We start from the raw sequence: 115,343 nt of genomic DNA on the forward strand, positions 1-115,343 counted from the left end.
GCCGATAGCCCAGGGTCAGTGTTTCGTGTGGCTCCAGCGATACTTGCCACAGGGCGGTATAGCCTTTGAGGAAGTTTGGCGGCTGGTGCAAGAACTGGATGCGCGATTCTATCAAGCCGCCATCTAGGCCCTGATAGGCCAGAGTTATTTCTGGGGATAGTAATTGGGGCAGCGGCTCCGTTGCGTCGTCCGTTGCAGCTTCTATCACATCCAGCCGATGATCCTGCGCCACCTGAGGCACTAGTCGCAGGCGCTGTCCTCGGCGATCGCGCTGAAAGCCACGAATCTCAAACAAGTCCAGAAAATCGGCATCGAAGCTGAGGCTCAGTTCAAACTGCACAGGTTCGGTGCTGAAGTTTGTCAGGCTGATTTCTTCAAACAACCCGCCGTTTAGCACTAGTTCCCGCTGGATGCCGATGGTTTCCGGCGGAATGGTGTCTAGCTGGGGGTTGGCGCACAGCACCGACAGGACGAATCCCTTGTCGGCGTTGCTGCTGAGGAGGACGGGCGATCGCCCCTCAATCTGCAACTCTAGGCGATTCAAAAAGCGCGTATCCTGACAAAACAGCCCCAAACTGCCGATGGAGTCTCCCTCCAAGCAGGCTGAAATATTGCCCAGCGTGTCGGTAATCAAAAACAGGTCGTCATCTTTGAGCGTCAGTGTCGGCTGCGGGCGTTCGCTAATGACGCAAGGCCACTCTGGCTGCGGCAGTTGATCCGCAGGCAAAAATTTCCGTCCATCCAGTTCCACAAAGTCAGGCATCGCGCTGGGTTGAACTCAACGGTGAAAGAACATTCGTAAAAACGCTCCCGGTTAAGTTCGATTTTAGTCGCAGCGCCGACCGGAAGTCGTCTGCCAATCCGAAGATCTGCTCACTCGTATCACTCGTAGGGGCGATCGCCTATTGGTACGTACGCCTCTGGGCGATCGCCCCCAAGCCACCTTTCTGGGCAAGCCACCTTTCTGGGCAAGCCAACTTTTTGAGCAAGCCAACTTTTCGAGCAAGCCAACTTTTCGGGTCGCCCCTAGGCCAGAACAGGCACAGGATTGGCTTCCCAGCGATTGACCGCATTGCCAATGATCGATAGCTCCTGCATCAGTCGGTCAAAGCGCTCCGGCGTGAGCGATTGCGGGCCATCGGACAGCGCCTTCGATGGGTTAGGGTGAACCTCAATCATCAGGGAGTCCGTTCCGGCGGCGATCGCAGCCATTGCCATCGAGGGCACATATTCCGACTTGCCCGTGCCGTGGCTGGGGTCGATCATGATGGGCAGGTGAGTGAGCGATCGCAGCACCGGAATGACCGCCAGATCGAGGGTGTTGCGGGCGTACTGATTGTCGAAGGTGCGGATGCCGCGCTCGCAGAGGATGACGTTGGGATTGCCCGCCGCCAGAATATACTCTGCCGCCATCAGCCACTCGTCAATCGTGGCAGACATGCCCCGCTTCAGCAGCACGGGCTTGTCCTGAGCGCCCACCTTCTTGAGCAGCGAGAAGTTCTGCATGTTGCGTGCGCCGACCTGCACAATGTCGGTCACTTCGCAGATTTTTTCCAGATCTGCGGCATCCATGACTTCGGTGATAATGCCCAGCCCGGTCGCATCTTTGGCCGCTTGCAGCAGTTCCAGTGCGCTTTCGCCGTGCCCCTGAAAAGCATAGGGCGAGGTCCGCGGCTTAAACGCGCCACCCCGCAGAAACTTTGCGCCCGCAGCTTTCACGCGACGAGCCGTTTCCACAATCATGGTTTCGTTTTCAACAGAGCAGGGGCCTGCCACCACAACCAACGGCGCAAAAGCGCTGAAGGTCACTGGGCCATTGGGCGTGGGCACGACGACTTCGCTGGGTTCACCGTGGCGATATTCCTTGCTGACGCGCTTGTAGGGCTTTTCGACCCGCAGCACTTGCTCGATCCAGGGACTCAGGTCTTGGAGTTGGAGTGCGTCCATCTCGGCGGTTTCGCCCACCAGACCCACCACGGTTTTGTGTTTGCCGACAATTTTTTCCGGTGTCAGGCCCATCTCGCGAAACTCGGCACTCAGGCGGTCGATTTCTTCGGCGGGCGCTTCGGGCTTCATCACCACAATCATGGGAAAATCCTGCTTACTTTGAATGATTCAAGAAAGGTTAAAAGTCCTGCGGCTCTGGGGTTTAGTCAGAGCGTTTGGATTGCGTTTAGATCCAGGGCTGGGTAACGTCCGTAGAGCAGACATCGCCCAAAAACATGACTAGTTTAGAGTATTCAATGCTACGGAAACGGCAGACTGGCAGGTTAACTTCAGTTAAGAGTTCTAAACGCCGCACGCCAAAATCCAAAGGTCTAATGCTGGGCTAACGCTAGCGCTTATTTTAGGCAGCCCAAAAGACAAAAACCACCCTCCGGTCGGGTGGTTTCTGCGATGAGGCGTTTAGGACTGAGGGCGCTGCGATCGCCATGCCGCAATGGTGCGTCCTAGGTTGGTGCGAAACTCCGACGCACCCAACAAGCTGCCCGGTTCATCTTCCCAGGAAGCCGAAAACAGCCCATAGCTCAGCCCAAGTACGCCCAGCCCAAAAAAGCCCAAGCTCACCAGCAGCACGGCGGAGGTGGGCAAGTCCAGAAGGTGCTGGCTCACGATGTAGTAGCTGACGACGAAGGTGGCGATCGCCAAAAACGACGGCACACCACAGAAAATCGCCATGCGCCTGGCCATTCGCTTGCTCACTGCATCAGGAATCGCCATCGATGCGCGGGTTGCCGCAGCGTTCTTGGCGGAATTGCCAGACGCACCCCCCGACGCTCCTGCTTTTGGAGGCGTTGCCTTGGGGGTTGCCTTAGCGGCCGATTTCGAGGCAGATTTAGGCGCTTTCTTCGGTTCCGCTCCCGGCTCTGGCTTTTTACCAGCATCGGTGGATGCTTCGGATTTTTTCAGGCGCTTTTTCGGCTCGAACGGCAAGGCCTTACGAGTCGAAGCATCTGAGCTGGAAGAATCAGAACTGGGCGGAGTAGAAGATGCCATAAAGAAAACCTGTCCTAACCGCAAGGGGTCAGCCACGCCATCTGGGCCGGCGAATCGATTCGCAAGATCTTAAGCTTTAGCCGCGAAACCCTAGCCGCGAATGCCCAGCTTGCCGATCAGAGCGCGATAGCGATCTTGATCGTGCTTTTGGATGTAGGCCAGCAGGCGCTTGCGCTGACCGATCATTTTCAGGAGACCCCGACGAGAAGCGTGGTCTTTCTTGTTCTCTTTGAGGTGGGCGCTGAGGCGGTTGATGCGCTCGGTCAGCATCGCCACCTGAACATCTGCCGATCCGGTGTCGGTTTCGTGGATTTGGTAATCAGAGATAATCTGCTGCTTGCGCTCTTGCAGGAGTGCCATTGGGGTTGTCCGGTGAGTATCAATACAATCAACGATTGTATCACAGGGCTTAGGGGTCTATTGGCTCAGCCAGGCGATCGCCTCTCGAATCCACTGCTCTGCGTCGGCATTTTTCGCCAGCGCCGTCTTTTTCCCAACTGCCCGCAATGCCTGCATAATTTCGCCGCTGGAATAGCCCAACGCCAGCAGCGTTAGTTCCACATCTTCTTGCACGCTGCCCACAGGCGCGGCATCTGGGGTTGTGGACAGTCCTGATTGGGTGCGCCAGTCTGCCAGCTTGGTCTTTAGCTCTAGCGCCAACCGTTCCGCCGTTTTTGCCCCCACCCCTGGCGTGCGCGACAGCATCCGCGTGTTGCCCGACACAATTGCCTGCACCAGGTCTTGCAGCCCCATGCCGTCCAGCAGCGCCATTCCCAACTGCGGCCCCACGCCGCTGACGCTGATTAACTGCCGAAACAGATCTCGCTCCGCCAGTGACTCAAACCCGTACAGCACAATTTGATCTTCCTTCACTTGCTGATGGGTAAACACCTGCACCACTTCGCCCATACCCGGCAGCGATTGCAGCATTCGCGGCGTGATTTGCAGGTCATAGCCCACCTGATTCACGTCTAGGGTCAAGATGACGCGATTGCTTGGAAGTTTTTGCACAGCGGCGATCGCGCCTTTTAGGTAGCTAATCATGGGGGAAATGGCGGGAAGAAGAGGGAAGAGGGAAGGCTTGGGAGATGCCTAAGGTCACCTCGATTAATCGCCTTATATTAATTGCCTTATTGAGAATTTTGGGAGCCTAAAACCCTTATTTTCTCGTGGCCATTCTCAAGAGTATCTGAATTTTTCGAGGTGCCCCTAAGAATTTCCGTTTTTCGTTCTTCGTTTTTCGTTTTTCGTTCTTCGTTCTTCTCCCTTCCCTCTTCCCTTCTATCCCCCTGCGATACACTTTAGGAAAACTTCCCAAAACCTTCCTAAGATACCCTCACCATGCCGATTCTCGTCAGCGATCTTGCTAACCAGGTTCAAGAGTCTGCCCATCGCCTGGGAATTCAGAAATACGACATCTACGGCGCGTCGGTCGATGAAACTAGCGTCCAGGTGGATCAGGGCGAACCCAAGCAGGTGAAAGCGTCCCAGCGATCGAGCGTGACGGTGCGCGTGTGGAACCATGAGGGTACGCTGGGCATCACTTCGACGACCGACGTTGACCCGACGGGACTAGAACTGGCGCTGAAGACGGCCTACGATGCTAGCTTTTTTGGCATGAAGGAAAACGTGCCCGACTTTAGCCCAGAGGCTATGGCTCCCCTGGCCGGGCAAGAAGAGGATCGCGTTTCGCCTGCGTCGGTGTCTGACTTGATTGCGGCGCTGATTGCAGCCGAGAAGGAACTGTTGGCGGCTCATCCGGCGATCGCCTCTGTGCCCTATAACGGTCTGTCGCAGCGGGACATGGAACGGTTTTATCTGAACAGCGATGGCGCAGTGCGGCGGCAGGGGCAATCAGTTGCGTCGATCTACCTCTACAGCAAGACGGAGCAGGAAGGCAAAAAGCCCCGCAGTGCTGGGTCTTTTGAGGTGAGCCGGGGGCTGGAGCAGTTGGATATCCAGAAGTGCATTCGGGAAACGGCGGAGAAGACGATCAGCCACCTGGATTACGAAAAGATTCCCACTGGAAAGTACCGGGTCGTGCTGTCGCCCGATGCCTTTTTGAGCCTGATTGGGGCATTTTCTAATCTGTTTAACGCGCAGAATATTCTCGATCGGCAGAGCTTGTCTACGCCAGAGTCGCTGGGGAGTGCGATCGCCTCTCCGTTGCTCTCGCTGTATGACGACGCGCTGCATCCAGAAAATATTGGCGGCGAACTGTTTGATGGCGAAGGCACGCCCACGCGCCGCGTCTCGCTAATTGACCAGGGCGTGTTGACTAGCTTTTTGCACAGCGCAGGCACGGCCAAACGGCTCAACGCCCAGCCGACGGGCCACGCCAACATGGGCGCAAAGGTGACGGTTGGCAGCCATTTTTACCACGTCCTGCCAGGGGTTGCCGACTCTGCTTTCGACCTCAGCACGGCTGATAATGTTGTATTCATCGATGACCTGCACGCGCTCCATGCCGGGGTGCAGGCGCTCCAGGGTTCCTTCTCGCTGCCGTTCGATGGCTGGTTGATTCGCGATGGTCAGCGCACCAGCATTGAATCCGCCACGGTCGCGGGCGATTTTCGCCAACTCCTCAAGTCCATCATCCACATCGAGCCAGAACTGGAACGGGTCGGCGCTGGACTCAGCCCCCGCGTGTGGATTGAGGAACTGTCGATTACAGGTGAATAGGGTGTCGGGAGTCTCTACTCACTCTCCTTGTCACCCCCGATTCCAAATCGATTCCGAATCTCTGACAGAATCTCTGACATTTACCCTCTGATTCTGGGGAATCTCGCTCATTTGCGTCAGACCTGGATAATATTGAGAGCAACTGCTGTGGGATGCGGAAACTGCGTCATGCGGAGTCATCGCGCAGCATTCTGGTCTTTTTGACCCAATGCGGGGAACGTAGCCCGGTCTAGGCTGAGGGTGTAGAAGCATCGGGTCTGCACTAGAGCTTGGGCTGGGCGTTGATGCTGGATAGCGGGTTGTGTCTCGTGTCGATCCTCGATTTTGGATTTGCGATTTTAGCTTACCAGTCAAGGGGCGGCGGGACTTCCGGCAATGTCACCCATAGCGCCCCTTGAGAGGATCGACATTGGGCAGGATTTTGGGCAGTGTGAGTGAGGAGCGAAACAATGAATGGTTGGGTTGCGTGGGGTCTTTCCCTGCTCTTGCCCGTAGGAAGCATAGCTGTCGTGGGTGGTGATTGTCTTCTGGGTTTTGGAAGGGCGATCGCCCAGCCTGCACCAGTCATCGATTCGCCAGAGTTTTCGGAATCGTCCTCCATAGGGCGGCCACCCGGGCCCTACGTGCTTCAGCTTTCGGACGTGGCAACTGAATTCCCGCTATCCCTGGAGCAGGTGCGGTTTGAACCAGGGCCGCTGACGGACTCGGTGCAGGGCCAGCGGCGGGCCGCGCGGCCCTATCGACCCGATCAGCCGCCCTATCTCAACGGCGAGCCATCCCATCTGGTCTATCAATTTCAAGTGCCCAGCCCAGCAGCGGGAATCGCAGTGCCGCCGGGGACGCTCAAGATTTACTCCGTCAGCGGGCTGCGGGCGATGTACGTGGGCTATCGCCAAGAGCTACAGGCGATGAACCGGGTGATTAACGGACTGCGAACCATCTTGACCCAGCGCCCGTTCTACATCAATCGCCCAATCACCGTGCTGCCGCCTGTTTTGGGAGACGAAGTGCTGCGATCGCAGATGGAATATCTCCGCTTTGGGGAGGGTAGCGGGCTGCGCTTTGTCGGGGTCTACAAGTACGACGTTAGCCCCATTTTAAGCAACGAACTGGTCTATATCTTTCAGGGATTGACCACTGACGGGCGCTATTACGTGTCCTTTTCGCAGCCGCTGCTAACGTCCGTATTGCCTGCCACAGCACCGCTCACGGCAGATCAGTACGATGCGTTTGTGGCGGAGTATGAAACCTATCTGCGGCGGGTGGCTCAGCAGCTCAACTTGCAAGACAGCAACGGCTTTTTCCCGAACCTGACGCTGCTGGATAATCTTGTGCGATCGCTCCGAATTCAGCCTCGGTAAAATCACGCTTGCGATCGCCCCTTACACATCTGCTGCATCAGCGTCCTGTTTTTGAATTCAGGCAAACCGGAGGCGGCTTCCGTACACTAGAAGTAGGTGAAAGTTAGCCCAAAAGGTTTGCAGGAAATGGCATCTAGCCCCCTTCCTCAAAAGCCTGGCGGAACACTCACGTTACAATAGAGAACACCCTGAGCGGCTATTCAAGGATTTATTTTTAACATGCAGCCAACCGATCCCGGTAAATTTACGGAAAAAGCGTGGGAAGCGATTGTGAAATCGCAGGACGTGGCCCGCAGCTACCGTCAACAAAATCTGGAAGTCGAGCATGTGGCGATCGCCCTGCTAGATCAGGAAGGCTTGGCAAATACCATTCTCGATAAGGCCGGCATGGAATCGGCCCGCCTGCGGCAGCAGCTAGACTCCTTCGCCGCCCGCCAGCCCAAGGTCAACACCAACGACCTCAGCCAGCTTTTCCTGGGGCGCGGCCTAGATACATTTTTGGACAGGGCCGAAGAGGCCCGCAAGGTGTTCCAGGATGACTACATCGCGGTCGAACATCTGGTTTTGGCGCTCTGCGAAGATGACCGCGTGGGTCGCCGCTTGTTCAAAGCTGCGGGCATTGAGGCCAAGCAGTTGGAAACCACCATCAAGAGCGTGCGCGGCAGCCAGCGCGTTACCAGCCAGTCGCCAGAGTCGCAATACAAGGCGCTAGAGAAGTACGGGCGCGACCTGACGGAACTGGCCAAGGCGGGCAAACTCGACCCGGTGATCGGGCGCGATGAGGAAATCCGGCGCGTGGTGCAAGTCCTATCTCGACGTAGCAAAAACAACCCCGTGCTGATCGGCGAACCGGGTGTGGGCAAAACGGCGATCGCCGAGGCCCTGGCCCAGCGCATCATCAACGGCGACGTACCCGAATCGCTCAAAAACCGCCAGTTGATCAGCCTGGACATGGGTTCCCTGATTGCCGGAGCCAAGTATCGCGGCGAGTTTGAGGAGCGGCTGCGGGCCGTGCTGCGGGAAGTCACCAATTCTGAAGGCCAGGTGGTGCTATTTATCGATGAACTGCATACCGTCGTGGGCGCGGGTTCCTCCTCCGGCACGACGGATGCCAGCAACCTGCTGAAGCCCATGCTAGCCCGGGGCGAACTGCGCTGCATCGGCGCGACGACGCTGGATGAATACCGCAAGCACATTGAGAAAGACGCTGCGCTGGAACGTCGCTTCCAGCAGGTCTACATCGGTCAGCCCACAGTAGAAGACACGATCTCGATTTTGCGTGGACTGAAGGATCGCTACCAGGTGCATCACAACGTCACGATTACCGACTCGGCGCTGGTGGCGGCAGCGGTCTTGAGCGATCGCTACATTTCTGACCGCTTCCTGCCTGACAAGGCGATCGACCTAGTGGACGAGGCGGCTGCAAAGCTCAAGATGGAGGCGACTTCAAAACCTGTCGAGCTAGAAACCATCGAGCGGCGTATTCGCCAGCTTGAGATCGAAAAGCGCTCTCTCGAAAACGAAGGCACACGCCTGGGTGTGACCAACGTCGCGTTTCGACCTTCAAAAGAGAAACTGGAACGCATCGAAGCCGACATTGCCCAGCTAACCCCCGAAAAAGAGCGCCTCACTGAGCAGTGGGAAACTGAGAAGAAAATTCAGGCAGAAATTAAGCTCCTGCGCGAAGAGGAGGAAAAGCTCCAGCGGCAAATCGAAAAAGCCGAGCGCGACTATGACCTCAACACCGCCGCTCAGCTTAAGTACGGACGGCTGGAAGCAGTGCATCGGGAGCTAGAAGAAAAAGAAGCCAGCCTGACGGAGGTGCATACTGGCGCGGGCAAGGCTCTGCTGCGGCAGGAAGTGACCGATTCCGACATTGCCGAAATCGTCGCCAAGTGGACGGGCATCCCAGTCAACCGCCTGCTGGAAACCGAGCGGCAAAAGCTGCTAAATCTAGAATCCTTTTTGCATCAGCGGGTGATCGGGCAGCATGAGGCGGTGGCTGCTGTGGCTGCTGCGATTCGTCGCGCCCGCGCTGGGATGAAAGACCCCGGTCGTCCCATTGGCTCCTTTATGTTCTTGGGGCCCACAGGGGTCGGCAAAACGGAACTGGCCCGCGCCCTGGCCGAGTGTATGTTCGACTCGGAGGATGCGCTGGTGCGGCTGGATATGTCGGAATACATGGAGAAGCACTCTGTCTCGCGGTTGGTGGGTGCGCCGCCGGGGTATGTCGGCTATGAAGAAGGCGGGCAACTGACCGAGGCGATTCGCCGCCGCCCCTATTCCGTCGTGCTGCTAGACGAAGTGGAAAAGGCGCATCCCGACGTGTTCAATATTCTGCTGCAAGTGCTGGACGATGGACGCATTACTGATTCTCAGGGGCGCACGGTGGATTTTCGCAATGCCATCGTGGTGATGACCAGCAACATCGGCAGCGAGCATATCCTAGACGTGTCGGGCGACGATTCCAAGTATGAGGAGATGCGAAAGCGGGTGATGGACGCACTGCGAAACCACTTCCGCCCAGAGTTCCTCAACCGGGTAGACGACATCATCCTGTTCCACGCCCTCAGCCTCAAGGAACTGCGGCAGATTGTGGGCATCCAGCTTCAGCGCATCCATCGCCTGCTGGCAGAGCAAAAGCTGCGGATAGAGCTGACACCCGAAGCGCAAAACTACATTGCCGATGCCGGATTTGACCCGGTGTATGGCGCGCGGCCCCTGAAGCGGGCAATCCAGCGCGAGATTGAAAATCCGTTAGCGACGAAGCTGCTAGAGAATGCCTTTGCCGAAGGCGACATGATTTTGGTGAATGTGGGCGAACATGGGCTAGTGTTTAGCACCAAAACGGCTGCTCCCGCGCCGTCGCCTGTTGCGGTTTCGCAGCCCGTGGCAATTGATAGCTAAGCTAAATCGCTAGTTTCTCACCTGGGAGCCTAAACGAATTATGAGAGGAGAAGTACAGCTACGCCCCGATCGCCTTGCCGTTTTGATCGATGCGGATAATGTCAATGCCGACGTTGTAGAGCCGCTGTTCAAAGAGGTTTCTAAGTACGGTACTGCTTACATCAAACGGATCTACGGCGACTGGACAACCCCTCAACTCAAGCAATGGAAAGATAAGCTATCTGAGTTTGCGATCCAGCCCGTGCAGCAGTTTCCCTATACTAAAGGTAAGAATGCAACAGATGCGGCGCTGATTATTGAAGCAATGGATCTCTTGTATACACAGAACTTTGATGGGTTTTGTATTGTTTCTAGCGATAGTGATTTTACGCCTCTGGCAAATCGAATTCGAGCATCAGGGCTGGTTGTTTATGGCTTTGGTGAACGCATGAAAACTCCAAGAGCCTTTGTTCAAGCTTGCGACAAGTTTACCTATATCGACATTCTGCAACAGACAGAAGCGCTAGCAGTTGCCGCAGTTGCCGAGACAAAAGAAAGTCCGTTACCAAAAGCGAATCAGGCTAAGAGTGGAGCGACAGTTAAGCTCCAACCCACGAATTTAGAAGAGGCGAAGAGCATTCTCCAAGAAGTGTATGAGGTTGCTGCGGAGGATGAGAGCTGGGTGGAGCTAGGCTTATTCGGCAACCGCCTAACGCAGCTTCATCCAGATTTTGATTCTCGTACCTACGGCTGTAAGCAGCTTAAGCAGTTAGTTAAAGTTGTTGACATTTTTGATGTCCAGGAAACTCCAAATAAATCAGTACAGATTAAACTCAAGGCTTAAACTCAAAGTTATAAGACTTGTCCCAAATTTGCTGCGTTACCTACGGATATAGTGTGCGGGTACTATGGATTTCGTGACAAGTTCACTAATTAAGTTGAATTTGGGATTGCGCTTAGCAGCGTTGAGCCATGAAATTTGATATATGAAAATTGCGATCGCCCAACTGAACCCCACTATCGGCGACCTGACGAGCAACGCCCGACAGATTCTGGATGCGGCGCAAAAGGCGATCGCTCAGGGAGCGCGGCTGCTGCTGACGACGGAGCTTTCGCTGTGTGGCTATCCGCCCCGCGACCTGCTGATGCAGCCTAGCTTTTTGGCAACGATGGCAGCAACCCTGACGCAGTTGGCGCAAGACCTGCCTGGGGATCTGGCGGTGCTGGTGGGAACGGTGTTGCCTAACCCGGACGCGGTTCACGATGGCGAAAAGCCCTTGTTTAACACGACTGCGCTGCTGCTGGGCGGCACGGTGCAGCGCTACTTTCACAAGCGGCTGCTGCCCACCTACGACGTATTCGACGAAGACCGCTACTTTGAACCGGGCGAGGAGAGCAGCGCCTTCGAGCTAGACGGCGTGTGGATTGGGGTCACCATTTGCGAAGACCTGTGGAACGACGAGAGCTTTTGGGGCAAGCGTCACTACGAGGTGAACCCGATCGCCGAACTCACGCGCCAGGGCGTGGATCTGGTGCTGAACCTGTCGGCATCGCCCTACAGCGTCGGCAAGCAGCACCTGCGGGAAAACATGCTGCGCCACAGTGCCACTCGCTATGGCCAGCCAATTCTCTATGCCAATCAGGTCGGCGGCAACGATGACCTGCTGTTTGACGGATGCAGCTTTGGGCTAAATCGGGCAGGCGAGTTGGTTGTTCGAGCCAAGGCCTTTGAACGCGATCTGGTGTTTGCTGCATTTGACCCGGCGGTGGGTGAACTGATGCCCCTGCCCGATGCCGTTGCGCCCCTGCCCGACTGCGCGGAGGCGGAAATCTGGATGGCGCTGGTGATGGGGGTGCGCGACTACGTTCGCAAGTGCGGCTTTAGCAAAGCGGTGTTGGGACTGAGCGGCGGGATTGATTCGGCCCTGGTGGCGGCGATCGCCAGCGCTGCCCTTGGCCCCGAAAACGTCCTCGGCGTGCTGATGCCCTCGCCCTACAGTTCCGACCACTCCATTACCGACGCGCGGGAGCTGGCGAAAAACCTCGGCATCCAGACCCAAACCATCCCCATTGCGCCCATCATGCAGGGCTTTGATCATGCCCTAGCAGACCTCTTTGCAGGCACTGAGTTTGGCATTGCTGAAGAAAACCTCCAGTCGCGCATTCGCGGCACACTGCTGATGGCGATTTCCAACAAGTTTGGACATCTGCTGATCTCGACGGGCAACAAGTCGGAAATGGCGGTGGGCTACTGCACCCTCTACGGCGACATGAACGGCGGCCTGGGGGCGATCGCCGATGTACCCAAAACCCGGGTGTATGGCATCTGCCAGTGGCTTAACCAGGAAAAACAGCCCTCCTTTAACTCCTCTCTCTGGTTAAAATCCACAAGGCGACCGGTGATCCCTCCCCACATCCTCAGCAAACCCCCCAGCGCTGAGCTAAAACCCGGCCAGGTCGATCAGGACTCGCTGCCGCCCTACGAGGTGTTAGACGATATTCTGGAGCGGTTTGTAGAGCGCTACGAAGCCCCGGAAGATATCGTAGCAGCGGGTCACGACGCGGCTGTGGTGAACCAGGTGATTCGGCTGGTGATTTGCGCCGAGTTCAAGCGCAAGCAGGCCGCGCCAGGGCTAAAAATTACCGATCGCGCCTTTGGCACGGGTTGGCGGATGCCGATCGCCAGCCGATGGCTGCCAACGGTGCAGCGACCCAGCGTTCCCGCAGCAACGGGCCGCTAGGGGCTGGGAGGTTAACCGCTTTTGCTGGATCAGCTCGCTTTACTAACTGCTCCCCAATTGTCATCCGGCAGCTTGTCAATCAGCTTATGCAGCGGATCAATGCCCGCCCGGATCGGTGGTTGATCCACCGTGATCGTCAGCGAACTTGCGCCATCGGAGAAGGGGTGCTTCTTCAGGTAAATCAGCTTGCCCTCGGCGTTGTAAACCCCGACATCAATCTCCTCCTGGTTCATGGAGGCGGGGGTTTCGTTGCCCACCTCGTCCGATCGCACCTTGGCGGTGTTGATGGTTAGGGTGACATCAAACTTGCCATCGGCGCGGGGGCTGACGGTGGCGGCAGTCACCCGGTTGTCGTAGAGGGTGACGGTCTCGAACAGGTCGGTGATCAGGTATTGGTACTTTTCGGGGGTGACAGCCCGGAGGGCGGCGACCAGATCCGTAGCCGAGGGATAGGGCGGCACGTCCGCATACTGTTTCAGCAGGTTGGCTAGGGCACCATTCACCACATCTTCACCCAGGTAGTCTTGCAGGGCAAACAGGGCTAAGGAGCCTTTTAGATAAGCCAAGTGCTGGGCCTCTGCCTCCACCAGGGGCACATCGGATTTCGACCGATTCTGCAAGTAGCCATCCAGGTTGCGGCGCAGGGCAAACCCCAGTTTTTCGGGGCCATATTCTCAGCCATAGACCTGGTTGGCGGTGTATTCCGGCAGGGCCTCCAGCAGAAATTTGGTACCAGGGGTATCGGATGGGATTAACTGCTGCCCCCACCACTGGTGGGCGGTTTCATGGGCGGCAATGCGGAAGGCCTCGTCTACGCTGGTGGGGTCGTTGTCGTCAAACTTGGCCAGATAACCAAAGCGTTCGCCCCGGGTGATGGTGGCCGGATAGCTGACGGCCTCACCCACGTAGGGCACTTCCACTAGGCGCAGGGTTGTGTGGGGGAAGGGGCCGAAGTTTTGCGTGGCGTAGTCCAGGGTGTTTTTCATACCCCGCGCCATGCGTTCCAGGTTGCGATCGTGCCCTGGGTGGTAGTACAGCTCAAGCTGTACGTCCTGCCACTGATCCTTGAGCACCTCGTACCGCCCTGACAGGATGGGCACCACCGGAAGAATGGGCTCTTGGCTCTGGTACTGGAAGTAGTGGCGGTTTCCCTCTACCCAGTCTCGCCGGAGTTCGCCGGAGGTAATGGCGATTTGGTCGGCGCTGGTGCTGAGGGTGGCGGAGAACTGGGCCAAGTCAGCATCCCCAGCCGGAGTTAGGGGGGTGTATTGGGTCTGTCTGGCGGCTTCGGCGGTTGGATCGAGGGGGGGCAGGCCTGCCTGTTCGCGCTTCTGCTCGTTCTTAAGCCGGGGCCGCTGGAAGAAGCCGACCATGGGCATAAAGTCAACGCTTCTGAAATTCAATCCATTCTCGAAATGGCTTGCGAAATTCTTAATGCCTGCTCTTGCCACCGCTGGGCCGGGCTTTTTCAGCAAGTCAAAGCTAACTTCGGCAGTAGCCCCCGGTTGTAGGGGAGCCGCCAGCGCAAACTCGTAGGCTTGCACCACGGGATGTTCCGCAGTGGCGGTGGCAGCGCTACCGTTGACCGTCAGTTGATTGACCTGAATGTCTTTGGCCAGGTTCAGCAGAATGGTGTCAATGGGCTGCTGGGTCTTGTTTTCTAGGGTATAGGTACCCTTGACGGCAAAGCGGCCATCGGCCTCGGGGTATAGATCCCCCTGCCAATCCACAGCGGTGATCTTGGGCTGGGCATCGATTAGGCGACCGTAGGCTTGTTCGTAGGCAATCACCTGGGCTTCCACTTGGGCGCGGCTGGGGGCCGGGTTGAGCAGGTGGGTGTTATAGAAAATCCAGCCACCCAGGAGAATCGCAGCTAGGGCACTGAGGCCCATGACGGTCTGCATGGGGCGGGTGAAGCGTTGGCGGGCAATGCGCCAGCGTTGTTTGGGTTGAGTATCCACGCCGCGCACCCAGAACAGGGCGGAAACACAAAGGAGCAGAAGGGCGATCGCCAACCAATAGCCCTGATACCAGCGGACTGGCTCCAGCATTCCGCCATAGCCACTAATCGGGCTGTAGTAGGCATCGGGTTTGTAGCCGTACTGGAGCAACCGCGCCGACCGAAACAGCGCATCTCCCTGGGCAAACACAATCACCAGGGCGGCAGACAGCAGATAGCCCAGAAACTTCTGGTTCACCAGCACCTGAATCGTGATCGCCAGGATGCTGATCAACAGCAAATCCACCAGCACGAGGGTAAAGAACCCAATGGCGTAAACCCCCAGTTCGTAGTGGGTGTATTGCTGTAGGGTTTGGGCCAGAAGTCCGCCGAGCGTCAGCAGCACCAGCACCAGGGCCAGAATCAGCACCAGGGCCAGGAGCTTACCCAGCACCACAGCCCAACTGCGCACGGGCAGCAGGTCGGTGAGGGGGTCTACCTTCACCTCCCGCTCCCGCCAGACCAGATCCCCGGCCAGGAAAATAATCAACAGCGGGGCCAGGAATTTCACCAGCAAGGATGCCATGTCCAAGATGAAGGCTGTGGCGGGCAGGGCAGGAGCACCAAAATTATCCCGAATAGACGTGCCGACTAGCACCATCAACACCAGCACGCTAATACTTAAAATCGCCAGCACCAGCGGATTCCAGATCAATCGCTTGAGTTCCATTTGGACGATGCGCCAGACATGGTTTGCCTGGGCACCGGGGCCGTAGTGGCGGTGAGCAGTGGGGAGGGTCGCCAATTCAGACCGGACGGGGACCGCCTCTGCTGGGCGTTCCTGCGGCGGGGTGGTTTTCCAAACCAGGAGCCGCCGTTCTAGCCAGTCTAGGAATTGCTCCAGTCGGGGGCGGGCCGTGGCCATGCCTGCAAAGCTAAAGCGTCGCCAAATCCAGGCAAAAAAGGCTGCGCTCAGCCCCAGATAGATCAACCGCGACAGCCAGATGGCCGGGGCAAAGGGCACCGATAAGGTATTTTGCTCAATCTTGGTCCAAAACCGGACAGCGTAGTCTACGGAGCCATTCCCAAAGGGATTCGCCAGAACATTGAAGAACGCATCCAAGTTAAGAACAGAGAAGATGAAGGCAACAACGCTGTAGGCAAAATACAGTCCGACAATGCTCAGGTAGCTGGTCAGGGTGCGGCGGGTAAGTAATCCCAGGGCAAAGCTAAACAGACCAAAAATCAGGATATTGGGAATGACCAGATAGAGGTAGGGCTGGACATAGCTGAGGAGATTGAAGGGGCCGATGCGTTGAGGAGCCATCCAGGGCAAAATTGACCCCAGCCAAAGTCCTAACCCCAGCCCTGAAAACGTGATCAGGCTGATCAAAAAACTGGCGATCAGAGCTAATTTATGAAGCAAATCTTAAGAAGCCTGAAACTCTTGGCATGTGTGGCTTTGAGGTCATGTTTGCCCAGGAAAAGCGGTTTCTCGGAAATCCTTGATTAACAAGGCTTTCAGGCTCCTTTACAAATTAGCTCTCAGTCGCCCTGCCGCAAACTGCCACTCCTTCAGGGGCGAGGTAAACAGCAGCCCATCCATGTTGGCGGTGAAGTCCTTAGTGGCGCGATCGGCAAAGATGCCCGCTACCACAATTGCCAAAGGAATCCCGGCCAGAAAGCCCACGGTACTCATAATGGCCAGGGGGGCATTGGCGTAGGGAATCATCTCCCCCGGTCGGGTGGCAGTACCCGCGGCTTGCCTGAGCAATGGAAAGAACAGGACATCGCTGCCGTTGATATGCATCACCAGCGGTCCTAAAACCAAGAAAAAGCCAAAGCCCAGCAGCAAACTCCGGGTTCGCAGGCTGTCTTGCAGCTCAAACCGGACGATCTCCCAGACGGGTTGCCAGGGGGAAATGGGTGGATGGGTGGATGGGGTCGAGGATGATTGCGTAGCCATGTTCGGAGAAAAAAGGATGTTCGTAGGGGAGCGATATCCCAGGGGCCTTTAAGGACTCTGGGATCTGGGGACATACGATCAACTGCTACTACTGCTGGGCTGGGGCAGTTTGGGAATGAGCCAAGCCAGGAACTGATCTTGAGACCGGGTTTGTACCAAGACTTTCCCTGGCCCAGTGAGATCCACCACAAAGCCTTCGCCGCTGAAAAGAAAGCTTTTCATGCCGCCGACGGAGCGGGTTTTGAAGGGCATGGATTCGCTCAGGGCCACCAAGTGCCCCGTATCCAGGGTGAAGGATTGTCCAGGGGCCAAGGTCATTTCGTGGATCGCCCCGTAGGAAGCCACCACCACCTGCCCCTGCCCCTCGGCCCGCAGCATAAATAACCCGCCCCCCGTGCCAAAGAAGGACTTGGAGCCGCCCCACGTGGTATCCAGGGTAATGCCCATATCCGAGGCCACGTAGGCCCCCGACTGGATCAGCATCGGCTCAGAAAGGGTCAGCACGTTCAAATCCCCCGGTAGAGAAGGGGCCACCCACACCTCGCCGCCCTGGGCTGGGGCGGTGTAGATGTTCTGAAAAAAGCTTTCTCCCCCCAAAAAAGACCGCTTTAGGGCTTGCATAAAGCCGCCGGTTTTGGTCTCTAGCGTTGTCCCGGTAGACATCCCCACCATCGAGGCGGCTTCCACCCGCACCTGTTCGCCGCCTCGTAGCTGGAGGCGACCAAGGGTAAAGGCGGGCTGATACATCAATTCAACTTGCATGGTGAATCATTCCTAAGCTGAATGGGCTACTGCGATCATGGCTGGATTATCGGAATCAGTAGAATAAGAAACATCAACGTCGATGCATGGAGCGCTTTGATCATGGGTCAAGCTGTCTCATTCCCCTCCAGCTATATGACCTTCGAGGACTATCTGGCTTACGACGACGGCACCGACACTCGCTATGAACTGGTGAATGGAGTGCTGGTGGAAATGCCGCCCGAAAGTGATGAAAATCTTGGGATTGCCAGAAAGTTGCTGTTGGAGTTGATCAAACATATACCGGCGGATCGTGTGGTCTGGGGGACTGAGATAGAAGTCACTGGCAAACGGGCAACTGGGCGGATTCCAGATTTGCTGGTTCATTCCGAAGAATCAAAAGCTGCTATTGCAGGCGCTCCTCGTGCTACTCTGACCCGCGATATGCCACCCCCAGCGCTGGTGATAGAAGTGGTCAGCCCTGGACAGGCCAACCGGGAACGGGACTACCGCTATAAACACACTGAGTATGCGGCGCGGGGCATTGCCGAATACTGGATTGTGGACCCAGAAACGCGGCAGGTAACCCTCTGCCGCTGGGTCAGCGGTCAATACGAAGACCAGGTCTACAGCGGTGACGAAAGGATTGAGTCCACGGTAGTGCCTGAATTTGGGTTAACCCCCGCCGAGATTTTTGCATAGCTCGCTTACTTTTATAGTCCGCTTACCAGTTGTGTCGGCTGAATGGATTCAGACCCTGGGGACTTAGGGGATGGCCCCGTTGCTAGACTGCAACGCCGGGATCTCCTTCATCACACAGAAGTAGACATCTTCTAGGTCTGGTTCGACCGCCTCAAACCCAGCACCAGGATCCGACTCGCTATAAATTCGGGCAATGATGTCGCCCATGAAAAAGCGGGTAGAGAGCACCCGGTACTTCTCTTCGTAGGTGGGTAGTTCATCCCGGCGCAGCTTAATGCGCCAGACCTTACCCGCCAGTTGTTGCATCAGGCCGATGGGTTGCCCGGTGAGGCGGATCTGGCCGGCAATCAGCACCGCCATCTGGGGACAGAGTTCGCTTACATCTTCCACAATGTGGGTGGAGAGGATGATCGCTGCCCGTTCTGAGATTTCGCTGAGCAGGTTGAGAAAGCGCACCCGCTCGGCGGGGTCGAGGCCCGCAGTGGGTTCATCCACAATCACCAGGCGGGGGTCGCCTACCAGGGCCTGGGCAATGCCAAACCGCTGCCGCATACCGCCCGAAAAACCGCTGACGGCGCGATCGCGGGCATCTTACAAATTCACCTGGTGCAGCAGGTGCTTCACCAATTCCTTCCGCTCCTTGCCGTTGGTGATGCCCTTCAACGCGGCAAAATGATCCAACAGCTTCTCGGCAGACACGCCGGGATAGACGCCAAAGCTTTGGGGCAGATAGCCCAGTACCTGACGCACTTTCACCTTTTCTTCTAGGACGTTGATATCGCCCCACTGAATGGTGCCCTCGCTGGCTTCCTGGAGGGTGGCAATGGTACGCATTAGGCTGGATTTGCCGGCTCCATTGGGGCCTAGCAGGCCAAACATGCCCATTGGAATATCGAGATTGACTCCTTTCAGGGCTTTGTAACCGTTAGGATAGGTTTTTGTAAGATTACGAATTTGGATTGATTCACGCTCTAAGCTCGGAAACATTTGCTGAAAAGCTAAACTCTCGATTTGCTAAAAGCTGTATTCCAATTTAATTTAAGAGCTAGTTTGTAAAGGAGCCTGAAAGCCTCGTTAATCAAGGATTTCCGAGAAACCGCTTTTCCTGGGCAAGCATGACCTCAAAGCCACACATGCCAAGAGTTTCAGGCTTCTTAAGATTTGCTTCACAAATTAGCTCTAAGTGAGAGCAAAAATAAGTAACTACAGGAAAACTTAAAGCCGAAACACTTAGGATGGTTCCGCAAAGCACTTTATATACTTTTGCCCATAGCCTAATCACCGGCATTGTGTATAGACGTGCATGTTGCTTTGCATCGGGAGTTTGAGATTGATCTTGCAATATGAATAAGTTATTGGTTTCGTTTTTAGGAGTTGTGGCAGGACTTGCCATAGGAGCGATCGCCGCGTTGTCTCTATCGATGCGGCAAGTTGCCCGCGTGCCAGATTGGTACACGACCGAAGCGCCAACCGAAATATCAAGTTCTAGCCCAACTCTGCCCTCCTCGCAACTTCTCGAGAGGCTTGCCACTTCCAGCGCACCAGTCGAACTCAATAGCCAGCAGGTTAACCAACTGGTGGCGGAGGCGATCGCCCGATCTTCCGAAGGTCAGGCGCTATTGCAAAACGGCTTTAGCACCACTATCGAGGATGGGCAGATCAAAGGCGGCGTGGTGGTGAACCTGTCGGAACTGCCCACCGACGGCTTGACGGAGCAGGAGCGGGCGGCGCTAGATCGCGTGCTGGCCTTTGTTCCGGCGCTGGGGCGGCGCGGCGTGTATCTCGGCATCGAGGGCAACCCGACGGTGCGAAACGGCAAGCTGCAATTTGACGAAAACATGACCGTGAAAGTTGGCAACCTGAGCCTGCCCGCGTCAGTCGTGGCCAGCCAGCTTGGGCTATCGCTAACCGAGTTGGAAGCTCGGATTAATGCTGAACTCGAAGCGCGGGGGATAGACCTGCGGGATGTGCGCGTGGAGGGCGATCGCCTAGTTATCAACAGTCAGTAACGTCTGTAAGGCTGAATCGGGAACGCTAGAGATTGTGTATGCAAAACTCAAGTGCACCGATAGCTTGTAGACAAAGTGTATGGGACGAAAATCTCAAGCAGGATTACGAGCCGGACAAAACGTTCGTAAACTGGCGCTAAAGCGTCGAGTCAAGGCAATTTTTCTCTTTGTGATGGCAGGTTTGGCGATTGCCTCGACGATTAGCTTGCACCAGGTATCTCTTCAACTCTCGCAACTCACAACTGGAACAGCAACATCAAATCAATCCTCTCAATCTCTGCAATTTTCACTATCTCTATATCTATCTGGTGGGGCGATTGCGCTTGGGGCTGCTTTTGGCGGGCTGTACTTGTGGAAGCGAGCAGGGCACGCCGATCAGGGTGCTCAGGCTGAAGAGGCGATTGCCAAACTGCTGAACCCTTTGATTGCCGAGGGCTGGCAGATTGAGTATGGCTTGTGGCTGGGCAAGGGACTGGGGGACGCTGATGTAGTTTGCCTTTCTCCGCGACAGCAGGCCTTCGTGATTGATGTGAAATCGCACCGAGGGACGGTCGTGACAGATGGTGTGCGGTTGCTGCGAGAATTTGGAGCAGAGAAAAAGCCGTTTGAGAAGGATTTTTTGCGACAGGTGAAGCGGCAAGCCGTCCAGGTAAAGTCGCAAAAGAACTGGTCATTCTTCGTGACCCCGATTCTGGCATTTTCTACGGCCAAGGTCGCGCTGCCGAGTGGCAAGATTGAGGGCGTGTATGTAGTCGAGGCTCAGCGGTTGGTCGATTTGCTGCGATCGCTCGTAGCCGCCACCCCTCCAGAATAGCGCTGTAGAATCGAGGCATTCCTCCCCAAAGCGCCTTGCCATGTCGCAGTTTCCAATCTTCTATTCCGACGTGTTTTTGCAGCATGACACGGGTTCCTACCATCCCGAAAACGCCGGACGGTTGCGGGCGGTGGTGGCGGCGCTGCGGCAGGTGCCTTGGGCCGATCGGCTCGATTGGCGATCGCCCACGCCTGTAGATGCTCAGGGCGATCGCCTGAGGGCAGCGCTCTACGCAGTGCATCCCCCCGACTATGTGGCGGCGGTGGAATATGTCGCTACCCACGGCGGCGGGCAGGTCGATCCGGATACGGTCGTGTCGCCGGATAGCTACGAGGCGGCGCTGCTGGCGGTGAGCGCATGGCTGGATGCAGTGGACACGGTGCTGCAAACGGGGCGGCCAGCCTTTGCCTTGGTGCGCCCGCCGGGACATCATGCGCTGCCCAAGCGGGGTATGGGGTTTTGCCTGTTTTCCAATGTGGCGATCGCCGCTCAGTATGCGCTCCGGCAGCCGGGGATAGAGCGCGTCGGCATCTTGGACTGGGACGTGCATCACGGCAACGGCACCGAGGCGATTGTGGAATCTGACCCGCGCATTGCGTTTTGCTCGCTGCACGAATATCCGCAGTATCCGGGCACGGGCGCGGCGGGCGATCGCGGCCCGCATGACACCGTGCGAAATTTTCCTATGCAGGCCGGCAGCACCTTAGCAGACTATGAGCCGCTGTTTGCGCGAGAAATTGTGCCCTTTTTCCAGGCGTTTCGCCCCGATCTGCTGCTGATCAGCGCAGGCTACGATGCAACCCGTGCCGACCCACTGGCGCGAATTTGCCTGAACCCTTCCGATTACGGGATTTTCACGCGCTATTGTCTGAAAATCACGCCGCACCTTGCCTTTGGGCTAGAGGGCGGCTATGACTACACCGCGCTGGCAGAGTCCGTTATTGCCACGATTGAACCCTGCCTGGAGCCTGCCAGCATCAGGAGTTAGCCCAAAAACCATCATTTGGATACACACGCCGCTGGGGTCTTTTTCCTATGATGTAAGACGGCTTAATCGGCCTGACCCCTGCTCCTGCATCCCGAACCCTTTATGCTGCTTGAACCTGCCCTATCTAATGCCTCAGAACAGCCGGGAGATTCCCTGGTGATTCAGTCCAACGCAACGACGCTGCACCGCACGGTGCGTCCGGTGGGCGTGTATATGATGCGGGGGCTGGCGCTGCATGAGGGCAGGCTGCTGACGCTAGACGCAGTGCGGGGGTATCTGGTGGCGATCGCCCCCGACAGCGACAGCACGACGATTCTCAACTCCAAACACACCGAGCAATTTCTGGATGGCAGCGGACTGGCGATCGCCGGAGACACGCTCTGGTTCACGCGGGAAAACAGGGTCTATCGCTGCCCCCTCACGGATCTGTCCGGCGATACGCTCACTCCAGACGAGTTTGCAACGCTGCCCTACCCGGCAGATGGCGTGGCGGTCTACGGCAGTGCGGTTTACGTCACTTGCCAGAAAGCGGGCGCAATTTTGATCTACGACGCAGAAACTCAGCGCGAGATTACTCGCTTTGCCGCGCCTGGTGTGGGGATTGAAAATCTCACCTTTCGGGGGGAAGAACTGTGGCTGTGCGATCGCCTGGAGCGCACGGTCTACTGTATGGATCGGGCAACGGGCGAATTGCGATTCAGCCTGCTGACCCCCTTCGATAGCCCCAGCGGGCTGGCGTTTTATCCCGATCCCGCAACAGGCGATGAGGTGCTGTACGTCGTCTATTCCTTTGAGGAAGCCTACATTCGAGACGACCCCAATAATCCTGAACTGCCCTATGAGCTAACCTTCCGCGATCGCACCTTTCTCCATCCGCTCTATTTCCTCTACGACCCGCAGCAGCACTACACGCTCTCCAACGGGTTTCTGGTAGAAATGATCTACGCGGAGGAGATTTCCCCACTGGATGCGGTGCAGCTAAACAGTCTAGAGTGGCGGATTGCTCTGCCTGCGGAAACGGCTCGCCAACGGCTGCGACAGGTGGAGCCGATCGGCATCCCGTTTACCGAAGAACTGCAAGACGGACAGCGGGTTGCAGTGTTCAAGTTTGACCAACTCCGGCCCCACGAAAGCCATATCTTTGGCTGGAAGGCGCTGCTGGAGGTGCGCGGCATCAAGTACCAGTTCACCTACGACGACGTAGAGAAAATCCCGCCGCTGTCGCTGGAGTTTCAGTCGCGCTATCTGGTCGATGACGACGATTTGGCAATGGATACGCCCGCGATCCGGGCCGCCGCCCGCGAGTCCATTGGCACAGAAACCAACCTGCTCCGCAAAATTCTGAAAATTCGCAACTACGTCTACGATCGCCTCTCCTACAGCATCAAGCCCCATATCGACACGCCAGATGTGGCGCTGGAGCGGGGCACGGGGTCTTGTGGGGAGTATGTCGGCATCTTGCTGGCGCTGGCTCGGCTGAATGGCATTGCCTGCCGCACCGTTGGCCGCTACAAGTGTCCACCCTACGCCGATCGCCAGCGGTATCCCCTGGAGCCGGAGTTTAACCACGTCTGGATTGAGTTTTACATTCCCGGTTTTGGCTGGCTGCCGATGGAGTCGAATGTGGACGATGTGGTGGACGGCGGCCCCTACCCCACGCGCTTTTTCATGGGTCTGCCCTGGTTCCATGCCGAAATGGCTAAGGGCATTTCGTTTGAAAACATCAAAACGCCAACCAGCGATGTGGACGTGTCCATTGGAGATTTGGCCATCAACCATGTCCGGTTCACGATTTTGGAGGAGCTACCGCCGCTTTAGCCCCGCCTTACCGCTTGCCAAAATAGGTCTTGAACACTTCATGAGCTACGGGCAGCGCCGCCACGCCGCCGTAGCCGCCGTTTTCGATGACGACGGCGATTGCAATCTGCGGATCGCTCACCGGCCCGTAGCCCACGTACATGGCGTTGGGCTTGCGACCAGGGCCGACTTCCGACGTGCCCGTTTTGCCTGCCGTCAGGGGGATGGAGCCATCGGCCAGGCGGCGAGCCGTGCCCTTTTGCACCGTGGCCACCAGTCCTTCCTGAATGGCTTTGATGGTTTCGGGTTTGAGGCCGGCTGACACGGGCTGCACGTCGGGGCGGTTGGTTTGGGAAGCGAGGAGATGGGGCTGGACGCGCTTGCCGCCGTTGGCGATCGCCGCCGTCATCACCGCCAACTCCAGCGGGGTCGCCTGTACCAGCCCTTGGCCGATTGACATGCTAATCGTGTCGCCTAGATACCAGGGTTCGTTGTATAGCGCTTCTTTCTCATCGGGCGTGGGCATCATGCCAATGCTGGCCCCCTCCAGACCCAGGTGTGGCGTTTCGATGCCAATGCCCAGCGCCTGGCCCCAGCGGGCGATCGCCTCTGGCCCCACCGACATGCCAACGCGAAAGAAAAAGGTGTTGCTGCTGTAGGCCAAGGCATCGCGGAAGCCGATCGCTCCAAACCCGCGACGGCTGCTTTCCCAAAACTGATGCCCGCCCACGCTGAGAAACGCCGACGTGCCCACCCGCGCCTGGGGCGAAAACTTGCCCGTCTCCATCCCCGCAGCCGCCGTCACAATCTTGAACGTGCTGCCCGGTGGATATCCCTGGAGGGCCCGATTGAGAAACGGCTGGTCGCCTTTTTGAAGCTGCTGCCACTCTGCTTCCGTTACGTTGCGGGTAAACATATTGGGGTCAAACGCCGGTGAACTCGCCAACGCCAGCACCTCACCCGTTTTCACATGCAGCACCACCGCTGCGCCGCGCCGCCCGCCCAGCGCCTTTTCTGCCGTTCGCTGCAATTCCAGATCCAGCGTCAACTGGACGGGTTCGCCGCTAATTGAAGGCTGTTCGCCCAGCAAGCGAGATTCCTGACCGCGTGCGTCCACTTCTATCAGCCGCCCGCCCCACTTGCCTTCTAGCTGCGCGTTGGCCAGCCGCTCGACCCCCATCTTGCCCACAATCATGCCGCTGGGATAATCGGGATTGCGGGCCATGTCCTCTTCAGTGGCTTCGCCGATGTAGCCCAGCACATGGGATGCAAGCGACCCGTTGGGATACCGGCGGCTTGATCCGGTGAGAATTTCCACCCCTGGCCAGCGGGGCAACTGTTCGGCCACGGCCACAAACGTGGTTGGCGAAAGCTGATTGCCAACGCGCACGGGCAGCAGAGAGGTATAGCCCGCCCTTTCCAGGCGACCAAGAATTTCCTTTGGGCTAACGCCAATCATCGGCGACAGGTGAACGGCAATTTCCTGCCATTCTCTGGGCGAGTGCTGCCGGGGCCAGAGGTAGACATAGCGGGAAATCTGGCTGGTGGCCAGGAGCTTGCCGTGGCGATCGCTCACGGTTCCCCGGTCGGCCACTAGGGGAATGCGGCGCACCCGATTTTGCTCTGCCAGTTCCCGATTGTGGGCCCCTTCAAAGATTTGCAGTTCGGACAGGCGATAGACAAACGCCCCCATAGCGCCTGTAATCAGCAGCATCAGCACGACAGCGCGATAGACCAGCGGATTTTGCCCACTCGTGGGGTGAACGAGAGACGTGCGGGCAGGAGATTGGCGATAGAAGGTGTAGGTCTTGCCAGCCATAAAGCAGCTTGTCTACAGCAGGTTTCACGAACTAGGGCCGCATTCCCACCTTACCGAACTCCTTCCGCCTGAGGAAAGGGGTAAGGATGAACTGTTCATCGGGCCATAGCGGGTTTGATCAATTTCTGAATTAACCACTAAGGTAGTAATCTTTCTCGTTTCTACAGGACTTTTACAGGGCCCTCCGTGCAATTTTAGAGAAATTGCCACATTGCTGGCAGGTTGCCCCATTCAGGCTATTTTTAAACATTTCTGACAGGACTTACGGAGTTGGACAATCTCTCGCGGGTGCAGCCCGCGAGAGATTGTCCGAAGTTCAGAGAAATTATCGCAAGTGCATCAATCCTATCTGAAATTATTTCTTGAAATGTTTGGATGAACAGTTGCATCGGCAACAATGACTAGCGTTCTTGGGGCAATTCGTTGCTCTGTCCTCAAGTATTTTTCTATCCATGTCATAGGTAGAACCTGCGCAGTTGGAGGTTTTCTCGCAGTCCGCATCTACGAGAAGTCCTCCGAAATCCAGAAAACTGATCGCAGGTGTGTAGGTTCTGATGGGGTTGCTTTGAGTTGCGTGGCACTTGAGCGCGTAGGATGCAGTCTAAGTCTATGATGAGGACGGCAAACGAGGACGGCACGCAGCGCAGGAGCAAGTAGGAAACCCATGCAGAAGCTTTCGGACGATCAGCTTGCGGCAATTAATCGGCTGGTGGTGGACTGTGGCAGGCGATCGCTCGATCTGGCGGCAGGGTCGTTCAAGGTCTACGAAAAAGGGCTGGATGACTACGTGACCGACGTGGATCGGGCGCTGGATGCTCAGCTTGCGGGCGGGCTGACGGCGTTGTTTCCTGCTGATGGGGTGATTTCCGAGGAAAACGCCGCCTCGCGTCGGCAATTCTCGCAGCAAGCTGGCCGCCTGTGGCTGGTCGATCCGCTGGATGGCACAGAAGACTTTATCCACGGCAAGCCGCATTATTCCGTCATGGTGGGAGTGCTGGAGCAGGGACGGCCAACAGCGGGCTGGATCTATGCGCCTGTGTTTGATCAACTGTATTTTGGGGGTGAGGAACTGGGGCTATTTGGGCAGGCGGGCGCAGGGGAGGTGGTTCCGCTCATGCCGACCCAGCCAGAGCTGACGGGCGATCGCCTCCCAGTTCTAATCGGTACCAAAGATGCCCGTCGATACGGTGAATCCATTCTGCGCCATATTCCCCAGGCTCAGTTTGGCTTTATCGGCAGCTTTGGGCTAAAGGTGCTGGAGGTGATTCAGGGTCGCGCCGCACTCTATATTTACCTCAACCGCCGGGTCAAACTATGGGATACGGTCGGGCCGCTGGCATTGGCCCGGGCGGCCGGGCTGGTGTGTTGCGATCTGGACGGCAAACCCATCGGGTTTGATACAGCCGCCCTCGACCCCGACACGCTGACCCATCAGCAGCCGATTCTAGTGGGCTGGCCACCCTCTTTCGATCCGCTGCTGCCACTGCTGCAACGGGCGATCGCCGACGTGGACTGAGCGCCATAACAGCGCCATGACAATGCCAGGATAGCGCCATGATACGCTAGACTTAACCATCTGGCTCTACTAATGACGTTCACCTGCACTTTTGAAAGGCTTTCAGACTCCGCAGGCGGCTGCTAATTTTGCTAGTCGCCTGGGTACTCTAACCTTGGCAAGTGGCTCCCCGTGCTTGACTACTATGCGTCTCGCCAGACTGTTTCTCTTCGCGCCAATAACTTTCGCGCAAAACAGCCCCTGGAGGGACTCTCGACTTCTTATCCAGGGCGTTCTTCATGCAAACCACCGCCTTTAGTGAATTGTTCCCTCTCTTCAGTTCCGCCAGTCCAGAAACCCTGGAGTGGCTCTTATCGATTGCGGTTGAGCATGAGTATCCCGCTGGCCGCGCCGTGCTAATGGAAGATGCCTGGGGAAATGCGGTCTATTTTGTCGAGTCGGGTTGGGTAAAAGTGCGCCGTCACTCTGGCGAAGAAGTGGTCACGCTGGCGATTTTGGGGCGCGGTGATTTCTTTGGGGAGATGGCGATTTTGGACGAGTCTCCTCGCTCGACGGATGTGGTGGCGCTGTCGCCTGTAAAGCTGCTTAGCATTTCCGCCCAGCGCTTTATCCAGACGCTGTTCAAAGATTCGCAACTGCATCACAAGATGCTGCAACTGATGGTGCGGCGCTTGCGACAGACCAATTTTCGCTTCCAGATTCAGCACCGCGCTCCGGCGATCAAGCTGGCTAATACGCTGGTGCTGCTGGGTGAAAACTACGGGAAGTCAACGCCCCACGGCACGGAGATTTTCAACGTGCCGATCAAAGACCTGGCAGATGTTACAGACATCAATCCAGATGATGCAGCCAAGATCATGGAAAAACTGGACAGCAAGGGCTGGATCAAGATTGACGCGGCTGGGCAGACCATGCGCCTGCTGAATATGCGTCAACTGGCTCACCTGGCTGGCAAGATTTAGCGGCGTAGCGATGCTCCGGAGTTAAGTCTCAAGCTCCTCTGCCTTGCGCTGCTGCAATTTCAGACTAATAACTTCAGGTTTAGGACTTACGCAGTTGGAGGATTTCTCGCGGACGCAGCCTGCGAGAAATCCTCCAAGTCCAGAAAACTTATCACAAGTGCGTAAGTCTTGAGGTTATTTCTGGGTTGGGGGTTGGGGGCTGGATTTGCCCTTGGGAGTCACGTAGTATTGCTTGGCCACGTAGTCAAAGAATTCATAGTATTGCGAGAACTGGTCGCTGGGCGATCGCCCCTGCCAGAAATACACCACGCCCTCTTCCGTCAGCGTCAGTGTCATCAGGCTGACGGTGCTGCCGATTTCTACGCGCAACTGTCCGCGCAATCCCTGGCGCGTCGTAAAGTTGGGCGCAGCTAGCACGCTCCGCCGCACCTGCTCAGACGAATCCCCCGGCGTAGACGAGATATGGCTCGCCCAGCCAAGAATTTCCACATCCGGGCTGTAGGGGTTGCGAAATCGCCGCCCATCCTGGCTGTCTGGCAGGGGCGCAGGCATCCAGTTGTCGGGATAGGGAAACTCAAACCCGTAGTTGGGGTTCTGATAAATCTTCCAGGTTCGCCGTTCGCTAACCGCTGGCTGAGAACAACTGCTGACCAGTCCGACGCTCAGACTGAGCAACAGGCTGGCTGCCATTTGACGCGAAGACGACCCAGCCCTGGTTGCAGAAGGCTGAGGGCGATCGCCCCATCCCCGGTTGATGAATCGAGATGTAACGCCATTTGTAAACTTGTGTAACAATGCTGCCGTCATAGCGGTCTTCCGTCTTGACAGCACTTGAACCAAGCCTCTATTCTTAAACGACATACCCGGGTATCAATCGCGAAATCAATATGCAAGACAAGAGTAAACTCACCCTGTATGTTCCACGAGAGCTTCACCGCAAGCTGAAAATCAAAGCAGCGGTAGATGACGAAGCGATGTCAAGCATTGTGGAACGTGCGATTGTCTTCTACCTGACTCATCCGCACGTCGTCGATGAAGTAGAAGCGTCTCTCGGATCTGTGTCTCATGGGCAGACTCATCGAGTATACAACTGTCCTGGGTGTGAGAGTTCCTATGTGATCCGCGAGGGTGAGCTGGTTTCTTTGGCGAGTCACGCTGGAGTCGTGCAGGATGATGGCGAGTTAGTCGATCGCGTTTCTATGACTCCGTCTCCTGAGCCTGTTGCCGAAGGGTTTGATCGACCGGGTGAAGAGAGTTTGGTTCCTTGCTAGTTGGGTTGTATTGTCTGACGGGTTCGTAGGCGGTTGAAAATGGGCTTCGAGAGCAGTTTCTGGAAGCTTACAGGTTCGCATTCACTGGGGTCGGGCATCTATCAGGTCATTCAGGTTACATAGGGGCTGCTGATCTGCGGTTCGGCGATTGCATCACAATCGGTTTGCGGGTGTCCTCCACTGTCCATAGCAGGTTGACGACATGAGAGAAGAGCTAAACGTTTTAGTTCAAGCACAGTATCCTCTAATCTATCTCGTGACCTCTGAGGAAGAGCGGGCAGAGCAGACCATCGCGGCGATCGCCCAGATGAAGCCCCTGCGAAGAGTCTTTGTCTGGACAGTTACCCACGGCATTGTGGAGTTTGGACAGCCGCGCAACATCACCCAGCACAATACCGTTTCTCCCGAAGCCGCAATCGAGTGGGTCATTCGCCAGCGAGAGCCAGGGATCTTTGTGTTTAAGGATCTGCACCCCTTCATCGACTCGCCTGCGGTAACCCGGTGGCTGAGAGATGCGATCGCCAGCTTCAAGGACACTCAGAAAACTATCCTGCTCATGTCCCCTGTTCAAAACATTCCGATTGAGCTGGAGAAAGAGGTCGCTGTTTTAGACTTCCCGCTCCCCGACATGGCAGAGCTGAACCAAGTCCTGACGCATCAGTTGGATCAGTCCCGCCCTGCTCGACGCATCACCACTGAAACCCGCGAGAAGCTGCTGAAGGCTGCTCTGGGACTCACACGCGACGAAGCGGAGAAGGTCTATCGCAAGGCCCAAGTTGCCGCTGGCAAGCTGACCGAATCCGAGGTGGAAGTCGTCCTCTCAGAGAAGAAGCAGCTCATCCGCCGCAACGGCATTCTGGAATATCTCGAAGAAGACAGCACCATTGACTCGGTGGGCGGTCTGGAAGAACTCAAGTCCTGGTTGCGCCAGCGCTCGAACGCCTTTACGGAGCGAGCGCGAGAGTATGGACTGCCTCAGCCCAAGGGGATGCTGATTTTGGGCGTACCTGGTTGCGGTAAGTCGCTGATTGCCAAGACCACTTCTCGCCTGTGGGGACTGCCGCTGCTGCGTCTGGACATGGGTCGCGTTTATGACGGGTCTATGGTGGGGCGATCGGAGGCCAACCTGCGGAGTGCCCTAAAAACCGCCGAGTCTATCTCTCCCGCCATTCTGTTTATCGACGAGCTAGACAAGTCCTTTGCGGGGAGCGCGGGGTCTGCCGATTCCGACGGCGGCACCTCCAGCCGTATTTTTGGAACCTTCTTAACCTGGATGCAGGAGAAGACTTCGCCTGTGTTTGTGATGGCAACGGCCAACCGAGTCGATCGGCTACCGGGTGAGTTTCTTCGCAAGGGTCGCTTTGACGAAATCTTTTTCGTCGATTTGCCCACGGCTGAGGAACGTAAGGACATCTTCCGCATCCACCTCTCCAAGCGGCGAAACGACATCTCCCGGTTTGACTTGGAGCAGTTGGCCAAGATTTCTGAAACCGAAGCAAGTGTCTCGATTACCGACCCCAATACGGGCGCGAGCCGTTCGGTCAACGTTGTGTGTGGATTCTCTGGTGCAGAGATTGAGCAGGCGGTCGTGGCTGCGATGTACGAAGCCTTTGCTCAAGATCGAGAGTTCACTCAACTGGATATTATTGCTGCCGTCAAATCGACGCTTCCGCTGTCGAAGACGATGGCTGAGCAGGTAGTCGCCCTGCGGGAATGGGCGAGGCAGCGCGCGCGACCTGCCGCCACTTCTATCGCTGAAGAGCGAAGCCGCGAAGAGGAGTATAAGCGGCTGGAGTGGAGCTAAACGGGCTTTCTCTCCTGCTCCCAACAGGAGGAAAGGCTAGCACATTGCTAGCAGTCTAATCGCTATAGCCGCTTCTGTTTGCCCTCCAAAGGCTGAGCCGGGCGGTACCTACCTACCAAAAAACGTTGTCTCTCTCAGTTTTCCCTACAGGAGGAAATCCGAAATGTCTCACTTTAGCACTCTGCGTACCAAAATCACCGATGCCGAAATCCTGAAGGCTTCTCTGCGGGATCTGGGCATCACGGTCAAGACCGAAGCTGATGTGCGCGGCTACAATGGTCAGCGCGTTCGCTCTGACATCGTTGCCGTTCTGGAAGGCGAGTATGATCTGGGCTGGTCTCGCAATGCCGATGGTTCCTTCGACCTGATCGCCGACCTCTGGGGCGTTGCCAAGAAGCACAACCAGACCGAGCTGATCAATTCCATCAACCAGAAGTATGCCGTCAACAAGACGCTGGCAGAAGTGAAGCGCCCCGGTCTGCAAAACGCCAACGTGAAGCTGGTGGTGCAAAAGTAGTTTCTTCGAGCGTTCCCAATTGACGGGTTAACCTGGAACGGGTTAGCCCGTTTTTTTGTCTTTGCGCTTTTTTGTTCACGCTGGGCGTATAGGGATTGCCCACGGGGGTCTATGCACAGTGGGCTACGCACAGCGGTCTATGCTTTGTATAGCTCTAGCGGCAGTCCGTCTGGGTCTTGGAAGAAGGCGAACGGTCTATGCTTCGTATAGCTCTAGCGGCAGTCCGTCTGGGTCTTGGAAGAAGGCGAACGGTCCATGCTTCGTATAGCTCTAGCGGCAGTCCGTCTGGGTCTTGAAAGAAGGCGAACGGTCTATGCTTCGTATAGCTCTAGCGGCAGTCCGTCTGGGTCTTGAAAGAAGGTGAACCGCTTTTGGGTTAGCTCATCTACTCGGATCGGTTCGACGGAAATGCCTTGAGACTCCAGGTAAACAACGGAACGGTCGAGATCAGGGGTCGCGAAGGCTAGATGGCGCAGTCCGCAGGCCTCCGGGCGCGAGGGGCGAGGCGGCGGTGCAGGAAAGGAAAATAGCTCAATGCGATAGGCAGAAATTCCAGACTCAACGGGGAGCGCCAAATCCAGCTTGTAGGATTGCTTTGCCGTACGGTAGGTTTCTTGCAAAACTTGGAAGCCCAGAATCTCGGTGTAGAAGCGTTTCGAGCGCTCGTAATCGGAGCAGATCAGGGCGATGTGGTGAAAGCCGGAAAGTTGCATCGGGAGTTATACAGGGAGTTGGCTGTGTTAAGAGCTAATTTATAAAGAAAATCTAAATAGAGGCAGGCGAACCTGAGGGTGAACTTTAGAGCTAATTTATGAAGCAAATCTTAAGAAGCCTGAAACTCTTGGCATGTGTGGCTTTGAGGTCATGTTTGCCCAGGAAAAGCGGTTTCTCGGAAATCCTTGATTAACAAGGCTTTCAGGCTCCTTTACAAATTAGCTCTTAGTCTGAAAGAGATGCTTCTGAAGCCCGCCTATGAGTCGCCTACCGGAAATCGCCAATCCCAAGCGCAAAGCCTATCCCAGTGATATGAGTGATGCAGAATGGAGCGTTTTGCAACCGCTGATACCTGCCGGTAAAGGCTTTGGTCGTCCCCGTGAAGTGGACTTTCGAGAAATCCTCAACGCAATCTTCTACGTGCAGCGTACTGGATGCCAGTGGGAAATGCTACCGCATGACCTTCCCCCGTATACAACGGTGTACTTCTACTTTTGCAAATGGCATCGCAAGGGGATTTGGCAGCAGATGCACGACCAACTCCGAGCAGACCTGCGGCAGAAAATGGGCAGAACCATAGACTCCAGTGTGGCAATTGCTGATTCCCAATCGGTCAAGACCACCGAAAAAAGGGGGGCATCTACGGTTTCGACGGTGGCAAAAAGGTTAAGGGGCGTAAGCGCCACCTCGTTGTAGACTCCCAAGGGCTTTTAATTGGGGTATTAGTCACCGAAGCGAATGCCTCAGAACGGCTTGGAGCCGTGGTCACGCTCGATGAAGCCAGCGATAAACTCTCCCGGCTTGAGGTGGTGTGGGTAGACCAGGGGTATAGCGGCAAGAAGTTTGCCCATGCAGTCCAACAGGTCTGTGGAGAACCTGTCCGCGTAGAAGTCATCAAACGAACCTCCAAGTCGTTTGAAATTCTGCCTAAGCGCTGGATTGTGGAGCGAACTTTTGGCTGGTTGAATCGCTATCGACGCTTGAGCAAAGACTACGAATTGTATTGCGAAATGAGTGAAGCCATGATCTACGGTGCCATGATTCAATTGATGCTCAAGCGCTTGGCAGCTTAGCTACTTTATAAATCAGCTCTAAGGAGCTATATCCAAATTTTCAGGGATGCTGTAGGGTATTTTGAAGCATGAATCTTGAGAGCAAAGTTTTGAACCGAATTTTGAGTGTTTTTGAGTCTTGCTGACGTTTTTTAGCTCAAGCTGATTAGCTCACGTTGTTTAGCTCACGTTGTTTAGCTCAAGCTGATTTCAGGATAGCTATGACAGAACGTATTCCCCGCTCCGTACATTACACCACGCTGAATCTGTTGAAGGTTTTGGCGGCAAAGGGTGATCCGGATGCGATCGCCGCTCTCCAGCGTTCCGACGAAGCCGACATTGAAATTGTAGATGACGACAGTGAAGGAGAAATCCTGATCCAGGTGCAGGACGAAAGTTCTACCTACCTGATTACTGAGCATGGGGTCAGCAAGCTAGATAGCACGGGCGATTTGCTGGAGGCCTGGGGGATTGAGCCAGAGGGTTTGAACCATCTTCAGGATGAAGATCCGAATACGTCGGATGAAGCGTAGAGCCTGCTTAGGTTTAGAGCAAGAGTCTAGAGGCTGAACTTACCGCTGGAACCAGGCGGCAAGGGCGATCGCCAGCGCATCGGCTGCGTCGTCTGGCTTGGGGATGGTCGCCAGTGATAGCTCACGGGCCACCGCCTCCTGCACCGCGAGTTTGTCAGCATTGCCATAGCCCGTGAGCGCTTGTTTGACTTGGGCGGGCGTGAATTCCACCACAGGTAGCTTGTGCTGTGCGAGCACCAGCGCAATTACGCCCCGCGCCTGGGCAACCGCAATCGTATTGCCCATGCGATAGAAAAACAGCTTTTCTAGGGCAATCAGGTCGGGTTTGACCGTATTCAGCAGGTCATGCAGGTCGTCGAAGATGGTGCAAAGGCGATCGCCCATGTCGGTTCCCGCTGGGGTACGAATCACGCCAAAATCCAGCACCTCAACTCGATCGGCAGATCGGAGTCCGAAACCCGGCTCGCAGCGCAGCGCCCCAAAGCCGAGAGTTGCCAGGCCGGGGTCTAGCCCAAGGATGTGGGTCATGCGGGGGATAGGGGGCGTGTTGATTTTGGATTTTAGATTTGCGATTTTGGATGGTTGGTCGGATTGTTAGTCCAAGGTTCTCTACAAGTTCTCTATGAGTGTCACTAGCAGGAAGTTTCGCTAGCGGGAAGTTGCGCTAGCGGGCAACGGCCGCGCCGTTTTGGATGGCTTCTTCCGATAGCCCAAAGACCTGCCCAAAGACCTTATCGACCTTGTAGCCCGAATCGATAGACTCTAGCGGGTCTTTTCGCAGGCGGTGGCGCAGACAGAGGCCGATGACGCGGCGAATGTCCTGTTCGGTGACTTCGGTGCGACCTTCAAAAGCGGCGATCGCCTTTGAGGCGCGGTTGGTCACGATGTCGCCCCGCAATCCATCCACATCTAGCTCGGCACACACCTGAGAGATTTTTACCTTTAGCTCTCGGTCAATGGTCACCGACGACAGCCGCGCTTGGGCATCGGCGATTTGTTTTTGCAGTGCGTCTTGCTGGGCTTGATGCTTTGCCAAAAATGCCTTCGGATTTTGGTCAAACTCGGAGCGCTGCTCAACAATATCCACCCGCAGCGAGGGATCTTTGACCGTGCGGATTTCTGCGTGCATTCCAAAGCGGTCGAGCAGTTGGGGCCGCAACTCGCCCTCTTCTGGGTTGCCCGACCCCACCAGCACAAACCGGGCTGGGTGGCGAATCGAAATGCCCTCGCGCTCTACGGTGTTCCAGCCGGAAGCCGCTGAGTCCAGCAGCACGTCCACCAGGTGGTCGTCCAGCAGGTTTACTTCGTCTACGTATAAAATGCCACGATTCGCCTTAGCCAAAAGCCCTGGCTCGAAGGCTTTCACGCCTTCTGACAGCGCCTTTTCGATGTCGATAGTGCCGCAAACGCGATCCTCTGTTGCCCCCAGCGGCAAATCGACCATGATCACTTTGCGATGAGACACGGGCAAAGTTTCACCTGCGCTGAGCCGCCGCCGCACGTCGTCGCTCATCAAGTCGGGGTCGGTGGGGGAACTGCCGAAGGGGTCATCGGCAACGACCTCAATTTCGGGCAGCAGGTCGGCCAGGGCGCGAATGGTAGTGGTTTTGCCCGTGCCGCGATCGCCCATGATCATCACCCCGCCGATTTTGGGGTCGATCACGTTCAGCAGCAGGGCCAGCTTCATTTCTTCTTGCCCCACGATCGCCGTGAAGGGAAACACTGCCCGTTGGGGCATGGCTTGTGTTGCAGAAGTCATTTCAGAAAAACTCACGGAACCCCCTAACGGGTATTAACAGCAGTATTCTCCATTCTCTCACAGGCGGGGAAGGGAGACCCCAGAAGCGCTGCACGTTTTGCTGGAGGGCTGAGCAAGGTGGAACGAACCGATTGACTATCGGGTCGGCGGATCTTCGGCGGAGGAGATCTGCTGCTTGCGGTGGCGAGATCGGCGGAGTTCGCGCAGGGTTACGACGGCAATTGTCAAAACCGTGATTGGCAGCACAAACCAGAACATGGCCTGGCTAAAGAGCGGCAGGATGTCGTGCTGGGTGGAGCGGAGAATGAGATACAGCGTGTAGGCGGCGTAGTATCCGATAAAAACTGCGCCTTCCCAGCGGGTAATCAGGTTGCCTGTGAAAAAGATGGGTAGACAGGCGATCGCCACGGCCAGCATCACCAGCCCATCGAAGCGCAGCACCGAATCAGACACGGCTAGACCCGCCGGAGAAACGGCTGCCGAAAGGCCCAGCACGGCAAGAATATTGAAAATATTGCTGCCGACCACGTTGCCCACGGCAATGTCGCGTTCGCCCTTGAAGCTGGCGACGATGGAGGTAGCCAATTCTGGCAGAGACGTTCCCGCAGCCACAATCGTCAGGCCAATGACCAGCTCGCTGACACCAATGGAGCGAGCAATAATAACCGAGCTATTCACCAGCCAGCGGGAACCCAAGACCAGCAGCACCAGCCCACCCACAATGTAAGCCAGGTTAATCAGCCAGACTAGGGCGGCTGGGCGATCGCCCGGCTCTCCTGCGCCATACTGCTCGTATTCCTGCTGCACATCCAGGTTTTGCTCCTTGCGGCTCTGATAAATCAGAAACAGCGTGTAGGCGATCGCCCCAGCAAACAGCACCACGCCATCCGAGCGTCCAATTCGCCCATCCAGCCCAAACAGCAGCATCAGAAACGATACGCCAATCATGATCGGCACATCCAGCCGAATCAACTGCTGAGCGACCACCAGCGGAGCCACCAGCGCCGACATGCCCAAGATCAGCAGCACGTTGAAAATATTGCTGCCGACCACGTTGCCCACTGCAATATCAGCCTGTCCTGCGTAGCTCGATAGGATACTGACCGCCATCTCTGGAGCGCTAGTCCCGTAGGCAACAATGGTTAGCCCAATAACAAGTGGCGAAATTCCGGCGATCGCCGCCAGTTTGGATGCGCCGCGAACCAGTATCTCCGCCCCAACCACCAGCAGGACGAGGCCTGCTATCAGCATTGCAATGACCATTCGTTTTCGTTAAGCCGGGAAAATTTTCAGAAACCTTTATTTTATCTCGGTATCTCTTTGTCCTTCGCAAGGGCAATCTGAAAGAAGACAGACTCAGGCAGGCGATACAACCCACAAAACCCAGGCTTTGACCCTGCATTGTGGGGTATCACATTGTGGGGCATCACATTGCGGGGCATTACGGGGCATTACATTGTGGGGCATCTTTTGCCTGACCGAGCTTCAACGTTCACCTTTCCCCAAGCTTACTAAACCTATCATGACGATTCCTCCTCAGCAGGTTCATCCGACTCGGCCTCAGAGAATGACACCAGCTTCACGAATCAGGGCGATCGCCCTGGCTGCGGCTATTGGTGTATTTGGGGCAGTCGGCGCAACGGTCGGGGTACGTCCGGCGATCGCCTGTGAGTATGGCGCGTGGGTGGAACCCTCTAGAGAAACCCGGCGCTACGAAAACACGCAGCTTGGGGTGGCGTTTCAGATTCCTGCCAACTATCGCGCGATGGGGCGGCAGGGCGGCCAGGCCAGCATTATGAACCCCACAAACTATGACTACATCCAGTGCATTACGCGATCAGGCTATGGAGAAGGCGGCTGGTTTGCGAGTGTGGAACTGAATGTGGATGGTGTTCCCACGGGCAGCCGGGGGCTAGAGCAAGCTATTCGAGCAAATCACACCTGGCTAGACTCGCAGATTCAACTGGTTCGTGAAGGCGACAAAGAATTTGCAGTCTATACCTACACAGACCATCACGACGAAATCGAAGTCGTCAACGTCGCTTTTTTCACCCCCGATCGGCGGCGGCTGGTAACGCTGAGTGGCCCAGAGAATGATCCGGTGTTTCAGCGGGCGATTGCCACTTTGGAATTGCGATAGCCCTGCGATCGCGTAGGCATTTCCAGCAATAGCATGGCTCAGTCCGCCTGGGGCACGTTCTCCGGGCGAGCATCGTAGCGATCGCGGGCGGCGGCGATTTCGGGGTGATGCGTTTCGGCCCAGGCGATGAGCTGCTGCACGGGGACTAAGAGCGATCGCCCCAGTTCGCTCAGTTCATATTCCACACGCGGCGGCACCGAGGGATATACCCTGCGCGTAATGTAGCCGTCGCGCTCCAAATGTCGCAGGGTTTGGGTCAGCATCCGCTGCGACACATCGCCGATCGCCCGCTTGATGTCCATAAACCGCAGCTTGCCATCCGCCAGCGCACACAGGATCAGCAAGCTCCACTTGTCGCCAATGCGATCCAGCACATCGCGCACGGGGCAAGATTCCGCTTCCTGGGGCGTGGTCGCAGTTACCCGCAGCATACTGACTTACCTCAAAGTGCTGTCTTGTTTCAGTCGGTATGTCTGTTATACGCTAAAATGAACTTGGTTACGAAATGAGACTAAGTATCGTCTGGTAATTGAATCTGGTTGGCATTTGGTTGGCCTCTGATTGGCATTTGGTTGGCAGGTTGTCTCATTCCACCTGATCCATCCAGCCTGATTTATCCAAGCTGATTCATCCAACCCGATTCATACGCCATTTCTCAAAACTACTGAATCTCAAAACCACTGATCTCAAAACTACTGATCTCAAAACCACTGAACAGACATTTCAAAGGACGCAGTTATGCCGACAGTTGCAGTTGTCTATTTTTCGGGTACGGGCCATACGAAGCTCATGGCAGAAGCAGTGGCGGCAGGGGCAAGCCAGGTTCCTGGCACCGAGGTCAAGCTGCTGCAAATTACGGGTGAGCAAATCGTCAACGGCCGCTGGCAAGATCCGGGCATTTTGGAAGAGCTGAATCGCGCCGACGGCATCATCTTTGGGTCGCCGACCTACATGGGCGGCGTGGCGGCTCAGTTCAAGGCATTCGTGGATGCGGCCAGCGCCGTGTGGGCCCAGCAGGGCTGGAAGGACAAAATCGCGGGCGGCTTTACCCACTCTGGCTCTCCCAGCGGCGACAAGCAGGGCACGCTGCTCTACCTCGCCATCAACGCTTCCCAACACAGCATGGTCTGGGTTGGCAATTCGGAAATGGGCTACAACAACGAGGGCGTGAATCGGCTGGGGTCGTTCCTGGGCGTGATGGGCTTTACGGTGCCCGACTTTTCGGGGCAGACCCCAGCGACCCTCGATGAGGGCGATCGCCTCACGTCCGAGCGCTACGGCCGCCGCATCGCCGAAGCCGTCCAGCGCTGGAAGCGTTAGCATTGGCGCATGACCGCGCCGTTTCCTAAGCCCCCTTCTTCGCGGGCAGGCTATACTCTGCCCGTGTTTGCCTGTGCGGGGGCGATCGCCGCGCTGCGCCACCTGCACGACGACCCGCCCTCGCCCCAGAGCGTCACCCTCGACCTGATCACCCCCGCCCAGACCGCCGAAATTCCCATCGAGCAGGTGGCCCGCCTCGGCCCCACCACCGCCCTTGCCATCACCCGCAGCGACCCCGGCGACAATCTCGATCTAACCCGCAACACGCCGATCTGGAGCATCGTTGAGATCCAGCAGCGGGGATCAGGAGTCGGCAAGCAAGATTCTCCCCTCCCCGCCATCACCCTAGAGGGCGGCGAAGGACTCGGCCGCCAAGTCAACGCCGAGAATCAGCCCGCCATCTATGCCTACGCCCGCACCCTGCTGCTGGGCAATCTGGAGCCGCTGCTGCGGCCAGGGGAGGTCATCGGCGTGACGATTGTGCTGCCGGAGGGGCGATCGCTCGCCACGCGCACCTCCAATGCTGCCTTTGGGGTCGTCGAGGGGCTATCGCTGCTGGGCACATCGGGCATTTCCCAGCCCCTCAGCGCACCGGGGCAACTGGAAGACTTTCGAGCGGCGCTGCGGCAAAAATCGGCGACCCATTCGGCGCTGGTGTTCTGCTTGGGGGAAAACGGGCTGGATCTAGCAAGCAAGCTGGGAATCGATCCCGGCTGCGTGGTGAAAACGGCAAACTGGCTGGGGCCGCTGCTGGTGGAGGCGGGAATGCAGGGGGTAGAATCCATCCTGCTGTTTGGCTATCACGGCAAGCTGATGAAGCTGGCAGGCGGCATTTTCCACACGCACCACCACGTTGCCGACGGGCGGCAGGAAATTTTTGCGGCACACTGTGCGATCGCCGGCCTGCCCACAGCAGACGTGCAGCAGATCTTTGCCTGCGAAACGGCGGAGGCCGCGCTGAAGTATTTGCAAACCCTCGATGCGGACACCGGAAGCGACTGGGTGGGGCGTGTGTATGGGGCGATCGCCCAAACCATCGACCAGCGCTCATCGGTGTATATTCGCACCCACTGCGATCGCCCGGTGCGGGTGGGGTCAATCCTGTTTGGGCGCGATCGCCAGATCATTGCGAAAAGCGAATTAGGGTCTGCAATTTTGTCCCAGGTTTTGTTAAGCTAGCTGAAATATTAAAGTCAACTTTTGTTTATCTCGATACATTCTCCCGTCGGATCGGTCGCGCTGTTTCGCCCGTCCAGCGGACTGGGTTCCAGGTAGGTGCTGGATAGAGGCGGCAACTGGCCCCAGGTTTTAAATGTCAAAATCCGACCTTCAGAATCTATTTATCTAAATTTTGGTTCGTCTGTGCGACGATGCTGGGAATTCCCATCGCATTTCGCAGCGTTTACGGCTCATCTGGCAAACGGCTAATTTAGCCACTGATCTAGCCTAATGATTAAGCGCGATCGCAGGGTGCATCCCAACTTTCGTAACCCTCACCCTAAATCCCTCTCCCGCTTTGGGAGAGGGACTTCCGCTCCGGCTCCCCTTCTCCTGACCTGGGAGAAGGGGTTGGGGGATGAGGGCAGATTGAAAGTTGCACATCACGTTAGACTTGTGTGCCTTTATTGCCAGCTTTGCCGCCTCAGAATCCCATACCCTTACGTTTTGAGTCCGGCAAGTTGAGTCTGGCGAATTGAGTCCGGCAAGCTGAGTCCGGCGAGAAAAGCTGTTCGTTGACGTTTCGTGCTTCGCCCTGCGACTTTACTCCTCTTTATCCCACTGCTTTAGCCGTTTGGTATCTGCTTCCTACCCCTTCGTTTTCTCCAGGATCTACCGTGACTCCCCAAGTTGATTCCCTCTCCCCCACCGCCGAACCGTCTGCCCATCTTACCCGCCAGATGATCGTCATTCTGGACTTTGGCTCCCAATACTCCGAGCTAATTGCCCGCCGCATTCGCGAAACCCAGGTTTATTCCGAGGTGCTGAGCTATCGCACCACCCCGGAGCAAATTCGGCAACTCAGCCCCAAAGGCATCATCCTGTCGGGCGGGCCCAGCTCGGTGTATGACGAGCGGGCCCCCCACTGCGATCCCGAAATTTGGAACTTGGGCATCCCCATCCTGGGGGTGTGCTACGGGATGCAACTGATGGTGCAGCAGCTTGGCGGCAGCGTGGAGCGGGCTGAGTGCGGTGAGTACGGCAAAGCAGCGCTGTTTATCGATGATCCCACCGACCTGCTGACCAACGTAGAAGACGGCACGACCATGTGGATGAGCCACGGCGACTCGGTGACGGCAATGCCGGAAGGGTTTGAACTGCTGGCCCATACCGAAAACACGCCCTGTGCGGCGATCGCCCACCACGAGCGCAAACTCTACGGCGTACAGTTCCACCCCGAAGTCGTGCATTCCCTCGGCGGCCAGGCCCTGATCCGCAATTTCGTCTATCACATTTGCGAATGTCAGCCCACTTGGACAACGGCGGCCTTCGTCGAAGAAACCATTCGAGAAATTCGCGCCAAGGTGGGCGACAAGCGGGTGCTGCTGGCGCTGTCAGGCGGGGTCGATTCCTCCACGCTGGCGTTTTTGCTGCATCGGGCGATCGGCGACCAGTTGACCTGCATGTTCATCGACCAGGGCTTCATGCGGAAATATGAGCCGGAGCGCCTGGTCAAGCTGTTTCAAGAGCAGTTCCACATTCCAGTGGAATACATCAATGCACGGGAGCGGTTTCTGGAACGCATTAAGGGCGTGACCGATCCTGAAGAAAAACGAAAGCGGATCGGTCACGAATTTATCCGCGTCTTTGAAGAAGAATCCAAGCGGCTCGGCCCCTTTGACTATCTGGCGCAGGGTACGCTCTATCCGGACGTAATCGAGTCGGCAGACACAAACGTAGACCCGCAAACGGGTGAGCGCGTCGCCGTAAAAATCAAGAGCCATCACAATGTCGGCGGCTTGCCCAAAGACCTGCGGTTCAAGCTAGTGGAGCCGCTGCGGAAGCTGTTTAAGGACGAAGTGCGGAAGGTGGGCCGCTCCATTGGGCTGCCGGAAGAAATCGTCAACCGTCACCCGTTCCCTGGCCCCGGTCTGGCAATCCGCATCCTGGGCGAAGTCACGGCTGAGAAGCTGGATATTCTGCGGGATGCTGACCTGATCGTGCGCCAAGAGGTGAACCGCAGCGGCACCTACAGTATGTTCTGGCAGGCGTTTGCGGTGCTGCTGCCGATCCGTAGTGTGGGTGTCATGGGCGACCAGCGAACCTATGCCTACCCCATTGTGCTGCGGTTTGTTTCCAGTGAAGATGGCATGACGGCCGACTGGTCACGCGCTCCCTACGACCTGCTGGAAACCATTTCCAATCGCATCGTCAACGAGGTGCGCGGCGTGAATCGGGTCGTGTATGATATTACCTCTAAGCCGCCTGGAACCATTGAGTGGGAATAGGCCAGTCCTTGTGCTCTGCGTGCGAGGGTTTGGGGAAGCAAGCGAATCCTGCCGGATGGCTAGCTGGGTACGGCCAGGGTTGGGGTGTAGCTGAAGCGCTCAGGTAAGACGTTCAGGAACGTTTAGGCAGCGCTTTAACACAGGAGGCGCTTCGATGCAGGAGGCGCTTCGATGCAGGAGGCGCTTCGATGCAGGAGGAATAGACGCGCAGGACAAGGGCGATCGCCCTCTGAGAGACTCTCCTGCGGCAATGCAACGCGGCATGGTTTGCGGACGCATGTTTGCCGACGCATATATTCGGTGACGCATATATCGGTGACGCATCTTTTTGTGACGCATCAAGACATAGCCAGCCATAGCGCCCTTGGCAATCCCTATTTTGAACAGAGGTACTAGTTTTCCACAAAAGCCTGTGGAAAACCTATGTTTATCTGTGGAAAACTCCCCTTTTGTGTGGAAAAAGGGGAGACTTTTGGTATGTTTACTTATATTTTTAAGATGGAAAAATTGTTCTGTAGGGGCGATCGCCCATCTTTTTCCCGCTTCTTTCCTCGTTTCTGCAACCAAGCTCTCCCTTAATTGCGACAGGATGGCCCACTGAATCCTGACCGACACAACTCCGACACAACCAGAGAACAGCGGTAGAGTGGAAGCAGTGCATCTGTCATCGGCTTCCAGTTTTGTCGTCCGGTTTATTCTGTATTCTCCCGGTTCATCCCGTTCCCTCTGTGCTGGCTATGGATGCTGGAGCTTCCCCACAACCGAGTCCTTCTAATTTGGGCCAGCGGGCCATGGCGGTCGTGCTGGTCACAGACGCGGTGGGCTACAACTCGCGCATGGCCGACGACCCGGAGCATACCCTCAGCCTGATCCGGCGCGACTTGCAAAAAATGCGTCAGCTTTGTCAGCAGTTTGAAGGAATCGTGCTGAAATCGCTGGAAGACGGGCTGGTGATGTACTTCGTCAGCACCGATCGAGCCGTAAACTGTGCTATCGAAATCCAGCGGTCAATGGCGCAGCTTTTGCAAGAACTGCCTGAAGACGACGTGCTAAGCCATCGCATCGGCATTCACCTGGGCGAGGTCGTCGTGCAGGCGAACGACGTGACCGGGCAGGCGGTGACTGTGGCGACGCGGCTCCAGGAAGAAGCGGCTCCACGCGGCATCTGTATGTCGCAGTCGGTCTACGACTCTGTAAAATCGAGGATTTCCCTGAGCGCGTCCTATGTGGGGTCGCTGAAGCTCAAGAACCTGCAAGAAGCGATTCAGGCCTATCAGATTACGCCCGCTATTCCGGCCAACGTTACCCCCGGCGGCAGCCCCATCGAGGAATCGGAGCTAACCCTGGGCACGCTGATCAACAGCCGCTACCGAATTCAGCGGGTGCTGGGGCAGGGTGGCTTTGGGCGGACGTATCTTGCATCTGATGAACACTGCTTTGGCGATGCCTGCGTGCTAAAGGAGTTTGTACCTGCCAGCCGCACAGAATATGTCGTGCAAAAGTCGCGGGAACTGTTTGAACGCGAGGCGCGGGTGCTGTATCAGATTAATCACCCGCAGATTCCTCGGTTTTTGGCGTGGCTGACCGACCGGGGACGGCTGTTTCTGGTGCAGGAGTATATTGACGGCAAGACCTACGGCCAGCTTTTGCAAGAGCGCCAGCGGCGAGGAGAGCCGCCCTTTTCGGAAGCGGAAATTGTGCAGTGGCTCTGTGATTTGCTGCCGGTGCTGGAGTATCTGCACGGCTTGAATATCCTGCACCGCGACATTTCTCCCGAAAATATCATGCTGCCCAAGGACCAGACCCATCCGGTGCTGATCGACTTTGGGCTGGTCAAGCAGACCGTCAGTCAGATCCTCTCGGCAGCGGGTAGCAGTCCAGGCAGCGCTCAGGCTTCGGTGGTGGGCAAGTTTGGCTATTCTCCGCCAGAGCAAATTCGCATGGGGCAATGCTATCCGTGCAGCGACCTGTATGCGCTGGGGGTGAGTGCGGTGGTGCTGCTGACGGGGCAAGATCTGAGCGTGCTGATGGAGCATACGTCGCTGGAGTGGCGCTGGCGGGAGTATGCCCCTGTGAGCGATCGCCTCGTGCGGATTCTCGATCGGCTGCTGTCGGAAAAGCCGAAGGATCGCTACCAGACGGCGCGGGAGGTGCTGACCGATCTGCGGGCGCTGTCGCTGCCAGAGGTCAACGAAGACCGCCTGATCGAGGTGCAAATCGATTTAGACCAGAGCAAGCGCCAGCGACAGGTGGATGAAATCGTGCAGTCGGCGTTTTTCCAAGACCTGATGCAAAACCTCGATCGGTTTCGGGGTGCGTTTGATTCGCTGGTGGCGGAGCCAGGAGAGTCGGCACAGCCATCGGCAGCCGCGCCCGTCGAGCGTCTTGACAGTTCGCTGCCAGAATTACCTCTAGAGTCATCTCCCGATTCGCCGCCTGCGCCACAGGTGTTGTTCGGTATCTCTGCGATTCAGCCTGGTGTTGTAGAAGAGGCGGTTTGGAAAACGTCGTTTCCTTCGCTGGATGCCGAAGCAGAGGATTTTCCTGAATATGCGGTAGAGGAGTCGATCCCCCTGTCTCCGTCTGCGCCAGACGACGCTCGGTTTGACGACGATCGGTTGACCGAGCCGCCCGCCGCAACGGAGTCGCCTTTTACCGAACCGCCGCCCGCCACACTCCAGCACACGATTGAAATGCCGCTGGCAGACACCAGCGTTCCCCCGCTCCAGCCTCGTGTGCCTGCGCTCTGGCTGGAGGCGTGCCGTCGGGAACTGGCGGAGTGTATTGGCCCGATGGCGAAACTGCTGCTGGACTCGGTGCTGGCCAAGCAAACGGGGCTATCGGCAGAGGCGCTGCTGGAGGCGATCGCCATGAGAATTCCCAACCCTGCCCAGGCAAGCCAGTTTCGCCGCCGTATGCAAAATCGGGCGATCGCCGCTCTGTTGGACGTTCCCGACCCCCCGCTGCCGCCTGTTTCGACGGACGAAGCCGTTCCCAACCCCCAGCGTCTGCCCCAGGAGCCTGCACTGGGCGCAGCGGTGGATGAGACATTTTTGACACAGTGCCGTCAGGCGCTCTCGGAAGCGATTGGCCCAATGGCAGGACTTGTCTTGCGGGATGTGGTGGCTCGACATCCAAACGTAGGCCCGGCAGAACTCGTGGAGGCGATCGCCACGAAAATCCCCAATCCCCAAGCGGCAGCAGCATTTCGGCAACGCCTGAAGCCTTTGATATAAACCCTTGATGTAACTTGATGTAAACACTAGGGGCTATCGTTTTGTAAGTAAAGCTGGATAAACATCTCGGCCGCTGCTGGGTCAATCTTTTGCAGCGCGTCGCGAATGTCCAGAATAGCGTCGCCTGCTGGGTCGGCCTGCTCGTTGATCCAGCGATGAATATTAGAGCGGGAAATGCCCATTTCTAAAGAAATTCTGTACTGCGTGATGCCATAGCTTTTGAGAACCTGCTTGAGCGCTAATCCCGCCTTACTCATGCGAATCGTGTCAGAAAAACATAACTGATAGATCCTCTTGTGGAACGCTTCTGATATGATGTAATCGATCCATATCTGGATCAATTACTGTCCACACAAAAGCGAAGAGCCAATGCGCTGCAGCGACCAACTTCTCCGCACTGGCTCTTGGCTCCAATCTGCAATGGAGTAGTCTTATTATGACCTATCAAGAACGGCTAAATTCCTGGCTAGTGGTGCACTTGCGTCCAGATTATCGCTGGGCGATCGCCGCTCGGTTTCATCGCCGCTCAGATGCCGACGGCTATGCTCAGTTGTTGCGGCAAAGGAGTGTTGCGGCAAAGGAGTTCAGGAGCCTTGTTTTGGGTCGTCTTTGACTCCACAATTGGACAAACAGACCCATCCTCCAGCCCGCCAGCGCTCCGTCGCCTCAATCCTGACTTGCTAAAACCCTAGTTCTACAGACCGGGTTCCGCAAACCCTACGGCACAATCAGCACCGGACAGGGCGACAGGTTAATCACGCGGTTGGTCACGCTGTCGGCGGCTCCCTCATCCGTCAGTCCCAGCCCCCGACAGCCCATGACGATCAGGTTTGCGCCAATTTCGTCGGCCACGTCGCAGATGGTAAAGGCGGGTTTGCCTGCCCGCTCCATCACCTGCGCGTCGAGGCCTTGCTCGGCAAACAGGGCTTTGGCATTTTTGAGCAATTCGGCGATCGCCTCTGGAGAAGTCATTTCCAAATCGGCGGCTGTGGGGACTTTTTCCTCATCTAGCGATTCCACGACCGACAAAATCACCAGACGGCTGCCGTAGGTTTTGACGACATTGGCCACCACGTCGGCGGCTTCGCGAGACTCGCGGCTTTGATCGACCGGAAACAAAACGGTTTTAAACATGACACGCCTCACAGGGACGCAGAGTTCGGTAGAGTGATGGGTGGTGTGGAGAAACGTCAGCGGGCTGACAGAGCAAGGGCGATCGCCCCTATCAATGTTGCTCAGGCGGGTCTATAAGTAAAACCTATAGACTCCCGCAGCAGTGAAAAGTTTTTGTAGAGAAAGAGTTGCGCTCAGCCCCGTTCTGTTAGCAAGCCCTGACGTTTTACAATAGGCAATAGGTAAAAAGACTTACTTGAGGGGGTATATAGCGGTGTCCAAAAAAACTCTAGCAAATTTGACTGCCGACGACCTACAGGGCAAGCGCGTCCTCGTGCGGGCTGACTTTAACGTACCGCTCGACGACCAGGGCAACATTTCTGACGATACGCGCATCCGCGCCGCCCTGCCCACCATCAACGACCTGATTGGCAAGGGCGCAAAAGTCATCCTCACCAGCCACTTCGGCCGTCCCAAGGGCGACGACTTTGCGGCCCGCGCTACGGACAAGAACCGCCTCACGCCCGTTGCCGCCCGCCTGTCGGAACTGCTGGGGCAAACCGTCGCCAAGCCGAGCGACTGCATTGGACCAGAGGTCGAAGCCGCCGTTGCCGCCATGCAGCCCGGCCAGGTGATTTTGCTAGAGAATGTCCGCTTTCACCCCGAAGAGGAAAAGAACGACCCCGAATTTGCCAAACAGCTTGCGTCGGTGGCGGATCTATATGTTAATGATGCCTTTGGCACGGCGCACCGGGCCCACGCCTCGACGGAAGGGGTGACCCACTATCTAAAGCCCTCCGTTGCGGGCTACCTGATCGAAAAAGAATTGCAATATCTGCAAAGTGCCATCGAAGAGCCGAAGCGTCCCCTAGCGGCGATCATCGGCGGCTCCAAGGTGTCGAGCAAAATCACCGTGATCGAGGCGTTGCTAGAAAAAGTAGACAAGCTGCTGATCGGTGGCGGCATGATCTTCACCTTCTACAAGGCCCGGGGGCTGAGCGTTGGTAAGTCGCTGGTGGAAGATGACTTTATCGAACTGGCGAAGTCGCTGGAAGCCAAGGCCAAAGAGAAGGGCGTGGCGCTGCTGCTGCCGACCGACGTGGTGGTGGCCGACAACTTCGCCCCCGATGCCAATGCCCAGACCGTCAGCGTAGAAGCCATTCCCGACGGCTGGATGGGGCTGGACATTGGCCCCGACTCGGTGAAGGTGTTTCAGGAGGCGCTGGCGGACTGCAAGACGGTGGTGTGGAACGGGCCGATGGGCGTGTTCGAGTTTGACAAGTTTGCAGCAGGGACGGAGGCGATCGCCCGCACCCTGGCCGACATCACCAAAACTGGCGCAACCACCATCATCGGCGGCGGCGACTCTGTGGCGGCGGTGGAAAAAGTGGGCGTGGCCGACCAGATGAGCCACATCTCCACAGGCGGCGGGGCCAGCCTGGAACTGCTGGAAGGCAAGGTGCTGCCAGGAATTGCGGCGCTTGACGAAGCTTAGGAGTGGGGGTTGGGGGTTTGGGTTGCAGGGGGATCGCTGCATCCTAAACCCCTATTTCAGAACTCTGAATACCTTAGGGCTTACACAAGGGCTTACACAGTTGGGCAATTTCTCGTGGGCGCAGCCCGCGAGAAATTGCCCAAAATCCAGCTAGCTTATCGCAAGTGCATAAGCCCTGACCGAAACGTCCCGGCGAGTTGCGTTTGATGGAGGGCGATCGCCGGGATGTTGCTTAGGATGCAAGTGACTAGAAACGTTCGGGCAGCTAAACGCCGGCCAGCAGCGCCCCGCCCAGCCCTGCGTGGACTTCTTCCGGCGTAATTTTGCCGTCTTTGTTTTCGTCCAGCGCGTCGAACACCGCATCAGTGCCCAGCCACTCTTCGCGGGTAATGAAGCCGTCACCGTCTAGATCGTAGGCTTTGAACAGATCCTCAGCGGCGTGGTTCACCAGCGCTCCGCCTTCGATTTGTGCCAGCCGCTTGGCCAGCAGGGCTTCCAGCGTTTCCAGCGCTTTGGTAAAGCCCTTGATGCCTTCGTCCAGCTTTTCCGAAGCCATGCGGTCTTCGGCGTGCATTTTGTCGAAGGTGGCTTTGTCGATGGTGATCTTTTCAATGTCCATCGCGGCGGCCTTGGCGGGGTCGAGCTTGCGGGGCAGGTCGCCTTCGGTAGATTGCAACTCCGCCAGCAGCGAGGGCGAAATCGTCAGCAGGTCGCAGCCCGCTAGTTCTGTGATCTCGCCAATGTTGCGGAAGCTCGCGCCCATCACCTCAGTTGGGTAGCCAAACTTTTTGTAGTAGTTGTAAATCTTGGTGACGGAGAGAACGCCTGGATCTTCGGCGGGTGCGTAGTCCCGTCCGGTTTCCTTTTTGTACCAGTCGAGAATTCGGCCGACGAAGGGCGAAATCAGCGTCACGCCCGACTCAGCGCAGGCGATCGCCTGATGTAGCCCAAACAGCAGCGTCAGGTTGCAGTGGATACCCTCTTTCTCCAGCACTTCAGCGGCTTTGATGCCTTCCCATGTGGAGGCGATTTTGATCAGAATGCGATCGCGCGAAATGCCCGCCGCTTCATATTGGGCAATCAGTTCGCGCCCCTTGGCGATGGTGGCTTCGGTGTCGTAGGACAGGCGGGCATCCACCTCGGTTGAGACGCGCTGCGGCACAATCGCCAAAATCCGCTTGCCAAATTCTACCGCCAGGCGGTCAAACGCCAGCGTCGCCACCTGCGAGTCCGTCGCGCCAGAGCCCGCATCTGCCTTGGCCTGCTTCAGCGTTTCATCCACAATTTCTTGATATTGCGGCATTTGCGCGGCCGCCGTAATCAGCGAGGGGTTGGTGGTTGCGTCGCGGGGCTTAAACTTTTCAATGGCCTGAATGTCGCCTGTATCCGCGACGACGACCGTCATCTCGCGCAGTTGATCGAGTAAAGTTGCCATCCGTTTCTCCTGGCAAGTTCAAAAGGGTCAGGTTGGATTTTCAAGGAATCCGTCGGTTAATCCGTCGGTCTATGAATAGCGTCTGGTGTTGCGTCTAGGCCGATCCTACTCTGAGATTTCTGATGGGGATTGTAGAGTACGGAAAGCCTTAATCTGCGTGTCGGAGAATTCATGCCTGAGCAACCGCGTGGATGGGTCGAGCGGAGGGAAAAGGTGGGACAAAGGTAGGGCAAAGATGGGGCGATCGCCCGCCCCGATTTTTCCTTTTCCCGATTCACCAAGGACTTACGCAGTTGGAGAATTTCTCGCGGGCGCAGCCCGCGAGAAATTCTCCAAAACCCAAAGAGCCTGTCGCAAGTTCGGAAGTCCTGTCACGATTGTGGAGCGAGTCGGGAAAACTGTCCCCCATCAGGAGTCGCTGTCCGATTCACCCCGCAGCCACCGCCACAGGTCTGCCAGCCGGGTTTCCAGCCAGACAATGCTCCGATCGATCCAGTCCAACACCGCCTCTAGGGGGTGCTTTTCGTAGCGGACGAGGGTGGCGGGAGTGTCGATGCAGGGCGGCTGGGCAGTGTGCGCGTGAGGGGGCACGTGAGGGGGCGCGTGGAGTGAAGCGTTTGGGGATTGGAGAGTGGGAGAGCTGGGGGGCTGGGGCGTGAGGGGGCTGGGATCTTGGCGGCTGATGGTGAGGATGACGCTGTGTGCGTCGGGCATCAGGTCGGCGGTGGGAACAAGAGGGGCGATCGCCCTTGCGTTGGCCAGCCGCTCTGCAGAGATGACCTCTGTGGAGAAGTTAGCGGGGACGTGAGTCGGTCGCTCCGCAGGTTGCCCAGTAAATTGCCCAGTAAATTGCCCAGCAAATGGTTCTGTGAATGGCTCCGTAAATGGCTCTGCGGGCTGCTCCGCCAAGAGTTGCAGCAAAATTTCGCCGGGGGAGTGGGGGCGCAGATGGGGCGGAATCGTTGGCGAGAGGGACGGTGCAATGCCTGATCGGGTGGGTGCGGAATGGGGCAGATGGGCTGTGCCTGGGAACGGTGCGTCGGGACGGGGGTCGGGTTCCGGCGGTGGAAAGTACACGGCCAACGCGGCTTCCTGGAAGAGATTGGCGGCGATCGCCACTGGCCCCGTCTGCACCCACGCCATCAGTTGATAAAACGCCTTCACAGGCGGGGCGGCGGTTTCTCGCGGCAGGGGCACGGGCAGCATCCGAGGCAGCCGGCCCCTTTGCGAGGAAGCCAGGGATCGGGGTGGCGGGGCTGCGAGGTCGGCGATCGCCCCATCGATCGCTCTACTGCCCAGTTCCCCAGCCGAGCGGCGACCCGTCAATCCTGCCCGCCGCAGCCAGCGCCGCCGGGCCCGGCCATCATTCGCCAGTTCCCAAATGATCTGCTGCTGAAGCCAGCGCTGCTGCTGGGGCGACAGGTCGATGAGGGCGTTGGTCGTGGTCACCAATACCAGCATTCGGCTATCCAGCCGTGAGGCAATGCCGCCAATGTCTGCTGGGGCCTGGTTGCCCAGTGTTTGATCAGCCTGGGGGGGCAGGCGGGTGGCTTCGGCGGCGGTGAGCGCCGATGCTTCGCGGAATGTTAGCGGGGCGGGGTCGTCCTCAGGGCAGGGCGGCGGGGCCAGGTTTGATGGAGGACGGAGGGCGATCGCCCGCGAATCTGGGGAGGTTGGTGGGGCGGCTGGTGCGGCAGTCAGCGCGTTGGCAAAACCCGCCGAGCGAATGGCCCGAAGCGTTTTGTGAATGGGCGCATCGGCAGGCGGCGGCGAGGCGGGCAGCGCGGGTTTGCCCTGGACGCTGCGCTTGACATTTTCCAAAAACAGCCCCACGCGCTGCGCTGCGGGCCCCATCTGTCGCCCCGCCAGCCGCATCGACTGAAACGCTACATAGACCGGATACAGCACTACCTGCGCCCCCAGCGCGATCGCACTTTGGGCCTGGCGCATCCAGCGCGATGTGCGATCGCCCAAACGCAGCCGCTGCCGAGACAGATAGCTCAGCAAGCGACTTTGGAAGCGACCAGACGAAGGCATTTGCGGGGTTAGGGGTTAAGGATCTGAAGCTAGATGGGAAGGATGTTGCCGCGTAGATTGGCGGGGGGCTGGAGGCCGTAGCGGTGTAGCAAGGTGGGCAGGATGTCGTAAAGCGTCGCGCCCTCTAGAACCTGACCGCCCTTGGGCTGGCGCGGGTCGTGGAAAATCATCAGCCCAAAGGGGGCATGATTGGCATCGTCGGGCCCAGTGTCATTATTTGTAGTGTAAAGCGAGCCGTCCCCGACTGTGCCTACGGAGCGCCAGGCCAGTTCGTCGAAATAGGCAATCAGGTCAGGAGCCACGCCGCGCACCTTCTGGTAGATTTGCTGCGGCTTCATGATGCGGTTGGGCATGGGCTGTCCGTCTGGCGTGGGGATGCTGGTCAGGAGGTCGGCTAAGCGCGATCGCTCTTGCTCGTATTGCGCCAGGGGAATCACGCCCTGCGGTTCTCGTCCCTGCATGTTCATAAAAATCCGCCCATAGTAGCCGCCTGCGCCCCAGGCTTTGGTCTGGCTCCAATCCACCTCGACCTGATCCAGCGGCAGCGGTTCCGAGGGGGGCTGCTTTAGCGTCAGATAGCCCCACTTGATTAGCCACTCATTGACGCAGATGCCGCCCATCAGCGGCCGCGCCCCGTGATCTGACACCACCAGCACAGCGGTTTCTTCGTCGCACCTTGCTAATAGGTCGCCGATGCGCTGATCCACATGGCAATAGTAGTTGTGAATCGCGTTGGCAAAGGGCGACCCCGGCTCGTGCTGCGGGTGGGTGGGGTCCATCGGCTTCCAGAAGGAGTGGTGAATCCGATCCACGCCCATGTCTACCAGCATCAGAAAATCGGGCTGGTCGCGCTTGATCAGCTTTTCTGCCAGGTCAAACCGCTGGTTGCAGAGGTCGTAGATGTTTTGCAAGATTCGCGCTTTTTCCTCGGAGCGAAACTCCGGCACGTCCAGCAAAAAGTCGGGCATCCATTCGGCAATTTGCGCGGCCAGGCCTTGCGGGTGCGTGTAGGGCACATCGCGGCTGGGCGTAAGGAAGCAGGATACGAGGGAGCCGTTCACTGGATAGGGTGGCGAAGTGCCCGGAACGCTGAGAACCGCCACCGTCCAGCCCGCATCGCCCAGCAAGTCCCACAGGCGCGGAACCTTGACCGCTCGACCGTCGGCGATCGCCATCTTGCCATAGCTCCGATCGGCCCGGTTGCGAAATCCATAAATCCCCAGTTCCCCCGGATCGCGTCCACTCATCATGCAGCTCCAGGCGGGGACGGTGATGGCGGGAATGCTGCTCTCCATGCGTCCATAGCTGCCCGCCGCCATCAGCCGCGACAGGTTGGGCAAGTCAGACCGCCAGCGGTCAAACACCAGCGACGGCTCCATACAGTCGAGTCCGATGATCAGGAGGCGGGGTTTGGGGGAAGACATGGGCAGCAGGGAAACGAGAGAACGGGTTGGGGGGATGGGAAGTGCGCCAGTCGTCGTCACCCCAAAATACCTCTTCACTCTATCGCCTCAGCGCGTAGATTACCCTCTCGAAAAATGGTCATCCCGCTCGGCAATAGCGCATTCCGGGCAGTTGCGAAACCACGCCCAGCATTTCTAGCTCCAGCAGGGCGGCGAGGAGGTTGCTGGTGTCGAGTTGGGTGGTTTGTACCAGGGTGTCGAGGGCGATCGCCTCTGGTGGAATTGCCTGGAAAATCGGCTCCAGGTGAGGCGGCAGATCGAGTGCGGGTGGCTTGGCTGGGGACAGATTTTGGGAAGGCGCAGAGTGTTTTAAAAGGGTGTCTAATGGAGGAATTGCGCCGAGGGATTGCAATAGCGAGGCTTCGTCGAGGATGAGCTGTGCGCCGCCTGCGATCAGCTCCAGGCACCCGCGGGACTGGGGCTGGTCGAGAGATCCGGGGAGGGCGTAGACTTCGCGGCCATAATCGTTGGCGACGCGGGCGGTGATTAGCGCTCCCGATTTGGAGCCTGCCTCGATGACCAGGGTGGCGCGGCAGAGTCCGGCGATGATGCGATTGCGGCTGGGGAAGTGGGCGCGGTCGGGGCCGGTGCCCCGGGGATGTTCGCTGAGAATCAGCCCTTTGCGGTCGATCTGCTGGGCGAGGGCGCGGTTGCTGGCGGGATAGACGCGGTTGACCCCGGTTCCCAGGACGGCGATCGTGCGGCCGCCCGCATCCAGGCAGGCTTGGTGGGCGATCGCATCGACCCCTTCCGCCAGCCCAGAGACGATGGTAAATCCTGCCTGCACAAGCGCTTCCACTAGGCGATACGTCCACTGTTTGCCATAGCTAGAGGGGTTGCGGGTTCCCACGATCGCCACCAGCCCCACTTCCCCCCGGTTTTCTGCCAGCGCCACTTGCCCGCGATAGTAGAGCAGCGGCGGCGGGTCGGGAATTTCTGCCAGCAGGCGCGGATAGTCGGCATCGGCGGGTGTCCAAACGTCGGGATTGTCGCGCTGATGTTCTGCAAATAGGGTTGCAGGGTTGAGCGAGGCGCGGATTTTGGCGATCGCCCCTGCCGTCACTCCGCCAATGCCCTCTACTGCATCCAGGGCAGCCAGATCAGCATCCCAGGCCGCCGCCAGCGACCCAAAGTGTCGATAGATCCGCATCAGCAGCGTCGGGCCCACGCCCGCGATCTGGCTCCAGGCCAGCCAGTAGGCTCGTTCGTCAGTCAAGGTGAGGGGTAAGGATTTGGGAATACAAGTAGGACTTACGCACTTGCGACTCAACTTTCTGAGTTTTGGACGATTTCTCGCGGGCGTCGCCCGCGAGAAATCGTCCAACTGCGTAAGTCATAACGAGAATACGGGAGTTTGGGTAGGCGCAGGCCACAGCGCTCATGCCTGATACCTGCATCTCTAACTTCCAGTATTCTCCGGCAGGCTCCGGCTCATGCGTAGGCTGCTAGGATTTCTTCGTCCAGGGAGAAGTCGATTTCGGCTTTGTCGCGGCCGCTGGCGAGGTAGTCGTGTTGGAACGAGTCGGCCAGGCCGGAAACTAGGTCAAACTGGGGCTGCCAGCCTAGCTCGGTCTTGGCTTTGTGGATGTCGGTGAAAAAGTGCTGCACGCGCATGGGAAAGGCTTTGCGCTTGCCAAAGTCAAATTTTTTGGGGTCGTAGTGGACGATTTTGAGGGTGGTGGGGTCTTTGCCAGCGGCGGTGGCGCAGGCGCGGGCCAGCCCGTCGAAGGTGACAGCGCGATCGCCCGATATGTTGTAGATCTGCCCGATGGCCCGATCGTTGCCTAGCACAGCGGCCATGGCAGCGGCTATATCTTGGCAATGCCCAAACTGGGTGAGCGCCATGCCGTTGCCGGGAATTGGGACGGGGCGATCGCGCACGATGCGGTCAAAGAACCAGGCTTCCAGGTCGTTGTAGTTTTGCGGGCCGTAGATATAGACCGGGCGAATGGACGTGAAGGGAACGCCGGATTCTGCCAGATAAGCCTCGGTTTCAAATTTGCCCTTGTGGCGGCTGTTGGGATCGACTGCATCGCCCTCGACGTGGGGCATCTGGTCTGACTTGAGGTACACTCCGGCAGAACTGACGTAGACGAAGTGCTGGATTCGCCCTTTGAAGATTTCGGCGAGGGGCTGGGTGTCGCTGAGTTCGCGGCCGTTGTTGTCGAACACGGCATCAAAGGATTCGCTAGAGAGGCTGGTTTTGAGCTGGAGCGGGTCAGTGCGATCGCCCACAATCTGCCGGATGCCCGCGACGGGTGCGGGTTTGTTGCCCCGGTTAAACAGCACGACTTCGTGGCCCTGCGCCACTAGCAGCCTTGTCAGGTACACGCCGATAAACCGGGTTCCGCCCATCACCAACACGCGCATGTGTCGTCCTCTCAACCTGCGATTGCAAACTGTGCTTTTCGATCCTATGACGGAATGAGGACAGTAAATCTTGATCCGAGCCAACAGCCTTGGGGGATATCCCCCAAACCCCCTTTTGCAGGGGACGAAGCGTCCCCCACACCCCCTCCTAAGGGGTCACTGGTGGGCCTAAAAGGTTTCGATGCGTGCGACTTGCTGGTTTGCTTGACGTGGCTCAGTTTGTGGGTGTGTCTTCCTTTTTGTTTCAGGGTTATTTCAGGGTTGTCTGAGGGTTGTCTGGATCGGCAGGCTGTGGCTTAGAAGTTTGTGAACTGGGCAGCGATCGCCAATTTCTTTCATTCGCTGGCGCTGTTCGTCGGTGAGGTTGCCTTTGAGGGTGAGCAGCGCGTTGATTTGAGAGCCGTCGGGCGTTTTTTCCAGTGTGACATCGACAGAGATTTTTTCGACGGGCCAGCCTTTGCGCTCAGCGTACATCTGGATGATCATGGTTTTGCACGCGCCTAGCCCTGCCAGGACGTATTCGGTTGGGGTGGGGTCGGTGTCTGCGCCACCGACTTCGATAGGTTCATCGGCGGCAAACTGGAACTGGCGAATGCCGATTTTTTGCTGATAGTGAGATCCGGTGGAAGACACCCGAATGGGCAGCATGGGGAGGCTCCTGGGGGGCGATTGTGGATTTTAGATTGGGGATTTTGGGGATTTTGGAGGACTCATTCGGGGGCTTGCAAGGCTCACAGTTGGAGAAACTGGAGCGGGTTGCTCATGGTTTCGGCGAAGCCCAAAATGGCGCGATCGCGATGTTCGTACAGTAATTCGCCCTGAGCGTCGAACAAAAACGTTGCGCCGCGCTGGGTGAGATAGGCGGCATCGGGCACGTAGGTCTTCCAGTGGCGCAGCACTTCGCCCATGTTTCGCAGGCGCAGGGTGGCTAGCTCAAACGGGCGCTGGAAGCCGCGACCGCCTGCCCAGCGAAAGAAGGAACCTTTGAGGGGCGGCAAGGGAAACGCCTGAATTTCTTCGTCGTCGGCAATGAGCTGGGGCGCAGTGCGGTCGCCCCGATAGCCGCGAAACACCTCCGCCAGCGTGCCCGGACTGCCGATCCCCGCACACATCAGCATCAGGTTGAGCCAGCTATTTTGCGCGGGTGAGAGGACGGGGAGTTTCAGCGACAGGCCGCGATATAGCCCCAGCGCTTGGTGTAGCGATGCGTTGGGGTCGATGAACAGATGGTCGGCCGGAAAGTCGGTATACTCGCAGAATTTTTGCCCTGATGGGCGATCGCCAATACCCACCGCCCGCACCGCGATGCCCGCTGCCTGAAGCTGCGCCGCCTGCCGCCGAATCCACCAGGCATATTCCAGGCTGTCAAAGTCGCCCAGTTGCGGCCAGATCAGCATGAGGATTTGTGAGGCAGCGCCGCAGTCCGCCAGAATTGGGGCGATCGCCCCGTCGCCGACTCGCTCGCGGGTTGTTTGAGCTAGTAGAGAGTAGGGATTCATCAATCGTCAGAATGGAGCGTTGAACTCTTGGCGGCGCATTCCTGTCGCGTCCATCAGAGTCAAGCCGCTGCCAATTGCTGATCCCGGTCTTCGACCAACAGACTAGCCTGAAAACTCACCAGAAACCTGAGAGCCTGCCTCAGGATGCTCGGCGGTTGGACTGCGCGAAGCTGAATGCGCCCAAGGTCAATTGTCCGTCAAAGGTGTAGAAGGTGACGCGAGAAATCTGGCGGCCTGTCAGCGTCATTTCTAAATTTGGGGCGTGGCTGGAGTCGGAGCCTGCCAGGTTGGCGGCTGGGGTCTGCGTTTGGGCAACGGGGCGGTTATGCTCATCAAAAGCTGCCATCACCGTCGGGCGAGAGCTGGTGATGTGTCCGCTGACGCGCTGCACAGGCTGGTCAAAGGTTGCCTCTAGCCATCCGCCCTTGGGACAAGCCATCAACACCAGTTGCCCAGTGTGGGAGGGAAATGCTGGATTAGAGGGCACAAGGGCGACTGCATTGGCAAAGGTCACACCCAGATGATGAAACTGGGTGCTAACCGTTTCAAAGGTGTGCAGTTCGTCGAAATCTAGCTCAACGTCGTCTAGCGCGTCCTCAGAAACGGGCGATCGCGCGGCAGTTAGCTCAGACCCAGCCGCAACGCCGAGCGGGCGTGCTTCAAACGCAACAGCGCGAGCCACAGGCTCAAAAAAACTCGGCTCAACTAACTCAGACCCCGATCCAAAGTCCAGTTCAGCTTCAGCCTCTAATGGTGCAGATTCAGCATAGAAGGAAGATGAGGGGGCAACCGGAACATCAGGATACTCTTCCATAAGATTTTTCCCTGAAGAATTTTCTCGTTTACTCGGTCGAAGATGCTGCCGAAACAAAGGCGCAATTGAAGGCAACTAAACCAAGATTGCTCAGGCAAACTCACGAACACTCAACGAACAGGGAGCCATCCACACACCCAGTTACGAAGCTCAGAACGAGGCTCAGACAGAAATTACGAACGATTTAACAATTCCCAACAGCGTCGCTAGGCTAGTAGCTATCACGCCACTACAAGGCCTACAGGTCGCCTTATCGGAATAGATTGCTCCGCCCAACTATCTTCATGAAATCAGGTTCAAAGACTGCCTCGCATGAAGCCAAAATAAACTCCAATCTTGAGCAGGACCCATAGCCCCGTTTAGGCAATCTTGGGCAAGCGAAATCCAATCCCGATATACCTAGTCCATCCTCAAAACACGTTAAGTATCCGTAAATATGTCACCAACTTCATGAAGGCTTTAAGTTTTGCAAGGCTAGCTCATGGTTTCTTTACACATAACAATCGGACACTGCTGGAATTTCGTCAATAGGGATCGCAGCTATCTTTGCAGTCATCTGGGTTAGTGCATCTTTCCGTGATTTCTCTGCTCTCAGTAGCTTCTTCAATTTTCAAACATTCTTCACTGAGATTACGTATCACAGGTATCTCTCCTCCTATTCCCCTATAACCCATAGCCATCCGTCTGCCTTCTGTCACTCCTCCTCGTCAAATTCCCCAGTCCCATGCCAAACTTTTTTTACATCGCTGCGATCGCCTCCACCCTGCTCCTGCTAGAAGGCTGCCGCTGGGATAGTGCTTCTCGTTCTCGCAGTCCTGAAAATCTTGCTCTGACCCCTGTTTTGTCTTCTGACTCTGCCATGACCGATTCCCAAACCCTAGCCCAATCTGATGCGGAGCTTTCCTTTGACCAGGCTGCCGATTTTTCTGAAGGGCTAGCGATGGTGCGCCGGGGCGATCGCCTCCTGTTTATCGACCTGACGGGCAACGTGGCGATCGCTGTCGATCCCAACATGGACGGAGCGGCCGACTTTTCCGAAGACCTGGCGCTGGTCAAGGCAAACGGGGTCTATGGCTATATGAATCGGGCGGGTGAAGTCATCGTTCCGCCGCAATATCTGGGCGCGGCCTCTTTTTCGGGCGGGCTGGCGGCGATTCGCGCTGGCACGCGCTACGGCTATATCAATCCCGCCGGAGAGGTCGCCATCGAGCCGCAGTTTGACCTGGCAGGGAGCTTTGCCGAAGGGCTGGCGGCGGTGAAACTGGGCGATCGCTACGGGTTTATTGCACCGACGGGCAAACTGGTCATCGATCCCCAGTTTGAAGATGCATGGCGACTGTCTCAGGGGCGGGCGGCAGTGCGGCAGGGCGGCCGCTGGGGCTATATTGACCCGACTGGAGCGCTCGTCATCGATCCCCAGTTTGATGGGGCGTTTCGGTTTGCAGACGGGCGGGCGCGGGTGCGGCAGGGCGGCGACTGGGGCTTTATCGACTTGCAGGGCAATCTGGCGATCGCCCCCCAGTTCAGCTTTGCGTCGGACTTTGCTGAAGGGCGGGCAGCGGTGCTGGTGGGTGCGAAATGGGGTTACGTAGATCGCCAGGGACAGATGGCGATCGCCCCCCAGTTTGACTATGCCGCCGACTTTTCCGAGGGGTTGGCCGCCGTCAAACAAGGCAACCGCTACGGCTATATCAACCCCACCGGAACCTGGGTCATCGCCCCCCAATTTGACGATGCTGCTGCCTTTTCAGAGGGCTGGGCCCGCGTCAAGCTCGGCAACCAGTGGCGCTACGTTAATCGCCAGGGACAGTTCCTCAAGGCATCGCCGCTGCTGCGATAGCGGCCGGCCCCTCGCTTCAGATGCGCTCGTTCTAGGCGCACTCGTTCCAGACGTGACAATCCATTGCAAACTCTTTTCAAGACTCAGGCCAGCCTGCAAGTCTAATAGTCACACTTAGGACTGACACAGTTGGACAATTTCCTGCGGGCGCAGCCTGTAAGAAATTGTCCAAAGTTTAGACATCTTATCGTAAGTGCGTAAGTCCTGACACTACCAGTCACACGTTTCGTATCAGCATTTGGTGAACCCCGCTATGAATCCCACTGTGATTAAGTTCTCCTCCGAAGACTGCGGCCTCTGCCACAAAATGTCGTTCTATGACCAGAAAGTGGCAGCCGAACTGGGGCTAGAGTTTGTCGATGTAAAAATGCAGGACACCGCCACCTACCGCAAGTACCGCAAGATCCTCCTGGCGCAATATCCCGATAAAGAAGGCATGGGCTGGCCGACTTATATCATTTGCCAGGAGCCGGAAAGCGACTTCAAAATTTTGGGTGAAGTCAAAGGCGCACATCCCAAAGGCGAGTTTCGCGAACGGCTCCAGGAGATTGTGGCGGCGGCGGCAACCTGAACCGGCCAAACCGCCACAGGCTGGACAATCCGCAGCAGGACGGTCGAACCCAACCGAATCATCCCCTAGATGGGAATACTTGAGGTAACTTAGGTAAGGGCTTTCACGCCCTCTATCTCGCCCTCCATGCTGAGCGTTTTCAGCAAGCGTCTCCAGCGACTTCTACCCCTGCACCTCCGGATTTAATGAACATTCTCACCGACCTCCTCCCGCAAGCCATCAACTCGCCCCGCGTCCGCAAGCAAAGCCGCAGCGTTGAGATCAAGTCCGCCCGCGAAATCGAAATCATGCGTCAGGCTTCTCGGATCGTGGCGACGGTGCTGAAGGAAGTCTCGGAGATAGTGCAGCCAGGAATGACGACGGCCGATCTAGATGCCTATGCCGAGAAGCGCATTCGGGACATGGGCGCAACGCCGAGTTTCAAAGGCTATCACGGGTTTCCAGGGTCTATTTGCGCCTGTATTAATAATGAAGTCGTGCATGGCATTCCCAGTCGCCGCAAAACGATCCGCCAAGGCGATGTGCTGAAGGTAGACACGGGCGCATATTTCGAAGGCTTTCATGGCGATTCTTGCATCACGATTGGCGTGGGCAAGGTAACACCCGCCGCCGAAAAGCTGATTCGGGTCGCCGAAGAAGCCCTCTACAAAGGCATTGAACAGGTCAAAGCTGGGGCCTTTTTGCTCGACTTGGCGGGCGCGATTGAAGATCACGTCAAGGCCAATGGCTTTAGCGTGGTGGAAGATTACACGGGGCACGGCGTAGGGCGCAATCTGCATGAAGAGCCGTCAGTGTTCAATTTCCGCACGCACCAGATGCCGAATGTGAAGCTGCGGGCGGGCATGACGCTGGCGATCGAGCCGATTGTGAATGCTGGGTCAAAGCTGACGCGGGTGCTGGGCGATCGCTGGACGGTGGTGACGTGCGATCGCGCTCTATCCGCCCAGTTCGAGCATACGGTGCTGGTGACGGAAACAGGCTACGAAATCCTGACCGACCGCAATTTGGTATAGCGCAGCAGATGACTGCATTGCAGCGCTTGAGGTGCCCAGGACGAGCCATCAGCTAAAAACCATCAAATAAACATAAAAAAAGCCCTGGCATGACCGGGGCTTTCTCATAATCGAGCGTGATCCTAAAACTAGCCGCCGAGGCTGCGCCAGTCCACATTCACATCTTCCAAAATCAGCGAGGAATTGTAGATCTGCAAAATAATCAGCAGAAATACGAGAAACAGCGCCATGAAAACTCCCATCAGCGGGGTTGTGCCCCAACCGGGAGCCACCTTACCGTATTCAGCGTTTAAGGGGCGAAGGATATCTCCCAAGCGAGTGCGTTGTGCCATGGGTTACCTGCAAGCAATCGTTAAATTTAACTTTATGTAATATTCTAGGGGAATGTGACTCATAAATTAGATCGACTCATGGACTCTGCAACAGTTCTTAGTATTTCCGTTACCGCGATCCTGATCGGCATCACCGGAGCCGCGATCTACACCTCCTTTGGCCCGCCGTCTAAGCAGTTGGACGATCCCTTTGAAGACCACGAAGATTAGGGCACTAATATACTTCACGCAGTAATTTCAGCCCTCACCCTAAATCCCTCTCCCAGAGCGGAAGAGGGACTTCAAGCCTGTATCTGGCTCCCCTTCTCCCCGCTTGGGAGAAGGGGGTGGGGGATGAGGGCAGTGAGTTTGCTGTTTCAAGTATGTCAGTGCCAAGATTAAGAGCTAATTTGTAAAGGAGCCTGAAAGCCTTGTTAATCAAGGATTTCCGAGAAACCGCTTTTCCTGGGCAAACATGACCTCAAAGCCACACATGCCAAGAGTTTCAGGCTTCTTAAGATTTGCTTCATAAATTAGCTCTAAGGCTTGGGCGCAGGCTGGAGCGTCAGGCGGAGGGTAAGAACCTGCCACGGCTGGAGGGCGATCGCCCCTCTTTCATTCTCTACGGCATTGGCATCTGCTAGCAGATTGGCATTTTCTAGCAGATTTGTGGGGACGGCGCGAACCACCTGGGCGATCGCCCGTTGTTCTGGAGAGCCACCTCCTGGAGAGCCACCTCCTAAAAAGCGAATTTCTCCTGACGCTCCCTGCGACTCGTAGCACCGCATAATCCAGTCTCCGGAGCCGTCTTCAGCAGGCTTGAGGGCGCTCACCACGGCTGAGCCAGCGTCGAGGTGGAGCAGCGAACCCACAGGCGGCAATGCAGCCTGGGAAGGCGTGGCGGTTGCCGGGTCAACGACGCGCACCCGCAAAGGCTGGTTTTGCTCGTAGCCGTGCTGCACCGTTTCTGCCGCCTGCCAGCAGCCGGCGTGGGGATACAGCGCGTAGGTGAATTCATGATGCCCCAAATCGGCAGCGGGGTTCGGCCACGCTGCGCCGCGCAGCAGCGTTAGGCGAATTTGGCTAGGGCGACTGTCGTAGCCATGCTTGCTGTCGTTGAGCAGGCTCACGCCATAGGGAACGGCCTCCGACGCATCGGAACTGGTCAGGTCGGCCCAGCGCAGGGCAGGCACTTCCCACTGAGCCGCCTCGACAGAATTCTTCGGCTGGGTGGGTCGCTGGATCACGCCCCCTGGAATTTCGCAGGTCAGGAAATCGGCCGTTAGGTTTAGCGGAAACGCCGCTTTCACCAGGACGTGTCGCTCTTGCCAATCGACCCAGGTACGGATTTGCAGCAGTGGCGACCCGGTTTGCAACTCGTAGCGCTGGCGAAATGTAGACCGACCGAGCGATCGCACGATCTCCACTGTCTGGGCGATCGCCCCATTGTTCACCCAGCGAATCGCCTCAAGCTGCGGCGGCGGCAAGGGATAGCTTTCGTAGGCTGGGTCGATATTCCACGCATCCCAATATTGCCCACCATCTTGAAACGCCTGAAGCTGATTGCCCGGCCCCGCCAGCACCTCCCGCTGCTGCGCCTTATCGAACACGCTAGCCAGATTGCCCGTAGCCGGGTCAACTGCCACCCGCAGAAACTCATTTTCCAGAACGAAGGAAGCCGTCGGCTGGAGCGGCTCCGCAGCCAAAGAGTCCCCCTCAACTGGGCACAGCCAGAAGCAGGCATAGCCCAGCGCAGAAACGGCTTCGGCCCGAAACGCAATCTCCCAATGCTCGTCGTCATCCGCCTCCAGCACCCACTGAGCAGCGATCGCCCGTCCGTCCAGCCCGCGAACCTCCCAGTTCAATTTTCGATTTTCGATTTTCGATTTTCGATGTTCTTGACCCTCCATTTTTCGTCTTTCGTTTTTCGTTCTTCGTTCTTCCCCCCCCACTCGCACCACCGCCGAGCGTGACCAGTTTAGCGGGTTAAACACCAGCACCGCCCTGGCCTGGGAATGGGGCGCGGGCGGTAGGGCAATGTAACGGGCGATCGCCCCCAGCGCTGCATCAATCGCGTCTTTGGCGCATTCTGCCGCCGCCGCCCACTCTCGATTGGCCTCTGCGTACACATCAGGAATCGCCGATCCCGGCAAAATATCGTGAAACTGGTTAAACAGCACCTTTTTCCACGCAGTTTCCAGGGCTGTTGCAGGGTAGGGCAGTCCTAGGGCCAGCGTCGTCATGGCTGACCACAGTTCCGCTTCGGAGAGCAGCGCCTCACAGCAGCGGTTCCACCGTTTTTGGTCGGCATGGGTGGTGTAGCAGCCCCGATGGAATTCGAGGTAGAGATCGGTCTGCCAGCAGGGGGGTTGGGGCGTTGGGGGGTTGACGTTGACACTGGGATCATCCCATTCCCGCAGCGCTTCTAGGTAGGATTGTGCCGTGGAAAACTGGAGGCGCGGGAAGAAGGGCGATCGCCCCCAGCGCTGGGCCAGGTGCAGCATATCGCGGGTGGGGCCGCCGCCGTGGTCGCCCACGCCAATCAGCCAGAGGGCATGGGGATAGCCCGTTTTTTGCTCGAACTGGGTGGCGTAGCGGGCCATCTTGAGTGGGTCGAAGCCTTCGCCGATGGGGGCAGAGTGCAGGCTAAAAATGCGGCTGCCGTCGGGCCCTTCCCACCAAAAGGCTTCGTGGGGAAATTCGTTGGTGTCGTTCCAGCGGAGCTTTTGCGTAACGAAGAATTCCACACCGCCCTGGCGCAAGAACTGGGGCAATTGCCAGCAAAAGCCAAAGGTGTCGGGCAGCCAGGCGATCGCGCTGATGCGCCCAAATGTTTCCTGCACATAGCGCTGGCCGTAGAGAATCTGGCGGGCGATCGACTCGGCGCTGATCAGGTTCAATTCCGGCTCCACCCACAGCCCAGCGGCCACCTCCCAGCGCCCTGCCGCCACCTGCGCCCGAATTGCCTCAAACAGTGCCGGACGGTTCGTTTCCATCCAGGCATAGAGCGCGGGCGAAGAGTGGGTAAAGATCAGGTCTGGAAACTCCGCCTGGAGACTCAACACCGACTTGAACGTGCGCTCGGCCGCGTCCCAGGTTTCCGCCACGGGCCACAGCCAGGCCAGATCCAGGTGCGCGTGTCCCAACAGGGAAATCTGCCGCTGCCCAATCCACTCGCCAAAGGGCAACAGGCGCTGCCGCAGGTCGCAGAGCGCTTGGTCAAAGGCGGCTCGGTTGGCAAGCTGGCTCCAGTCGAGCGGGGCTACGGCGGCCGCCAGGTCTCCTAGCTGCGCTGGTGCAAAGGTTTCGACGTAGTGCTGCACGACATCCAGCTCGTCTGCCACAAATCCCGGCTCTGGGCAAGGCTCCAGTCCATACTGGGGGCGCTCGTAAATACAGTGCGATCGCACTAGGGCCCCGTCGTCATGCCCCGGACTGACCAGCCGCAGCGCCACCGGAATCCGCTCTCCTGGCAGCACCTGCTCCCGCAGCACGACCCGCGCCGAGCAGTCAAACAGATCGCCCGCCTGCACCAACTGCCCATCTACAAAAATCTGCGCGTCCTCTGCCCACCAGGTCAGCGCCAGGCGCAGTGTCAGCCCTGTCAGTGGATATGCCTCTAGCGCATCGGGCACGACGATTTCCTGCGCCAGCCACAACACCTGCCGTCCTTTCGTCCAGGGAAGATGTCCCTTGGCATTCAGCGGAATCTTGCCCCAGTCCGTCCAGGTTGCAGGGTCGAGGGCATGGCTTGGGTCGCCTGCTGTGGCACACCAGTCCCCCAGGCAGTCGCGCTGGGTTTGCCGACGCAGGCGATTCGCGAAGCGATCCCTACGGGAATCGCCCACCAGCGACGGAGTGTAATCGGAAACATTCATAGTGGCTTGAATTCAAATAAAAACCAGTCGAATAGGTTTATAAACCAAATAAACCAAACTTTCGGACGATTCCCTGGTGGGTGATTTACTAATAGATAGATTGGTGAGCCGTATCAAAAACTGTCAAATTCAGAAGCATTTAGACTGGCGCAGGCATGGCAATCCTTACAAGAACGCAAAAGAAAGCAAAAGACAGTAAAACATCGCACGACAAATAGAACAATGGGCGGAACCCCTCAGTGAGTGATCCAGGTTAAACTCTGTAAAGAGTATGCAAAGCTCTATCATTTTTGCCTGATTCCCTCAATCGCCCAGTATCAGCCCCCTCGGGCCGCTCGCTATAATTGGAGCCTTGCATGACCTCCAGCCATTGCAAGGCTCTCTGCAAAATTTTCCCAGACCATTTCTCCCAGACCATTAATGCTGTATCTATGGGCTGTCTGGCGTGTGACCAGAGCAGTTCAATTGTGAAGCATCAGGGAAAAAGAGGAAGCGTTGTATCAGGGTATCAGAAGGGCTTTGAATGGAGGGGCATTGCATAGAGGGGGCATTGCATAGAGGGGGCATTGCATAGAGGGGGCATTGCATAGAGGGGGCATTGCATGGAGGGGAGCGCTGCATAGGGAGCCGCGAGCTGCCAATAAATTCTGGCAACTCTGGCAATTCTGGCAAACTATGGCTGGTGAAGGGGGAGTGATCCTAGTAACCGAGACGACTGGCGATCGCCCTCCTGAATCGCCCTCCTGAGAGGAGCTATCCCTCGGTTCAGACAGCGCCAGCGCGACCGAACAGCGATCGCGCTACTCCCCTGAATTGCTCACCACAACGGGTGACTCTTGTGGCATCGTTCGTAAACTGCACTCCTTCTCTTGTATTCCTCCCATGAAGTAGACAGCCTGCTAGCCCGTGCGCCAAGCCGCGCCTTGCCCATCGGGGCGATCGCCGCTCAATTTTGAAAATCCAGACCCGCCGACCGCAGTTTCTAGTTTCAACTGAGCATTTTAGATGGTTGTGGAAAAACTGAACGAGGGCTATCAACCGCAGCCACGAGGACGAGCCAATCGTTTTCAGCGGAACATTCCAAAAGCGCAGGAGGTTATCTACAACTACCTGCTGGAAATAGTGAAGGAGTGGTCGCCGGAGGAGGTGCTAGCAGAATTTCGGCATCTCTTCATTCACCACGTCAACACCATTAGCTCCCATACGCTCCCCTCGCTCTACGAAATTGTCTTTGCCAACCAAGAAACCGAGTTTCGTAACACGCTCAAGCGTTCCTGCTACATTCTCATCAACAACTGGGATCTCAGCCGCAGCCACGACTCGATTCGGGGGCTGGTGCAGCTTTTCTATGACCCCATTCTCGACAAGCCCACCATGTCGCCCACGCTGCGGCGGCTGCGCGGCTGGCTGAAGAATTTTGTAGAAAGTGAGGATTTCCAGGAGCTAAAGCTATTTGCCTCGCGCTACGACGATCAGCGCAAGCACTGGTCAGACCGCTACACGTCTTACCTGCTGGTGCCGCAATACATCGACCTGAACAACCCCATCGAACAGCGTAACGCCGCCCGCACCCTTTCTAAGCAGCTTAAGGAACGGTTTAAGTTTGAACTGGCGATGTACACAGCGCGATCGCAGAGCAACACCGTTCCCGCGCTGAAGCCCAAAAACCCCACCATTATGGGTGACGACGTGCTGCGCTTGGTGAAAATGATCGTGGCGAAGCGGGGCAACTTTAGCTACGCCAACCTGGCACATATTTTTCTGAACCAAACGCGGGGACTCCGCTATCAGGAGTTCAAAGAGAGCCTGAAAAAATACCTGGTGTTTTCGTCGGCCTCCCAGGAACAAGCGCGATCGCTCAACGCACAGGTTGCCGAAAAGCTGGATGCTCTCTACGTCATCCACCATGACAAGCCGCTCGACGACGCGCTGCTGCTGCGAACCGTGAACCGCATTGTCAGCCACCTAACCACCGAAAATCAGCAAGACCCATCCCCTTTGTTCGTGCAACTGCTGATGGACGGCAACCCGCTGACGCTGGTGATTGTGCTGCTGAAGCTGGTGCTGATTTGCCCCTATGCCCGCACCCATCTAGAAGCCCGCATCGCGGACCTGGTGCAGTTTTATAAAGCCTATCCAGAGGACGAGTGCCGCTGGGTCATCAACTTTTTCGAGATTTTCGATATTACGATGGCGATCTACGCTGAAAATATCGAATTTAACCTAGTAGACATGAGCAGTAAGGGCAGCGGGCGACAGAAAGAGATTAATCCGGCAACCCTTGACGCTTATCGCGTGTTTTCCCAGATCAAGCACAGCATGGATGCAACAGAAGACCTAGAGCAGATGGAACAGGTGCTTTCAGACCTGATGGCAGACGATGACTCGCTGACCCCAGAGGAAATTACGGAACTGTCCGAAGCGGCGCTGGCTGAGTTGGACGAGCCATAGGCGCGAACCTTCGGCTTCGCAACCTGTTTCAGGCCTGTGGCGCAGCCTGCTTGACGAGTTCCCGACAGCCCGCTAATCCGAGTTGGGGCTGCTGTCGATAGGCTTCATCGGCGACCCAGATGTGAAGCGTGCGATCGCCCCGAATTTCGTATAGATATTGCACCGTCGGGTCGAACTCGGTGCTGGCCTTCAGGTTTGAGAAATCGTCCTCACAAAACTCAAACCCCAGCCGCACAATCACCTGCGCGGCCAAACAGGCGGGCGTGTCACCCTGTTCGCCCACCAGCCCCCGCTCCTGCCAAAAGGTGTCTAGAAACGGATTCAAAATCGGCAGAAGGCGCTCAGGCGTGCCATTCCGGCTGGCGTAGATGACAATCGGGCTGCCCTCGATCAGAATATGACAGGGTGTAGCAGACATAGCAGCACTTGGAGATGACTTAGTTAGGGTACTCCTTTGGGGGGGGTGGATTCAACTGTAATCCGTGATGCGGTTCGCAGGATTTGCCCCGCCAACACCGCGGCCCCAAAGCCGTTGTCAATGTTCACCACGCCGATGCCTGCCGCACAGGAGTTGAGCATGGTCAGCAGGGCCGCCAGCCCGTCGAAGCTGGCACCGTAGCCGACGCTGGTGGGCACGGCAATCACGGGACAATCCGCCAGACCCGCTACGACGCTAGGCAGTGCCCCCTCCATGCCCGCCACGACGATTAGCACGTCCGCCGTTTGCACAAAATGGCGATTGTTTAGCAGGCGGTGGATGCCCGCCACGCCCACGTCCCAGAGCCGCTGTACCTGGAATCCAGCGAGTTCTGCCGTAATCGCTGCTTCCTCTGCCACTGGCAAATCTGCTGTACCTGCCGATAGCAGCGTGATTGTGCCGGGATGGACAGGTGTGAGCGTGAGGGGGGCGATCGCACAGATCCGCGCCATTGGGTAATACACTGCGTCTGGAACGAGCGATCGCACCTGGTCATACACGGCTGGCTCGATGCGCGTCGCCATCACCACCCGGCTGCGCTGGCGCATGGTCTGCATGATCTGGGCGATCTGCTCCGGCGTTTTGCCGGGGCCCCAGATGGCTTCAGGGAAGCCCGTCCGCAGCGCCCGATGGTGGTCGATTTTGGCAAACTCTTCGACGGGTTCAAAGTCAAAATATTTCAGCTTTTCGAGCGCCGTGTCAGGGCTGACTTTGCCCTGGGCAACGGCATTGAGCAACTGGCGGAGCGCTTCGGGTGTAGACACAGAAAAGACCGAGTGACAGAGGGCTGGAGCAGGGAAATAACAGAATGATAGAGGTCAGGCGCAACGGAGCTAATCTAGCACCCCCTTTAACCTAGACTAGCGGCTTGATGGCGGAAGGGGGGCGATCCTCCCGGCGCATCTTCTCGGCGCGTCTTCTCGGCGCGTCTTCTCGGCTCATCTCGGCAAATCTTCTCCGCTACACTAGAGCAAAACGCACTGGCAAGATATAGATTCCCATGTCGGTTCCGACGACTCCTGCGACTCCCTCTGCGCCCGAAGCTGCTCTCGATTTCTTCGAGCAGGCGCAGTTGGATGGCGTGACCTTTCCTCCCGGCGACCTCTACAGCGACGAGCCTCCCTTGGAAACCGATTTTCACTTGCAGCAAATGCTGCTGCTAATCAAATGCTTGGACTGGTTTTGGCGCGATCGCCAGGATTTCTACGTCTCCGGTAATCTCACGATCTACTACAGCCCAAACCAGAGTAAATCGAAGGATTTTCGTGGGCCTGATTTCTTCGTCGTCCTCAACACAGAGAAGCGTCCCCGCAAAAGCTGGGTCGTTTGGGAAGAAGACGGCAAGTACCCCAATGTCATTATCGAACTTTTGTCGCCATCTACCGCCAGCACCGACCGGGGCCTCAAAAAGCAAATCTATCAAGACACCTTCCGCACGCCAGACTACTTCTGGTTTGACCCGACCACGCAGGAGTTTCAGGGCTTTCATCTGTTGGATGGAGTCTATCAAGCGTTGTCGCCCAATGATCAGGGACACTTGTGGAGCCAGCAGTTGCAACTCTGGTTGGGCGTGGTGGCGGGGCAACTCCGATTCCTGACACCTGCGGGGCAACTCGTCCCCACGCCAGAAGAATCGGCCCTAGCAGAACAGCAGCAGCGACTGGCAGAACAGCAGCAGCGGGAAGCTGCCGAAGCCCTGCTGGCTCGATACCGCGATCGCTTTGGCGAGTTGCCGCCCGAATAAGCGTCTTTTCAGGTTTCAGGTTTGCAAGCTGAACCAGCTAAAGCTAACGATATTCCCCCTGTCATTCCCACCGTCATTCCTACTGTCCATCTCTAAGAGGATGTTTGAAAAGTCCTACTGTTTGTAGCAAAGCGTGCAAGATCCTCCTAAATCCCCCTTCAAAAGGGGGACTTTAAGGCGGTTTCCCCCCCTTTTTAAGATCTGGCTCACGCCTGAAGGCTGCTGGGTTGTAGACAAGGGGGACTTTAAGGCGGTTTCCCCCCTTTTTGGGGGGCTAGGGGGGATCTCTGAGTGCTTAACATTACAGGCGATACCTTTTCAAACACCCTCTAAACGCCTGACTGGGCAAAACGGATTAGTTCCAGGGAGTTTGGCGCGGGCCTGTATCGCAGTTCCTAGACAAGTAGCGGAACATGCTCTAGAAAAATATCCAACGTTCGTATTCTGAGAGCTTGTGCTGTATTTTTTAATCGCGGCGCTGCCGATTTTGACGGTGTTTGTGCTGCTGCTGGGGGCGCGGCTGCCTGCGGGACGGGCCATGCCGATTGCCTATCTAGTCACGGTGGCGATCGCCCTCTGGATCTGGCGCGTTCCACCAGTTTGGGTGGCAGCTTCTAGCATCCAGGGCTTGTTCATTGCGCTGGAAATTCTTTACATCGTGTTTGGGGCGGTGCTGCTGCTGAACACGTTGCAGGCATCGGGCGCGATTCAGGCGATTCGGCGGAGCCTGCTGTCGATTTCGGGCGATCGCCGGGTGCAGGTGATTATCATTGCGTGGCTCTTTGGCAGCTTTATCGAGGGGGCATCGGGCTTTGGCACGCCTGCGGTAATCTGCGTGCCGCTGCTGGTGGCCATTGGCTTTCCGGCAATGGCGGCGGTGCTGGCGGCGCTGATTATCCAGAGTACGCCCTCCACCTTTGGCGCAGTGGGTACGCCCGTGCTGATCGGCATCGACGCGGGGCTGGCGGGGGTGGACGCGGTGCAGACCCAGGTGGACGCGCTGGGCCTGAGCTACGCCCAATACCTCAAGGCCATTGGAACCGTGGCAGGGATGCTGCATGGCATCGTGGGCACGTTCATTCCGCTGATTCTCTGCGTCATGCTGACGGTCTTTTTTGGCGATCGCCCCTCGATTCGTCAGGGGTTGGCGGCGTGGAAATTTGCGCTGTTTGCGGGGCTGGCCTTCACGGTGCCCTACGCGCTGACGGCACGGGTGCTGGGGCCAGAGTTTCCCACGATTATTGGTGGGCTGCTGGGGCTGGTGTGGCAGGTTTGGGGGGGCGGGTGAAGAGGGAAGAGGGAAGAACGAAGAACGAAGGACGAAGAACGAACAGGGAAGAACGAAGAGGGAAGAGGGAAGATTTGGATTGGGAGGTTGGTTCAACATCTAAAGCCGCAAATCAAAAGTCGCAAATCCAAAATCGCAAATCTAAAGTCGAGACTTGGATGTCGGAGGAGTTGGGCGAGCAGGTCGCGGTGGATGGCAGCGCGATCGCCAATGGCGGCAATCGAGGCTTGGATATCAGAGGAGTTGGGCGAGCAGGTCGCGGTGGATGGCAGCGCGATCGCCAATGGCGGCGAGTTGGTCGGTCGATAGCCCGTCTCCGTTGGCGTAGAGGTCGATCCAGGTGCGGCTGATGGCGGTGGCATCGTCGGGCAGGTGATCCAGTTCCCAGCCAGGAAGCTGATATTCGTCCATCAGGCGGCTCACCTTGGGGTCATAGCTGATGGCAAAGCAGCGGCACTGATGGGCAGCGGCCATAATCAGCCCGTGCAGACGCATAGCGATCGCCAGTTCCACTCCCTGAAACAATCCAGCAAGCTGGAGCGGATCGGTGAGCGTTAGAACGGTGCTGTGGTCGGGCAGGTGGCTGTGCAGCGTTTGGGCGATCGCCCCATCCTGCACGGGCTGGAAGGGAACCAGCAGCACATGGGTTTGGGTCGCCTGCTGAAACATGGCCAGGGCCCGGCCGAGGGTGTGCAGCCGAGCCTCGGTCAATGCGGCGTGGGGCCGCAGGGCCACGGCCACTCGCGGCGCGGGCAACTCCCACAGCCCCGGCACCGGACGACCCTGTAATGCCCACACGGGGTCAGGAGCCAGCGTCACAGGAACCCCCCAGGCGGTGAGCAGTTCCGCAGAGGGGCGATCGCGCACACTCACTCCCTGACACCCGACAAACGCTTGCCGAGCCAGCCACCGACTGGCAGCACGGTGCAGCGGCCCCACGCCTTGGGCCCAGGCAATGGTTTTTAGCCCCATGCGCTGGGCCGTCAGCATCAGCCCGCCATAATACCAGGGATTCACGGCGCTGGTCGCGTCTTGCATGAGGCTGCCGCCGCCCCAGATAAAGGCATCCGACCGACGGAGTGCTTGCAGAACTTGTGCAGCATTCATGCGATCGCACACCTCCACCCCAAACCGAGTCGCCGTCTCCGCCGGATTGCCCGACAGCACCAGCGGCGTTACCTGGGGCGGCAGCATTTGCAGCAGCGCCGCCAACAGCGCCTCGTCGCCGCCATTTCCCTTGCCATAGTAGCCACACAAAACCGCCCGCATGGATTGTTTATACTAAACCTTGAACTTCCCCTCTTCCTTTTTTCGTTCTTCCCTCTTCCTTCTTCTTTCTTCCTTCTTCCTTCTTCCCTTCTGTTCCCCCAAAAATCATGCCACGAGTTGTCCCCGGTTCTGCCTATGCACGCCCTCTCAATTCCCACCTGGATCATTCACATTTCGAGCGTGGTGGAATGGATCGCCGCCATCTGGCTGGTCTGGGTCTATGCTGACGTGTCGCAGCAGCCCGCATGGCGATCGCTCTCCTGGGGAATGTTGCCCGTGCTGATTAGCGCCATGTGTGCCTGCACCTGGCACTTTTTCGACAACGCGCCCCAGTTGGAGTGGCTGGTGACGGTGCAGGCAGCGACGACCGTTCTGGGCAATGTTACGCTTTGCATTGCGGGCTGGTGGATCTGGCGATCTACTCGACCTGCCAAGGAATAGGGTAGAAAAATTAGGGCAAAGAGATTGGGGTAAGAAAAATTAGGGCAAAGAGATTGAGGCAAAAAATAAGGGCAAGGGGCGATCGCCCAACTCACCCTCCAGCGCTTTCATCAAACTCCCAAAATCCAAAATCTAAAATCCAAAATTCTGAGAGCCGGGGCTATCCCTCACAACTACCCCTCACTACTTTTAGACTGTCCCCGCTGCGTGAAATCCTCTGGGCGCAGGTTCGAGAGAAAGTCGCGGAAAGCCTGACGCTCTGCTTCGTCGGCATCCGTGTCCACTGGGTAAGACGCATCCGCCACCACCTCCTCCATCACCCAGATCGGGCTGCGCGTGCGGATTGCAATCACGATGGCATCGCTGGGGCGAGCATCGATTTCCTTTCGCACCTCGCCCTGGCGAATGGTCAAAATCGCGTAAAACGTATTGTCTTGAAGCGAGTGAATCACGACCCGTTCTACCATCAGGTCGCATTCATCTAGAATGTTGACCAGCAAATCGTGGGTGAGGGGACGGGGCGGAGTCTGGTTCTCGATCGCGCTCATGATGGCGCGAGCCTGATCGTGGGCGATATAGATCGGAAGCTGGCGTCGTTCGGATGCGTCTCGCAGCAGCACCAAGGGGCTGCGGGAGGCTGCCTCTAGGGCAATTCCAGCGACTTTCATCTCAATCATTCATCTAGCCTCTAGAATCCGTTCAGCAAAGGGATGGAAAGGCGGGGACTGGAGCTTTGAAACCCTTGAGCTTGATATAGCCTAGCACCAAGCCCAAGGGATCAGGCGGGTCGTTGAGACACGAAATTAGAAGCCAAAACCCAGTCAAAACCAGATCAAAACCTCTAATGTTTGAGATGCCTTCTGAGATGCCTTCGAGTGTTGCGGGAGAATGGTATGACGCATCTTGAGAATTAAGCTCTTGAGAATCAAGCACTCAGTTCTTAAGCACTCAGTTTGCGATCGCCAGCATTGAAGCAACTTCCCAGATCCTAGCCTCAGTCCAGTATGACAAGATCAGCTAATGAGTTCAATTCGTGAATTCTCAATTCGTGAATTCTTAATTCGTAAAGTCAATAGTTCAATTGGCTTTTGGGGCTATCCGGTCGGTTTGAGAGTCGGTTTGAGAGTTGGGTTCAGTCGGGTTTAAGTCGGGCTTACAGCCGGGTTCATAGCAGTCGGAACCAAAGTTGTCATCAGATCAGCGCCAGTTTGAGGGAGCCAGAGGTCGCTGAACGGCGGGTTGCAGTGTTATCTTAGTTCAAGCGTACCAGGTTTTCCAGGAAAAAGTCATCTCCTCAACGGTTGGATTGAACTCCAGTATGCCCTGAAGCACCGGCGAATCGACAGCCCCAATGCTGAAGGTTTTCCAAAAAATGTAAGGTCAAAAAATGTAAGGTTAAGACCGTGCAGATAAAGGCTGGCAGATCAGACGGCACAACGCTTGACAAGGGTGACCCGTTGGCTAGACCTGTCCCGCTCCCCCTGTCCCTTTTTTAACCCGTCCCTTTTCTAAGGAGATGTTGCTGTGTTCACTGGACTGATTCAAACGCTCGGAACCCTGTCTGCTCTCAGCGAGACGGAAGTGCAAGTCACCTGCACCGATGCTCGCCTGCTCCGTGATTTGGAACTGGGGGACAGCGTGGCGGTAGACGGCGTTTGCTTGACGGTGATGCGCTGTTTGGCGGATGGCTTTGTGGCGGCTGTTTCGCCGGAAACGCTCGACCGCACAGCGCTGGGGCGGCGGAATGTTGAAATTCCGGTCAACCTGGAAGCCTCTCTGCGGGTGGGCAGCAAGCTGGGCGGGCATTTTGTGACGGGGCACGTAGACGGGGCGGGCTACTTAGAATCCGCTGTCCCCACGGAAACCTCCTGGGAGATGCGGTTTTCGGTGCGCGATCGCCGCGTGGCCCGCTACATCGTGCCCAAGGGCAGCATCGCGGTTAACGGCATCAGCCTGACGGTGGCCGATTGTGACGCGGCGGGCAGTTGGTTCACTGTGGCAGTGATCCCGCTGACCTATACTGAAACGAACTTGCAGCACCTCAAACCGGGCGATCGCGTCAATCTGGAAGGCGACATCCTGGGCAAGTACGTAGAAAAGTTTCTCCGGCTGGGAGATGCCACCCCATTCGATGCTAAGGGAACAGAAGATGCGTTACCTGATTCGCTCACGCCTGCTTTTTTGGCAGAACATGGCTACTTATAAGTAGGTGGACATTAATAGATAAATATAAAACCCAAAGACCCTGCGCTGCTCGCTGCACGGGCGGCGCAGGGTTCAGGATCTGTTTTTTAATCTGGTCTATCTACTTAGCTGGGTGTTCGTGGATAGGGTGTTTGTGGATAGGGTGTTTGTGGATCGCCAGCTTGTTCCCGGTTTGAGATGGCAGGGATTGAGCTAATTACTCAGCACCAGGTTGTCGCGATGCACCACGGTTTCTGCGCCTGCATAACCCAGGATTTTGGGAATGTCGTCGGAGTGGCGGCCGCGAATTTGCTGGAGTTCGGCGCTGCTGTAGTTGACGATGCCACGGGCGATTTCCTGACCGCTCTGGTCGCAGAGCTGCACTGCGTCCTGGGGCTGAAACTCGCCCTCTACTTCGGCGATGCCCGCCGCCAACAGCGATCGCCCTGCCTGCCGAATGGCGTTGACTGCGCCTTTGTCTAGATAGAGCTTGCCTGCGGGAACCAGTCCGTGGGCGATCCAGCGCTTGCGGGCATTAAAGGGCTGGTCTTCTGGCTCGAACTGAGTGCCGAGGGAAGCTCCGGCGAGGATTTGGGCAATATTGTCGGGCGATCGCCCTTCGGTAATCACCGTCCGCACGCCCGCCGCTGTCGCAATCTTCGCCGCCGAGATTTTCGTCACCATGCCGCCCGTGCCCCAGTTCGTGCCGCGATCGCCCACCTCCACCTGTTCTGTCAGCGCGGCGATATCGTCCACTAGGCTGATGGGCTGCGCCTCTGGGTGATAGCGCGGGTCAGCGGAATAGAGCCGATCGACATCTGTCAGCAAAAACAGCCAGTCTGCCTCGACCAGGCTAGCCACCAGCGCCGACAGCGTATCGTTGTCGCCGAACTTGAGTTCCTCGACGGCCAGCGTGTCGTTTTCGTTCACAATCGGGATCACGCCCAGCTTCAGCAATTGCCGAAAGGTGCGGTAGGCATTGACATAGCGGCTACGCTGCACTAGGTCGCTGCGGGTCAGCAATACCTGGGCAATGGGCTGATCGAGGGAGGAAAAAAAGTCGTCATACACCCGCATCAGCCGCCCTTGCCCTACCGCCGCCACGGCCTGCTTCATGGCGATGGTGCGGGGGCGTTCTGTCATCCGCAGCCGCGCACAGCCCACGCCCACTGCTCCAGAGGAGACGAGGATCACCTGATGCCCCTGTTGCCGCAGTTGACACAGCGCCTCGACCAGCTTGGCAATGGTGGCGATCGCCAGATATCCGGTTTCAGGCTGCGTCAGACTGGAGGTGCCAATTTTCACCACAATTGTCTGCGTTGCAGGCTGGGAAACGGGTTGGGAACCGGGCTGGGAAACCGTTTGGGTCATGGTTTGAGAACTGCGGGAACAAGAAAAGCTCTATGGAGAAAGGCTGAAAGCGCGATCGCGGGAATTCCATGCCTGAACTCTCCCACAACATTATTCCGTAATCTCAATTCCGTTATGACCTACGCACTTGCGATTAAATTTTCTGGGTTTTGGAGGATTTCTCGCGGGCGCAGCCCGCGAGAAATCCTCCAACCGCGTAAGTCCTATCCGTAATTCGCAGATCTGGCTCCCCTTCTCCCGACCTGGAAGAAGGGGCTGGGGGATGAGGGCAGATTGAAAGCCACACGCCGCGTTCAATAACGGTCAATAAAATCAATAAAAGAGAGCGCCAACTCCCGTATGACTCGGAAACCGACGCTCTTGGCTTTAACAACTAGATTTATCGTCCAGGGACTTTATTACGCTGTCCCCGTCTGCTCACTTATTAGATTCACAGGCTTTCTCAGAGTTTCCACGATTTCTAATGTTTTCTTTATATTTCAGATCGTGGAGTCAGGTTTCAAGATGTAACAGTTTTGTTACCTCGATTTCGTTACCTCGATCTGGCAAACTTTTTGCAGTGGAGTCGCCAGAGTTCGCTACCATCTACGCAATGCTCTGTGTGCAATGCTCTGTGTGCAATGCGCTCTGGCAACTGCGTCCGACCGCCTGGGCGATCGCCCAATTTCGAGTCGCTGGCTGTCCCGTCTCTTGAATACCGCTGTAGATATTGCTCATGACGCGAGACTCCTTACCACCGCGTGATTCTGCCCATCGAGACGCTTTTTACATCAACGGCTTTCGCTCGACTGTTCGCCAGCCGCTTCAGGACAGGGCTGAGTCGCGGATGCTGCCCACTGGGCGCGTGGAGGAGTGGGTAGGGGGCGATCGCCTGCTGCCGAGTGCGTTCCAGGTTCCAGCAGGTCGGCTCACCCCCAGACAGCGTGCCCGTCGCGCCCGCAAAGCTTCGTTAGCAACAGCCGCTTCTCGCCCCACTTCTCGTTCTGCAACGTCGCCTACGACCAAAACTCGCCCTACGGTTCTGGTGTCGCCCGGTCTGCCGCGCCAGCGTCGTCCCCGACGAGGGCGATCGCCTTCGCCGCTCCACGGCCTTTGGCAATGGCTGAACTGTCCTGCGGCATGGCAGCGCTATCGGCAATTGGGGCGATCGCTGTCATGGTCGCTGCTGTGGGTGCTGACGTTTTGCGGGCTGGCGGGGCTGGGGATTAAGTCGCTGGAGTGGCTGACGCGCCTGCCAGAGCCGCCCAACTGCGCCAAAATCACCTTTGCGGCGGCCGATGCCGAGCGGCTCTTTTGTGCGCGGGAGGCGGCAAAGTCGGGACATCTCGCTGACCTGACGGCAGCCGTGAATCTGGTGGCCGCTTGGCCGGCCGATCACCCGCTCTATCGAGAAGGGCAGTCGCTATTGGCGGAGTGGTCGGCGCAGATTTTGGACGCGGCCGAGGCGCGACTGAAGAGCAGCGGTGTGCAGGAGGCGCTGTCGGTTGTGCGACACATTCCCCCCAATAGTCCGCTCTATGCCGAAGCGCAGGCGGCGATCGCCCAGTGGCAGGCGCAATGGCAGCAGGGCGAGGCAATTTGGAGCAAAGCACAGGAGGCGCTGCGGAACCAGGACTGGAACCTAGCGGCGGAGCAAGTCACTGTGTTGGGGCAGGTCGAAAGCGAATACTGGCGGACGCACCGCATGGAGGCGTTGACTCGGCAGATTTTGCAAGAGCAGACGGCGCACAAGCTGCTGACCCAGGCGCAGCAGGCGGCGGGCGACCAAACTCTTGCCAACCTCCAGGCGGCGATCGCCCTGGTGCAGCAGATCGATCCGCAAACCCTGGCGTGGGAAACGGCTCAGGCTGATTTGCAAGCTTGGAGTGGGGCGCTGCTGGATCTGGCGCTGCGGCAATGGCAGGCGGGCGATCGCAGCGGGGCGCTGGCGCTGGCGCAGCAAGTTCCGCCCGATTTGGTCAATCACCTCACGGGAGAGGGACAAAACCTGCTGCGGCTGGCCCATGCCCAGCGGCTGATTGCTGAACCTGCGACCCAATGGCTGCCGTCGCTGCGCCAGGTTTGGAGCGTGCGCGAGGCGATCGCCGCCCTCAGCGAGATCCCTGCCAGCAGCACCTTTTACGCGATCGCCCAGACCGAACTAAACACCCAGCACGCGGTTCTCGAAGATCTGCGCCAGTTGCAGACCGCGGGACTGGTGGCCAGCCTGGGCCAGCGCACGACGTTGGACTGGGCCAGCCGCCTCGCTCAGCAGATCGCGCCCGACCGCCCGCGCCGTCTCCAGGCGCAAACTCTAGCCGCCCACTGGCAGCAGGAAACCCAGCGGATTCAGGACATGCCGCAGTTTTTGCAGGCACAAGCCCTGGCCGAGCCAGGACACATTGCCGACCTGCAAGCGGCCATCGCTGCCGCCCGCCAAATTCCCCGCGATCGCGCCCTGTGGACCGAAGCGGAGCAGGCGATCGCCACCTGGAGCCGTCAGATCCAAACCCTGGAAGATCGCCCCATTTTGGAAGAAGCCACCCGCATTGCCCAGAGCGGCGACCTCTCTCGCGCCATCCGCACGGCAGAGAAGATTGGCCGCAATCGCACCCTCCATGCCGAAGCGCAGGCTGCCATCCAGACCTGGAACGCAAAGCTGGAAGAGGTTCGCATTGCCGAAGACCGCAAGCATCTGGACGAAGCCCGCGCCCTAGCTGCCCGCGTGCGCCTGTCGCAAGCCATCGACACCGCTGCCCAGATCGCCCGCGATCGCCCCCTCTATGCCGAAGCCCAAGCCGCGATCGCCCAGTGGCGTGCCCAGCGCGACGAAATCCTGGGCAGCCGCCGCGCCCAGGAAGCCGAAGCCACCAACAGCGAAGCGACTAGGGACGAAGCCGCCAGAACCGAGTATGCACCAGCCGAAGGGGCGATCGCTCCCGAACCCTATCCTTCTGAACCTGCCTACGTCTACGAAGCACCACCGCCCTACTAGCCAGCCAAGCCTCGGCGGTTTCCATCCGGCGGTTTCCCTTAAGATAATCGCGGAGACCTGCGATCGCACTCAATTCCCTTCATCCGGCGACTAGATAAAGCCCATGAAACTTGGACAATGGATCGGTCTGCTGGCCCTGATTGCTGCCATCTATATTCTCTGGTCGATTCAGCAACTGCTGCTGCTGATGTTTGTCGGCATTGTCTTTGCCACAGCGCTGAATCGGCTAGTGCGCTGGATGGGCAAGCATGGCGTTCCACGGGGGGCCGCGTCGATTTTCTCCATTGTGGGTCTGCTGCTAATCATGACCCTGTTTGTGGCGATCATCGTGCCGCCGTTTCTGGATCAGTTTCAACTGCTGACGGAGCTTGTGCCCCAGGGGTTGAACCAGCTTCGGCTGGGGTTGGACTGGCTGACTGAGCGGCTTCCGGGTAGCGCATCCGAACTAGTGCCCAACTTCAACGAGCTATTTAACCAGCTTCAGCCGTTTGTGTCGGGGCTGGCAAATAATTTTTTCCGGGCGTTTTCTGGGTTCTTTAATGTCGGTGTCAGCTTCCTGTTTGTGCTGATGCTGACCATTATGCTGCTGCTCAACCCCCACCCCTATCGCCAGGGATTTTTGCGGCTCGTGCCGTCGTTTTATCGCCGCCGCGCCGACGAGATTCTGACGCTGTGCGAAGAAGATCTGGTGGGCTGGATTATTGGAACGCTGATCAACATGGTGGTGATTGCCATCGTCAGCGGCATCGTGCTGCAAATTCTCGGTGTAAAGCTGGTGCTGGCCAATGCGCTAGTGGCGGGGCTGATGGAGGCGATTCCCAACCTAGGGCCGGTGCTGAGTACCATTGCGCCCGTGGCGATCGCCCTGATCGATTCCCCCGTCAAAGCCCTAGGCGTGCTAATTGCCTACGTCCTGATCCAGCAGCTTGAGCAGTTTCTCCTGGTGCCCGTGGTGATGGGTCAGCAGGTGTCGCTGCTGCCTGCGGTGACGCTCCTGGCGCAGTTTGCCTTTGCGTCCTTCTTTGGGTTTTTGGGTCTGTTTCTGGCGATTCCGCTGGTGATTATCGTCCGCATCTTGCTGCGCGAAGTGGTCATTCGCGATGTGCTGGATCAGTGGACGAATCCTGAATTTGAGCATCGGGAACAAGAAAGCCACTTGTTAGAAAACCAAGAGGGGGCGATCGCTCCTGCGGCCTGCTCATCCGGCTTTTCTACCCATACGCTTTCCCATAGCGCCACCGCCGCTGAGTCTCCAGACGCAACCCACCCGCCGAAGAACCCGCCGAAGAACCCGCCGAAGAATCCGCCGAAGAATCCGTCCGATGCGATCGCTGAAACCGGCTATATCGCTAGCAATCCAGGCTGTTCAGACCCTTCGGCGGAGTCTGGCTCCCCAGACGGAAACTCCGAGCAAAGCGATTAGCCATCTTTTCCCGGGCCTTCCCAAAACCATTTCTCCCAGACTGAGTGCCCAAATTTGGGCGCTAGTATGCTTCACGCAGCAATTTCAGCCCTCACCCTAAATCCCTCTCCCAGAGCGGGAGAGGGACTTCAAACCTATGTCTGGCTCCCCTTCTCCCCGCTTGGGAGAAGGGGTTGGGGGATGAAGGCAGTAAGTTCGCTGTCTCAAGTATGTCAGTGCCCAAATTTGCCCCAAAACGCCATAAAACGTTAAAGATGAAATAAGTTACCGGGGGAGATGGGTATAAATGCGATACCATCTCACGTAACCTGCAAACTGTGTAAAGTGCAATACGGTCAATGGAGCAAGAGTCTCTACCCACTGAGGTTATTCTCAGCCACCCGCGCCAGACCATCGGCAGTCTGAAGCTGGACTGGAACCCACAGCCGGGAACCTATCTCGATGTTGAGGGAGAAACCTACGCTGTTCTGGAGCGCCACCACTGCTATCAATACAAGCGGGGCAAATATCGGCTGCACAAGATCGCGCTATACGTGCAGGCGGCTCCCCGACCCGAAGAACGAAGCTGGTTTCAGGGGCGCTGGGTGTTGGGCAATGCCAACTGTGCCTATAGCGCCCATTCTGAACTGGTGCGCTGTGCAGTAAATCCCGACGGGCCGTGTCAGGGCTGCCGCTTTTTTGAACCCACTGCTCAGTAACCGCTCAAGCTTAACGAAAAAAAGGCTAGCAAAAATGGATCAGCAACTGGTGCAGCTTTTGGTAAATGGCGTGGCGGTGGGCAGCGTCATTGCGCTGGCGGCGGTGGGGCTGACGCTGACCTACGGCATTTTGCGGCTGGCAAACTTTGCCCACGGTGACCTGATGACGCTGGGTGCCTATCTGACGCTGACAGCCAATCTCAATGGCGTGAATATCTGGCTGTCGATCTTGATTGGGGCGGTGCTGACGATTGGGGTGGCGTTGCTGTGCGAAAAGCTGCTGTGGTCGCCCATGCGCGATCGCCGCGCCTCGTCTACCACGCTGATTATTATTTCCATCGGGCTGGCGCTGTTTTTGCGAAACGGCATTACGCTGCTGTGGGGCCCCGAAAACCAGCGCTATGACCTGCCCGTGGCGACGGCGCTGGATGTGTTTGGCGTGCGGATTGCGCCGACGCGGCTGATCGTGGTGGGGCTGGCGATTTTGGCGATCGCCGGACTGCACTACCTGCTGCAACATACCAAAATTGGCAAAGCCATGCGGGCCGTTGCTGACAACACCGACCTGGCGCGGGTATCCGGCATCAACGTCGATTGGGTGGTGATTTGGACGTGGGTGCTGGCGGCGGGGCTGACGGCGATCGCCGGGGGCATGTTTGGGCTGATTACGGCTGTGCGGCCAAACATGGGCTGGTTTTTGATTATGCCGATGTTTGCCTCGGTGATTTTGGGCGGCATTGGCAATCCCTACGGGGCGATCGCCGGGGCTTATATCATCGGCATCGCGCAGGAACTTAGCACCTACGTTTTGCCCTCGGAGTATAAGCTGGGTGTGGCGCTGATGGTGATGATTCTGGTGCTGCTGGTGCGGCCGCAGGGGCTATTTCGCGGCATGATCTGAGTCGATTGACTATCTGAGATTGACTATCTGAGTTGATTGACCTGAGTTGATTGACCTGAGTCGATTGACCAAATTGACTAAATTAATTGCTCCAGCGCCGCTTGCAGATCTTGCGTGAGTTCCGCAACGGCCCGCTTTGCTGAGGTGTGATCCCGCTGATAGTCCGAATGGCGATCGCTCACACAAATCGGCGTTCCCACCGTCACGCGGCTCTGTCGCCAGCCCAAACGCGGACGGGCAGGCATGTCGTCGCCCTTGATCCGCGCCACCAGGTCAAACATCAGCAGCGCCATTTCGGCAAAGCGCTCCGCCGTGGGCTGTTCTTGGAGATAGTCGGCCGTCACTGCCACAAAGCTTTCCACCAGGCGCATGTGCCGCAGGCGAATTTCGGCTTCCTCCGCGCCCCAATCAGCCAGTCCGCGCTGGAATGGGGACAGAGCCGCGAAATCTGCGGGCAGGTCTTCTCGATAAATCGCGTTCCAGCCTGCTTCCTCTAGCCGACGACAGCGGTCGATAATCGTGCCCTGCGCCTCCAGCCGAAAATGCGCTTCGGCAGCGCGGAGGGCGGCATCCAGCAGCGTCTCCAGCCGCCGCATCAGGTGTTGATTTGCGCTCTCGTCTAGTTCTGGCTTGGAATCGGCTTCAGGCGTTAGATACTGCGGATAGAAGCGATGATAGAATCCCTCCATTTCCGTCAGCAAGTGATCCGCCAGCCGCAGCACGCGCCGATAGCGAACGTCCTCCGTTGGTGTTTCGTCCTGCACCAGCGGCGGCAAGCCCGTGTCCTGCTCTAGCCGACTGAGCAGCCGATCGAGCTTTGGCCAGATGGGCTGCGGGTAGGTATAGCGAATGCCAATCGGCACGATGTAGACCTGTTCCGATCGCCCCTTCTTTCGCAAATCCTCCGCACACCAAAAGCCCAACTGCGCCACGCCGGGTTCTAGCGGGCTGACGACTTCGCTATGCCCGTTGGTTGCGCCTTCGGGGGCGATCGCCAAGGGAAACTGTCCGTTGAGCAATAGCTCCCGCGCCGCCCGCAGACCTGTGCGATCCAGCCGCTTGCCCCGGTGAATCGGGATACCGCCCAGCCGCGAAAACAGCCAGCCCAGCCAGTCGCCCGCCCAGATGGTCATGCCCCGGTCGTAGATGAAGTGGGAATGCACGGGCGATCGCAGCGGAATGTCATGCTCTCGCGCCGCTTTGGGGACACCGCTGGACAGCAGATACAGCATAGAAAACGGATCGTCTACTTCTGGATGGCGGAATGCCAAGATGAATCGAACTTCACCCGCCTGAAACCGCTGATAAAGCAACGCCAGTTCTTTGGCGTTCACAACCTCGACATGGGAAATTCCCGTCGGCAGCCACGGACGAACACGGAGCCGAAACAAGAGCGGTAATGCCGCTCGCATCGCCATTAGCACCGCTGGATTGAAGCGCTGGGGAATAAACAAAAGCGCCGGAAATGCACGATGTTTTGAACAAGACACGTTCTTTCTGACCTTTGGCTTATGCGAAGCGCGACGTGAGCTAGGTTAACAATACTGGATCAAAACCGTTGTCAATACAAGGCCCCACGCTTCTGTCAGAAACGGGGGCCTTGAGGGTGTCAGAGAATCAGTCGGCTCAGCGATTAGCGCAGGGCGCTGTTCACGATTTGCTGCAGTTGGGCTTTAATTTCGGCTTCTTTCTGCGCGATAGTTGTGCCCAAGTCAGCGGCTTTTTCTTCCAGTTCCACTTGCTTGAAGTGTTTTGCCTCGTTGCCTAGGGTTTCGCCTTTGGTTTTGGCGTTGGCATACCAGGTTTGCGCCGTTTCAAGCTGACGCTTCACTTCTTCGTAGCGATCGCCATAGCGCTCTTGCAGACGACTATCTAGTTCTGCAAGCTGCTGCTTCAGATGGTTATAGCGCTGCTGAAAAATATCAAACACTTCTCGCTCCTTCACTGCGTTTACAACCAGATCAATTAGCACCTTGAAGGGGGTTTTGGTGGTGGCTTCGGCCTCTGGCAGATCAACGGTTGCCAGGGCCACGGTGACTTCCTCTTCAAACTGGCGATCGGTTTGATCCAGTGTTTGCTGGAGGTCGTCGATCTGGGTTTGGGCCTGGGCGATCGCCTCTCGGTGAAATTCGCCAATGCCTTCTACCACGCCTTCCACCGAGGCCGCCATCTCTTCGGTGCGGGTCGTCGCGCGATCGCGCACCACGGCAAACACCGCTGTCAAAGCATCTTTGGCGATCGCCTTCAGTTCGCCTGTCCCTTGAGACACTTCTGCCGCTGCTTCTGAAACCGCAGCCTTCACAATCTCCCGAATCCGCTCTGCCCGCAGGCCGCCCTCAGACTTGGCCTTTTGCAAATCTTCCTGAATGCGCTCTTTTAATGAATTTGTCATGGCTTTTCCCAACCAAACGCAACGTCATCATCGGGCAGACGCAAATCCCGCAGTTCTCTACCCAACAGATCCATCCTGGCGCGTTTATGGGCTGAAAGGGCTGATTTTGCATTAGGGATAGCCCTACTGAGGAGGGGGGAAAGCCGATGGAGGTTTTGGATTTTGGGTTTTGGATTTTGGGTGCTGGATTTTGGGTGTTGGATTTTGGCAGGACTTACGCACTTGCGATAAGTCTTCTGGGTTTTGGACGATTTCTCGCGGGCGCAGCCCGCGAGAAATCGTCCAACTGCATAAGTCCTATTTAGATTTTGGGGTTTGGATGTTGGAGGCGTTTGGCTGGAGCGTTGAAGGGAAAAGGGATTGGGCGCTCGTTCTTTGAGCCGTCAAAGTATTTCTTTACAAAAAATTCTGTTTTCGATTGTGAAAGCTGTATGAAGCTTGCAGTTCCCGTTACATTTTTTCACGCCTGAGCCAAAAAGAAATCTGTGCGGTTCTCTGATGCGTACTTTGGCGTAGGGCACACAAATTCAAGCGCATCTGGTTCAAGCGCATCTGGTGAATCAACAGTCACAGCTTGCAATTTCTACTGCAACCTCAACTGCAATCTCAACCAATCTCAACAAGGTGAAAGCGCCCATGCAAAATAGCCAATCGGTCTGGCAACAGCTCAAGCAGCAGCAAATCACCTGTGAGCAGGCGCTTGGTCTGCTGGTCAATCGACAGGGAATCGTAAATTTGCGGCTGCTCGACCCGGAAGTGAGTACGCGCTTTTGGCGAGGGTTTGGCGATTGCACGCAGGCCCCGCCCGTCGTGCCACTGCTGCTCTGGCGCAATTGCTACTACCTGGGTAGCCCCATCGCGCCAATGCCGGAAGTGGTGCAGCAAATGGGCGATCGCCTCAATGCCAGCATCGAAATCATCCCCATCGCCGAAAAGAGCTATCGCCAGTGGTATCGCCTGCAAGCCCTCACTGCCAAGCGCATGAGCAAATCGGGCGCGATTCATCTGGCGGCCGGGCAATCGGACACCGAAGATCTGACCGAAGTCGCCGAACTGCATCTGTCGCATGTCAATAACCAGATCGAGCGCATCCGCACGCTGATCGCCAGCGCCCTCCGCAACCGCGCCAGCGACATCCACCTAGAACCCTCTGCCGACGGGCTAGCGGTGCGCTTTCGCATTGACGGCATTTTGCGACACGTCACCACGCTGCCGCCCGACATCAGCCGCAAGGTCATCGTCGCTCTCAAGGTAATGTGCGAAATGGACATTGCCGAGAGCCGCCGCCCCCAGGACGGGCGCATCAGCGAAAAATACATGGCTGGACAGCAGGAAGAAGGGCTGGATCTGCGCGTCAGCACGCTGCCCTGCATCAGCGGGGTAAAAACAGAACCCAGCGAAAAGGCGGTGCTGCGGCTCTTGCGCCAGCAAAACACCTTCCAGACCATCGCCGATTTGGGCTTTTCGGACACCGCACGGGAGATTTACGAAAGCTGGCTGCGGGAGCCGCAGGGGTTGGTCATCTTCACGGGCCCTACTGGATCGGGCAAAACCAGCACGCTGTATACGAGTCTGCTGGCGATCGCCACCGAATCCGTCAACATCGTTACCGTCGAAGACCCGGTGGAATACGTCCTCCCCGGCATCACGCAAACCCAGGTGCATGAGGCCGCAGGCATGACCTTCGCCGCCGGCCTGCGGGCCATCCTGCGGCAAGACCCCGACATCATCATGGTGGGCGAAATCCGCGACAGCGAAACGGCAGAAACCGCCGTCCGCTCCGCCCTCACCGGCCACTTGGTTCTCACCACGCTGCACACCAACGATGCCATCGGCGCGATTCCCCGCCTGCAGGACATCGGCCCCGACCCTGGCCTGATCAGCGACGCGCTGCTGGGCATCGTGGCTCAGCGCCTCGTCCGCAAGGTCTGTCCCCACTGCGCCGAACCCCACACGCCTACGCCTGCTGACCTAAAGCTGCTGGGCCTGCGCTCCGACGAGGCCAACCTCCAGGGCTGGCGAAAAGGGCGCGGCTGTGTCCAGTGTTTCCAGTCGGGCTATTTGGGACGCGAGGCGGTGATCGAGCTACTGAACGTAGACGACACTGTGCGGCAGATTATCTACGAAGGCAACCTGACCCAACTGCGCCGCTATCTGGCAGAGAGCCAGTTTGAGTCGTTCCGTGTGGCTGCGATTCAAAAGGTGACGCAGGGCATCACCACGGTCGAAGAGGTGCGGCGGGTGCTGCCCCACAGCGCCTTTTTCCGTCGAGTTACTCAACCCCTGCCGCCGCGTCCGGCTGGTGCGTCGCTGTTGAAAACGGGGTAAAGCGGCGTGGAAAGGGGCAGGAGTCTGGGGTCAGGAGGCCTGGGTCAGGAGTTGGTTGAGCGTTTGGTTGAAGGTGTCGCGGCCGTAGCGGGCGATCGCCCTTCGCCTTAGTTCGGCGGGCTGGTAGAGCAGCGGGTTGGGGTAAGCGCCCTGCAAGATCTGGATCAGGGTGCGGGCGATCGCCTCGTGATCTGTTGGGTCTACCAGCGCCCCCAGTTCTCCCTGGGCCAGCGCATCGGTTGCGCCGTCTTGGTTGCCGCCTAGGGCGGGTTTGCCGCAGGCGATCGCCTCCAAATACACAATCCCAAAGCCCTCGCCCTGGCTGGGCATGGCAAATACGTCGCACAGGTTGTAGTGGTCGCAAAGTTCGGCATCGGGCACAAACCCCGCCAGCGTGACGCAATCTTGCAGCCCCAGTTCTGCAATTCGCGCCTCGATGCGGGGGCGATCGCCGCCTTTGCCCACCAGCACATAATGCACCTGCGGCAGCACCCGGCGAACGAGGGGCAGCGCAGACAGGACAGCTTCGTACCCCTTGTGGCGATCGCCGCCCACCAGCCGCGCCACCGTCAGCACGACGGGCTGATCTGGCTGCAACCCGTAGCGCTGGAGTAGGTAATCGGGCTTGGGCGCGGGGCGAAATCGCTGCGCGTCGATCGTGCAGGGCAAAAGGGCAACCCTGGCGGGGTCAAGCTGCTGTTCTCTGAGCAGGCGATCGCGCGTGTAGCCGCTGATGGAAACAATCCGGTCAGCAGCGTGCAGGGCGGCTTTTTGCAGCGGATTTTGCACGTTCCACGCATCAATGCCGTAGGTAAAAATCCAGTAGGGGATGCCCGCCAGTCGCCGCAGCATCAGCGCCACGGGCGCGAAGTGCAGGTGGCCACAGAGAATCAGATCGGGGCGATCGCCCAGCGCCGCCGTCATTAGGCTTGCGGCAAACCCTGGTGTTTTCGCTGCATCGGGCAGCGCTCCAAAATAGCGAAAAGTAAGATTGGATAACTTATCCAGGTCGCCATTTCCCGCCCGATCGCGCTTGTTGAAGACGATCGTGTGGCAATAGGGCTGGCTGGCGATCGCCCGCAGCAGGTCTTGCAAATAGCGCTGGATGCCGCCCTGAAACTCGAACAGGTTGGGAACCCAGCAGTGGAGCCGCTGTTCTGCTTCAGGCTTCACTTGCGGATGACCCAGTGAAAAATGTGCCAGAACTTTGCTTCGCCCAGCGCTGTGGTTCCTGGATGCGCCTCTTCCTCGAATTGCTCGATGGTGAAGGACTGGAGCAGCGCTTCCGCCTGCGGCCGCGTGAGGTGGGTCATGTGGTCGTAGGCGGCCCAGGAGTCGCGATCGCCAAATAGCTGCCCACACATCCGCCCGCCAGGGCGCAGCGCGTGGGTTAGCGTTTGCCAGAGGGCAGGAAACTGATCCGGTGGGCAGAAGGGCAGGCAAAAGCTGGCGTTAATCAAGTCTAGATCAGCAGGTAAGATAAGCTGCTCAAACCGCTGTACGCGAGTTTCCAAGCGATGTTCGGCGATCGCCGCCTGGAGGTCTGGGTGCGACTGCAAGCGGGCGATCGCCTCCGGTTCCCCATCCATCGCCAGCACGCGCCAGCCCCGCCGCACCAGTTCCACCGTGTCGCGCCCTTCGCCGCAGCCCAAATCCACCGCATACCCTACAAAGCGTTCAACTCTAGCCTCTTTCGCCTCCGCATCAAACAAACTGAGCGATCGCAGCAGCGTTTCTCGCGGCGGACGACCCGCCATCAGGTCGTAATAGTCGCTCCAGGTGTGGGGACTGTCGGGATGGCTAACGGGCAGCGGGGCAGCGTTGGGCGGGTTGGCCATAGATTTGAAGGATTCAGAGCAAACGGCGTGAACATCCTGGTTATAGCATTGCCGCTTCCCCTGTGATTCTCTACAGCGTAAACACAAGTCTATACTCATCGGCGATGCTGTGTCCCCCCTGACCCCCTGAAGCAGGGGGAGCCGAACCCGGCGTGGCTCGAAGCAGGGAAAACTGGATCGGAAGTCCCCCTTATCAAGGGGGATTTAGGGGGATCTTTCAAAGCCTTACGCAAAAATCGAGATGTGTGTACACGGTAGCCTGTGATTTTAGGGCTGCTTCTGGGGCTGAATATACCTCAGCAGGTCGTTGTCCCGATCCAGCCAGCCTTGCAGAAACACGCGCTGGGACGGGTCGCGGGTGACGCGGCGATAGCGATAGTCCGTGCGGGCCTGGCAAAGCCGCTGGGCGAGATCTAGATGGGATGCCTGGGCAGTCGCCTGCTGGGTAACGGGGCCAAAGACGCGATCCACCCGCAAGCCCAAGATTTCTTGCAAAAACATCGTCGCGCCGCCCACGCCAAAATTAACCGCCGTGTCGAAATGGGCGATCGCCAGTGGCCGCTGCATCATGCTACATTGCGCGGGCTGCCAGTAAAGCTGCTCATAAATGTCCCGCACTTCGTCTTCCGTAATCAGCCGCACACTCTGCATCGGCAGCCCTCTGCTCTGGCGATAGGCGCGATAGGTGGCAGTGGTGATGCCAAAATTCGTCTCGCCGCCGCAATCGGCTGGATGGTTCACATAGCCCCCTTCCCACCGCAGCGTAAACCGCAGCGCCTCCTGAAAAACTTGTGCTTCCGTCAGCACAGGGCTGGGCGCAGGACGAAGGACGGGTTGGGGTGCAGGCTGGGCGATTGGCGCAGGGGTTGGATTGGGCGCGGGTTGGGCAATCGGCACGAGGCGCGAGGCAGGGATAGGGCTGGGCGCAGGCTGGGCGATCGGTGTGGGGCGCGAGGCAGGGATAGGGCTGGGCGCGGGTTGGGCGATCGGTGTGGGGCGGGCGACAGGAGTTGGACTGGGCGCAGGGGTTGGATTGGGCGCGGGTTGGGCGATCGGCACGGGGCGGGCGGCGGGAGCCGGACTGGGCGCAGGCGTTGGATTTGGGGTAGGTTGGGCGATCGGGGCCGGACTGGGCGCGGGTGCGGGCGGGGTGTGAACCGTGGGCAGGCTCAGCAGCAGGCTGGCCAACCGGGGCGATAGCTCGTCGGGGGGCAGATGGTGTTGGGCGGCGAAGGCGCGATATGCCACCTCCGTATGGGGGTTCCAGTCGCCCGTGGCGGTTCCAACCGGGTGCCCAATCCGATTCAGCGAGGCCTGCACCGACTGCACCAGCGCCCGATTGCTGCGAATCGAGCCGATGGCGTAGCTAATTGTGTCGGCGGCGATCGCCCGCAGCGTCAGTCCATCCATCGGAACCGCCCTTCTAGGTCGTATATTCTGCGTTGATCTTCACATAGTCGTAGCTGAGGTCGCAGCCCCAGGCCATGCCCATTCCAGGGCCACTGCCAATGCTGACGGATACCAGCACCGTGTCGGTTTTCAGGTATTCCCCAGCAGCGGCTTGCTTCATGTAGTTGCTGGCGGCGGGGCGATCGAAGGGCAGCGGCTGTCCGTGATCCATCAGCAAAAAGTCGCCCAGCTTGACTTGGAGTTCGCCCTGGTCGAAGGGCACCCCGGCTCGCCCAGCGGCGGCGGCGATGCGACCCCAGTTTGGGTCGCGCCCAAACACTGCCGATTTGAACAGGGACGACCCGGCAATCGTGCGGGCTACCTGGCGGGCGGCTGCGTCGTCTGGTGCGCCGCTGACTCGAATTTCCAGCAGGCAGGTTGCGCCTTCGCCATCGCGGGCGATCGCCTTGGCCATCCGCATACACACCTCCGTCAGCATTCCCTCTAGCCGCTCGGCATCGGGGCCCGGCTCGGTGATCGCGGGTGTGCGGGATTCGCCGTTGGCCAGCGCCAGCAGCGTGTCGTTGGTGCTAGTATCGCCGTCTACCGTGATCTGGTTAAAGCTTTTATCGGCGGCGCGGCTTAGCATTTGCTGCCAGAGATGGGGCGAAACGGTCGCGTCGCAGGTGACAAAGGCCAGCATCGTCGCCATGTTGGGGTGGATCATGCCAGACCCCTTGCAAATGCCGCCAATTCGCACCGGGCGACCGTCCAGCGTCGTTTCCAGCGCCACGCTCTTGGTCACTAGGTCGGTGGTAATGATGGCTTTGGCAGCGGCATCGGAGCCGTCGGGCGTGGCGGCGGCCACCAGATTGGGAATGCCCGACCGTAGCTGCTCCATGCGGATGCGCTGCCCAATGACTCCCGTCGAAGCCACCAGCACTTGCTCGACTGGAATATTCAGCGCTGTCGCCAAAAGCTGGGCACTTTCCAGGGCATCCTCCCAGCCCTGAGAACCCGTGGCTGCATTCGCCTGACCCGCATTGCACAGAATAGCCCGCGCCGTCGCCTTTGCCTCTAGCCGCTGACGGCAATAGTCTACGCAGGCTGCCTTCACCTGGCTGGTGGTAAACACTCCAGCGGCGATCGCCTCCACTTCTGAATAAATCAGCGCCAGATCCGGCGCACCTGACGGCTTTAGCCCTGCGGCAATGCCCGCTGCCCGATAGCCCTTCGGCGCAGTTACGCCACCCGGAATTTCGTGCCACTCAGCCATATTTAACCCCTGCTTGATGCGGAAACAACTCAACAGATCAACTCAACAGATCGAAAGATCAAAATCTACGGAATCACACGGATCAAAGGCTAAAGGATAAATCAGAAATGGACTGTGTAGCGGCGATCGTTCATAAACGTATATGGAGAATTCAATTGCGCTGGCGTTCTTTCCCTTTGGCAGAAGCGTCCAAAAAATTTGGCGATCGCCGCTTTGCCCCTGCCGTTGGCATAGGTGGTGGATCAAAAGCGATCGCCCACTGCGCATTCTGCACCAAGTGCCGCACCGCAACTAGATACATCTCTGCATCGTTGCGCCGCCGAAACCGAGCCACGGCAATCGTTTGACAATTGGGCAGCAGACGATAGACCACCCACGGATGAAGCTGGTCGTAATAGCTCATAGTATTTTTGTTAGGAGAAATGAGACACTGAGGCAGGACAGCCCGCTGCAACTTTGGGCTGTTCTCTGCCGTTAAACATGAACGCCATTGTGACGTGCCAATTAGGCGTGTGTCAATATGGCGTGTGAAATTTGAATGGATGAGTAAAGATAAGCGACCGCAAGACAGTGACTCCCCAATTGAAAAACTCAGGATTCAGCGCACGAATTTGTCGCAGGCTGAATTTGCTGTTCACTGCGGTATTCCGCTACGAACCTATCAGCGTTGGATATCTGGAGAGACAGAGGCAAAGCTTACTCCGCAACAGTGGAAGACGCTTATGCAAGTCTTAAATGTCCAGTCTGTGGATGAAATCCCTGACAACTTCGCGTCAAGTTAATTACTTGCCTCATCGCATCAAAGCCTTGCGGGGCGGTGCGTTACGGCTACGCCTAACAGCACCCTACAAGTCAACTTGTCTATGGCTCCCAGCTTAAAAGCGCTCTGAACATGTATGTTTGTGCAACGGGTATCCCGGCTATCCCAAAGGCGCAAGGCTGACTCTAAAATCGAGAAGCGAATCATCAACCTGCGCTTTTAACCCAGACCGACCGTGGCAGCCAAACCTCCCAATTCTGCAACTGCTTCTCCCCAAGCCCCCACGCCAGCGCAGCGGGCCGCCGAACTGCGGAACCTGCTGAACCAGGCCAGCTACGAATATTACGTGCTGGATGCGCCAACGCTGCCCGATGCGGTGTATGACCAGCTTTATCGAGAGCTTCAGGATCTGGAAGCCGCAGACCCGACGCTGATTTCGCCCGACAGTCCCACCCAGCGCGTGGGCGATCGCCCCTCCAGCCAATTCACCTCCATCCGCCACAATATTCCGCTCTACAGCCTGGAAAACGCCTTCAACCTGGCAGAAGTTGCCACTTGGGACACGCGCTGGCGACGCTATTACGCGACCGTTGCCGAGGCTCAGCCCGCGCTGCCCGACTCGGCCTATGTTTGCGAGCTAAAAATTGACGGCTCCGCCCTGGCGCTGACCTACGAAAACGGGCTGCTGGTGCGCGGGGCGACGCGGGGCGATGGCGTAACGGGGGAAGACATTACGCCCAACGTGCGGACGATTCGCTCGATTCCGCTGCGGCTGAAGGGCGAACACCTGCCGCCCGTGGTGGAGGTGCGGGGCGAGGCGTTTTTGCCGCTGGACGTGTTTCAGCAGATTAACCAAGAGCGCGAGGAGGCGGGCGAGGCCCTGTTTGCCAACCCGCGCAACGCGGCGGCGGGAACCCTGCGCCAGCTCGATTCGCGGATTGTGGCGCGGCGGCGGCTCGACTTTTTTGCCTACACGCTGCATCTTGCAGGAGACGGGGATTTTCCTAAGCCTTCGTCTCAGTGGGAAGCGCTGGATTTGCTGCAAACGCTCGGCTTTCGGGTGAATCCGAACCGCAAGCTGTGCGAATCCTTGGAGGAGGTGCGCCAGTTTGCCGACCACTGGGAGCGGGCCCGGTTTGACCTGCCCTACCTCACTGACGGGCTGGTGATCAAGCTGAACGGGCTGGCGTTGCAGGAACGGCTGGGCTTTACCCAAAAGTTTCCGCGCTGGGCGATCGCCCTCAAGTATCCCGCCGAAGAAGCGCCGACCGTCGTGCAGGGCATTTCCGTGCAGGTGGGGCGGACGGGCGCGGTCACGCCTGTTGCAGAACTGGCCCCAGTGCAGCTTGCAGGCACGACTGTTTCGCGGGCGACGCTGCATAATGCCGACTTCATCGCGGCGCTGGATGTGCGCGTGGGCGATACGGTGATTGTGCGAAAGGCGGGCGAAATCATTCCCGAAGTGGTGCGCGTGCTGCCGGAACTGAGACCCGCCGGGGCAGAACCGTTTCAACTGCCGACCCATTGCCCCGTGTGCGGGCAGCCCTTGGTGCGCCCGGAAGAGGAGGCCGTCACCCGCTGCGTGAATTCATCCTGTCCGGCGATCGTGCGCGGTTCCCTGGTGCATTGGGCCTCGCGGCAGGCGCTCGATATCAACGGACTGGGCGAGAAGTGGGTGCAGCAGTTGGGCGATCGCGGCTTGCTGAACAGCGTTGCCGACCTGTATGACCTGACGGCAGAGCAACTGATCGGCATTGACCGGATGGGCAAAAAATCCGCTGAAAATCTAGTTAGGGCGATCGCCCAATCCAAAACCCAACCCTGGTGGCGCGTCTTATTTGGGCTGGGTATCCGGCACGTCGGCGCAGTCAACGCACAAACGCTGGCCGAAGCCTTTCCAACCGTCGAAGCCCTGGCTGCGGCTGAAGAATCGGACATTGCCGCTGTCTACGGCATTGGCCCGGAAATCGCCCGGTCGGTCTATCAGTGGTTCCGCGTACCTGCCAACCAAGCGCTCGTGGAGCGGCTGCGGGCGGCAGGGTTGACCCTGGCAGGCGAGGCGCAACCTGCATCTGACAAACCCCAAACGCTGGCAGGCAAAACCTTTGTGCTGACGGGAACCCTGCCCACGCTGAAACGGGATGAAGCCGCTGAACGGATTAAAGCAGCAGGCGGCAAGGTGACGAGTTCCGTTAGCAAGAAGACTGATTTCGTGGTCGTGGGTGAAGACGCGGGGTCAAAATTGGAAAAGGCGATCGCTCTAAAAATCACCCAATTGTCAGAGGCGGATCTCCTCAAATTACTGTCAAATTCAGAGGGAGCGTCGCCCTGAGCGTTTTTCCAAAGCCGACCTACGCCAACTCCTGAATCAATGCCCGTGCCTCCTGGTTTGTTTTCGTCTGCCCTGTCCGTTCGACGCTGCCTGCGCCGATGGATTGCGGGCGTGGCTGGCCAGCAGGTTGGCAATAGCGGCGCACGCGGGCTGAGGGTTGGGCGATCGCCACAATTTTTGCCAGCACATCTGCTAGCTCAGAATCAGAAAGGCGCACGCGGGCTAAGGGTCGGGCGATCGCCACAATGCCACCCCAGACATCGCATTTGCAGCAATAAACGCTGGCGGCGGGCCCTGCTTGCATCCGCCTTTGCTCTGCCCCTAGCGCTCGTCGCCCCGCCCCTCCGCGCAGCCGAGCGAGTGCTGGTGTCGCTGGGTCCGTTTGAGCGCTCAATTTCCGTCCGCGCCCTGCGGATTTATGCCGAAGAAGGGCGCTATACTGAAAATCTGCGGGTTTATGCCCGGCACTATGCCACAGAAGAACAACTCCAACAGCTCGAACAACTCCTCAAAAACCGGCTGGAGCTAAACCTGACCCCCTGGGCCGTGTCCCAGTTTCTCTATTCCGACCAGGGCGAACTGTTGCTACAACGGCTGGGCGAAGTCGTTCGCACCGGGTCGAACCTGTCGGGCAAGCGGGCACTGCGGTCGGCCCTGGTGCTGGCGGCGGCCGATGGAGAAAACGGTCTAACGCCGCTCAACGTGCTGGAGCATTTTCCAGTAGACACGATGCGCATTGACCTGACCCGCGCGTTTTCTATTATTTCGTCCATCGAGCGGCTGGTGAACCAGACCAAGCAGGCCATTGATGCGATCGCCCTGATTTCCGAAGACAATGCCCGCCTAGAGCCAGTGGTTTCCACGTCCCAGATCAATCCGGTGCGTCCCGGCCGCTACACGGTTTCGCTTCAGACCCTCACGCAGGAACAGTTTCGCGGCTGTTTAAGTACCCCCGCTAGTCTGTATTCCCCTGCGGATCATAGCCTGGTTTATACAGGACGACGCTTTGGCAATCGCCCGCTGGAGGTCGATCTCTACCTGCCTGTCGCAGATCGCCAAAATCAGCCGCCCAATGCCATGCCGCTGGTGGTCATCTCCCACGGGCTAGGCTCCAATCGTCTCACCTTCAGCTACATTGCTCAACATCTTGCGTCCTATGGCTTTGCGGTTGCGGTGCCAGAACATCCCGGCAGCAACACCAAACGCCTGGAAGACCTGATTGACGGGATTGTTCGCAACGAAACTGAACCCGCTGAATTTGTCCAGCGCCCCCAGGACATTACCTGTCTGCTCAACACGCTAGAGCGTGACCCCCGGTTCAAGAACTTGATCGATACCGATCAAGTAGGCGTAGTTGGACAGTCGCTCGGTGGCTACACAGCCTTTGCCATTGCGGGCACCCCGATTGATCTCAGTCGGCTAAACCAGGAATGCAGGCTTGATGAAACCCTGAACCTGTCGCTGCTGCTTCAATGCCGCCTGCAAAACTGGGTGCTGGATTCCAACAACCTGCGTGACCCCAGGGTAAAAGCCATTATCGCCATCAACACCCTGGGCAGCAGCCTGTTTGGGGAAGAAGGCTATGCGGCGCTAGATGTGCCCACGCTGATCGTTTCCAGCGGAGCCGATACGGTCACCCCTGCGCTGCCGGAGCAAATTACGCCCTTTACCTGGCTGACCACGCCTCATCGCTATCTGCTGCTGCTGCAAAACGCGACCCACTTTTCCGCGATCGATGTACCCGCAGAAGACAATGTAGCGGTTAACCTGCCGCCGGAAGTCGTGGGACCCGATCCGGCGATCGCCCATTACTATCTCCGCACCGTTAGCCTCGCCTTTTTCCAAACCTATCTGAATCAGGACGATACCTACCGCCCGTTTCTCAGCGCCCGCTACATCGAGCAACTCCAGGATGACCAGCTACCCCTTAGCATTGTGGAGCGCTTCACTCCCGATCAACTCGCCCAGGCGAATGCTCGGAAACCCTGAGTAAGGCTTACCTCAGCTTAGTTTGCAGCTTTGCAAAGCCGTGATGCACTTATCCGACTGCTGATGACTTGTGGCGAACGGTTTCCTGGTGCTATTACGGAGATTGAAATGTATTAAAAGAGATCAGTGCGATCGCCAAATGGTGGGAAAACACATAAGCTCAGCTTATGCAAAAAACTCTCCAACGCCAAAAAATACTGTATTAGCGATTACTGAAGAATCTCTTAAAGAGTCCTACGTGTCTGATTGCCAGGATGAACTGTTGCAAAAGACACAAGTTACAACCTAACTTTACATTCTTCAGTTTATATTATAACATTCTTCAGGTTATATTATATGTCCTTGTAGAAAACTCGAAAAGCTGATAAAAGATGTGCATGTGAATAAGTGATTTCACTTAGGAGCCGAAAGGATATCAGCTTTACATGATCTTCACAAAAGGAGTGGTCTATAGAGCTTGACAAGCTTGGAACCTTATTCGCATTCGGTTTTGTTTCTGGAGAATTACTGCGTTGGATAAGGTTTCATGACTGTTTTATGACTTCAAGGCTCTGTCTCTGAAGGTTTTCTATTAGGAGCTATAGCAATTTCTAGCCTAGTGAGGCGTATTTTGATATAATCTATTCAGTGAATTTACTTTACCCTTAACTCAAATGCGACCCTACTCACTAGATCTTAGACAAAAAATTATTGATGTCTACATTGAAGGGAATACGTCGCAACGTCAAATCGCTCAACAATTTCGAGTTGCTTACAGTTTCGTGCGAAAGCTGATCAAACAATATCGGGAAACAGGTGAGATTGCCCCCAAACGCCGCACTGAGCAAACGCCAACCAAATTAAGTAATGAGCAACTAGAGATCCTAAAAACGATTGCTGAATCAAATCATGACGCGACATTGGCAGAGTTGTGTGACTTGCTGGAACAAAGGGTCGGTGTTTGGATTGGCGTTTCGACGATGTTTCGTATGTTAGAGAAACTGAACTTAACCCTTAAAAAAAACGCTGTATCCCGACAAAAAGGAAACTGAACGGGTGCAAATCGAACGAGTCAAATTTTGGCAACTGGTTCGAGGATTCCTGGCTCAAGACTTAATCTTTATTGACGAATCAGGAGTGAACCTGGCTTTGGCTCGACTCCGGGCACGTGCCCCGAAAGGAAAACGAGCCCATGGTAAGCGTCCCAGCAAACGAGGGAAACGGGTCTCGATTCTTGGTGCAATTAGCCTTAAAAAGGTAATTACCTATTCCAATCTCATCGGTTCAGTCGATGGACTTACCTTTGAAGCCTTCATTTCCCAGAGACTCGTTCCTAAGTTGTGGAAAGGGGCATGTGTCATCATGGATAACTGCTCGATTCATCTTGGTGAAGAAGTTAGGAGGTTGATTGAGGATGCAGGTGCTAAACTGATGTTTCTACCGCCGTACTCGCCGGACTTTTCACCCATCGAGAATTGCTTTTCAAAGATTAAGAGTATTCTGCGCTCCCTTGGGGCACGGAGCTATCTTGATCTAGACAAAGCCATTGAGGAGTCCTTCTCCCAAGTGTCATTGAATGACCTACAGAATTGGTTCTCCCATTGCTGTTACTATGCCTCGCCAGAATGAAAAACGCTATAGTTTCTTGTCTAGTTGCTTCCTTTCTTTTTTTGGTGCATTACCCATCTGAATTGACCTCGTAAATATGGTGCAAAAACTTCAGCTTGTGGGTACGGCGGAATTTGTTCCTGTGCATAGATCAGCGCATTCCGTTGTGAAACGTTCTGTCGATTTGGTGGGTGGTTTTGTGGGGCTTGTTGTATTGGCAATTGTGTTTCTACCTGTGGCGATCGCGATTAAGATGGATAGTCCGGGCCCGATATTTTTTAGGCAAGTGCGTTGCGGACTTGCGGGTCAGCCGTTTACCCTCTACAAATTTCGTTCCATGATCACGGGTGCGGACGCTCTGAAGCACCTTGTCAAGAACGAGAGTGTTGGTCACCTGGTTGCCTGACACAAGTCCCGAAAGCCCAGAAAATTCGTTGTCTTGGGATCGAAGCCCATAGCTCCTGAGTTGGAGCCGGAGGGCTTGGTCAGAGGAGCTTTTGGGCCAGCGTCCCCTACGAGAAATCAGGGGTTTCCAGAGATGTGTCAGGCAGTCAGGCCCATAGCTCCTGAGTTGGAGCCGGAGGGCTTGGTCAGAGGAGCTTTTGGGCCAGCGTCCCCTACGAGAAATCAGGGGCTTCCAGAGATGTGTCAGGCAGTCAGTCCTGTACCTTCAGATGAAAATCTAACAATTTTCTTTGAAATTGTGCCCGGTACAGCCCAGCCTATAGAAGATTATGTTTACGAATCTGTTACGGCAACATTTGATCCAAAAACAGGCATTTACACCGACACCGCATCACTTCCGAGCGGGTTCTCTGCTTCTGGAATTCCAATTCAGATTGTCAGAGATGGATTAGTTGAAGGCAGCGAGACCTTTACGATTAATATCACTGCCGTCGATTCCCCAACCTATCAGATTGGTGAAAAAAGCTCGATTTCTGTCACTATTGAGGATGGATTGACGGCAGACACGACGTATATTGAGGACGGAAACACGCCTCTTAATGGACTGATTGGGCATGTGCCGGGTGCATATGACATCGTGGTTGGCGTAGTTGGTAATGTTGATCGCCTTTTGGCAGATGGACTCGGAGAAGCGCCATTCCGATTTGAGCTAAATGATGAGCTTCTCTTTGATCCTTTTCAGAATTCTCCTTTAAGTGAATTGATAGATTTGAAGCTGGTCTCGAAAAAGATTGCAGTGGCTGAGACTAATCTGGATACAGATGCCATAGGGACAGTGCTGGGGGTACATCAGTAGGGAGCATCCCACTTTCGCGAAAACAGTGCGAAGGGTGAGAATGGGAGGGTAGCCCCAGGGATGACTCACCATGACACCTGAAGACCAAAAGCGATTGGAAGCTTGTACAGCAGAGATCGCCGAGATTTTGTATCGCAATAGCAACCGAGAGGGGCTCGATAGTCTAGAAGGCATCGAGCAGACTGTACGACGGCAAATGCTAGAGGAGGTGAGCCCTCGAGTTGCCCTTTTTTTGTCAACCAGAAAGCCTACCCCGCCCGAGGCCGGGTTCGCCGATTGAAGAGTTTGGTAGGGGTCCTTGAGATTCGTCAAAGTCAGGCAGAACGGTTAGGCGTAAAGGCTTACAGCCGTCTCAGTGGTGGCCTAGAGAAAGCCAACCTACGCTTAAGTGCCAACGAATCGTTTCAAGATGCAGAGGATGACATCGTAGCCCTGACCGGGATGCGGGTCGGGCACTCGACCCAACAACGTCTGGTGGGGCGTCAGTCGTTCGAGTCTGCCGAGGCTAAACAAGGCGTCAGTGAGGTCAGCATTGATGGCGGCAAAGTCCGTCTGCGTGACCTGCTAGAGTCCGATAGCCCGTGGCGAGACTACAAAGCGGTGCGGGTGGAGGGGATTGATTACAACGCCTTCTTCCAAGACAATGACAGCTTGATTGATTATCTCAGCGCTCAACGCTTGCTCTCCCCACTGGTCTGTCTGGGCGATGGTCACGCTGGGGTGTGGAATCTGTTTGCTCAACTCACCACCGTTGAGACCCGTTGGGAAATCCTCGATTGGTACCATCTCAAAGAAAACCTCTACAAAGTCGGTGGGTCGCTCAAGCGCTTAGCAGCGGCGGAAATGCTGTTATGGCAAGGTCAAGTGGAAGCCGCCAGGGCCCTCTTTGCCGACTGTCGGCGCAAGCAAGCCCGCAATTTTGAAGCCTATCTGAGCACCCATCGCTCTCGCATCGTGAATTATGGGTTCTACCAGGCTGAGCAACTCTGTTCTATTGGATCAGGAGCCGTAGAATCGGCTGTCAAACAGATTGGGCGACGCCTCCAAATTTCGGGTGCTCGCTGGAATACGGCCTCCGTTAATGCCATGTTGAGTCTGCGCTGTGCCTACCTCAATGGACAGCTCGCCAGTTGACTGTTTCATCGAAAGTGGGATGCTCCTAGTGGGATGCTCCTCATCAGTATGGGCACGCTATCAGCCTGGACAGCATTCAACTGGTTCCTGTGGCACCGTTGGAGTTGCTGTTGTAAACCTCTCTTCTAAACGTAGGTAGACCAAATTAAAAATCATCTCTTAAGACCTTGCGCCGCCTATGCCGCGGGCAGTATAGGATTTTTGGTTTGATGTTTTGTGTCCATCTACTGATTGGATTTGGGATTCGCTCAAAGACTCTCTGGTTGAGCAATTTCTAACGCAAAACTCTCTAGAAAAATTGAAAGCGAGATGATTGGGAAGCGAGGCTTATCCTGCCCTAGTTCTCATGGGATTCTTAGGTCACTCCCAGCAACACTCTGGGTAAAGGAGTCTAGGATGTGGGGGGCGTAAAGGATTAGAGGGCGATCGCTCTTTGGGGGCAGGGCTTCTTTCTCTAGTATTTTCCAGTGTTTTATTGTTGCGGTACTATGAGAGAAGAAGTAAAGAAGTATGAATTCTCTGCGCCCTTGATTTGGGAGTGCCTGATTAAAGCGCTAGGTCGTTCTGCTGGACTTTTACTTCTTATTGAAAGTGATCTGTATGCTTCTCTTGCACACTTCTAGAGACAGTTGGTAAACCGCTATGGTGCTATTTGGGTTTGGTAAAAAGCTGGCGCTGCCGACTCCTGAAGAGGCTTTGCCGGGGCGATCGCAGCCAATGCAGATTCAAAATCGCCACTTCGTCAACGGCAACCCGCTTCAGCCCCCATTCCCCGACGGGATGGAGCTAGCGCTGTTTGGGCTGGGCTGTTTTTGGGGCGCAGAGCGAAAGTTTTGGCAGCAGGAAGGCGTATACAGCACATCCGTGGGCTACGCAGGGGGCATCACGCCTAACCCCACTTATCAGGAAGTGTGCAGCGGTCTGACAGGGCATAACGAAGTCGTGCGCGTCGTATACGCCCCGTCGGTGATTTCCTACGAAGACCTGCTCAAGGTGTTCTGGGAAAGCCACGACCCCACCCAAGGAATGCGCCAAGGGAATGACGTAGGCACGCAGTATCGCTCTGGAATTTATGTTTATTCTGAGGCCCAGCGGCAAGCCGCCGAAGCCTCTCTCCAGCGCTATCAGGCTGCTCTCAAATCAGAAGGCTATGGCAGCATCACCACTGAAATTCTGGATGCGCCAGAGTTCTATTATGCGGAGGACTATCACCAGCAATATCTTGCCAAAAATCCGGGGGGCTATTGCGGACTGGGCGGCACCAAGGTCTGCTACCCGCCGACGACCGCCAGTGTATAGCTTGTGAGCCTTGCTGAGCTTGTATTCTGAAGCGATCGCCCACACGCTCCACCCGCTACCATCCTGCGCTAAAGCGTCTCTTGCAGATGCAACTGTGACGGGCTGGTATGGTGGGGTGTGTCCGCGTTCGGGCAGGTGGCTGTGTCTGCCCCGAACCCGCCTTTCAGAGGCGATCGCCCACGCTCTTATGCAGGAACTCGCAGCCTGTGAGGACTGCAACCGTGAAGGCAAGATGTACGGCGTTTTGCTCGTCAAAGCGCAGGCTGATGAACTGTATTTTCTCAAAGCGTTTTCTGGATTGCTCAATGGCAGCAGCACACAAGAAGGATGGGTTCCGCCAATTCCAGGGCGCGATCGCATTGCTGCATTAGAACTAGAAACACTGAATGCGCTGCAAGCAATCAAGCAGGAATTGATCCAGCTAGAAACCCTGTCGGTTCGTCAGGTTTATCATGCTGAAAAACTCAAGTTTGACTATGAACTAAAGCAGCTTTTGGATCTGCACCAGAACCGGAAGCAAGCCCGCGATCGCACTCGGCAGCAGTTACGCCAGCGTCCTGAAGACGACACAGTGGCGATCGCACTTCAGGCGCTTAATCATCAAAGCCAGCAGGATGGCATCGAGCGCCGAAACTTGAAAGCAAAGTGGAACGCTGTCCTGCATCCACTACAGCAAGAAATTGACCGGGCAAACGCACGGATTGCAGAACTGAAACAGCAGCGTAAAAGTCTATCTCGACAACTCCAGGCAGAATTTTACACTGCTCATCATCTCACCAACTTTGCAGGCGACTCTCAACCCCTGCAAGCGCTGATGCCGTCTGGTTTTTTGCCCACCGGGACGGGCGACTGCTGCGCCCCAAAACTTCTGCATTATGCAGCAACCCACGGACTAACGCCGATCGCCCTGGCGGAGTTTTGGTGGGGGCCGTCGCCTGCGCGAGAGCATCGGGTGCAAGGACAATTTTATGAAGCCTGTGCAGAGCGCTGTCAGCCGCTGATGGGGTTCTTGCTGTCGGGCTTGTCGGCTCAGGTATTGAAGACCGCTGCACCGGAACCGCTGGAGATTCTATACGAAGACCCGTGGCTGTTGGCTGTCAATAAGCCCAGTGGACTGCTGTCGGTGCCCGGTCGCTATGGACAAGATAGCGCGATCGCCCGACTCTCAACCCACTCACGGCTCTATCCCGCGCATCGGCTCGATCAAAATACCTCTGGCGTGCTGCTGCTGGCAAAAGACGCAGAAACTCACCGGGCGCTCCATCAGCAGTTTCAGCAGCGTCAGGTGCAAAAGGTTTACGAGGCGCTGCTATCTGGCCGTCTAGCGTCCGTTCCTGATGAAATTTGTCTGCCGCTGTGGGGCGACCCGGCCGAGCGTCCCCAGCAGCAGGTCGATTGGCAGCGGGGCAAGCCCAGCCAGACTCAGGTGCGCCTGCTCAGACAGGAACGCTGTGAATTCGATGGGGTATGGCGCAGTCGGGTAGAGCTAGTGCCTGTGACCGGGCGCACGCATCAGCTCCGGGTTCATGCGGCAGACGCGGCGGGTTTGGGAACGCCGATTTGGGGCGATCGCCTCTACGGTTGTCCAGCACACGCGCCCCGGCTCCATCTGCACGCTCACCAGATGACGGTCAAGCATCCGCAAACGTATGAAACGCTAACGCTCAAAGCTCCAGTACCGTTCTAGAATTATCCCCACCTTTGCGGCTCGTAGTCTGCACAATTCATCGCCTCTTCCGACAGCGCTCGCTCCGGATGTACCGTGCATTTCAAGTGATAATCGCCCGTAAAAAATCGACATTCAGAACAGGGAATCTTGTGCATTTGTTGCGCCTGGGCCAGCCCGTCTCGCCCTGCCGAAATCAGGTTCCAGGCAACCAGCCCCACCATGCCCCAAGCCATTACAAAACAAACTGGAACCAGCACCAAATGCACCAGCCACAATGCTCCCTGTATCCCTTCGCGTAAACCCGTGTAGAGCAGTTCAGACACGACGGTAGTTTGAGTAGTAAAAACCTTAACTAGCTTAGGGCATCTTGGGAATCCTGCTGACAGAATGCTACATATTGCAATAACCGTCTTGGAATAACCGTCTGCCGTCTCAGGGCATGAGGCTTTACTAGAAATAAACTATATTAGAAACTCTACCAGAAATAAACTGGAGCAGGCTGTATAGGTTCCTCAGGGTTTGGCAATAGGTTTTGGCTGGTAGAGTTTGGCGATCGCCCGCAAGGTTCTATGGCTCAATCCTCTGGAACAACAAGCTGCTTGGGCTGCTTGGGAACTCTCTTTTTCATCGTGTTTGTCGTACCTTCGATTATCTCTGGGCTATTTGCGGTCTTTCGCGGAGAAGCCTCGCTGGGGATAAAAAACTGCTCGTTTAATATTACGAATGGCTCCTTTAGCTGTAAACCAGAAATTACTGCTAAGTATCAATTCTTGAACATTACAAATCTAAAAGTAAAGCAAGATGAAATTATAGACGCGATTCAAAAATTTCATGCCCAAGTCAACCAGGCAGACTGTCTTTCTGTTTATGAACAGTCTAGTGAAACGTTTCAAAAAGCCAATTCACTGCCTCATTTCTTAATGTACTGTGACGCAATTCAGCGCAACTCTGGTAAAACAAGTGCATTCGAGATCCTCGGCTGGGAATGGCTTCCATCCGATCATCAGGCGAATGAATTTATCCGCGTTCATTTATGGGTTCACGGTCAGCGTTCTAACCGGGAGGAACTGCTGGTTTGGCAGATGCAGGGCCCAAACGTGCAGCTTGTGAGCCATGCCTATGGACTCATCCCTACTCAATTTGGGGGACGCTAATGGTCTTGCAAGAGTCTTGCCAAACCTCAAGATTGATTCTTGAATCGTCGCTTGATACAGTGAGATTTTCTAGTGAGATTTCCTGCTTTAATTCTTGCTTTGTGACTTAATCACAAGTGGCTTAATCACAAGTGGCTTAATCACAAGTGGCTTAATCACAATTTGTGACTCGGCAGAATGCTCTTGCAGGGAAGCCTGATGATTCAGCACCAAGGAAACATCCGTGGAGCTTTATAAAGTGGATCTTTATAAACAGGGGCTACGTCCGCTGCTGTTTAGCGGGCTGCGGGCTGACCCAGAATGGCTACACCGTCGGCTCATCGACACACTTAGCGGGCTTGCCGAGGCAGACGCAACCCGCAATCCGCCGCTGGCCTCCTGGGTGCGACAGCAGGGTCGGCGGGCCTTTTGCAGCGCCCATCCTGCCCTCAGCCAAACGCTCTGGGGCCTGAGTTTTCAGAATCCGGTGGGGCTGGCGGCTGGATTCGACAAGGACGGACGGGTCGCCCACCTGTGGCAGGATTTTGGCTTTGGCTTTGCGGAACTCGGCACTGTTACGCTCCATGCCCAGCCCGGAAATCCCCGACCCCGCCTGTTCCGCCTGCCTCAAGATTTGGCGGCGCTCAACCGCATGGGGTTTAACAATGAAGGAGCCGCTGCGATGGCTGCCCGCCTGAGCGTGTCTGCTATGCCCCTTCAAGACGCTGACCCCTCTGCGTTGCGGTTCCCCCTGGGGATTAATCTGGGCAAGTCCAAAGTGACCCCGCTGGAGTCTGCGGCGGAGGATTATCTCGGCAGTTTCCGGCTGCTTCAGAATTGCGGCAATTACTTTGTGGTGAATGTGTCCTCGCCCAACACGCCTGGATTGCGATCGCTCCAGGATGCCGACCAGCTTGACCGCATTTTGGGGCTATTGCAGCAAGAAAATGCAGGGCAAAAACCGCTGCTGGTGAAAATTGCGCCGGATCTCGACGAGGGGGCGATCGCCGATATTCTTGCCCTCTGCCAAACCCATCACCTGGCAGGGATCATCGCGACTAATACAACCGTTCAGCGCGATCGCCTCCACACCCAGCGCCTCCCTACAACGGGGAAATTGCTCACAGAAGAGGCCGGCGGTATCAGCGGCGCACCCCTCCGCCAGCGCTCCACCGAAATTATCCGACTGATTTATCAGAAGACCAGCGGGACTCTACCCATCATTGGGGTTGGCGGCATTTTCACCGCTGAGGATGCCTGGGAAAAAATTACCGCTGGCGCAAGCCTGGTGCAGGTCTACACGGGCTGGTTTTATGAAGGACCGTGGATGGTGCGCCGCATCCTCGACGGCCTCGCCCAAAAACTAGAGGCGCACGGTTTGAGCCACATCGCAAGAGCGATCGGGTGCAAGGCTTGAAAACCCCAACCTCCTTGCAGAGATGACTCATTTCGCTCACTTAGAAAGTCTAGGACTTACACACTTACGATAAGCTTTTTGGATTTTGGACAATTGCTCGCGGGCCCAGCTGGTGAGAAATTGTCCAACTGCGTAAGTCCTGAAAGTCGTATGCTGAATGAGGTATGAGATGCACCTTTCCCCTCACCTCATTTCTCTGATACTCCAACACCTCAATCCCCATGCGCGTCGAATTTCGAGAATGCGACTTTTTCAACCTGTGGATTTGGTTAGAATTCACGCTGCCGCCTTCTGCAATGGAGCAGCAATACATCGATGAGATCTTTAACTCCTGGTTTTTCCTGGGCAAGCTGGGCGGGTTCAATGCCGAAAACTTGCAGGTTCAAGATACTGGGCTGGATATCAGCTATCTGGACTACGACAATGACCAGGCCGATGAAAGCCTCATGTCGCTGATGCACAACATGGGCGAGGTGGAGTATGAAGGCAACTGGGCCCGCTGCTGGATCGATATGGGGACGAGCGATGCCCTGGCGCTGGACGTGTTAATCAACAGTCTGAAGCAGTTCAGCAAGGACTATGTGACGATCGAGCGGCTCATTATTGGCGGCGAAAACGCAGACTGGAAAATTCCCGCCCGCAGCAACCCCGGCTTTGTAGACGAAAACTACAACAATTAAGGCGGGTGAATTAAGGCAGGCGGTTGGTTTTAAGCCATCTACGGATTTAGCAAAGGAATTTAGCAAAAAGAGGGAGATGAAGGCAATCCATCTCCCCCCTTTTGAATTTGTTGAATTTGGTTTGAATTTGGTATTTGAACTGGGCGCTTGGACTTGGCATTTGAGCTAGGAGAAGCACTTTGCAGGCACTCTATGCTTCTCCTACGCCCTAGTCTTCGTCCTCGTCGTCATCCTCATCATCGTCGTCAGCGTACTCGTCGGCCAGCTCATCGTCCTCAAGGACACCAGAGAAGGCATCGTCACCAAAGCCGTGCGACGGACGCGGAAACTCAGTCCCTTCTCGCATTCCCAGACCTTCCGGCGGCGGGAACACGTCAAAGCCGCTGTCTAGGTCATAGCTGCGGGCGGTCAGGTCATCCAGCACCACATCACTCAGTCCCATGTCGTCCAGCGCGTCGAGGTCAACGCTAGTGGACTCTTCGTAGGCATTGAAGCCTGTGCCCGCTGGAATCAGACGACCAATGATCACGTTTTCCTTCAGACCCCGCAGCCAGTCCGACTTGCCTTCGATCGCTGCTTCGGTCAGCACACGAGTCGTTTCCTGGAAGCTGGCGGCCGAGATAAAGCTGTCGGTGTTCAGTGAGGCCTTGGTAATCCCCAGCAGCACCGGGGTATATTCCGCTGGCGCACCGCCCGTAATCGACATCGCCTCGTTCACCTGCTGAATCTGGTGCAGTTCCACCAGTTCACCCGGCAGCATGGTGGTGTCGCCCCCGTCATCGACCCGCGCCTTGGAGGTCATCTGGCGCACAATTACCTCGATGTGCTTATCCGAAATTTCGATCCCCTGCGACTGATATACCGACTGCACTTCGTTTACCAGGAAGGTTTGCACCTTTTCCAGGCTGATCAGCGAGGCTTCGTGAACGCCCAGCGTTTCCCGATGTAGATCAAAGAAGATCTCCAGAATTTCGTGGGGGTTGGCAGGGCCGTCCGTCAGCGGTTCAGCGGCACCCACTTCCTGCCCGTCGATGATCAGCATGTTCTGACCCGGCCCGATGGGATACTCGGTGATTACGCCGTCCGCTTCGACGACCTTCACCTGCACTGTGTCGTCGTCGCTGTAGACCACCTGCGCTGTGCCCGGTCGCCGTGCCAAGACGCAGGCTTCTTTGGGCTTGCGGGCTTCCAGCAGTTCCTCAATCCGGGGTAGACCCTGGATGATGTCTCCGGTCTTGGCGCGTTCAAACACCAGCAGCACCAGGTTGTCGCCCCGTTGTACCAAATCACCGTCGTCGATGTGCAGCACCGCACCCGCTGACACGCGATAGGGGCGTGCCAGTCGCAGTTGCACCTGGGAATCGCTAACCGAGAGGACTTGTCCCGATTCTTCAACGGTGACTCCATCGGCGATCGCCGCTCCAGCCACCAGCAGGTCGCCCGCTTTCACGGTAGGGGACTTGCCCTCCGTCTCGACGGTCAGCTTGTCCGACTCGCGAACGACCAGAATCCGGCGGGCTGATTCGTTGCTGCCCACGCCGCGCACCTCGCCACCTTCCTTACACAGGATCTCGGTGCGGGCCACTTCGTCTCCTGGCGAGATTTGATCCCCGTCTTTCACCAGCAGCGTGGTTAGCGTGCTGCCCTGGGTCTGGTCGGCGGGCACGTCGCGACGAATCACCAGCGATTCCAGAATCACCAACTGGAGGCGCAGCAGTTCAGGATCAGATTCATCAGGCACTAGCTCGATATCCGCGGCCAGTTGTGCATCTTGATCAATCTCCAGCACTAGCTGAGTCCGCAGCAGTTCCAACCCTTCGACCGACTTGACGCGCTCACCGTCCTTATACATCGTCCGCTGCACTGCCCGGAGTTGGATTGCGCGACCAGACTCCTCGCTGGTCGAAGATTGGCTGGGCACCGAAGGTTCGTCGGGCACAGCAAACTCTGTCACCGGACGCAGCAGCAGTGCTGGGCCTTCGGGCGAATCGACATATTCGACATAGCGCAGATCCGTCAGTTCGAGACCGGGCAGCAGTTCTTCGCCGGGGTTGGCGATCGTGCCGTTGCGACTCATGACGGCTTCCGGGTTGTCAACCATGTGCAGTTCGCCGGGCTTGATCACGATTTCCCGCAGAATGTCGTTCTTTTGGGTCACTTCGACTACGCCGCTGCTCTGGCAGAAGATGTCTTTGACCACTTCGGTGCCCGCTTCCACAAACTGCCCGTCTTCGACCAGTAGCAGCGAAATATCTTTGTTCACCTCGTGGGATTCTTCAGGAATCCAGAGAATCGTGCCGCCCTTGACGACTTCATAGCCCTGTTTGGCCTTGCCGCGCTTCTCTAGCTCGATGCCAGAGAACTTGATGATGCCGCCCGTCTGGGTGTGGTAGCGGTCGTCAATCAGTTCCGCTACGACCTGCTTGTTCACCACCTTTGTGCCGGGTGTGGCAATCAGGGAGAATCGCTGGTTGTGCTGGGTTTCGATGATGTAGTGTTCGCGGCCTTGCTGGCTTTCGGCGATGACGCGGGCCTGATCCAGCAGCACCGACGCGGTGATGATTTCGACTTCGCGCCCCGCTTTGCCTTCGCCATCCTGGGGCAGGCGCACTGTACCACCATTTTCGGTGACGAGCTTGGTCTTGGCGAGGATGCTGTTGGCTTCGACGCGATCGCCATTCTTTACAACAGGTTCTGCGCCCGGTGGCAGGTTATACACCTCGCCCGACAGCACCCACAGCAAGCCGCCCCGCTGGGCAATGCGAGTGATGTTGCCCTGGCGATCGCGCTTCTCTTCGGGCACGAGGTCGGCAAATTTCACCTCGCCAGCCAGGTCAGAAGCCACGTCCTTACTGGCTTTTTCCGTCACCTTGCGGACACGCCCCGTCGCGGGCAGTTCTGCCAGGATTTGATCGGCCACGACCGAATCGCCTTCCTGGGCAAACAGGATGGAACCCTGAGTAATCGTGTGGGACTCCTTGCGGCTGCCTTGTTCCACGATCACTTCCACCGAGGGCGACTCGATAATCAGCGCGTCTTCGCCGTGGCGGGTGCGGAAGGGGCGAGAGCGCAGCACTTCATCCTTACGCTTTAGCTTCAGATGAACTGTGCCGTTGAAGCTGGCGCGGATGGTCGGAGCCTGTTCGCCTGTGACCGTGCCGCCCGTGTGGAATGTTCGCATAGTCAGCTGCGTCCCCGGTTCGCCAATCGACTGCGCCGCAATGATGCCCACGGCTTCGCCCATGTCCACCAGGTAGGCGTGGGCTAGGCTCCAGCCATAGCAGCGCTGGCAAACGGAACGGGAGGCCTGGCAGGTCAGGGGCGATCGCACGACCACCTGCTCTACCTTAGCCCGACCAATTTCCTCCGCCATATCGTCGGAAATTGGCTCGTTGCGAGGAACAATAACTTCACCCGTTTCGGGATGAATCACATCCTCCGCAGGCACGCGACCCAGCAGCCGATCCTTCAGAGGAATCAGCACTCGCTCCCCGTCTGTCATGCTGCGGATGGGAATGCCGCGCTCCGTGTTGCAGTCTAGCTCCCGAATAATCACGTCCTGCGATACGTCCACTAGACGACGGGTGAGATACCCGGAGTCTGCCGTCCGCAGCGCCGTGTCCACCAGTCCTTTCCGCGCCCCGTAGGAGGAGATGATGTACTCCGTCACCGTCAGCCCTTCGCGGAAGTTGGTCTTAATGGGCAGGTCAATAATTTCCCCCTGCGGATTGGCCATCAGGCCGCGCATCCCCACCAACTGACGCACCTGAGAGATGTTTCCCCGTGCGCCAGAAAATGCCATCATATAGACCGAGTTGAGCGGGTTGCTCTCGCGGAAGTTGCGAACCACCGCACTGGTTAGGTCTTCGTTGGTGCTGTTCCAGGTGTCGATTACCTTCTGGAAGCGCTCTACTTCAGTAATGTCGCCGCGAGTATAGCGCTCCTCGGTTTTGCGGATTTCGTCCTCGGCTTCGTCGAGCAGTTTGCGCTTGCTGGGCGGAACCTGCAAGTCGTCTACACTAATCGACACCCCCGCCCGCGTAGCAAACTTGAAGCCCAAATCCTTTAGCTCGTCGGCTACCTGTGCTGTGCGGGCGGTCCCATAGTGGGTGAAGGCCCAGGCAATCAGTCGCCGCAACTGCTTTTTATCGATCACGCGATTGCGAAACACGACGGGCTTCTCGGATCTTTGAATCGAACTTTGCTCTGTCATAGATGATGTCCCGCCCTTCAGAACTCAAAAAGGTTAGCAATACTTGGTGGCTGTCTGGCAGCTACACCCAGGTGCAGCCCGCGAAACCGGAAACGAATGGATCAAGAAGCCCTGTTTTAGGGCGATCGCCCTTCACTGTCCACCCCCAACCTTGACGCTGCTAATCTGCCGCTCATCTCAAGTTGCGAGTAAAGTTGCGAGAGGGACTAGGGGGCGATCGCCGTCAACGGCTCTAGCTGACGAGTGCTTCCTGGATCGTCTTGTGGTAAATAATGCGGCCCGGGGTCGTGCGAATGTATTGAGACACCCGGTTGCCCTCGGCATCTTCCCGGACGCGGCGATATTTGTAGAGCTTCGTGACAATGCCATCTTCGGAGCGCTGTTCCTCAATCGGCTCGTTGTCCGGCTCTGGCGACTCCACATCGCCGTCAAACCGCACCCAAACGTAGGCGTGCAAATCAACCTGCTGCTGCTCATAGGCAACGATTACGTCCTCCAAGCTGGAGAAGTAGCGATCCTTGCCCTTGGTAGCATTGGGGTTTTCTGCGGTCAGATAGTAGCAGCCCAATACCATGTCCTGGCTTGGGGTGACGATCGGGCGCCCCGTAGCTGGGGAGAGGATATTGTTCGAGGCCAGCATCAGCAGGCGGGCTTCGGCCTGGGCTTCTAGCGAGAGGGGGACGTGAACCGCCATCTGGTCTCCGTCGAAGTCTGCGTTAAAGGCCGGACACACCAGCGGGTGAAGCTGAATTGCTCGACCGTCTACCAGAATGGGTTCAAAGGCCTGAATCCCTAGACGGTGCAACGTTGGAGCACGGTTTAGCAGCACGGGGTGACCGTCGATCACTTCTTCCAGCACGTCCCAAATCTGGGGGTCGTTGCGCTGAATCAGCTTCTTCGCCGCTTTGATATTGTTCACCAAGCCCTGACGAATCAGGCGGTGGATCACAAAGGGCTGAAATAGCTCGATCGCCATTTCCTTGGGCAGACCACACTGGTGAATCTTGAGCTTGGGGCCGACCACAATAACCGAACGACCGGAGTAGTCTACCCGCTTGCCCAGCAGGTTTTGGCGGAAGCGACCCTGTTTTCCTTCAATGATGTCCGACAGGGACTTGAGCGGGCGGTTGTTGGCTCCGACCACCGTGCGGCCGCGCCGTCCATTGTCGATCAGCGCGTCCACGGCTTCTTGCAGCATCCGCTTTTCGTTGCGGACGATGATCTCCGGAGCCAGAATTTCCTGGAGCCGAGCCAGACGGTTGTTCCGGTTGATCACCCGGCGATACAAATCATTCAGGTCGGAGGTGGCAAAGCGACCGCCGTCCAGTTGTACCATCGGGCGCAGGTCTGGCGGAATCACCGGAATCACGTCCAGCACCATCCACTCCGGCTTAGACTGGGTAGCGATGAAGTTGTCGATCACCCGTAGCCGCTTGATCAGCTTGGCGCGTTTTTGCCCCTTAGCAGTGGCAATTTCCTCCCGGAGTTGCTCAGCTTCTTTCTCCAAATCCAGGTCTTCTAGCAGTCGTTGCAGCGCTTCTGCACCAATGCCTACTTCAACCCCAGTGAGCTGAGAATCTTCGCTATAAAGCTGATCTTCGATCTCAATCCACTGGTCTTCGGTCAGGAGTTGCTTGTAGCTGAGGTTTTCGGCGTTGCCGGGGCTGAGAACCACGTAGGAGTTGAAGTAGACAATCTGCTCCACGTCTCGCAGCGGCATATCCAGCAAAATCGCCATGTAGCTGGGAATGCCCTTGAGATACCAGACGTGGGCCACGGGAGCCGCTAGCTTGATGTAGCCCATGCGGTGGCGGCGGACGCGAGATTCCGTCACCTCCACGCCGCAGCGCTCGCAGACGATGCCCCGGTGGCGCACCCGTTTGTATTTACCGCAGTGACACTCCCAATCCTTGGCCGGGCCAAAAATGCGTTCGCAGAACAAGCCGTCCATTTCCGGCTTGAGGGTGCGGTAGTTAATTGTTTCCGGCTTGGTGACCTCGCCCACGACCTGTCCGTTTGGCAGGGTGCGCTCTCCCCACTGGCGAATCCGCTCTGGCGAGGCCAGCCCAATCTTCACGTAGTCAAACCGCTGTTCAATTTTGGGCATCCGTTGTCCTTCCTTCTGTAACGATGAGGCGCGTAAAAGCTTGAAGCGTATTGAGGGTGCAGGCAGATTGGAAATCGGCTAACCTGCCGGGGGTGAAGCCGCGAGGTGAAAGCACTGGAGGGCGATCGCCCAGCCCCTGGTTCTTTTCAGATTCGGGTGGGGCGATCGCGCAACGGCCCTTCTGACGGCTACTCGTCGCTGTCGTCCATCTCGTCCCGCGAAATCGACTCGTAGGTGGGGCGCGACGGCGCACGGCGACTGCTGACATCGGCCATCAGGTCAATTTCCACATCGCGGCTGGTACCGTCTTCCTGGGTTTGCAGCTTGTGCGCCGCAATATCCAAACAGAGCGACTGCAACTCGCGCATCAGCACCTTAAAGGATTCCGGCGTACCCGGACGAGGGATCGCCTTGCCCTTCACGATGGCATTCAGCGCTTCGTTTCGGCCCTGCATGTCGTCGGATTTCACCGTCAGCAGCTCTTGCAGGATGTAGGCAGAGCCAAAGGCCTCCAACGCCCACACCTCCATCTCGCCAAACCGCTGCCCCCCCTGCTGCGCCTTGCCGCCTAGAGGCTGCTGCGTCACCAGCGAGTACGGGCCTGTCGAGCGGGCGTGGATCTTGTCGTCCACTAGGTGAACCAGCTTCAGCATATAAGCCTTGCCCACGGTCACAGGCTGGTCAAAGGGTTCGCCCGTGCGCCCGTCGTAGACCTGGATCTTGCCCGGATTATCGGGATTAAACACCCAGGGCTGGCCGGTCTTTTCTGCGGCCTCTTGCAGCTTGGCGTGGGTGGTCAGCCGCGAGGCTTCCTGTCCGTACATTTCGTCAAACGGAGTCATCTTGAACCGCACCCCCAGGTTTTCTGCGGCCCAGCCCATCAGACACTCAAATACCTGACCCACATTCATCCGAGACGGCACGCCCAGCGGGTTCAGCACAATGTCAACTGGGCGACCGTCGGGCAGGTAGGGCATATCCTCCAGCGGCAAAATCCGGGAAATAATCCCCTTGTTGCCGTGGCGACCCGCCATCTTGTCGCCGACCTGAATCTTGCGCTTCTGCGCCACATAGACGCGCACCACCATGTTTGCCCCAGGAGGCAGTTCGTCGCCCTGCTCACGGGTAAACACCCGCACGTCCACCACGCGACCCTTTTCGCCGTTCGGCACGCGCAGCGAGTTGTCTCGCACATCCCGCGCCTTTTCGCCGAAGATGGCCCGCAGCAGCTTTTCTTCCGGCGGTTGATCCGATTCGCCTTTGGGGGTCACCTTGCCCACCAGAATGTCCCCTGCTTCTACCCAGGCTCCAATCCGGATGATGCCCGTTTCGTCAAGCTGGCGCAGCGCGTCTTCTCCCACGTTGGGAATTTCGCGAGTGATTTCTTCGGGGCCCAGCTTTGTTTGGCGAGCCTCAATCTCGTATTTTTCAATGTGGATTGAGGTGTACACGTCGTCGTAGACCAGGCGTTCGCTGATCAGAATCGCATCTTCGTAGTTGTAGCCTTCCCAGGGCATGTAGGCCACCAGGATGTTCTGACCCAGCGCGATTTCACCGCCTTCGGCCGCAGAGCCATCTGCCAAAACCTGACCCGCCACGACGCGATCGCCCACATTCACAATCGGGCGCTGGTTCAAGCAGGTATCTTGGTTCGAGCGCTGATATTTTTGCAGGATGTATTCCTTCTCCTTACCGTTTTCGCCGCGCACCCGAATACGGTTCGCATCTACATAGGACACCTCACCATCAAACTGGTTGACGATCAC

The 115,343-nt window shown here is 57.1% G+C and carries 96 protein-coding genes and 4 pseudogenes (2 of these 100 only partly in view); 52 read left to right on the forward strand and 48 right to left on the reverse strand.

Translation table 11 applies throughout. The features are described 5' to 3' along the window. The 5 genes from JTM80_RS01695 to ruvA form a co-directional block, all read right to left on the reverse strand. On the reverse strand, positions 1-763 hold the beginning of the coding sequence (locus tag JTM80_RS01695; protein ID WP_172353871.1) for an amylo-alpha-1,6-glucosidase. Its footprint begins 1,508 nt before the window's first position; only the first 763 of its 2,271 coding nucleotides appear in the window; the start codon lies at positions 761-763; its stop codon lies beyond the left edge, outside the window. 263 nt (positions 764-1,026) lie between these two features. Continuing rightward, on the reverse strand, positions 1,027-2,088 hold the full coding sequence (gene aroF / locus JTM80_RS01700; RefSeq protein ID WP_172353872.1) for a 3-deoxy-7-phosphoheptulonate synthase: 1,062 nt from the start codon (positions 2,086-2,088) through the stop codon (positions 1,027-1,029). Between the two features lie 318 nt (positions 2,089-2,406). Next, positions 2,407-2,997 (reverse strand): PAM68 family protein, encoded by a 591-nt coding sequence (locus JTM80_RS01705; protein WP_172353873.1) that lies wholly within the window; start codon positions 2,995-2,997, stop codon positions 2,407-2,409. A 90-nt stretch (positions 2,998-3,087) separates the two neighbouring features. Next, positions 3,088-3,357, reverse strand: coding sequence for a 30S ribosomal protein S15 (gene rpsO / locus JTM80_RS01710; RefSeq protein ID WP_172353874.1), 270 nt, complete (start codon positions 3,355-3,357; stop codon positions 3,088-3,090). A 57-nt stretch (positions 3,358-3,414) separates the two neighbouring features. After that, positions 3,415-4,041: a Holliday junction branch migration protein RuvA gene (ruvA, locus tag JTM80_RS01715; RefSeq protein WP_172353875.1), complete on the reverse strand. Its 627-nt coding sequence runs from the start codon at positions 4,039-4,041 to the stop codon at positions 3,415-3,417. Positions 4,042-4,338: 297 nt separating this feature from the next. Here ruvA and JTM80_RS01720 point away from each other — a divergent pair, with 297 nt between their 5' ends. From JTM80_RS01720 to JTM80_RS01740, 5 genes are all read left to right on the forward strand, one after another. Then, positions 4,339-5,679: a TldD/PmbA family protein gene (locus JTM80_RS01720; protein WP_172353876.1), complete on the forward strand. Its 1,341-nt coding sequence runs from the start codon at positions 4,339-4,341 to the stop codon at positions 5,677-5,679. 449 nt (positions 5,680-6,128) lie between these two features. Then, the gene (locus tag JTM80_RS01725; protein ID WP_172353877.1) at positions 6,129-7,040 is read left to right on the forward strand and encodes a hypothetical protein; all 912 of its coding nucleotides are present in this window, start codon (positions 6,129-6,131) and stop codon (positions 7,038-7,040) included. 219 nt (positions 7,041-7,259) lie between these two features. Further along, positions 7,260-9,947 (forward strand): ATP-dependent chaperone ClpB, encoded by a 2,688-nt coding sequence (clpB, locus tag JTM80_RS01730; RefSeq protein ID WP_205370449.1) that lies wholly within the window; start codon positions 7,260-7,262, stop codon positions 9,945-9,947. Positions 9,948-9,987: 40 nt separating this feature from the next. Further along, positions 9,988-10,770, forward strand: coding sequence for an NYN domain-containing protein (locus tag JTM80_RS01735; protein WP_172353879.1), 783 nt, complete (start codon positions 9,988-9,990; stop codon positions 10,768-10,770). 142 nt (positions 10,771-10,912) lie between these two features. Next, complete coding sequence (locus JTM80_RS01740; protein ID WP_205370451.1) at positions 10,913-12,667, forward strand: NAD+ synthase; 1,755 nt, start codon at positions 10,913-10,915, stop codon at positions 12,665-12,667. A 29-nt stretch (positions 12,668-12,696) separates the two neighbouring features. On the opposite strand, the gene JTM80_RS01745 is transcribed toward JTM80_RS01740, so the two are convergent. From JTM80_RS01745 to JTM80_RS01760, 4 genes are all read right to left on the reverse strand, one after another. Further along, positions 12,697-13,287, reverse strand: a complete 591-nt coding sequence (locus tag JTM80_RS01745) for a hypothetical protein (RefSeq protein WP_172353881.1) — start codon at positions 13,285-13,287, stop codon at positions 12,697-12,699. Between the two features lie 54 nt (positions 13,288-13,341). Next, the gene (locus JTM80_RS01750; protein ID WP_205370453.1) at positions 13,342-16,032 is read right to left on the reverse strand and encodes a hypothetical protein; all 2,691 of its coding nucleotides are present in this window, start codon (positions 16,030-16,032) and stop codon (positions 13,342-13,344) included. Positions 16,033-16,137: 105 nt separating this feature from the next. Further along, a complete protein-coding gene (locus JTM80_RS01755; protein ID WP_172353883.1) occupies positions 16,138-16,572 on the reverse strand; it encodes a hypothetical protein in 435 nt (144 codons plus the stop codon). Positions 16,573-16,650: 78 nt separating this feature from the next. After that, a complete protein-coding gene (locus JTM80_RS01760) occupies positions 16,651-17,334 on the reverse strand; it encodes a TIGR00266 family protein (protein ID WP_205370454.1) in 684 nt (227 codons plus the stop codon). Between the two features lie 102 nt (positions 17,335-17,436). Here JTM80_RS01760 and JTM80_RS01765 point away from each other — a divergent pair, with 102 nt between their 5' ends. After that, on the forward strand, positions 17,437-18,015 hold the full coding sequence (locus tag JTM80_RS01765; RefSeq protein ID WP_172353885.1) for a Uma2 family endonuclease: 579 nt from the start codon (positions 17,437-17,439) through the stop codon (positions 18,013-18,015). A gap of 63 nt (positions 18,016-18,078) precedes the next feature. Here the strand turns inward: JTM80_RS01765 and JTM80_RS23415 are convergent. Together JTM80_RS23415 and JTM80_RS01780 are read right to left on the reverse strand one after the other, a co-directional pair. Next, positions 18,079-19,002: pseudogene (locus JTM80_RS23415) on the reverse strand (ABC transporter ATP-binding protein). A 91-nt stretch (positions 19,003-19,093) separates the two neighbouring features. After that, on the reverse strand, positions 19,094-19,408 hold the full coding sequence (locus tag JTM80_RS01780) for a hypothetical protein (protein WP_172353886.1): 315 nt from the start codon (positions 19,406-19,408) through the stop codon (positions 19,094-19,096). Between JTM80_RS01780 and JTM80_RS01785 the strand changes: the two genes are divergently transcribed. From JTM80_RS01785 to JTM80_RS01800, 4 genes are all read left to right on the forward strand, one after another. Further along, positions 19,392-20,024, forward strand: coding sequence for a hypothetical protein (locus tag JTM80_RS01785; protein WP_172353887.1), 633 nt, complete (start codon positions 19,392-19,394; stop codon positions 20,022-20,024). The two genes, JTM80_RS01780 and JTM80_RS01785, sit on opposite strands and share 17 nt — an antisense overlap. A 79-nt stretch (positions 20,025-20,103) precedes the next feature. Beyond that, positions 20,104-20,838, forward strand: coding sequence for a nuclease-related domain-containing protein (locus tag JTM80_RS01790; protein ID WP_205370457.1), 735 nt, complete (start codon positions 20,104-20,106; stop codon positions 20,836-20,838). 40 nt (positions 20,839-20,878) lie between these two features. Continuing rightward, on the forward strand, positions 20,879-21,826 hold the full coding sequence (locus tag JTM80_RS01795) for a histone deacetylase (protein WP_205370458.1): 948 nt from the start codon (positions 20,879-20,881) through the stop codon (positions 21,824-21,826). 213 nt (positions 21,827-22,039) lie between these two features. Next, a complete protein-coding gene (locus JTM80_RS01800; RefSeq protein WP_225906911.1) occupies positions 22,040-23,644 on the forward strand; it encodes a transglutaminase-like domain-containing protein in 1,605 nt (534 codons plus the stop codon). Between the two features lie 7 nt (positions 23,645-23,651). Here JTM80_RS01800 and mrdA read toward each other — a convergent pair whose 3' ends face one another. After that, positions 23,652-25,442, reverse strand: a complete 1,791-nt coding sequence (gene mrdA / locus JTM80_RS01805; RefSeq protein WP_172353891.1) for a penicillin-binding protein 2 — start codon at positions 25,440-25,442, stop codon at positions 23,652-23,654. 664 nt (positions 25,443-26,106) lie between these two features. On the opposite strand from mrdA, the gene JTM80_RS01810 reads away from it, so the two are divergent. Both JTM80_RS01810 and JTM80_RS01815 read left to right on the forward strand, forming a co-directional pair. Continuing rightward, positions 26,107-26,958, forward strand: coding sequence for a 3'(2'),5'-bisphosphate nucleotidase CysQ (locus JTM80_RS01810; protein ID WP_172353892.1), 852 nt, complete (start codon positions 26,107-26,109; stop codon positions 26,956-26,958). Positions 26,959-27,236: 278 nt separating this feature from the next. Next, a complete protein-coding gene (locus tag JTM80_RS01815) occupies positions 27,237-27,920 on the forward strand; it encodes a Crp/Fnr family transcriptional regulator (RefSeq protein WP_172353893.1) in 684 nt (227 codons plus the stop codon). Between the two features lie 174 nt (positions 27,921-28,094). Here JTM80_RS01815 and JTM80_RS01820 read toward each other — a convergent pair whose 3' ends face one another. Continuing rightward, the gene (locus tag JTM80_RS01820) at positions 28,095-28,727 is read right to left on the reverse strand and encodes a hypothetical protein (RefSeq protein ID WP_172353894.1); all 633 of its coding nucleotides are present in this window, start codon (positions 28,725-28,727) and stop codon (positions 28,095-28,097) included. A gap of 80 nt (positions 28,728-28,807) precedes the next feature. Between JTM80_RS01820 and JTM80_RS01825 the strand changes: the two genes are divergently transcribed. The 4 genes and pseudogenes from JTM80_RS01825 (at position 28,808) to JTM80_RS01835 (ending at position 31,512) form a co-directional block, all read left to right on the forward strand. After that, entirely contained in the window at positions 28,808-29,191 is a 384-nt protein-coding gene (locus JTM80_RS01825) for a hypothetical protein (protein ID WP_172353895.1), read from the forward strand. A gap of 202 nt (positions 29,192-29,393) precedes the next feature. Continuing rightward, positions 29,394-30,678 (forward strand): annotated as a pseudogene (locus JTM80_RS01830) (AAA family ATPase); the annotation flags it as partial. Positions 30,679-30,746: 68 nt separating this feature from the next. Beyond that, positions 30,747-30,995, forward strand: a pseudogene (locus tag JTM80_RS23560) (AAA family ATPase); the annotation flags it as partial. 163 nt (positions 30,996-31,158) lie between these two features. Continuing rightward, a complete protein-coding gene (locus JTM80_RS01835) occupies positions 31,159-31,512 on the forward strand; it encodes a DUF1257 domain-containing protein (protein ID WP_172353897.1) in 354 nt (117 codons plus the stop codon). A gap of 311 nt (positions 31,513-31,823) precedes the next feature. Here JTM80_RS01835 and JTM80_RS01840 read toward each other — a convergent pair whose 3' ends face one another. Further along, complete coding sequence (locus tag JTM80_RS01840; RefSeq protein WP_172353898.1) at positions 31,824-32,225, reverse strand: VOC family protein; 402 nt, start codon at positions 32,223-32,225, stop codon at positions 31,824-31,826. Between the two features lie 259 nt (positions 32,226-32,484). On the opposite strand from JTM80_RS01840, the gene JTM80_RS01845 reads away from it, so the two are divergent. Next, a protein-coding gene (locus tag JTM80_RS01845) for an IS5 family transposase (protein WP_225906734.1) occupies positions 32,485-33,299 on the forward strand; the annotation gives its coding sequence in 2 pieces (ribosomal slippage) (positions 32,485-32,863 and positions 32,863-33,299; 816 coding nt in all). Positions 33,300-33,499: 200 nt separating this feature from the next. After that, positions 33,500-33,811, forward strand: coding sequence for a hypothetical protein (locus JTM80_RS01850; RefSeq protein ID WP_172353900.1), 312 nt, complete (start codon positions 33,500-33,502; stop codon positions 33,809-33,811). A gap of 39 nt (positions 33,812-33,850) precedes the next feature. On the opposite strand, the gene ruvC is transcribed toward JTM80_RS01850, so the two are convergent. From ruvC to JTM80_RS01865, 3 genes are all read right to left on the reverse strand, one after another. After that, the gene (gene ruvC, locus JTM80_RS01855; protein ID WP_172353901.1) at positions 33,851-34,339 is read right to left on the reverse strand and encodes a crossover junction endodeoxyribonuclease RuvC; all 489 of its coding nucleotides are present in this window, start codon (positions 34,337-34,339) and stop codon (positions 33,851-33,853) included. A gap of 136 nt (positions 34,340-34,475) precedes the next feature. Continuing rightward, a complete protein-coding gene (gene bchI / locus JTM80_RS01860; RefSeq protein WP_172353902.1) occupies positions 34,476-35,570 on the reverse strand; it encodes a magnesium chelatase ATPase subunit I in 1,095 nt (364 codons plus the stop codon). A gap of 135 nt (positions 35,571-35,705) precedes the next feature. Beyond that, the gene (locus tag JTM80_RS01865; RefSeq protein ID WP_205370461.1) at positions 35,706-36,833 is read right to left on the reverse strand and encodes a calcium/sodium antiporter; all 1,128 of its coding nucleotides are present in this window, start codon (positions 36,831-36,833) and stop codon (positions 35,706-35,708) included. A gap of 304 nt (positions 36,834-37,137) precedes the next feature. Between JTM80_RS01865 and JTM80_RS01870 the strand changes: the two genes are divergently transcribed. Further along, positions 37,138-37,710 (forward strand): hypothetical protein, encoded by a 573-nt coding sequence (locus JTM80_RS01870; RefSeq protein ID WP_172353904.1) that lies wholly within the window; start codon positions 37,138-37,140, stop codon positions 37,708-37,710. A 38-nt stretch (positions 37,711-37,748) separates the two neighbouring features. Here JTM80_RS01870 and JTM80_RS01875 read toward each other — a convergent pair whose 3' ends face one another. Continuing rightward, complete coding sequence (locus JTM80_RS01875; RefSeq protein WP_172353905.1) at positions 37,749-38,141, reverse strand: helix-turn-helix domain-containing protein; 393 nt, start codon at positions 38,139-38,141, stop codon at positions 37,749-37,751. A 307-nt stretch (positions 38,142-38,448) separates the two neighbouring features. Here JTM80_RS01875 and JTM80_RS01880 point away from each other — a divergent pair, with 307 nt between their 5' ends. From JTM80_RS01880 to JTM80_RS01895, 4 genes are all read left to right on the forward strand, one after another. Continuing rightward, a complete protein-coding gene (locus JTM80_RS01880; protein WP_172353906.1) occupies positions 38,449-39,030 on the forward strand; it encodes a flavodoxin family protein in 582 nt (193 codons plus the stop codon). Between the two features lie 9 nt (positions 39,031-39,039). Continuing rightward, on the forward strand, positions 39,040-40,209 hold the full coding sequence (gene cbiD / locus JTM80_RS01885; protein ID WP_172353907.1) for a cobalt-precorrin-5B (C(1))-methyltransferase CbiD: 1,170 nt from the start codon (positions 39,040-39,042) through the stop codon (positions 40,207-40,209). 719 nt (positions 40,210-40,928) lie between these two features. Continuing rightward, positions 40,929-42,476: a glutamine-hydrolyzing GMP synthase gene (gene guaA / locus JTM80_RS01890; RefSeq protein ID WP_172358772.1), complete on the forward strand. Its 1,548-nt coding sequence runs from the start codon at positions 40,929-40,931 to the stop codon at positions 42,474-42,476. A 791-nt stretch (positions 42,477-43,267) separates the two neighbouring features. Then, complete coding sequence (locus tag JTM80_RS01895; protein ID WP_205370463.1) at positions 43,268-45,712, forward strand: protein kinase domain-containing protein; 2,445 nt, start codon at positions 43,268-43,270, stop codon at positions 45,710-45,712. A 26-nt stretch (positions 45,713-45,738) separates the two neighbouring features. Here JTM80_RS01895 and JTM80_RS01900 read toward each other — a convergent pair whose 3' ends face one another. Continuing rightward, a complete protein-coding gene (locus tag JTM80_RS01900) occupies positions 45,739-45,969 on the reverse strand; it encodes a helix-turn-helix transcriptional regulator (RefSeq protein ID WP_172353908.1) in 231 nt (76 codons plus the stop codon). Between the two features lie 179 nt (positions 45,970-46,148). On the opposite strand from JTM80_RS01900, the gene JTM80_RS01905 reads away from it, so the two are divergent. Then, positions 46,149-46,325 carry a hypothetical protein gene (locus JTM80_RS01905; protein ID WP_205370464.1) on the forward strand — a complete coding sequence of 59 codons (177 nt, stop codon included), beginning with the start codon at positions 46,149-46,151 and terminating at the stop codon, positions 46,323-46,325. A gap of 104 nt (positions 46,326-46,429) precedes the next feature. Here the strand turns inward: JTM80_RS01905 and JTM80_RS01910 are convergent, their stop codons facing one another. Beyond that, complete coding sequence (locus tag JTM80_RS01910; protein WP_172353909.1) at positions 46,430-46,846, reverse strand: universal stress protein; 417 nt, start codon at positions 46,844-46,846, stop codon at positions 46,430-46,432. 253 nt (positions 46,847-47,099) lie between these two features. On the opposite strand from JTM80_RS01910, the gene JTM80_RS01915 reads away from it, so the two are divergent. After that, positions 47,100-48,320 carry a phosphoglycerate kinase gene (locus JTM80_RS01915; RefSeq protein ID WP_068511142.1) on the forward strand — a complete coding sequence of 407 codons (1,221 nt, stop codon included), beginning with the start codon at positions 47,100-47,102 and terminating at the stop codon, positions 48,318-48,320. Between the two features lie 265 nt (positions 48,321-48,585). On the opposite strand, the gene JTM80_RS01920 is transcribed toward JTM80_RS01915, so the two are convergent. The 8 genes from JTM80_RS01920 to JTM80_RS01955 form a co-directional block, all read right to left on the reverse strand. After that, complete coding sequence (locus tag JTM80_RS01920; protein WP_172353910.1) at positions 48,586-49,755, reverse strand: transaldolase; 1,170 nt, start codon at positions 49,753-49,755, stop codon at positions 48,586-48,588. 408 nt (positions 49,756-50,163) lie between these two features. Then, a complete protein-coding gene (locus tag JTM80_RS01925; RefSeq protein WP_205370465.1) occupies positions 50,164-51,792 on the reverse strand; it encodes a hypothetical protein in 1,629 nt (542 codons plus the stop codon). 29 nt (positions 51,793-51,821) lie between these two features. Continuing rightward, positions 51,822-53,216, reverse strand: coding sequence for an alkaline phosphatase family protein (locus JTM80_RS01930; RefSeq protein WP_205370466.1), 1,395 nt, complete (start codon positions 53,214-53,216; stop codon positions 51,822-51,824). Between the two features lie 118 nt (positions 53,217-53,334). Continuing rightward, positions 53,335-54,471, reverse strand: a complete 1,137-nt coding sequence (gene dprA / locus JTM80_RS01935) for a DNA-processing protein DprA (RefSeq protein ID WP_172353913.1) — start codon at positions 54,469-54,471, stop codon at positions 53,335-53,337. A gap of 215 nt (positions 54,472-54,686) precedes the next feature. Then, positions 54,687-55,625 (reverse strand): NAD-dependent epimerase/dehydratase family protein, encoded by a 939-nt coding sequence (locus JTM80_RS01940; protein WP_205370467.1) that lies wholly within the window; start codon positions 55,623-55,625, stop codon positions 54,687-54,689. Positions 55,626-55,880: 255 nt separating this feature from the next. Beyond that, positions 55,881-56,273 carry an OsmC family protein gene (locus JTM80_RS01945; RefSeq protein WP_172353915.1) on the reverse strand — a complete coding sequence of 131 codons (393 nt, stop codon included), beginning with the start codon at positions 56,271-56,273 and terminating at the stop codon, positions 55,881-55,883. Positions 56,274-56,356: 83 nt separating this feature from the next. Next, positions 56,357-57,124 carry a peroxiredoxin-like family protein gene (locus JTM80_RS01950; RefSeq protein WP_205370468.1) on the reverse strand — a complete coding sequence of 256 codons (768 nt, stop codon included), beginning with the start codon at positions 57,122-57,124 and terminating at the stop codon, positions 56,357-56,359. Between the two features lie 139 nt (positions 57,125-57,263). Continuing rightward, complete coding sequence (locus JTM80_RS01955) at positions 57,264-57,938, reverse strand: hypothetical protein (RefSeq protein WP_205370469.1); 675 nt, start codon at positions 57,936-57,938, stop codon at positions 57,264-57,266. Positions 57,939-58,662: 724 nt separating this feature from the next. Between JTM80_RS01955 and JTM80_RS01960 the strand changes: the two genes are divergently transcribed. The 3 genes from JTM80_RS01960 (at position 58,663) to map (ending at position 61,362) form a co-directional block, all read left to right on the forward strand. Next, positions 58,663-59,778 carry a WG repeat-containing protein gene (locus JTM80_RS01960; protein ID WP_225906735.1) on the forward strand — a complete coding sequence of 372 codons (1,116 nt, stop codon included), beginning with the start codon at positions 58,663-58,665 and terminating at the stop codon, positions 59,776-59,778. Between the two features lie 253 nt (positions 59,779-60,031). Continuing rightward, positions 60,032-60,349: a thioredoxin family protein gene (locus JTM80_RS01965; protein ID WP_172353918.1), complete on the forward strand. Its 318-nt coding sequence runs from the start codon at positions 60,032-60,034 to the stop codon at positions 60,347-60,349. A 185-nt stretch (positions 60,350-60,534) separates the two neighbouring features. Then, positions 60,535-61,362 (forward strand): type I methionyl aminopeptidase, encoded by an 828-nt coding sequence (gene map, locus JTM80_RS01970; protein ID WP_172353919.1) that lies wholly within the window; start codon positions 60,535-60,537, stop codon positions 61,360-61,362. 128 nt (positions 61,363-61,490) lie between these two features. Here the strand turns inward: map and psbH are convergent, their stop codons facing one another. After that, a complete protein-coding gene (gene psbH / locus JTM80_RS01975; protein WP_172353920.1) occupies positions 61,491-61,694 on the reverse strand; it encodes a photosystem II reaction center phosphoprotein PsbH in 204 nt (67 codons plus the stop codon). Positions 61,695-61,772: 78 nt separating this feature from the next. Here psbH and psbN point away from each other — a divergent pair, with 78 nt between their 5' ends. Continuing rightward, entirely contained in the window at positions 61,773-61,904 is a 132-nt protein-coding gene (gene psbN, locus JTM80_RS01980) for a photosystem II reaction center protein PsbN (protein WP_068511165.1), read from the forward strand. A 308-nt stretch (positions 61,905-62,212) separates the two neighbouring features. On the opposite strand, the gene JTM80_RS01985 is transcribed toward psbN, so the two are convergent. Then, positions 62,213-65,551 carry an alpha-mannosidase gene (locus tag JTM80_RS01985; protein ID WP_205370470.1) on the reverse strand — a complete coding sequence of 1,113 codons (3,339 nt, stop codon included), beginning with the start codon at positions 65,549-65,551 and terminating at the stop codon, positions 62,213-62,215. A 1,005-nt stretch (positions 65,552-66,556) separates the two neighbouring features. On the opposite strand from JTM80_RS01985, the gene JTM80_RS01990 reads away from it, so the two are divergent. Continuing rightward, entirely contained in the window at positions 66,557-68,002 is a 1,446-nt protein-coding gene (locus tag JTM80_RS01990) for a hypothetical protein (protein ID WP_225906736.1), read from the forward strand. Positions 68,003-68,030: 28 nt separating this feature from the next. On the opposite strand, the gene JTM80_RS01995 is transcribed toward JTM80_RS01990, so the two are convergent. Together JTM80_RS01995 and larB are read right to left on the reverse strand one after the other, a co-directional pair. Continuing rightward, on the reverse strand, positions 68,031-68,420 hold the full coding sequence (locus tag JTM80_RS01995) for a histidine kinase (RefSeq protein ID WP_205370472.1): 390 nt from the start codon (positions 68,418-68,420) through the stop codon (positions 68,031-68,033). 23 nt (positions 68,421-68,443) lie between these two features. Next, positions 68,444-69,244: a nickel pincer cofactor biosynthesis protein LarB gene (gene larB / locus JTM80_RS02000; protein ID WP_172353923.1), complete on the reverse strand. Its 801-nt coding sequence runs from the start codon at positions 69,242-69,244 to the stop codon at positions 68,444-68,446. A gap of 236 nt (positions 69,245-69,480) precedes the next feature. Between larB and JTM80_RS02005 the strand changes: the two genes are divergently transcribed. After that, complete coding sequence (locus JTM80_RS02005) at positions 69,481-70,224, forward strand: Uma2 family endonuclease (protein ID WP_172353924.1); 744 nt, start codon at positions 69,481-69,483, stop codon at positions 70,222-70,224. Between the two features lie 454 nt (positions 70,225-70,678). Further along, positions 70,679-71,485 (forward strand): annotated as a pseudogene (locus JTM80_RS02010) (L-lactate permease); the annotation flags it as partial. A gap of 261 nt (positions 71,486-71,746) precedes the next feature. On the opposite strand, the gene csaB reads toward JTM80_RS02010, so the two are convergent. Further along, positions 71,747-72,781 carry a polysaccharide pyruvyl transferase CsaB gene (gene csaB / locus JTM80_RS02015; protein WP_205370473.1) on the reverse strand — a complete coding sequence of 345 codons (1,035 nt, stop codon included), beginning with the start codon at positions 72,779-72,781 and terminating at the stop codon, positions 71,747-71,749. Positions 72,782-72,916: 135 nt separating this feature from the next. Between csaB and JTM80_RS02020 the strand changes: the two genes are divergently transcribed. Continuing rightward, complete coding sequence (locus JTM80_RS02020) at positions 72,917-73,222, forward strand: DUF2499 domain-containing protein (protein WP_172353927.1); 306 nt, start codon at positions 72,917-72,919, stop codon at positions 73,220-73,222. A gap of 173 nt (positions 73,223-73,395) precedes the next feature. On the opposite strand, the gene JTM80_RS02025 is transcribed toward JTM80_RS02020, so the two are convergent. Continuing rightward, positions 73,396-73,899, reverse strand: coding sequence for a bifunctional nuclease family protein (locus JTM80_RS02025; protein ID WP_172353928.1), 504 nt, complete (start codon positions 73,897-73,899; stop codon positions 73,396-73,398). Between the two features lie 847 nt (positions 73,900-74,746). Here JTM80_RS02025 and JTM80_RS02030 point away from each other — a divergent pair. Continuing rightward, entirely contained in the window at positions 74,747-75,427 is a 681-nt protein-coding gene (locus tag JTM80_RS02030) for a riboflavin synthase (protein WP_205370474.1), read from the forward strand. Positions 75,428-75,619: 192 nt separating this feature from the next. Here the strand turns inward: JTM80_RS02030 and proB are convergent, their stop codons facing one another. Continuing rightward, positions 75,620-76,777, reverse strand: a complete 1,158-nt coding sequence (gene proB / locus JTM80_RS02035) for a glutamate 5-kinase (protein WP_205370475.1) — start codon at positions 76,775-76,777, stop codon at positions 75,620-75,622. Between the two features lie 585 nt (positions 76,778-77,362). Beyond that, a complete protein-coding gene (locus tag JTM80_RS22905) occupies positions 77,363-77,494 on the reverse strand; it encodes a hypothetical protein (protein ID WP_255548857.1) in 132 nt (43 codons plus the stop codon). Here JTM80_RS22905 and JTM80_RS02040 point away from each other — a divergent pair. The 4 genes from JTM80_RS02040 (at position 77,493) to JTM80_RS02055 (ending at position 82,773) form a co-directional block, all read left to right on the forward strand. Next, positions 77,493-79,751 (forward strand): hypothetical protein, encoded by a 2,259-nt coding sequence (locus JTM80_RS02040; RefSeq protein WP_205370476.1) that lies wholly within the window; start codon positions 77,493-77,495, stop codon positions 79,749-79,751. The two genes, JTM80_RS22905 and JTM80_RS02040, sit on opposite strands and share 2 nt — an antisense overlap. A 103-nt stretch (positions 79,752-79,854) precedes the next feature. Then, on the forward strand, positions 79,855-81,174 hold the full coding sequence (locus JTM80_RS02045; protein WP_205370477.1) for an AI-2E family transporter: 1,320 nt from the start codon (positions 79,855-79,857) through the stop codon (positions 81,172-81,174). A gap of 338 nt (positions 81,175-81,512) precedes the next feature. Continuing rightward, a complete protein-coding gene (locus JTM80_RS02050) occupies positions 81,513-81,872 on the forward strand; it encodes a DUF6464 family protein (RefSeq protein WP_172353933.1) in 360 nt (119 codons plus the stop codon). A gap of 34 nt (positions 81,873-81,906) precedes the next feature. Beyond that, positions 81,907-82,773: a branched-chain amino acid ABC transporter permease gene (locus tag JTM80_RS02055; RefSeq protein ID WP_205370478.1), complete on the forward strand. Its 867-nt coding sequence runs from the start codon at positions 81,907-81,909 to the stop codon at positions 82,771-82,773. Between the two features lie 77 nt (positions 82,774-82,850). Here JTM80_RS02055 and JTM80_RS02060 read toward each other — a convergent pair whose 3' ends face one another. Then, positions 82,851-84,263, reverse strand: a complete 1,413-nt coding sequence (locus JTM80_RS02060; protein WP_255548858.1) for a 1-acyl-sn-glycerol-3-phosphate acyltransferase — start codon at positions 84,261-84,263, stop codon at positions 82,851-82,853. A gap of 143 nt (positions 84,264-84,406) precedes the next feature. Then, entirely contained in the window at positions 84,407-85,165 is a 759-nt protein-coding gene (locus tag JTM80_RS02065) for a histidine kinase (protein WP_172353935.1), read from the reverse strand. Positions 85,166-85,801: 636 nt separating this feature from the next. Here JTM80_RS02065 and JTM80_RS02070 point away from each other — a divergent pair. Beyond that, positions 85,802-87,493, forward strand: a complete 1,692-nt coding sequence (locus JTM80_RS02070; protein ID WP_205370479.1) for a GspE/PulE family protein — start codon at positions 85,802-85,804, stop codon at positions 87,491-87,493. A gap of 30 nt (positions 87,494-87,523) precedes the next feature. Here JTM80_RS02070 and JTM80_RS02075 read toward each other — a convergent pair whose 3' ends face one another. The 5 genes from JTM80_RS02075 to JTM80_RS02095 all read right to left on the reverse strand — a co-directional run bounded on the left by JTM80_RS02075 (position 87,524) and on the right by JTM80_RS02095 (position 92,399). Then, positions 87,524-88,666, reverse strand: a complete 1,143-nt coding sequence (locus tag JTM80_RS02075) for a glycosyltransferase (protein ID WP_172353937.1) — start codon at positions 88,664-88,666, stop codon at positions 87,524-87,526. Continuing rightward, entirely contained in the window at positions 88,663-89,331 is a 669-nt protein-coding gene (locus JTM80_RS02080) for a trans-aconitate 2-methyltransferase (RefSeq protein WP_205370481.1), read from the reverse strand. Before JTM80_RS02080 ends, JTM80_RS02075 begins: the two co-directional genes overlap by 4 nt. A gap of 267 nt (positions 89,332-89,598) precedes the next feature. Next, entirely contained in the window at positions 89,599-90,741 is a 1,143-nt protein-coding gene (locus JTM80_RS02085) for a glycoside hydrolase family 108 protein (RefSeq protein ID WP_205370483.1), read from the reverse strand. A gap of 13 nt (positions 90,742-90,754) precedes the next feature. Further along, positions 90,755-91,996 (reverse strand): bifunctional ornithine acetyltransferase/N-acetylglutamate synthase, encoded by a 1,242-nt coding sequence (gene argJ / locus JTM80_RS02090; RefSeq protein ID WP_172353940.1) that lies wholly within the window; start codon positions 91,994-91,996, stop codon positions 90,755-90,757. 151 nt (positions 91,997-92,147) lie between these two features. Then, the gene (locus JTM80_RS02095) at positions 92,148-92,399 is read right to left on the reverse strand and encodes a hypothetical protein (protein ID WP_172353188.1); all 252 of its coding nucleotides are present in this window, start codon (positions 92,397-92,399) and stop codon (positions 92,148-92,150) included. A 139-nt stretch (positions 92,400-92,538) separates the two neighbouring features. Here JTM80_RS02095 and JTM80_RS02100 point away from each other — a divergent pair, with 139 nt between their 5' ends. Together JTM80_RS02100 and ligA are read left to right on the forward strand one after the other, a co-directional pair. Beyond that, positions 92,539-92,778, forward strand: coding sequence for a DNA-binding transcriptional regulator (locus JTM80_RS02100; RefSeq protein WP_172353941.1), 240 nt, complete (start codon positions 92,539-92,541; stop codon positions 92,776-92,778). 213 nt (positions 92,779-92,991) lie between these two features. Continuing rightward, positions 92,992-95,088 (forward strand): NAD-dependent DNA ligase LigA, encoded by a 2,097-nt coding sequence (ligA, locus tag JTM80_RS02105; protein ID WP_172353942.1) that lies wholly within the window; start codon positions 92,992-92,994, stop codon positions 95,086-95,088. A gap of 19 nt (positions 95,089-95,107) precedes the next feature. Here ligA and JTM80_RS02110 read toward each other — a convergent pair whose 3' ends face one another. After that, positions 95,108-95,392 (reverse strand): hypothetical protein, encoded by a 285-nt coding sequence (locus JTM80_RS02110; RefSeq protein ID WP_205370485.1) that lies wholly within the window; start codon positions 95,390-95,392, stop codon positions 95,108-95,110. A 56-nt stretch (positions 95,393-95,448) separates the two neighbouring features. Here JTM80_RS02110 and JTM80_RS02115 point away from each other — a divergent pair, with 56 nt between their 5' ends. The 7 genes from JTM80_RS02115 to JTM80_RS02145 all read left to right on the forward strand — a co-directional run bounded on the left by JTM80_RS02115 (position 95,449) and on the right by JTM80_RS02145 (position 104,045). After that, positions 95,449-97,077, forward strand: coding sequence for an alpha/beta hydrolase (locus tag JTM80_RS02115; protein ID WP_205370487.1), 1,629 nt, complete (start codon positions 95,449-95,451; stop codon positions 97,075-97,077). A 653-nt stretch (positions 97,078-97,730) separates the two neighbouring features. Next, positions 97,731-98,685, forward strand: a protein-coding gene (locus tag JTM80_RS02120) for an IS630 family transposase (RefSeq protein WP_205369865.1) whose coding sequence is annotated in 2 segments (ribosomal slippage) — positions 97,731-98,074 and positions 98,073-98,685 — 957 coding nt in all. Because the reading frame shifts where the segments join, the coding sequence is not laid out codon by codon here. Positions 98,686-98,761: 76 nt separating this feature from the next. Continuing rightward, a complete protein-coding gene (locus tag JTM80_RS23310; protein WP_172353947.1) occupies positions 98,762-99,070 on the forward strand; it encodes a sugar transferase in 309 nt (102 codons plus the stop codon). Between the two features lie 237 nt (positions 99,071-99,307). After that, positions 99,308-99,925 carry a hypothetical protein gene (locus JTM80_RS02130; RefSeq protein ID WP_172353948.1) on the forward strand — a complete coding sequence of 206 codons (618 nt, stop codon included), beginning with the start codon at positions 99,308-99,310 and terminating at the stop codon, positions 99,923-99,925. 70 nt (positions 99,926-99,995) lie between these two features. After that, positions 99,996-101,059 (forward strand): ISKra4 family transposase gene (locus JTM80_RS02135; RefSeq protein ID WP_205370027.1). Its coding sequence is split into 2 segments (ribosomal slippage): positions 99,996-100,152 and positions 100,152-101,059, totalling 1,065 coding nucleotides; the frame shifts between segments, so codons are not numbered across the junction. Positions 101,060-101,701: 642 nt separating this feature from the next. Next, positions 101,702-102,358, forward strand: coding sequence for a peptide-methionine (S)-S-oxide reductase MsrA (gene msrA / locus JTM80_RS02140; RefSeq protein ID WP_172353949.1), 657 nt, complete (start codon positions 101,702-101,704; stop codon positions 102,356-102,358). Between the two features lie 10 nt (positions 102,359-102,368). Then, entirely contained in the window at positions 102,369-104,045 is a 1,677-nt protein-coding gene (locus tag JTM80_RS02145; protein ID WP_255548859.1) for an RluA family pseudouridine synthase, read from the forward strand. A gap of 2 nt (positions 104,046-104,047) precedes the next feature. Here the strand turns inward: JTM80_RS02145 and JTM80_RS02150 are convergent, their stop codons facing one another. After that, positions 104,048-104,350 carry a hypothetical protein gene (locus JTM80_RS02150; protein WP_228721704.1) on the reverse strand — a complete coding sequence of 101 codons (303 nt, stop codon included), beginning with the start codon at positions 104,348-104,350 and terminating at the stop codon, positions 104,048-104,050. Between the two features lie 246 nt (positions 104,351-104,596). Here JTM80_RS02150 and JTM80_RS02155 point away from each other — a divergent pair, with 246 nt between their 5' ends. From JTM80_RS02155 to JTM80_RS02165, 3 genes are all read left to right on the forward strand, one after another. Continuing rightward, entirely contained in the window at positions 104,597-105,181 is a 585-nt protein-coding gene (locus JTM80_RS02155) for a hypothetical protein (RefSeq protein ID WP_172353950.1), read from the forward strand. 238 nt (positions 105,182-105,419) lie between these two features. Further along, a complete protein-coding gene (locus JTM80_RS02160) occupies positions 105,420-106,577 on the forward strand; it encodes a quinone-dependent dihydroorotate dehydrogenase (protein WP_205370489.1) in 1,158 nt (385 codons plus the stop codon). A gap of 221 nt (positions 106,578-106,798) precedes the next feature. After that, positions 106,799-107,257, forward strand: a complete 459-nt coding sequence (locus JTM80_RS02165; protein ID WP_172353951.1) for a DUF3531 family protein — start codon at positions 106,799-106,801, stop codon at positions 107,255-107,257. Between the two features lie 208 nt (positions 107,258-107,465). Here the strand turns inward: JTM80_RS02165 and JTM80_RS02170 are convergent, their stop codons facing one another. Continuing rightward, positions 107,466-111,470 carry a DNA-directed RNA polymerase subunit beta' gene (locus tag JTM80_RS02170; protein WP_172353952.1) on the reverse strand — a complete coding sequence of 1,335 codons (4,005 nt, stop codon included), beginning with the start codon at positions 111,468-111,470 and terminating at the stop codon, positions 107,466-107,468. Between the two features lie 232 nt (positions 111,471-111,702). Beyond that, positions 111,703-113,577 carry a DNA-directed RNA polymerase subunit gamma gene (locus JTM80_RS02175; RefSeq protein WP_172353953.1) on the reverse strand — a complete coding sequence of 625 codons (1,875 nt, stop codon included), beginning with the start codon at positions 113,575-113,577 and terminating at the stop codon, positions 111,703-111,705. A gap of 105 nt (positions 113,578-113,682) precedes the next feature. Here JTM80_RS02175 and JTM80_RS22915 point away from each other — a divergent pair, with 105 nt between their 5' ends. Further along, positions 113,683-113,811: a hypothetical protein gene (locus tag JTM80_RS22915; protein ID WP_255548860.1), complete on the forward strand. Its 129-nt coding sequence runs from the start codon at positions 113,683-113,685 to the stop codon at positions 113,809-113,811. Here the strand turns inward: JTM80_RS22915 and rpoB are convergent. Continuing rightward, positions 113,766-115,343, reverse strand: partial view of a DNA-directed RNA polymerase subunit beta gene (gene rpoB, locus JTM80_RS02180; protein WP_205370491.1) — the 3' end only. The gene runs 1,716 nt beyond the window's last position; only the last 1,578 of its 3,294 coding nucleotides appear in the window; its start codon lies beyond the right edge, outside the window; its stop codon occupies positions 113,766-113,768. The genes JTM80_RS22915 and rpoB overlap by 46 nt on opposite strands.

The sequence above is a fragment of the Thermoleptolyngbya sp. PKUAC-SCTB121 genome, from assembly GCF_016919485.1.
GTDB lineage: Bacteria > Cyanobacteriota > Cyanobacteriia > Elainellales > Elainellaceae > Thermoleptolyngbya > Thermoleptolyngbya sichuanensis.

Bases quoted from the DNA above. Each gene is read 5' to 3' on its own strand.
- aroF (WP_172353872.1), bottom strand. From the start codon at position 2,088: ATGATTGTGGTGATGAAGCCCGAAGCGCCCGCCGAAGAAATCGACCGC.
- JTM80_RS01705 (WP_172353873.1), bottom strand. From the start codon at position 2,997: ATGGCATCTTCTACTCCGCCCAGTTCTGATTCTTCCAGCTCAGATGCT.
- rpsO (WP_172353874.1), bottom strand. From the start codon at position 3,357: ATGGCACTCCTGCAAGAGCGCAAGCAGCAGATTATCTCTGATTACCAA.
- ruvA (WP_172353875.1), bottom strand. From the start codon at position 4,041: ATGATTAGCTACCTAAAAGGCGCGATCGCCGCTGTGCAAAAACTTCCA.
- JTM80_RS01720 (WP_172353876.1), top strand. From the start codon at position 4,339: ATGCCGATTCTCGTCAGCGATCTTGCTAACCAGGTTCAAGAGTCTGCC.
- JTM80_RS01725 (WP_172353877.1), top strand. From the start codon at position 6,129: ATGAATGGTTGGGTTGCGTGGGGTCTTTCCCTGCTCTTGCCCGTAGGA.
- clpB (WP_205370449.1), top strand. From the start codon at position 7,260: ATGCAGCCAACCGATCCCGGTAAATTTACGGAAAAAGCGTGGGAAGCG.
- JTM80_RS01735 (WP_172353879.1), top strand. From the start codon at position 9,988: ATGAGAGGAGAAGTACAGCTACGCCCCGATCGCCTTGCCGTTTTGATC.
- JTM80_RS01740 (WP_205370451.1), top strand. From the start codon at position 10,913: ATGAAAATTGCGATCGCCCAACTGAACCCCACTATCGGCGACCTGACG.
- JTM80_RS01755 (WP_172353883.1), bottom strand. From the start codon at position 16,572: ATGGCTACGCAATCATCCTCGACCCCATCCACCCATCCACCCATTTCC.
- JTM80_RS01760 (WP_205370454.1), bottom strand. From the start codon at position 17,334: ATGCAAGTTGAATTGATGTATCAGCCCGCCTTTACCCTTGGTCGCCTC.
- JTM80_RS01765 (WP_172353885.1), top strand. From the start codon at position 17,437: ATGGGTCAAGCTGTCTCATTCCCCTCCAGCTATATGACCTTCGAGGAC.
- JTM80_RS01780 (WP_172353886.1), bottom strand. From the start codon at position 19,408: ATGGCAAGTCCTGCCACAACTCCTAAAAACGAAACCAATAACTTATTC.
- JTM80_RS01790 (WP_205370457.1), top strand. From the start codon at position 20,104: ATGGGACGAAAATCTCAAGCAGGATTACGAGCCGGACAAAACGTTCGT.
- JTM80_RS01795 (WP_205370458.1), top strand. From the start codon at position 20,879: ATGTCGCAGTTTCCAATCTTCTATTCCGACGTGTTTTTGCAGCATGAC.
- JTM80_RS01800 (WP_225906911.1), top strand. From the start codon at position 22,040: ATGATGCGGGGGCTGGCGCTGCATGAGGGCAGGCTGCTGACGCTAGAC.
- mrdA (WP_172353891.1), bottom strand. From the start codon at position 25,442: ATGGCTGGCAAGACCTACACCTTCTATCGCCAATCTCCTGCCCGCACG.
- JTM80_RS01810 (WP_172353892.1), top strand. From the start codon at position 26,107: ATGCAGAAGCTTTCGGACGATCAGCTTGCGGCAATTAATCGGCTGGTG.
- JTM80_RS01815 (WP_172353893.1), top strand. From the start codon at position 27,237: ATGCAAACCACCGCCTTTAGTGAATTGTTCCCTCTCTTCAGTTCCGCC.
- JTM80_RS01820 (WP_172353894.1), bottom strand. From the start codon at position 28,727: ATGACGGCAGCATTGTTACACAAGTTTACAAATGGCGTTACATCTCGA.
- JTM80_RS01825 (WP_172353895.1), top strand. From the start codon at position 28,808: ATGCAAGACAAGAGTAAACTCACCCTGTATGTTCCACGAGAGCTTCAC.
- JTM80_RS01835 (WP_172353897.1), top strand. From the start codon at position 31,159: ATGTCTCACTTTAGCACTCTGCGTACCAAAATCACCGATGCCGAAATC.
- JTM80_RS01840 (WP_172353898.1), bottom strand. From the start codon at position 32,225: ATGCAACTTTCCGGCTTTCACCACATCGCCCTGATCTGCTCCGATTAC.
- JTM80_RS01850 (WP_172353900.1), top strand. From the start codon at position 33,500: ATGACAGAACGTATTCCCCGCTCCGTACATTACACCACGCTGAATCTG.
- ruvC (WP_172353901.1), bottom strand. From the start codon at position 34,339: ATGACCCACATCCTTGGGCTAGACCCCGGCCTGGCAACTCTCGGCTTT.
- bchI (WP_172353902.1), bottom strand. From the start codon at position 35,570: ATGACTTCTGCAACACAAGCCATGCCCCAACGGGCAGTGTTTCCCTTC.
- JTM80_RS01865 (WP_205370461.1), bottom strand. From the start codon at position 36,833: ATGGTCATTGCAATGCTGATAGCAGGCCTCGTCCTGCTGGTGGTTGGG.
- JTM80_RS01870 (WP_172353904.1), top strand. From the start codon at position 37,138: ATGACACCAGCTTCACGAATCAGGGCGATCGCCCTGGCTGCGGCTATT.
- JTM80_RS01875 (WP_172353905.1), bottom strand. From the start codon at position 38,141: ATGCTGCGGGTAACTGCGACCACGCCCCAGGAAGCGGAATCTTGCCCC.
- JTM80_RS01880 (WP_172353906.1), top strand. From the start codon at position 38,449: ATGCCGACAGTTGCAGTTGTCTATTTTTCGGGTACGGGCCATACGAAG.
- cbiD (WP_172353907.1), top strand. From the start codon at position 39,040: ATGACCGCGCCGTTTCCTAAGCCCCCTTCTTCGCGGGCAGGCTATACT.
- guaA (WP_172358772.1), top strand. From the start codon at position 40,929: ATGATCGTCATTCTGGACTTTGGCTCCCAATACTCCGAGCTAATTGCC.
- JTM80_RS01895 (WP_205370463.1), top strand. From the start codon at position 43,268: ATGGCGGTCGTGCTGGTCACAGACGCGGTGGGCTACAACTCGCGCATG.
- JTM80_RS01900 (WP_172353908.1), bottom strand. From the start codon at position 45,969: ATGAGTAAGGCGGGATTAGCGCTCAAGCAGGTTCTCAAAAGCTATGGC.
- JTM80_RS01905 (WP_205370464.1), top strand. From the start codon at position 46,149: ATGACCTATCAAGAACGGCTAAATTCCTGGCTAGTGGTGCACTTGCGT.
- JTM80_RS01910 (WP_172353909.1), bottom strand. From the start codon at position 46,846: ATGTTTAAAACCGTTTTGTTTCCGGTCGATCAAAGCCGCGAGTCTCGC.
- JTM80_RS01920 (WP_172353910.1), bottom strand. From the start codon at position 49,755: ATGGCAACTTTACTCGATCAACTGCGCGAGATGACGGTCGTCGTCGCG.
- JTM80_RS01925 (WP_205370465.1), bottom strand. From the start codon at position 51,792: ATGCCTTCGTCTGGTCGCTTCCAAAGTCGCTTGCTGAGCTATCTGTCT.
- JTM80_RS01930 (WP_205370466.1), bottom strand. From the start codon at position 53,216: ATGTCTTCCCCCAAACCCCGCCTCCTGATCATCGGACTCGACTGTATG.
- JTM80_RS01940 (WP_205370467.1), bottom strand. From the start codon at position 55,625: ATGCGCGTGTTGGTGATGGGCGGAACCCGGTTTATCGGCGTGTACCTG.
- JTM80_RS01945 (WP_172353915.1), bottom strand. From the start codon at position 56,273: ATGCTGCCCATTCGGGTGTCTTCCACCGGATCTCACTATCAGCAAAAA.
- JTM80_RS01950 (WP_205370468.1), bottom strand. From the start codon at position 57,124: ATGAATCCCTACTCTCTACTAGCTCAAACAACCCGCGAGCGAGTCGGC.
- JTM80_RS01955 (WP_205370469.1), bottom strand. From the start codon at position 57,938: ATGGAAGAGTATCCTGATGTTCCGGTTGCCCCCTCATCTTCCTTCTAT.
- JTM80_RS01960 (WP_225906735.1), top strand. From the start codon at position 58,663: ATGCCAAACTTTTTTTACATCGCTGCGATCGCCTCCACCCTGCTCCTG.
- JTM80_RS01965 (WP_172353918.1), top strand. From the start codon at position 60,032: ATGAATCCCACTGTGATTAAGTTCTCCTCCGAAGACTGCGGCCTCTGC.
- map (WP_172353919.1), top strand. From the start codon at position 60,535: ATGAACATTCTCACCGACCTCCTCCCGCAAGCCATCAACTCGCCCCGC.
- psbH (WP_172353920.1), bottom strand. From the start codon at position 61,694: ATGGCACAACGCACTCGCTTGGGAGATATCCTTCGCCCCTTAAACGCT.
- psbN (WP_068511165.1), top strand. From the start codon at position 61,773: ATGGACTCTGCAACAGTTCTTAGTATTTCCGTTACCGCGATCCTGATC.
- JTM80_RS01985 (WP_205370470.1), bottom strand. From the start codon at position 65,551: ATGAATGTTTCCGATTACACTCCGTCGCTGGTGGGCGATTCCCGTAGG.
- JTM80_RS01990 (WP_225906736.1), top strand. From the start codon at position 66,557: ATGGTTGTGGAAAAACTGAACGAGGGCTATCAACCGCAGCCACGAGGA.
- JTM80_RS01995 (WP_205370472.1), bottom strand. From the start codon at position 68,420: ATGTCTGCTACACCCTGTCATATTCTGATCGAGGGCAGCCCGATTGTC.
- JTM80_RS02005 (WP_172353924.1), top strand. From the start codon at position 69,481: ATGTCGGTTCCGACGACTCCTGCGACTCCCTCTGCGCCCGAAGCTGCT.
- csaB (WP_205370473.1), bottom strand. From the start codon at position 72,781: ATGCGGGCGGTTTTGTGTGGCTACTATGGCAAGGGAAATGGCGGCGAC.
- JTM80_RS02020 (WP_172353927.1), top strand. From the start codon at position 72,917: ATGCACGCCCTCTCAATTCCCACCTGGATCATTCACATTTCGAGCGTG.
- JTM80_RS02025 (WP_172353928.1), bottom strand. From the start codon at position 73,899: ATGATTGAGATGAAAGTCGCTGGAATTGCCCTAGAGGCAGCCTCCCGC.
- proB (WP_205370475.1), bottom strand. From the start codon at position 76,777: ATGACCCAAACGGTTTCCCAGCCCGGTTCCCAACCCGTTTCCCAGCCT.
- JTM80_RS02040 (WP_205370476.1), top strand. From the start codon at position 77,493: ATGACGCGAGACTCCTTACCACCGCGTGATTCTGCCCATCGAGACGCT.
- JTM80_RS22905 (WP_255548857.1), bottom strand. From the start codon at position 77,494: ATGAGCAATATCTACAGCGGTATTCAAGAGACGGGACAGCCAGCGACT.
- JTM80_RS02045 (WP_205370477.1), top strand. From the start codon at position 79,855: ATGAAACTTGGACAATGGATCGGTCTGCTGGCCCTGATTGCTGCCATC.
- JTM80_RS02050 (WP_172353933.1), top strand. From the start codon at position 81,513: ATGGAGCAAGAGTCTCTACCCACTGAGGTTATTCTCAGCCACCCGCGC.
- JTM80_RS02055 (WP_205370478.1), top strand. From the start codon at position 81,907: ATGGATCAGCAACTGGTGCAGCTTTTGGTAAATGGCGTGGCGGTGGGC.
- JTM80_RS02065 (WP_172353935.1), bottom strand. From the start codon at position 85,165: ATGACAAATTCATTAAAAGAGCGCATTCAGGAAGATTTGCAAAAGGCC.
- JTM80_RS02070 (WP_205370479.1), top strand. From the start codon at position 85,802: ATGCAAAATAGCCAATCGGTCTGGCAACAGCTCAAGCAGCAGCAAATC.
- JTM80_RS02080 (WP_205370481.1), bottom strand. From the start codon at position 89,331: ATGGCCAACCCGCCCAACGCTGCCCCGCTGCCCGTTAGCCATCCCGAC.
- JTM80_RS02085 (WP_205370483.1), bottom strand. From the start codon at position 90,741: ATGGATGGACTGACGCTGCGGGCGATCGCCGCCGACACAATTAGCTAC.
- argJ (WP_172353940.1), bottom strand. From the start codon at position 91,996: ATGGCTGAGTGGCACGAAATTCCGGGTGGCGTAACTGCGCCGAAGGGC.
- JTM80_RS02095 (WP_172353188.1), bottom strand. From the start codon at position 92,399: ATGAGCTATTACGACCAGCTTCATCCGTGGGTGGTCTATCGTCTGCTG.
- JTM80_RS02100 (WP_172353941.1), top strand. From the start codon at position 92,539: ATGAGTAAAGATAAGCGACCGCAAGACAGTGACTCCCCAATTGAAAAA.
- JTM80_RS02110 (WP_205370485.1), bottom strand. From the start codon at position 95,392: ATGCAAGCAGGGCCCGCCGCCAGCGTTTATTGCTGCAAATGCGATGTC.
- JTM80_RS23310 (WP_172353947.1), top strand. From the start codon at position 98,762: ATGGTGCAAAAACTTCAGCTTGTGGGTACGGCGGAATTTGTTCCTGTG.
- JTM80_RS02130 (WP_172353948.1), top strand. From the start codon at position 99,308: ATGTGTCAGGCAGTCAGTCCTGTACCTTCAGATGAAAATCTAACAATT.
- msrA (WP_172353949.1), top strand. From the start codon at position 101,702: ATGGTGCTATTTGGGTTTGGTAAAAAGCTGGCGCTGCCGACTCCTGAA.
- JTM80_RS02155 (WP_172353950.1), top strand. From the start codon at position 104,597: ATGGCTCAATCCTCTGGAACAACAAGCTGCTTGGGCTGCTTGGGAACT.
- JTM80_RS02165 (WP_172353951.1), top strand. From the start codon at position 106,799: ATGCGCGTCGAATTTCGAGAATGCGACTTTTTCAACCTGTGGATTTGG.
- JTM80_RS02170 (WP_172353952.1), bottom strand. From the start codon at position 111,470: ATGACAGAGCAAAGTTCGATTCAAAGATCCGAGAAGCCCGTCGTGTTT.
- JTM80_RS02175 (WP_172353953.1), bottom strand. From the start codon at position 113,577: ATGCCCAAAATTGAACAGCGGTTTGACTACGTGAAGATTGGGCTGGCC.